We start from the raw sequence: 113,651 nt of genomic DNA, 5'->3' as shown, positions 1-113,651 counted from the left end.
GAAGTTCTCCAGGATCAGCGTGATCGCCTCGATGGCCTGGTCGGGGCTCAGGTCCAGGGCGGCGCCGCACATGTTGCGGTAGAAGATCATGTGCAGGTTCTCGTCGGCCGCGACGCGCTGCAGCATCCGGTCGGCGATGGGGTCGTCACAGACCTTGCCGGTGTTGCGGTGGCTGACCCGGGTGGCCAGCTCCTGGAACGTCACGTACGCGACGGAGTGCAGGAATCCGGCGTCGGCCTCGGTGGGGGAGGCGAAACCGTTGGTCATGTGGATCATTCGCGCCTGCTCGAGCGCGACCGGATCGACGCCGCGGGTGACCACCAGGTAGTCCCGCATCACGATGCCGTGCCGGTTCTCCTCGGCGGTCCAGCGACCGACCCAGGTGCCCCAGGCGCCGTCCATGGAGAAGTTCTCGGCGATCTCGCGGTGGTAGGACGGAAGGTTGTCCTCGGTGAGCAGATTCGTGATCATGGCCGCCTTGGCGACCTCGTTCAGCTGGGACTGCTCCGGGTCCCAATCCACCCCGCCGAGTGCCGCGAAGTTGCGGCCTTCATCCCACGGGACATAGTCGTGCGGATGCCATTCCTTTGCCAGGGAGAGGTGCCGGTTGACGTTTTCTTCGGCAACCGGCTCCAACTCCGTGAGCAGCTCGAGTTGAGTCAGATCCCTTGCCATGTAATAGCCCTTCATTGAGTGCGTCCACGCTTGCAGGTCTTCCCCGAGTAGACCATGCCGATGCGGCCATACCTTACGGCACCGTAGGTGTGATGCGAAACGCATACACCTGACAAATCGTGCCCGGTGATGCACCTCATACGACACCGTCGGCGTACCCCCGTCGGCCCGAGTGTAGGCGTCGACGGTGAATTCCCCGGTGACGCGGGATCGACTGCGGCAAGCATTGGGTGGTCTATCGGAACTTGCCGGAAGTTGTTAGCGCGCCGGGTGTGGCGCGTGGTGTGCGCGGGCCGGCGGGCGGTGCGGCGAGTGCCCCTGCGCGGGGCCGTGATCGGGCTTCTCCGGCCCGGGAAACAGGTCAGGCGTCCGGTGGGGACCGGACGCCTGCGGGAGTGCCCCCAGTAGGGCTCGAACCTACGACCTGCGGATTAAAAGTCCGTAGCTCTACCAACTGAGCTATAGGGGCGCGAGGGGCAGTGTAATAGGCGTGGGGCGGAACCCATAACCGGGGGAGTGGTCGGGTTCGGTCGTGGCGCGGTCCGGCGGTGTGCGCCCCCGGGCCGGGTAACGCGTGGGCCGGTCGCAGCGATCTTGGCGGTAACTGGTTGGCCCCCAGCTTTGTTCATTCGCGCGGCTCCGGGATACCATCGAAAAATGTTGTGCACCAAAGGCTTTGAAGCCGCTGGGGGTGTGAAGACGGAGTCCGGGGGCGGATGTCTGAAACGCGCGGCCTCGGCCCGCGGGGCCGGGACCAGCGGCGACCGCGCCGGCCGGTTCGGGTGAACGCCGCTGCGGCGCTGGCGAATTCGGCGACCGGCCAGACCCGGGGCGAAGTTAGCGGATCATTTGCTGTAACGCTTAGTTCGACATCCTGGCTATCTGACTCTTCAGTTTGCCGCGTGTCGGATGACGATTCCGGGTACCGTGACGCATTGGTGAATTCCGGGCGAATCGTCGGCGCGGCCGGTGGTCCGGAATTCGGCTTATCGTTGTTGTGCCCCAAGCTGACAAGCAGTCGCAAGCGACGCCGCAGGAGGCTGATCCGAGAAGTAAGTCGAACCCGGGTGCGCACCCCCTGCAGCGCACCCGGGCAGGAAAACTATACCAGCTGGTGTGTTTCAGGTTTCCCGCAAGTTTTCATACCAAAAGTTTGAAACCTGGGCGATAAACCGGTTTGAAGTATTGAAAAATCCCATAACTTCGCGCCAAGGGGTCCGTTCCATTCCGGGGGGTTCGATTGGCGGCGATAAGGCTTCGGAGGCGTTTCGAGCATGGCACGGCAGCAAGAGCGGGCCCGCCGAACACGTGCGGCGATAATCAGGTCTGCCGCCGTTGAGTTCGGGAAGAGCGGCTATGCCGCTGCATCGCTCAACCGCATACTGGAAGGTTCCCGCGCGACCAAGGGCGCCATGTACTTCCATTTCGATTCCAAGGAAGACCTGGCGCGTGCGGTCCTGGAGACGGCGGTGGAGCGGTATCGCGCCTCCGCCGAACGTTGGCTCGCGCGAACGGATCTCGGTCCCCTCGACACCCTGCACGGGATGATCGACGAGATGGCGTTGCGGCTCGAGCACGACATCATCGTGCAGGCCGAGAACCGGCTCATCATCGAGCCCGACTTCTACCGGGACGTGCAGTCCGGTGGCGGCCGCATCCTGGCCCGGGCCACGCGCACCCTCGCGGTGCGCGCGATCGAGCACGGGCAGCTACGTCAGGACGCGGACCCGGATCGCTTCACCCGCACGCTCACCGCCGCCCTGGCCGGCCAGCGCTACCTGGTCGATACCCTCGGCGGCGACATCGATCTGCGGGCCCGGTTCGCCGAGGCGCTGGAGGTGATCGTGGAAGCGATGGCCGCGCCGGAGTGGACCGAGAAGTTCCGGGCCGATGGCTGGCGCGCCTCGGCTCGGCTCGAAGAGCTCGGATTGGGTCTCTGACCAGCCGATTTGGAAGTCTCACCGAGGCTGTCATAAGCTATGCGAGCTCCCAACGGAACGCAACACACCGTTGAAAAGCCGGTCCGGAGAAATCCGGGACGAGCCCCCTTCGTCTAGCGGCCTAGGACGCCGCCCTTTCAAGGCGGTAGCGCGGGTTCGAATCCCGTAGGGGGTACGGTCTTCGGACTGTTGGTAGCACAGCAAGGCCCTGTGGCGCAGTTGGTTAGCGCGCCGCCCTGTCACGGCGGAGGTCGCGGGTTCGAGTCCCGTCAGGGTCGCAAGTGTGTGAACGCCGGAGCAATTCCGGCGTTTCGCATAGAGCATGGCATTCGTTCCGGGTGCCTGCGGCCAGGTAGCTCAGTTGGTACGAGCGACCGCCTGAAAAGCGGTAGGTCGCCGGTTCGATCCCGGCTCTGGCCACATATCGAAATCCCCTCGACGCAGTTGGTCGGGGGGATTTTTTGTTGATCGGTGAGATGCTGGTGGTATGGCTGATGAACAGTGGTACTACTGCCTGAAGCATCATCGGGCTGAGCAGGGAAAGAAGTGCTGGTTCGCGGATCGGATGGGGCCGTATCCGGATCAGGCCACCGCCGAGCGGGCGCTGGAGATCGCGCAGGCGCGCAACGAGCGGGAGGATTCCAAGGACTCCTGGGGGAACTGACGGAGTTCCGGAGGGTCTAGGTGGAACTGCTCAGGGCACGGTCAGATCGATCAAGTACGGTTTCTCGGTAAGTTTCGTAGGAATCCGACGAATGCTGGTGAGCAGGGAGGGCGACCCTTGAGGGTTACCGTTGTTGTGCCGACCTACAACGAGCGGGAGAATCTGCCGGTGGCGGTGGAGCGGCTGACGGCGCTTCCGGTGTCCGATCTGCATGTGCTCGTGGTTGACGATAGTTCCCCCGACGGGACCGGTGAGGTGGCCGACAAGCTGGCCGCCGAGCTGCCGAACGTTGTCGGGGTGTTGCACCGAACCGAGAAGGACGGGCTCGGGCGCGCTTACGTCGCGGGCATCACGCGCGCGCTGGACGAAGGCGCCGACGTGGTGATCCAGATGGACGCCGACCTCTCGCATCCGGCCGAGGTGATTCCGGCGATGCTGGAGAAGCTGGCGACCACCGACGCGGGCGTCGTGCTCGGGTCGCGGTACGTTCCCGGCGGATCGACCGCCTCGGAATGGAAGTGGTACCGCAAGGCGCTCTCGGCGTGGGCCAACTTCTATGTGAACCTGCTGCTGCGGCTCGGCGTGAAAGACGCCACCGCCGGGTTCAAGGCGTGGAAGGCGGATACGCTGCGCGCCATCGACGTTGCCTCGATCAAGAGCAACGGCTACTCGTTCCAGGTGGAGATGAACTACCGGACCGTGAAGAAGGGCTTCCCGATCGCGGAGGTGCCGATCCGGTTCGAGGAGCGCACCCTCGGCGCGTCCAAGATGAGCCTGAAGGTGCAGTTGGAGTCGGCGCTGATGCCGTGGAAGCTGCTGTTCGGCCGTTCGGTCTAGCTTCGGCGAACGGAAAGGGCCCCGCATCCGTTGGGATGCGGGGCCCTTCGCGTCGGCGGGTGTCACGCTTCGATCAGCTTGCGGCGCAGGCCTTCGGTGGCGACGACGAGGGCGGGGACCAGCGTCAGGTGCGTGACCGACAGCGCGATCGTGGAGGCGGTGTCGAAGTCGGCGCTCACGGTCATCGCGATGGTGCCGACGGCGAGGACCGAGCCGACCACGGCCGCGACCCGGAGCACGCCGACCCACTTGTAGGACAGCAGCGCGGCGGCGCCGAGGCCGATCAGCATGGGGACGAGGGTCAGCGTGATGATCCCGCCGGGCGCCACGCTGGCTTTAACGCCGGCGTTGGTCATTTCGAACGTGCCGCCGGCGGCGGCGCCGATCAGCCAGACGACGATGTTGGCCAGCAGCGCGGCTGCCGTCGCGCCGAGGACGGCGACCGGGCGGTTCAGGGCGGGGATGCGGAGGGTGGTGCCGGGGATGGCGGTCGCGGTGCTCATGATGATCTCCTGTGCTGAGGCTGTGAAGTTCGTGTGAGACCATCCTGAAACCTCAACAATTGTTTGGGTCAACCCCGCAGCGGCACAACGTGTTCCAGATCACTCAATGGGTGGCGTCATCATGCTCGGATTTGGCATCCGGCCAGTTCAGCAGGGTGTCGAGATAGAGCTGCCGGACCGCGGCGACCTCGTCGTCCATGGCCGCCGGGTTCCAGCCGCTGACATCGATGGGCGGCAGCAGGGCGACGTCGACCGTGCCCTTGCGCGCGATCATCGAGTTGCGCCAGGAGATTTCGCCCGCGTTGCGGATCACCACCGGGATCACCGGGACCCCGGCCTGGTGCGCGATATGGAACGCGCCCTTCTTGAAGGGGCCGACTTCCGGTGTGTAGGAGCGGGTTCCCTCCGGCGAGATCGCGATCGACAGCCCGGCCCGCAGCGTCCGCACCACCGGCGCCAGCGCGGCGCGGGTCTGCGTGGCGTTGCTGCGATCGATGAAGGTGACGCCAACGAAGCGCATGAGCGGTCCGAAGACCGGGTTCTTGGTCAGTTCTTTCTTGCCGATGCCGGTGACGCCGCCGTCGAGCACCTTGGGCACGATGATCACGTCGAACTGGCTCTGGTGGTTGAACAGGAACACCGCGGGCCGGGGATCGTGCGCGTAGCCGGCGCCGTCGGTCACCCGCAGGCGCACGCCGAGCACCTTCAGGGTGGCGCTGGTCCCGTAATCCATCAGGGCGTCGGCCATCTTGCGGCGCTGCCGGGTGTAGGACTTGCTCAGCACACCCGCGAACGCGCCGCCGAGCAAGGCGATGAACGCGGCGATAGTGCGTAGGTAGTCGACCGGGCTGGGGGACTGGCGGGGCCGGAACGTCAGGGCGGGCCACTGCCGTTCGGCCGCGGCGACGGTGAGCTTGCGCTCCGGATTGACCGCGGTCGGGTGCGCGACCAGTGCCAGCAGCGGCAGGTCGGATACCCCGTCGGTGTAGGCATAGCTCTGCGTGAGATCCACGCCGTGGGTGGCGGCGAAAGTACGCACCGCGTCGGCTTTGCCATTGCGCCACAGGGTTTTGCCCTCCGCGTAGCCGGTGAGCACGCCGTCGACGGTGGCCATCGGCGTGTACAGCACGTGCGGAATACCCAGTTCGGCGGCGGCGGGCGCCACCTGGAAGCGAGTCAGCGCGGTGACCAGCAGCACGGTGTGGCCCGCGGCCTCGTGCGTCCGGATCAGCTGCCAGGCTTCGGGATAGAGGTGCCCGTAGATGGTGCTCTTGAACAACTTCGCGCCGAGCTCGTCGAGGTCGGCGGCCGGCTGACCGGCCAGCGCGAGGGAGGCCTGCTGTAAGAACCGGCTGTACTCGCCGTCGGATAGCCCGTTGCGGATCCCGCCGAGCAGGGTCGCGGCCGCGGTCGCGCTGTGCCTACCCGCCCCGCCTGCCATCCCCCAGGGCTGGAACATTCGCCGGTACAGCCGCGGTCGCGCGAAACCGTCTACCACGGCGCTGAAGTCGAACACGGCGGCGATCTGCGGGCCCTGCGGCCCGGTGCGGATCTGGGCGAGGGTCTCCTCCAGGTTCACTGCGCGGGCTCCCGGTTGGACGGGTCCAGGGCGGCGGCACGGGAGATCCGGGCGGTGATGGTGCGCAGCTGCCGCGCGAAGCCCGCACGGCGCTCGGACAGGTCGGCGCGCTCATCGGTCGATTCCGCGCCGGCCGGCGTCAGCAGGCCGTGGTTGTCGGCGAGTTTGAGTGCGCTGGTGAACAGTTCGGTGGAGACCGACTCCGGGCTGTGCAGCCGCTGCTGCAACATCATCTGCCTGCCGACCTTCACGCACTCGTCGATGAACTGCTTGCGGTCCACCTCCTGGGCGGCGTCGCGGGCCTCCAGGCGTTCGGCGACCACCAGCTGGGCTTCGAAGAACGAGCGCAGCACGCGGTGCGCCATCATGAATCCGGAGTCGGTGAGCTTGCCGAGGATGTCGGTGCCGAAGGTGTCCTCGCGGGTGTGGCTGCGCCACTGCGGGTCGACCAGCAGCATCTCGGCGGTCATCTGCGCGGCGAAGTCGGTGCGGTCCGGGAAGAAGAACTCGAACTTGAGCAGATCGCGCAGCCGGAACGCCTCCTCCCAGCCGGCCCGCAGCTGATCGGGATCCGCGGAGTCCATCGCGGCCAGGATCGACAGCTCGAGAATGGCCCGGTTGACGAACCAGTGCACGCCGCTGTTGCGATAGAACGCGGCCTCCAGGTGCGCGCCGGGCTCGATGGAGAACACCGGCTCCAGGCCGCCGCGGTAGATGGTCACCACCTTGGCCAGCGAAAGCTGTTCCAGCACCACGGCCAGGCTCTGCTCGTCGCGCAGCGCGGCGAGCTCGCCGCTGGGCAGGCCGCGTTTGTCGATGTAACGCAGGACCGGGTCCAGCACGGCCCGCACCTCGCCGAGGGTGAGCGCGCGGTCGTGCACGCCGAGCAGCGCCAGCGTGGCCAGCGCGTTCACGGTGATCGGGGTGACCGCGTTGATCCCGACGGCGATCTCGAAGGCCAAGCGCTGCACGGCCTTCCGCTCCAGCTCTTCGACCTCGGCGTCCGGGGCCGCGACGCGGTCCGCGCCGCGGTCGTCGGTGCGGTGCAGCGGGATCGAGGTGGGGGGATCGCTCAGCGGGTCGCCGTGCGCCGCGAGCCGGTCGCGCGCCGAAAGCGGTTCGCCGAAACGGACATACACGTGTCCGGCCGAATGCTGCTGGCTGCGCACGTACCGGGCCAGCCAGGCCAGCCCCTCCGGCTTCTTCTTCCCGCCGACCTGTTCGTGGGCGATCGCGCCGAGCTCGTTGAGCCGCTCGTAGGTGATCGACACCGGCACCAGCAGGACGTCGTCCACTCGATTCCGGCGGACCGCGGCCGCGAGGTAGTTCAGCAGTCCGTAGCGCGGCGGGCGGAGCTTGCCGGTCCGGGTGCGCCCGCCCTCGAAGTACCACTCCAGATTGAACCGTTTGGCCAGCAGGTACGCGAAGTACTCCTCGACCACGGCCTTGTACACCTCGTCGTCGCCGAAGCTGCGCCGGATGAAGACCGTGCCGGTGCGCCGCGCGATCGGGCCCATCGGCCAGAAACTCAGGTTCGCGCCGCCGATCACGTGGTTCGGCGGAAAGTCGTTGCGGGCCAGCACATCGCCGAGGACGAACGCGTCGACATAGGAGCGGTGCGAGGGCAGGAACACCAGTGGGTAGCGGCGATTGAGCGTTTTGAGCGTGGTCAGGCCGGATTCGTCGGTGTCGACCTTCCAGGTGGAGGCGTGCACCGGGCGCATGGCCTGGGTGAACAGGTCCGATACCAGGCGGGACTGCGCGGCGACCAGTTCGTTGAGCGCTTTCTCGGCGCGGCGGTACACATCCTGGGCCGGGGTATCGATCTGGTCGGCGATCAGTTCGAGCCGGCGCAGGAACTCCGGGGAATCCAGGATCTCCTCGGCCACCAGCCGCGGCACCTTGTACCGGTCGCCGATGATAGTGCGCTCGGCGCGTTCCAGCGCGACCACGCCGGCACGGACGATGGCGCGGGCGAGCGGTTCGCCGGAGCCCGCCGACTGCATCGCCGTCGCTTCCGGGTTATTCGCTCGAAGTTCGCTGAGGAGTGCGGGCTGGCCGGTGAGCACCACATGCCGGTCCGGTTCCCGGCGCGCCAGCCGGCGCTGCGCCAGGCGGTTGGGCTTGCGCGGGTTGGTCATCGTGGCCAGGTCGGTGAAGGTGATGCGCCGCACGCCATCTCGCTCCGGCGGCAGCCACAGCACTCGCACCGGAACCACCAGCGGATCGTCGCGGCGGCCGACCAGCCGGGTGGCGATCGCGCCCGCGTCCAGATCCAGCTGGGTCACCGGTAGCTCGCCGCCGAACTCCGCCGCGATGCCGCCGGCGTTGAGCCAATCCCCGATGATCTGCCGCTCGACGGGTGAGGACGCTTCGATCAGGGCCACCACCGATTCGGGCGTCGTGCGCTGAGCCGGTGTGGGTGCACCTCGGCCGTGATCGATCATGATGTCCCTCCGCAAACTGGCGATCCCCCTATTCAAGCGCCACCGAACGGATCGCGCAGGTATCTCGGGGTCTGGAGTCGGGAAGTGATCTTCGCCGCTGAACCGTAGCCGGAGCCAGGTAATGCTAACCTTACCTCCTTGAGTTAGGTCAGCATTACCTTGGAGGATCGTTGTCGACCACGGACGAGCGCTTGCGCGTGGAGTATGTGACCGATCCGGCGGCAGCGATGTCTCAGCTGGCGGCCGCGGATCGATTCGGCGAATACGTCATGTACGAGCGTCCGGGGGTGTGGATCTTCGCGGCCGATCCGATCGGCGGCGTCGAGTTGGACGCGCACGAGTTGCGAGTGGCGTGGGGCGGGCAGACGACCGTGAGCGCCTGGACCGGCCGCCCGGCCGCGGTCCTGGACCGCGCGCTGGGCATGCTGCCGCTGGGTGAGCGGAAAGCCTACGGCTGGATCGGCTTCGAGTTCTGCGCCTGGGCCCTGGACGCGACCGCGCACGTGGACGCGCGGACGACACTGGCGCATTTGATGATTCCGCGGCTCGAGGTCGTCATCGACGAGTCCGGGGTGCGGATCACCGGCGCGTCGGAGCGGGAAGTCGCCGACATTCGCGAGATCATCGCGGCCTCGCAGCTGAGCCCGCTGCCGGAGCCGCAGCCCATCGACATTCGCCTGGACCCGACGGGATATCAGGACCGGGTCGCGACGGCGGTCGGCGAAATCCGTTCCGGGCGTTACCAGAAGGTCATCCTGTCCCGGAAGGTCGAGCTGCCGTTCCTGGTCGACGTGCCCGCCACCTATCGGCTCGGGCGCACGAACAACACGCCGGCGCGGTCGTTCCTGCTGCGCCTGGGCGGGCTGGAAGCGGCCGGGTTCAGCCCGGAGCTGGTGGCCTCGGTGGACGACGAGCGCGTGGTGACCACCGAGCCGCTCGCCGGTACCCGGGCTTTCGGATTCGGCGGCACCGCTGACCTGGCGGCGCGGGCGGATCTGCTCAGCGACCCGAAAGAGATCGTGGAGCACGCGATCTCGGTGCAGACCTCGTTCGCCGAGATCGCCGCGGTGGCCGAACCGGATACGACCGCGGTGTCGGACTTCATGGCGGTGCGCGAGCGCGGCAGCGTGCAGCACCTGGCCTCCACGGTCCGCGGCCGGCTGGCCGCGGACCGATCCAGCTGGGACGCACTGGAAGTGCTGTTCCCGTCCGTGACCGCCTCCGGGATCCCCAAGCAGGCGGGGGTGGACTCCGTCTTCCGGAACGACGGTGCGGCCCGGGGGCTGTACTCCGGTGCCGTGCTGCAAGTTTCGGCGAGCGGGTCGATGGAGGCGACGCTGGTGCTGCGCGCGGTCTATCAAAACTCCGACGGCGCGTGGCTGCGGGCGGGCGCGGGCATCGTGGGACAGTCGCGTCCCGAGCGGGAATTCGAGGAGACCTGCGAAAAGCTCGGCAGCGTAGCGCCTTACGTCGTCAAAGCCTGAGCGGATCCGAACGAGAGCCGGGCAGTACCGGAACGGGGCTGCCCGGCTTCGTCGTTCAGTTCGCCGCGCGGAGCGCCTTCTTGTCGATCTTGCCGACGGCGGTCACCGGGAGCCGGTCGGACGCGCGGAGCACGTCCGGCAGCTTGTAGGTGGCCAGGCCGCGCGCGGTGAGGAAGGTCTTGATCTCGGCCAGGCTCGGCAGGTCGCCGTCGACAACCAGGACGGCGCAGACCTTTTCGCCCAGCGCGGGGTCGGGGAGGCCGACGGCCGCGGCGTGCCGGACCGCGGGGTGGGCGAGCAGGTGTTCCTCGAGTTCGTCGCAGGAGATGTTCTCGCCGCCGCGGTTGATGACGTCCTTGATGCGCCCCGAGACGATCAGGTGCCCGGAGGGCAATTGGCGGACCAGGTCGCCGCTGCGGTAGTAACCGTCGGGGGTGAAGGCGCGGGCGTTGTGCTCGGGCGCGCGATAGTAGCCGCGAATCGTGTAGGGGCCCTTGGTGAGCAGCTCGCCTTCGGCGCCAGGCTCGACGTCGTTCCCGGCGCTGTCCACCACCCGGATCTCATCGGCGGGGGACAGCGGGCGGCCTTGCGTGGTGTGCAGCAGTTCGGCGGGGTCGTCGAGGCGGGTGAAGTTGAGCAGGCCCTCGGCCATGCCGAACACCTGCTGCAAGGTGGCGCCGAGCGCGGGCGTGACCTCCTTGGCGTTCACCTCGGCCAGCCGTGCGCCGCCGACCTGGAGCAGGCGCAGCGAACTCAGGTCGGCCTCCTCCCAATCGGTTGCCGCACACCAGAGCTGGGCCAGCGGCGGGACCACGGCCGTCACCGTGACGCGATGCCGTTCGATGGCGGCGAAGGCGTTCTCCGGGCTCGGATCGGTGACGAAGGTGACCGCCCCGCCGGTCGAGATGGTGCCGAGAATGCCCGGGCAGGCGAGCGGGAAGTTGTGTGCGGCAGGCAGTGTCGCGAGGTAGACGTCCGTGGCGGTGAGCGCGCAGACCGCGGCGCTGGCCGTGGCGTTGTAGACGTAGTCGTCGTGGGTGCGGGCGATCAGCTTCGGCAGGCCGGTGGTGCCGCCGGAGACGAGCATGAGCGCGATCGCGCCGGCGTCGACCCGGGGGAGCGAATCGCCTTCGCGGGCTATCGAATTCAGGTCGGTGAACTCGCCCGGATCGCCGGCGACCAGGACGTGGCGCAGTGACGGCACCGCGTCCCGGACGGTCGCGGCCAGCTCGCGGTAGTCGAAATCGCCCTGCCGGTCCGCGACGATGTAGGCGACCGCCTCGGACAGCGCGGCGAGATGCTCGATTTCGGCCCGGCGATGCGCGGGCAGCGTCAGCACCGGAATGATCCCGGCGCGCAGCAGGCCGAACAGCACGGTCAGGAACTCGGGCACATTGGGCAGTTGCACGACCACCCGGTCGCCCGGCGCGATCCCGAGCGCGAGGAAACCGTGCGCCATCCGATCGGCCGCTGTGTCCACCTGTGCATAACTTCGCACGCCGGTCTCGGCCAGCAGCAGCGGGCGATCCGGGTGCTGCCGGGCGGTTTCGCGCAGCAGGTCATCCAGCGGGCGACCAGCCCAGAAGCCGGCCGCGCGGTAGGACGCCGCGGCCTCGGCGGGAAAAGGAACATAGCCGTCACGGTGGTCGGTGGTCACGGTCTGCCTCGCAAGCTGGGTGGTGATCAGGGCCTCATATGTAGGTTAGGCAACCCTATCTCAGTGCGATACCCTTGGCGCGAGCAGTATTGATCCGCCCGCGCGGCGGGAACCGAGGAGTGTCAGCCGCACATGGAGCCAGCGCAGATCAGCCGGGACGACATCCGGTCCGCCATCGCCACCCAGCTGGGCATCGAGGCCGCGGACATCGCTACCGGCGCCGACCTGATCCAACTCGGGCTCGACTCCATCCGCACCATGAAACTGGCGGGCGGCTGGCGCAAGCGCGGCCTCGACATCAACTTCGCGCAGCTGGCGGCGAACCCGACGGTCGACGGGTGGTACGAGTTGCTCGGCGGCACCGACCAACCCGCCCCGGCCGAACCGCCGGCGCCGGCCGGTGCGGCCCAGGACGAGAACGCGCCGTTCCCGCTGGCGGCCATGCAGCACGCCTATTGGATCGGACGCTCCGGGGAACAGGACCTCGGCGGCGTCGCGGCGCACCTCTATGTCGAATTCGACGGCGACGGCGTCGATCCCGACCGCCTGGGCCGCGCGGTAACCGACCTGGTCGCGGTGCACCCCATGCTGCGGACGAAGGTCCTGCCCGACGGCACCCAGCAGACTCTCGGCACACCCGGGAAACCGGTTTTCTCGGTGGTCGATCTGCGGACGCACGCCCCCGACGCCGCCGCGGCCGAACTGGAACGGTTGCGCGACCTCAAGACGCATCAGCGGCTGGACATCGAGGCCGGTCAGGTCCTCGACGTCACACTGACCTTGCTCGCCGACGGCCGCACCAGGCTGCACCTCGACGTGGACATGCTCGCGGGCGACGCGATGAGCTACCGCGTGCTCATCGCCGATCTGGCCGAGCTCTATCACGGCGGCACGGTGCCCGAGCAGGGTTACAGCTACCGCCGCTACCGCACCGAGCGCCCGGTGGACGCGGCGGCGCGCGAACGCGACAAGCAGTGGTGGCAGGAGCGGCTGCCGGAACTGCCCGGCGCGCCCGAGCTGCCGACCATTCCCGTCAGCGAGCGCACCGACCCGCATCGCACCGTTCGCTACAACCACTGGCTGGCGCCGGAGGCCAAGGAACGACTGCTCGCGGCGGCGCACGCCCGGGGCGTGACGCCGGCGATGGCGCTGGCCGCGGTGTTCGCCGAAGCCATCGGCGGCTGGTCGGCGCAGAGCCGGTTCCTGCTGAATGTGCCGCTGTTCCACCGGGAACCGGTGCATCCGGACATCGATCGGGTGATCGGCGACTTCACCTCCTCGATCATGCTCGAGGTGGATGTCAGCGAGAACGTGACGGTTACCGAGCGCGCCAAGGCTTTACAGCGCACCATGCACGAAAGTGGCTCGCACACCGCGTATTCCGGGCTGGAAGTGCTGCGCGATCTGGGACGGCAGCGCGGCGAGCCGGTGCTCGCGCCGATCGTCTACACCAGTGCGCTCAATCTCGGCGAGCTGTTCCCCGCCGCGGTCACCGAGACCTTCGGTGAGCCGGTGTGGATCATTTCGCAAGGGCCGCAGGTGCTGTTGGACGCGCAGGTCACCGAGGTGCGCGGCGGGCTGCTGCTGAACTGGGACGTGCGCGAGTCCGCCTTCCCCGCGGGCCTGATCGACGCCATGTTCGCCAGCTACACCGACGCGATCGGCCGGCTGGGGGCGGGCGCGGCGGGCTGGAGCGCGGAAGCCGCTGTGCGCCTGCCGGTTTCCCAGGCGTCGGTGCGGGCCGCGGTGAACGCCACGGACGGCCCGGTCTCCGGGCGCGCGCTGCACGAGGGCTTCTTCGAGTACGCCCGCACGACGCCGGACGCCCCGGCGGTGCGCTGGACCTTCGACGGCGCCGACGGTGGCTGGAGCTACGGTGCGCTGGCCGCGCAGGCGCTGTCGGTGGCCGGAGCGTTGCACGACGCGGGTGTCCGGCCCGGTGCGACGGTCGCGGTGCAGTTGCCCAAGGGCCCGGATCAGATCCTGGCCGTGCTCGGCGTGCTCGCGGCGGGCGCCGCCTATGTGCCGATCGGCTTCGATCAGCCGGTGGGGCGGCGCGCGGAGATCCTGCGCACCGGCGACGTGGTCGCCGCGCTCACCGTCGACGACGCCGATCTGGGCCGGTCCGATATCACCTGCCTGCCGCTGTCGGCGGCCCGGCGGCATCCGAATCCGCTGGGGGCGCCGGTGCTTCCGGATCCGGAGTCGATCGCCTACGTGCTGTTCACCTCCGGCTCCACCGGTGTGCCGAAGGGTGTGGATGTGCCGCATCGCGGCGCGATGAACACCATCGACGCGGTGAACGAGTGGTTCGCGGTCGGCGCGCGGGACAGCGTGCTCGGCTTGTCCGCGCTGGAATTCGACGCCTCGGTCTACGACATGTTCGGCATGTTCGCAGTCGGCGGGTCGGTGGTCGCACTGTCGGCCGCACAGCGCGAGGAGGCCACCAGCTGGGTGGAACTGCTGACCCGCCACCGGGTTTCGATCCTGAACTGTGTGCCGAGCATGCTCGACATGATCTTGGAGATCGGCGGCGACCACCTGGGTGACTCGCTGCGCGCGGTGACTCTCGGCGGCGACTGGGTCGGCGCGGAGCTGGCCCGGCGACTGGCCCGGCAGGTGCCGGGTTGCCGGTTCTCCGGTCTGGGCGGCGCCACCGAAACCTCCATCCACAACACCATTTGCGAGATCGCCGACCCGCCCGCGCACTGGGCGACGATCCCGTTCGGCGTGCCGCTGCGCAATGTGCGCTGCCGCGTGGTGAATTCGGCCGGCCGGGACTGCCCGGACTGGGTGCCGGGCGAATTCTGGGTCGGCGGCGCGAATGTCGCGGCGGGGTACCGCAACGACCCCGAGCGCACCGCGGAACGGTTCGTCGATCACGACAACCTGCGCTGGTACCGCACCGGCGACATGGCGCGCTACTGGCCGGACGGCACCATCGAATTCCTCGGCCGCGCCGACCATCAGGTCCAGATCCGTGGTTACCGGGTGGAATTGGGTGAGGTGGAGAGCGGCCTGCGTACCGCGCCGGGCGTGCGGCACGCGGTGGCCGCGGTGGTCGGCACGGGCGCGCCCAAGCTGGTCGCGGCGGTCGCGGGCACGGTCGGTTCCGCCGCGGACATCGTGGCCGCGGTCGGTGATCTGTTGCCCGGCTACATGATTCCGACGCGGATCGAGATCCTGGAGCAGATGCCGTTGACCGCCAACGGCAAACTGGATCGCCGCGCGGTAGTGGCGCTACTGGAACCCGGCGCGAACATGGCTGTCGACGCCGAGCCGGGCACCGCGCTGGAGAAAGCGCTCGCCGCCATCGTCGCCGAGGTGCTCGGCGTCGCGCGGATCGGCGTGCACGACGACTTCTTCGCGATCGGCGGCGATTCCGTGCTCGCGACCACCGCGGTCGCCCGGGCCCGGGAGTGGCTGGAAATCGCGGACGCCCGCGTCGCTGATCTGCTGGCCGGCCGCACCGTCGCGGGCCTGGCCCAGCGCCTGCTGGCGCGGGAACAGGCCCAGGGCGGCGCGGGCCGGCTGGAGACCGTCGCCGGGCTGTACCTGGAGGTGGCGGCGATGTCCGACGACGAGGTGCTGGCCGAAGCCTGAGCGGCTCAGGCCCGGTCCGCCAGGAACGCGGTCACCCAGTCGAGCAGCATGGTCGAGCCCTGCTCGGCCATGTCGCGCTCCTCGGCGGAGTCGCACTCCTGGCTCAGCACGATCTCGGTGCGGTCGCCCTTGTCGGTCAGTTCGAGCTTCATCACGGTGGTGCCGGTCGGCGTGGGCATGTCCATGACCAGCAGGCGCTCGGGTTCGACCTCGAGGTAGGTGCCGTTGATCTCGAAGGTGTTGCCTTCCGGATCCACCACACCCGCGGTCCAGGCGCCGCCGGGGCGCACATCCTGGTGTACCGAGCCCGGCGCGGATTGGGACCACTGCTCGTACTGCTTGTCATCGGTCCAGGCCTGCCAGACGGCGGCGATCGGTGCGTCCAGGGTGCGGGTGAGCCGGTAGGAGAAGTCGCTCATTGTCATCATCTCTTTCGAAGTTCCAGTGGGTTTCGCTGATATGACGGCATTGCCTCGGCGAACTTATCGCGAATGCGAGTGGTGCGCATCACACCTGTTTCGGGGGCAGGGCCACCGGCCGCGAAGTGGACCGAGACGGCGTGGGGGTCGGCAGGCCAGGATCGAATCATGGTGGAGACGGCGGCGATTCTCGGAGTCACGGTGGCGGCCTTGGGGTTGGTGCTGACCCCGGGGCCGAACATGATGTACCTGGTTTCGCGAACCGTGTCGCAGGGGCGGCGGGCGGGATTCATCTCGCTCGGCGGCGTGGCGGCCGGGTTCGGGGTGTATCTCGCGGCGGCGACCGCGGGCATCACCGCCGTGTTCGCGGTGGTGCCGGGGTTGTACCTGGCGGTGAAGCTGCTCGGCGCGGCCTATCTGCTGTGGCTGGCCTGGCAGGCGATCCGGCCCGGCGGGGCCTCGGTGTTCGCGCCCGGCGAGCTGCCGGCCGATCCGGCGCGGCGGCTGTTCACCATGGGGCTGGTGACCAACCTGCTGAATCCGAAGATCGCGATCATGTACATGGCGTTGCTCCCGCAGTTCGTGCGGCCCGAGCGCGGGCAGGTGTGGTTGCAGAGCCTGTGCCTGGGCGCGGTGCAGATCGCGGTGGCGCTGACCGTCAACGGACTGATCGTCGCCGGCGCCGGTGGGATCTCGGGCTTCCTCTCCGGGCGGCCGCTCTGGTTGCGGACGCAGCGCTGGGTGATGGGCTCGATGCTCGGCGCGATCGCCATCAAGCTGGCCACCGACAAGGCACGTCCCGTTCCCGCCTGATCCGGTACCGGGTGTCGCGCGGCTCACCGCCCGCCCCACGTGCAAACCTGCAGGGCAGAGAGTGCGCGAAGGGAGCGATCGATGGGCCTCGGGGCCGACCTGATTACCGGGCAGCTGTACTCCGCCGTGCAGGCCGCGCAGCGGAGTGGTGAGCTGCTCGGCGTCATCGCGTTCGCGACCTCCGGTGCGTTGCTGGCGGTTCGCAAGAATCTCGACATCTTCGGGATGGCCGTGCTGGCCTGCTCGACCGCGCTCGGTGGTGGTGTGCTCCGGGATCTGCTGGTCGGGCGCACACCGCCCGCCGCGTTCACCGATCTGACCTATCTGAGCGCCGCGTTGCTCGTCACGCTGGTGGTCTTCTTCCGGCATCCCTCGGCGCGGCTGACGCGCGGCCCGCTGGAGATCGCCGACGCGATCGGTCTCGGGTTGTTCTGTGTGACCGGCACTGTCGTCGCCTACACCCACGGTGTCGGCGCGCCGTCGGCGGCGCTGCTGGGGATGGTCACCGCCATCGGCGGCGGCGTCATCCGGGATCTGCTCGGCGGGCAGGTGCCGAGCGTGCTGCGCCCGGACCAGGACCTGTACGCGGTGCCCGCGCTGTTCGGCGCGGCCGCCACGGCGGTGCTGCTGCACTTCGGCCTGTACCAGGCCTGGACCGGTTTCCTGGCCGCCCTGCTGGCCATCGCCTTCCGGCTGCTCGCGCGCCGATTCCAGTGGCGCGCACCGCAAGCGCGCCACACCACCGAGCCCTAGACGCGCACGCCCGCGCGCAGCCGGCGCACGCCTTCGTCGATGGTCGCGTCCTTCTTGCAGAAGGTGAAGCGCACCAGCGAGTCCCAGGACTTCTTGTCGTCGGCGAAGACGCTGACCGGCACGGCCGCGACCCCGAGCCGCTCGGGCAGCTCGCGGCAGAACTGGAGCCCGTCGGTATTGCCCATCGGCGTGATGTCGGCGCAGACGAAATAGCCGCCCGCACTGGATTTCACGTCGAAGCCGGTGTCGGCCAGCGCGGCCGCGAGCCGGAGTCGCTTGTCGGACAAGGTGTCCCGGAGTGCGGCGACCCAGCCGAGTTCGTGCTCGAGCGCGTGCGCGACGGCGGGCTGGAACGGACCGCCCGCGACGAAGGACATGAACTGCTTGGCGGCGAGCACCCCGTCGATCAGCCGGGCGGGGCCGCAGGCCCAACCGGTCTTCCAGCCGGTGACGCTGAAAGTCTTCGCGGCGCTGGACACCACGACGGTGCGCTCGGCCATGCCGGGCAGGGTGGCGATGCTGATGTGCTCGCGTCCGTCGAAGACGAGGTGCTCGTAGACTTCGTCGGTGAGCACCAGCAGGTCGTGTTCGCAGGCGAGTTCGGCGACGGCGGTGAGATCGGCGCGGTCCAGGATGGTGCCGGTCGGGTTGTGCGGGGAGTTCACCACGATCATCCGGGTCGCCGGGGTGATGGCGGCGCGCAGGCTGTCCAGGTCGAGCACGAAACGTTCGCCGTCGGCGACCAGCCGCGCGGTGCGCCGGGTGGCGCCGGCCAGCGCGACCGCGGCGGCGTAGGAGTCGTAGTACGGCTCGATCAGGACAACTTCCTGGCCGGGCTCGACCAGGCCGAGCAACGCGGCGCTGATCGCCTCGGTGGCGCCGACGGTGACGAGCACCTCGGTGTCGGGGTCGTAGCGCATCCCGTAGCGGCGGGCGCGGTCGCCCGCGATGGCGCCGCGCAGCACCGGCATGCCGCGCCCCGGCGGGTACTGGTTCAGCCCGTCGGCGATGGCCTGGCGGGCGACTTCCAGCATTCCGATGGGGCCGTCGGTGTCGGGGAAGCCCTGGCCGAGATTCACCGCGTCGTGACGGACGGCGAGTTCGGTCATCTCGGCGAAGATCGTCGAGGCGAAGGGGCGCAGGCGGGCGACGGTCGCGGAGCTCGTAGGCACCCTCGAAGAGTAGCCCAGGGGTCGCTATCGTTGCTAATAGATAGCGAAAGGCTATGTTTCACATTTGAATTGGCGCTTCTACCTGCATGGTTGTGTGGTTTCTGGTGGGCGGCTAGCCTCGCCGTGTTCTACCTCACATCCCGCCCCTGCGGGCGGATTCTCGAAAGGGGCGCGCATGGCCTCGTATCTCGACCTGGTACTGCAGCCGGCGGCGTCGGAGGTCGCCGGATCCGTACTGGGTTACCTCCGCGACATCGCACACGACCTGATCGGCGGAACCTTCCTCGGCTCCGCCACCGGAGATTTCTTCGGCGGGTCCTCGACCGGCAACCACGGCACGGGCTCCTCGACCGGTGATTTCTTCACCGGGTCGACCACGCCGTAGACACGAGTAGGGCCGGGCTGGACGATGAGGGTCCGGCCTGGTCACCTACAACCGGACGCCGGACAGCTTCGCGGGATTGGCGTGATCGTAAGTGCCCCAGACGGTTCCCTCGCTCACGGTGAAACCGACGACCCGGGCCGGGCCGTCCTCCCGCTGCAGGATCAGGCCCAGCTGGCCGTTCACCGCGGCGAATTCGTAACGCATGGTGGCATTCTCGGCATCACCGATGCCGTACTTGGCGGTCAGGCCGAGCAGGAACCGGGCGATCCGCTCCGCGCCGTCGAGGACATTGACCGCCGTGGAAGTGGTGCCGTTCGCATCGCCGACCATCCGCGAGTTCGGATGCAGGGCAGCGGTTACCGCCGCGACGTCACCGGCGGACAGTGCCGCCAGCAGGCGGTGCACCGCGGCCTCGTGCTCGGTATCGGGTACCGGCTCGGGTACGCCCGCTACCGCTTTCCGGGCCCGCACCGCCAGCTGCCGCGCGGCGTCGGCGGAAATTCCCAGGATGTCCGCGATTTCGTCGAACGGCACCGAAAGTCCGTCGTGCAGCACGAAAGCCACGCGCTGCGGCGGCGTCAACGTGTCCAGCACGACCATGGCCGCCAGTCGGCATTCCTGTCTGCGCACCACCTGATCCAGCGGATCGGGCGCGCGCGACGTGGTCACGCCGGTGACGACGGGCTCCGGAAGCCATTGTCCGACATAGGCTTCGCGCCGGGCGGCGGCACTGCGCAAGCGGTCCAGGCAGATGCGCGTCACGACGGTGGTGAGCCAGGCGCGCAGATCATCGATCTCGGATTGGTGCACGCCCGCCAGCCGCAGCCAGCTCTCCTGTACCGCGTCCTCCGCGTCGCTGACACTGCCGGTCAACCGGTAGGCGACAGAAAGTAGATGCGCCCGATGCGATTCGAACAGATCAGCGAGAAAAGCGGCTACCACCGGGGGGATTCTACGGGGCCCGAGGAACCGGCCGGCGCACCGGATGCGCATGACACCATGAATGCCGTGGAGGAACGCGCGCTGTCCGACGGCATCGTGGTGCTGTCGCCGCCCACCGAGGCGGATATCGACACCATCACCGCCTGCTGTCAGCATCCGTCGATCGGCGAATGGGTGACGATTCCGGTGCCGTATCGCCGTGAGCACGCCGAGGCCTTCGTCGAGGACCTGGTCGGGCCTGGCTGGGCGCATCGCAGTCCGACCTGGGCGTTGCGGCCGGACAAGGACGGGCCGGTGATCGGCATGATCGGGCTGGAGGCGCAGGACGCCTCGTCCGCCGAGGTCGGCTACTGGCTGCTGCCGGAGCGGCGTTCCCGCGGGCTGATGTCGCGAGCGCTGCGGCTGGTCTGCGAATTCGGTTTCGACCCCGAGACTTTGGGGTTGCAGCGGATCACCTGGCGCGCGTTCGTCGGCAACCGGGCGTCGGCGGCGGTGGCGGCGCGCAACGGGTTCCGGTACGAGGGCATGATGCGCCTGGGCAGTGTGCAGCGCGGGGTGCGCCGCGATTCCTGGGTCGCCGGGCGCCTGGCCACCGACGACGGGCTGCCGGTCACCGACTGGCCGATCTGATTACCGGAAACTCCGGACGGGCGGCCCGGCGCGTCCTACATTCCAGAGATGGCGGATGACGCGCGGTTCCGGTGGATCGTCGACACCATGGCCGTAGGGCCCGCGGACCGGGTACTGGAAATCGGTCCGGGCTCCAGCGATTCGATCGCGTGTATCGCCGAACGCCTGGACGACGGGCGATACGCCGGCATCGACCGCTCCGCCACCGCGATCACCCGCGCCGTAAAACGCCATGCGGCGCTGATCGATTCGGGACGGGTCCGGCTGGCCCAGGCGGGCCTGGAACAGGTGGTCCCGGACCGTGTGATCGACGGAATCGCCTTCGCTTCCGGCGGTTTCGACAAGATCCTGGCCGTCAACGTGAATCTGTTCTGGACCAAACAGCCGACCGCCGAGCTCGCGCTGATCCGGCAGCTGCTCGGGCCGGGCGGCTCGCTCAACCTGTTCTACGGCTACGGCGATCCCGGCGCGGGGGCGGCGAGCCCGAAACCGCCGCCCGGCAAGCTCGTCGAGCATTTGGCGGCGTCGAACTTCGCCGCGCGCACCGTGGCCTCGGGCGACCTGCTCGGCATCATCGCCCGGCCCCGCTGACCGTCCGGAATTCTCCGTAACTTGTTGTGTATTGCTCACATCCGGCCATGCCGCCGTGATGGAAAGCTCCAGAGCTGCGCCCGGACCGGGGGAGTCCAGAACCTAACACCGTTAGCCTCGGTTTCCGACAAGCGCCGACGAGGGCGCCCGAGGAGGTTGCGGGATGACACGAGATAACGGCCTGGTGCGAGGCAGAGCGCTGATCGGCGCGATGATCACCGCCGCCGCGCTGGCGATCGGGGTGGGATCACCTGGCGCGAGCGCGGAGGAACCGGCGCTCCCGACCGAACAGCAGCTTGCCGACTACATCAACCAGGGGCGGCAGCCGGTCGCGGTGGCGAACTCCGGCAGCAGCTCCGGATCCTCGGGCAGCCGCTCTTCGGTCGCCCTCGGCCCCGGGCCCGAATTGACCTCCGCTATCGCGGCTTTCGGCTACGGGCTGCTCAATCCGAACGCCGCCCCCGCCGGGGTCAACGACTGGAGCTGCCGGCCGAGCCCCGCGCATCCGCGCCCGGTGGTGCTGATGCACGGCAGCTGGATGAACGCCTTCGACAGCTTCGCCTATCTGGCGCCACGCCTGGCGCGGGCCGGATTCTGTGTCTTCGCGATGAATTACGGTCAGTCGAATCTGCTGGAGGGGGGTGGATTCGGGGCGATTCTGCCGGGTCGCAACGGTGTCGGTTACATGGAGGCGTCCGCGCAGCAGATGGCGGGCTTCGTCGATCATGTGCTCGCGGTCACCGGCGCGGAAAAGGTTGACGTGGTGGCGCATTCGCAGGGCGGCACCGTTGCCAACCAGTATCTGAAGTTCGAGAACGGCGCGCCCAAGGTGGAACGACTGGTCACCTTCGGCGCGACCCATCACGGCACCTCGCTACTCGGGATGGCGACGCTCGGCCGGATGATCAACAACCTGGGCATCGACATTCTCGGCTTCAACGAGATCTTCGTCGGGCACGCCAATATTCAGCAGGCGATCGGCTCACCGTTCCTCATCAATCTGAACAAGGGCGGCGATACCGTGCCCGGCGTGGCCTACACCTCGGTCGGTTCGCGCTACGACGAGGTGACCAACCCGTACCAGCTGACCTTCCTGGCGGCCGGGCCGGAGGCGACGGTCGACAACATCACCCTGCAGGACGGGTGTGAACAGGACTTCTCCGATCACCTCACGATGATGTATTCGCCTCGGGCGGCGTCGATTACGCTGCGCGCGCTGGATCCGGCCGCGCACCCGGACTTGGTGTGCTCGTTCAATCCCTGGCTGGTCGGCGGCGGCGGCGGTTTCTAACTAGACTCGCCCGGCATGAGCGGTTGGGACTTTTCGGACATCCCTGATCAGACGGGCCGGCGGTTCATCGTCACCGGCGCGAACAGTGGATTGGGGGCCGCGGCGGCGAAAGCGCTGGCCGGTGCGGGGGGCGAGGTGATCCTGGCCTGCCGGAACCTCGAGAAGGCCGAGAAGGTGGCCGCCGAGATCGGGGCGCGGGCCGAGGCGCGGAAGCTGGACCTGGCGGATCTGGCTTCCGTGCGCGAGTTCGCCGCATCGGTAGACCGGGTCGACGTGCTGATGAACAACGCCGGGGTGATGGCGATACCGGAGCAGCGGACCGTCGACGGCTTCGAAATGCAGTTCGGGACAAACCATCTCGGGCACTTCGCGCTGACCGGGCTGCTACTGGACAAGATCGGCGATCGGGTCGTCACCGTGTCCAGCTGGGCGCACCGCTTCGGCGCGATCGATCTCGACGACCCGAACTGGGAACGTCGCGGCTATCACCGGTGGAAGGCCTACGGGCAGTCCAAGCTGGCCAATCTGCTGTTCACCGCCGAGTTGCAGCGCCGGTTCGCGGCGGCGGGTTCGCCGCGGCTCGCGACCGCGGGCCACCCCGGGTACGCCAGCACCGCGCTGGGCACCCACACCGAGTCGTTCTTCGATTCCATCGTGGCGCTCGGTGACCGGCTGATCGCACAGAGTGCCGAAATGGGCGCACTGCCACAGCTTTTCGCCGCCGTCGCGGACGCGGAGCCGGGCGGCTACTACGGGCCGGAAGGGATCGGGGGCCTGCGCGGCTACCCGATCCGCTGCGGCTCGAGCTCGGCTGTGCGCGACGAGCAGATGGCGGCCGCGCTGTGGGAGTTGTCGGAGAAGCTGACCGGCGTCACCTACAGGATCCCCAGGTCGTAGAAGAGCCGGTACTTGTCGGGGTTGTCCGGCAGGAACCAGTGCAGGCCGGCCAGGCAGAACACCGCGACCATGTTGATCACCAGCACGAGGCCGAGGAACCACAGCGCGAACTGGCCGATGAGGCGATGGCCGGCGGTCGGGCTGAAGCTGGACGCGGCGGTGTAGTACCCGAAGCACAACACCAGGCCGATCGCGAACACCGCGGCCACGAACAGCACCCAGGCCCAGACATAGAGGTGCAGGCCGAGCACCGCGCCGCCGTAGCCCACCGGCCCGTTCGGCTTCTGCCAGTCGTTGATGTGCAGCATGGTCTGCCGCCAAGCGGTGAAACCGCCTGCGACACAACCCAGTAGGGCCAGGCCCCAGCCGGTCATATAGTCACGCGCGGTAATGATCCCGAGCATCCCTTTGCGCACGATGATCGCCGCGCCGAGCGCGGCCATCGCCATGAATATGCGCTGCAACATGCACAGCGGGCACGGATAATCCCAGGTCCCGAACTGCACCGCGAGCCCGCCGCAGATGACCCCGGTCCAGCCGACCACGAAAATGCAGGCGAGCCAATACTGCAACTGCCCTGCGAATCCTGCGGCCCGCTCCGGAACAACAGTTTCGGTGACCACCGTTTCGGTCACCACCCGATGATGGCGTCCGGTCGATTCGGATTCGGTCATCGTTTCACCACGTCAATCCGAGGCCGAGACCGCTGGTGATGTGATGCCTCAGCAACACCAGCGAAGCGATCATGACCACCCACCACGCGGCGATCACCATCCGCCTGGAACGCTGTGTATAAATCGCGAACAGGGTAAACAGCAACCCGCCGAAAATGAGCGTGTCCATGCGCCCGGACGCTACTCCGTCCGCTCTGACCAGCAGGAATGACACTCTGGGGCATTCAGTCACAGCGATGTCACACATTGCGGCGCACCGTCGTCATCTTGATGAAGCCAACAAACCACACGAAAGAAGGCATCACCATGGACGCTCGCTTCGATTACCACGGCAACGACAACGGCGCCAAGTTCACCAAGCGCATCGGCAACGCCGGTTTGGTCGTCGACAATTCAACCCTTCCGAAGCCGACCCAGGAATTGGTGAAACTGCGCGCCAGCCAGATCAACGGCTGTGGATTCTGCACCGACATGCATTCCAAGGACGCCGCGCACGCCGGCGAAACCCAGGTCCGCCTGAACCTCGTAGCCGCCTGGCGCGAAGCCACCGTCTTCACCGAAGCCGAACGCGCCGCCCTGGCCCTCACCGAGGAGGGCACCCGCCTCGCCGACGCCCACCACGGCGTCAGCGACGACACCTGGGCTCAGGTCGAAAAGCACTACGACGCCGACCAAATCGCCGCCCTGATCTCCCTCATCGCCCTGATCAACGCCTACAACCGCATGAACGTCATCGCCCGCGTGCCGGCCGGCGACTACCAGCCCGGCCAGTGGTGAGTGTCGTCACGTGCTGCGGCCCGGACGTAGCACAACACGGACGGGCCGATGGTCGATAGCCTCTAGCTACCCGAAATGTGACGTTGAGCGCTGCGCGGATCGTGCTTGGTTTGTCCCTGCTACAGTCAGCGACGTGCAGCGCGCATATTTCTGGTTTAGCAAGCCGGCCCTGGGTGGGCCGGTCTGCGGCAACTGCCTGCGCTGACCAACCTCCACCCCGAGCCGGATGATGACCGGCTCGACGGGTTCTCGAAATTCCGTGGGCCGGCCTGATGAAAAGGAACCCACACTATGACCACCGCAGTTGATGTCGATGCGCGGCATTCCGATCTGGATGACCAGCGGACCCTGTCCGTGAGCCCGTTGCGCTCACCGGCCGAGGTGCGCCGGGTGCACCAGATCAACGATGCCCTCGCCGACACCGTGCGTGCGGGCCGGAAAGCCACCGTCGACGTGCTGAACGGGGACGACGACCGCCTGATGGTGATCGTCGGCCCGTGTTCGGTGCACGATCCCGCCGCCGCGATCGAATACGCGCGGTTGCTCGCCGCCAAGGCCGCCGAGCTGAACGATCGCCTGCACGTCGTGATGCGGGTGTACTTCGAGAAGCCGCGCACCACGCTGGGCTGGAAGGGTCTGATCAACGACCCGCATCTGGACGGCTCCTTCGACGTCAACACCGGCCTCGGCATCGGCCGCAAGCTGCTGATGGACATCACCGGCCTGGGCCTGCCGGTGGCCTGTGAGTTCCTCGACCCGATCACCCCGCAGTACATCGCGGACCTGGTCTCCTACGGCGCGATCGGCGCGCGCACCGCGGCCAGCCAGGTGCACCGGCAGCTGAGCAGCGCGCTGTCGATGCCGGTCGGCATCAAGAACGGCACCGACGGTGACGTGCAGGTGGCGGTGGACGGCGTGCGCGCCGCCGCGGCCAGCCACGTCTTCCCCGGCACCGACCTGGACGGCCGCGCCGCCCTCATCCGCACCAGCGGCAACCCGGACTGCCACGTCATCCTGCGCGGCGGCAGCACCGGCACCAACTACGACGCCGAGTCCTGCGCGGAAGCCAACCTGCGCCTGGAGAAGGCCGGCCTGGCCCAGCGCCTGGTCGTCGACGCCAGCCACGGCAACAGCAACAAGGACCACAACCGTCAGGTCGACGTGGTCACCGATATCGCCGGCCGACTGGCCGCCGGTGAGCCGGGTGTGGTCGGCGTCATGCTGGAGAGCTTCCTGGTGGCGGGCCGCCAGGACCTGACCCTGGGCCGCGCGGACGAGCTGACGCACGGCCAGTCCATCACCGACGCCTGCCTCGACTGGGCCACCACCGCCGCCCAGCTGGACCGTCTCGCCGACGCCGTCCAGCAGCGCCGCGACAGCTGAACCACCGGCCCCACAGGGGCTTTTGAGACCGCCGCATCTGCCGCCCGCCCGGCGAACAGCCGGGCAGGGCGGCGCGCGGCGGACGGCAACCTCCCAGGTCCGGGAACAATTCGGACGGTGCTGCGGGTTGTCGGTGGGGTCGGGGAGAATAGGGCGGACCTCAACAAGGGAGAGATCTGTGACCGATGGTCCGTTGATCGTTCAGAGTGACAAGACGCTGCTGCTCGAGGTCGACCACGAGCTGGCCGATGTGGCGCGGCAGTCCATCGCGCCGTTCGCCGAGCTGGAGCGCGCGCCGGAGCATGTGCACACCTACCGGGTGACGCCGCTGGCGCTGTGGAATGCCAGGGCGGCGGGGCACGACGCCGAGCAGGTCGTGGACGCGCTGGTGAATTTCTCCCGATACGCCGTGCCGCAGCCGTTGCTCGTGGACATCGTCGACACCATGGCCCGGTACGGGCGGTTGCAGTTGATGAAGCATCCGGCCCACGGCCTGGTGCTGAACAGCCTCGATCGGGCGGTGCTGGAAGAGGTGCTCCGGCACAAGAAGATCGCCCCGATGCTGGGCGCGCGCATCGATGACGACACCGTGGTGGTGCATCCGTCCGAGCGCGGGCGGATCAAGCAGATGCTGCTGAAGATCGGCTGGCCGGCCGAGGATCTCGCCGGGTACGTCGACGGCGAGGCGCACCAGATCGACCTCGACTACGAGGGCGGGCACTGGGAACTGCGCGATTACCAGAAGCTGGCGGCGGATTCGTTCTGGGCCGGCGGGTCCGGCGTGGTGGTGCTGCCGTGTGGCGCGGGCAAGACCATGGTCGGCGCGGCCGCCATGGCGAAGGCCAAGGCGACCACCTTGATCCTGGTCACCAATACTGTCGCCGGCCGGCAGTGGCGGCGCGAACTGCTGGCGCGCACCTCGCTGACCGAGGACGAGATCGGCGAATACTCCGGCGAGCGCAAGGAGATCCGCCCGGTCACCATCGCCACCTATCAGGTGATCACCCGCCGCACGAAGGGCGAATACAAGCATCTCGAGCTGTTCGACAGCCGCGACTGGGGCCTGGTCGTCTACGACGAGGTGCACCTGCTGCCCGCGCCGGTCTTCCGGATGACCGCCGACCTGCAGTCGCGCCGCCGGCTCGGCCTGACCGCGACGCTGGTGCGCGAGGACGGCCGCGAGGGCGACGTGTTCTCGCTGATCGGGCCGAAGCGCTATGACGCGCCGTGGAAGGACATCGAGGCGCAGGGCTGGATCGCCCCGGCCGACTGCGTGGAGGTGCGGGTCACCCTGACCGACGCCGAGCGGATGTCCTACGCGACTGCCGAGCCCGAGGAACGCTACAAGTTGTGTTCGACGGCCCGGACGAAGATTCCGGTGGTGCAGTCGATCCTGGCCAAACACCCGGACGCGCCGACGCTGGTGATCGGCGCCTACCTCGATCAGCTCGACGAATTGGGCGCGGCGCTGAACGCGCCGGTGATCCAGGGATCGACGAAAACCAAAGAGCGCGAAGAACTTTTCGAGGCGTTCCGGCAGGGCGAGATTCCGGTTCTGGTGGTCAGCAAGGTCGCGAACTTCTCCATCGATCTCCCGGAAGCCTCTGTGGCGGTACAGGTTTCGGGCACCTTCGGTTCCCGGCAGGAGGAGGCGCAGCGGCTCGGACGGCTGCTGCGGCCGAAGCACGATGGTGGCCAAGCCCACTTCTATTCGGTCGTCGCACGTGACACGCTGGATGCCGAATATGCCGCGCACCGGCAGCGTTTCTTGGCAGAGCAGGGGTATGCCTATCGCATAACGGATGCCGACGACTTGCTGGGGCCGGCCATCGGATAAGCGGAGGGGTCTCCTCCGATACGTGTGCTAGGAAGAATACGTGCGACGCTTCGAATTCCCGGTGGACCACAGGCACGCCCAAGCGGTAAACGAAGTCCTCGCCGATGTGCGCCGCCTGCGTGTTCTGGCGATCTCGGGGGCAGGTTTCGCCGGGGTGATCGCCGCCTATCTGATCTGGCTGAACCATGCCTGGTCCTACCTGTTGGCCATCGCGTTCGTGCTGGGCGCGGTGGTGGCGCTCTGGGTGACGGTCTGGGCGCCGCGCCGGTTCAGCATCGACAAGCTCTATGCCACTGGGGAACTCGTGCCCGCGGTGGTCTCGGAGACGCATCCGGGCGGGGTGGTCCTGCTGGCGCTGGTCGACGTCGCCAAGCCCACCGCCACCGACCCGCTCTACGCGCTGGTGATCCGCAAGGTGCGGGAGCTGCCCGGCCACGAGAAGCGCGCGGGGGAGCGGGTGCCCTCGATCGCGGTGCGCAGCGAACGGGCGCCGCGGCAGGTGGGGGAGCGCTGGCAGACGGTGCATCCCATGCCGATCGCCTGGGGGACCACCGACGGAATGGTCATCGCCCGCGCCCGCGCCGCCATCAGCGAGACGGAATGGCGTTTGCTCACCAACAATCTCGGGCTCGCCGCCAAGGTGCGGCGGACCTCGGCGAAGCGCTTGCTGCTGGATCCGCAGCAGCTGCCCGACGATCTGGGCGCCTGAAAAGCTGTGGGTTTCGAGTCCGCCGCTGCCTAGACTCGGATGATGGTTCCGGTCGCAAATCTGCTGGCCTTCTCGGCCGCCGCCTTGGTCATCATCGTCGTGCCGGGTCCCGGCGTGTTGTTCGCGATCGGGCGGGCGCTCGCGCTCGGCCGGCGCGCCGCGCTGCTCTCGGTGCTCGGACACGCGGTGGGCGTGCTGGTCTCGCTGCTGCTGGTCGCGATCGGCCTGGGCACCATCCTCACGGCGTCGGCGCTGGCACTGACCATCGTGAAGTTCACCGGTGCGCTGTACCTGATCTACCTGGGCATCCAGGCCATCCGGGACCGCAAGTCGCTGCGCGAGGCGCTGCACGTCCAAGCGCCCGCGGGGCAGGACACCAAGGTCATCCGGCAGGGCATCATCGTCGGCCTGACAAACCCGAAGGCCGTCATCTTCTTCTCGGCGGTGCTGCCGCACTTCATCGACCCGGCCGCCGGGGCGTACGTGGCGCAGCTGCTGATCCTGGGCGGGGTCTTCCTGGCCATCGCGCTGGTCTCCGACAGCGCCTGGGCGCTGGGCGCGGCGGCCGCGCGCAACTGGTTCGCCCGCTCGCCGCGCCGGCTGGAAGCGGTCGGCGCGACCGGCGGGGCGATGATCGTCGGCCTCGGCGCGTCGGTGGCGCTCTCCGGCGCGGCCAAATAAACCGACTACGATCGCCGCTGTGCCAATGCTCGCCGGCACGATCCCGAATCCGTGGTGATCGAGAGAGGCGGTTGGTGGAATGAGATTATCCGGCCTGTGTTGTTCGGTGCTCGCCGGAGTACTGGTCGTCGCGGCTCCCGCTGCGGCGCAACCGGATCCGTTCATCGGCGCCCCGGGCCTGGGTGACCCGTACTACCCGCTCGACGGCAACGGCGGCTACGACGTCGCGCACTACGACGTCGCCATCGACTACGACCCGCCGAGCCGGCACCTGATCGGGAAGGTGCGCATCGAAGCCCGCGCCACCCAGGGACTGCGCGCGTTCAACCTCGACTACAGCGGCCCCGACGTGCGGATGGTGACGGTGAACGGCCAGCCCGCCGCCTGGGACCGCAACGGTGAGCACGAGCTGACCATCACTCCGCTGGTGCCGCTGCTGCCGGGCCTGCCGTTCACCACGATCGTCGATTACGCGGGCCCCGCGGTGGACGCGTTCGGCGCGGGCTGGACCATCGCACCCAGCGGCGGCGCGTTCGTCGCGGGGGAACCGCATTCGGCCGCCACCTGGTACCCGCTCAACGACACCCCTTTGGACAAGGCGACTTTCGCGCTGCACGCCACCGTGCCCGCCGAATGGGAGGTGATGTCCAACGGGCGGCGCACGCGCAACGAGGTGCGCGGCGACAAGCGTGTCGTCAGCTGGGAATCGAAGCACACCGTGCTCGGATATCTGACCACCGTCGCCATCGACAAGTTCACCTTCCTGGAACAGCAGCGGGCCGACGGGACACCGTTGCTCAGCGCGTTCGCGCCGGAGGCCGAAGACAACCGGGAGAACGAACAGCGGCTGCCCGAGATCCTCGACTTCGCCGAAAACCTCTACGGCCCCTATCCGTTCGACGCCGCGGGCGGCATCTATGTGGACGCCGATCTGGAGATTTCGCTGGAAACCCAGACCCGCCCGATCTACGCCCCCTGGACCGACCTGCAGACCGTGGTGCACGAGATCGCGCACCAGTGGTGGGGCGACGCGGTGTCGGTGCAACGGTGGTCGGATATCTGCCTGAACGAATGCTTCGCCAGCTACACCGCCGACTATCTGTGGCCGGAGCAGAAGGAAGGCGTCGACGTCGACGCCAAGTACCGTGAGACGCTCGCGAAGGTGCTGGACAAACCGAAGTTCTGGCGGATCCCGCTCGAAGATCCCGGCGTCGGAAGGGAATTCACCTCGGTCTACTACCGGGGGCCGCTGTTCCTGCACGCCCTGCGCAGGCAGATCGGCGATGAGCTGTTCTTCGGCGCGGTCAAGGAATTCCTGCGCGACCACGCCTACGGGAACGCGTCGATTCCGCAGTTCCGCACCTTCATCCAGTCGAAGTACCGGCCCGATCTGACCGGGTTCTTCCATTCCTGGCTCAATACCGAGGAGCCGCCGGCCGACGAGTTCCTGTATCCGGGCGCGCTGCGCGTCTGAGCTGACCCACCCCGCCGACTTCGTCGGCTGCCATCCCCTAGTCAACGCGTTCGCGAGCCCGCTCGACCCAGCGTTCCACCCGGTCGAGCTGGCGCTGCGCGGACCGAAGCTGTTCCTGCGCAGTGCGTTCGGCGGATTTCGCGAACTGTTTCTCCTGTTCGGCGTGTTCCAGGTCGGCGCGCAGCCGGGTGATCCGCGCTTCGGTATCGGCTAGGCGCTGCGCGGCCTGGTCGGTCTCCGCCTGCGCGGAATCCTTTGCGGCCTGCGCGGATTCGAGCGCCGCCAGAGCGTCGTCGAGTTCTTGACGCGCGGTCTCGGTGTCCGGCTCGGGTTTCGCGGCCTTCTTCTTGGCGCCTTTGTGCTCGGTGCCGCCGACCGCGACCAGCGCCGGGCTCTCCGGCCCGAAGCCCTCGTAGGTGGCGGCGGTCGCCAGCGTGCCGGTGTGCACCTGCTCGGCCACCTCGTCGTCGGCCAGCGCCGCGGTCAGGGTCTGGCCCACCTCCCGCAGCACGGTCTCGCCGACCGGGTGGCCGTGCTCGGCGGCCAGCGCCCCGGCCTGCTTGGCCAGGGCATTGACGACCTGCTGTCGCTGCGTGGTGAGCGCCCGCAGCTGTTCGCCGGACAGTTCCCGCTGCGCCGACCGCAGCGCCGCGCCGAGTCGCAGCAGGGCGTCGACGTCCTTCGGCGCCGAGCGGGCCAGCAGGTTGACCGTCCACGCGGTCACCGTGGGTTTGCGTAGCTTGCCGATAGCTGTGGCCAGCGCCTTGTCCCCGGCGTCTTTGGCCGCTTTGACCTGGGCCGTGCGCGCCGCGACGAACTCCGCGGGAGCCAGCCCGTACAAGTCGCGGGCAACGTCGTCGACCGTCATACTTGCCAAGCGTAACGACTCGAAGCCTCGAAACGACAGACTCCCTGAATTGGACGATCGTCCACAAAGTGGACGACATTGTGGAAGGCATTGCTAGTGAACAATTTTGGACTGCAGCTGCTCACCAACCTGCCCTCGCGCCTGTTGGGTTTCACGATCCTGGGCATGCTCGGGCTGGGCATGCTCTAGCCCCGAGGTCGTAGATGCGGCCACCGCACGCGTGACGGTATCCTCACCGCGTTCACGATCAACGTGGACCTGTTCGGTGAGAGAGGTTTTCCCGTGAGATTCCCAGGTGCCCTCCTGGCGGTGGCCGCTATCGCGGTCGCGGTAACCGGTTGTTCCGACGACTCGAGCAAGTCCGGCGTAGCCCAGACCAAGGTCGGGGACTGCATCAACATCACCGACAACGCGCCGAACGCCACCAAGGGTGAGCCGATCGACTGCGCTTCGCCGAAGGCGGTCTACAAGGTCTTCCAGACCTTCGACAAAGACACCCCGTGCGCCTCGGGATACACCAGGTACTCCGCGCAGCCCGGCAGCGGCTTCATGTGCCTGGCCCCCAATTTCAAGCAGGACTCCTGCTACAACGAGGTCGGCTCCGCCCCGTACAAGTGGGCCGAGTGCGGCACCAAGGAAGCCACCATCAAGGTGGTCAAGCGCGTGGACGGCTCCGCCGACGAGTTCGAATGCAGCGGCAGCGCCAACTTCATCACCGTGGCGGACCCGAAAACCGTGTTCTGCCTGGGCAAGCCCTAAGCGTCCAGCAGTGCCACCGACGCGATCCGGTGCAGCGTGAAGTGCCGGACCGCGCCCGTCACCGGGTCGAGCGCGTCGAGTTGACCGTTGCCGACCTTGAGCGGTTCCACCACGCGCTGGGACGCCACGCCTTGCGCGTCGACGTATCCGATGTTCACCGGCCGCCGCACCCGCGCCGCCAGTTGCAGCAGCGCCAGGGTCGCGGCGGTATTGGTGCGGGTGCCGTCGGCGCGCACCGAGCGGCCGGATTTCGCGCTGGCCGCGCGGTCCCCGGCCCGCAGCTCCGCCACCAGCAGTTCCAGCTGCTCGGTGCTCGGCGGCGTCGGACGGTAGGGCGCACGAGCGTTGGGGCGCACCGTGATTCGCGCGCCGCGCCGGCGCAGGTCGACGATCGCGCCGGAGGAGTCCTCGCCCGCGGGCGCGAAGCCGGCCGCCCGCAGTTGTTCCAGTAGTTCCCCGAGCGGCGCCTGCGCGATGGCCACGGTCGGTGCGATCCCGCGCAGCGCCAGCGTGCTCGCCACCGGGGCCGCGAGCACCTGCGCGAGCAGCGCCGGATCATCGCTGCGCACGAACGATTGCGCCATTCCGGCCCGCAGCTGACCGTGCCTGCGCGCGACGTCGTCGATCAGATACGTCAGCGCCTGCGGGATCGGCGTCCGGGAATGCGTGCTGAACAAGGCGTGCAGTTCGGCGGCGGTCATCCCGGCGTCCAGCGCGCGCCGCACCGAAGCCTCGCCGATCCGGTAAACCGTTGCCGCGCCAGCGGATTCGACATCGGCGACGAGGGCGACCCGCTGCTGCAACTCGGGCGTGAGCGGTCCGGGCGCGACGACTGTCAGATCCGCTTGCACCAGCACGTAATCCAGCGGGTCCGGCAGTGTGGCTTCCATCTCGGCTTCGGCGTCGGCGGCACTGGTGGCCGCGCCGTGCAGCAGCGCCCGGGCCGCCGAGGCCAGCGCGCCGCGGCCGATGAAGCCCAGCTCGGCCGCCTCGCGCAGCGTGTGCTCGACCGCCTCCAGCCGGAAGTGCCTGCGCCAGCGCGGTTGCCGCCAGGCCAGCAGGCGGCCGATGTCGGCGGGCTCGAGCGCGGTGCCGGTCGGGAACTCGGCGAGCAGCGCGAGTATCGTCCGGCGGTCGCGCGGCGCGTTCGGCACGCGCAGCTCGAAAGACAGTGCGGCCAAAGGTTTGTCGTTGGCGTCACGCATCCCGATCAGCCACGGCTGCCGGTCCAGCTCCAGCCAGGCCAGCGCCAGCGCCGTCCAACGCCGCGCGGGCGGTGCGTCGAGCCAGCCGTCGGCGGCCGGGGTCGGCGCCCAGTAGTCGTCGGCGTTGTCGTAGCCCGGCGCGGGTTCGGGCAGGCCCTTCTCGACCAGCTTCGCCGCGGCGAGCAATTCGACGAGCAGCCCGGCGCGGGTCTCGTCTACTCCGGTCTGCTTGGCGACCCGGCGCAATTCCCGCACCCCGAGCCCGCCCGCGCGCAACGCCGGCGCGGGCCCCTGCCCGAGCGCCTCCAGCACGTCTTCGCAGTGCCGCAGCAGTTCGCCGACCTCGCCCGCCGCGACGGCGTTCACCTCGGCCGGAGTCTGTTTGCGCAGTTCCGGTTTCGGGGGTGTGAGCGCATGGGGATGGGTGACGGGTTCGCGCCGCAGCACCTGTCCGACGGTGACCGGGAGCTCAACCGTCTCGTCATCGATCCAGTGCAGCAGCCGGCGGCTGAGCAATTGCGGCACCGGACGGTCGGCGGGGGCGCCGGGCGCGGCGTCCTTGGTACGGCCGAGCGGGCTGGTGGTCGCCAGCTTGTCCAGCAGCGCGCGGGCGGCGGGCGGCAGGTCCCGCAGCGCCTCGATCACTTCGGGTTCGGTGAGCGCGTCCGGGATCTCCGTGGTCGACCCGATCGGCCACGGCAGCGCCTCCGCGGCGGCCGGAACCAGGTGCAGGTCGTCGCCGTCGAGCCAGACCAGCGCGCGGGCCGTCAGGCGCTCCAGGGCGGCGTCCAGCGCGGCTTTGGTGACCCGGCCCTTCAACTGCGCCTGCAACGCCTTACGGCCCAGCGGAGCGGCGTCGTTCGACGCCTTGTGCACGGCAAGGGTTTCCACGATCGCGAACTCGAGGGTGTTCAGATCATCGGTAGCGCGCAGCACCGAGGCCCGCTGTTCGGCCCGCGCCCCAAGTACCTGCATGGACGAGGGCAGCGGTACCGCTAGATCGGGGCGCAGCTGTAGCAAGGCCACGAGCTGGGCGTCGGACCGGGCACCGAGCCACCCGGCCAAAGAGGTCGCGCTCATCGGATCCAGCGTACGGTGCTGGTTTGTTGCCCGCTGTCCCGGGCGGAACGTGCCACTGGTCGTGCACTGGACAAGGGCTTCCCGCTAGCATGTGGCCGTGGTGAACAAATCGAAGAAACCGTATGTCGACAATGGCTGGCCGAAGCTGGCCGAGGGTGACCACGCCGTCACCGAACTGTCGTCGACCCGCTCCGGTGGGCTTTCGCCGTTCGGCGAGGACACCGAGTTTCCGGTCCCGGCCGAGCAGCTGCCGTACATGCACCCGCACACGGTGATCAACCGCTGACTTCCGGGCTGGAAAGCCAGACAAGAAGGCCCCCGCATCGACAGTGATGCGGGGGCCTTGTTGTTGACGAACGTCGGGTCAGGAGGGGAGCAGCCCCTTGTTCGCCTCGTAGAAGTTCACGATGGCCGGATCGAGCTTGGCTCCGCTGCCCTTGGCGGCGTTGAAGAAGTCGAGGGCCGGCTGCGGGATCTGCACACCCTGCTGCTGCACCAGCGCGACGGCGCGGTCGACAGCCTGGTAGATCTCCTGGTGCGTGTCGGGCGCCTGCACCTGGGCCGGGTTCCACTTCGGGGTGGACGGCTCGGCGGGCACATCGCGCTGGGTCGGCGCGCTGCGCAGGCCCAGGGAGGACGAGCAGGAGGGCCAGGCGCCCCAGCCCTGCGAGGCGAGGACCTTCTCGGCGACGGCGATCTGCTCTTCGCGGGAGGCCTGGTAAGCGGTGGGAGCGTATTCCTTGCCGCCGTGGGCGTTCCAGGTGCTCGGCGAGAACTGCAAGCCGCCGTGGAAACCGTTGCCGGTGTTGATGCCCCAGTTGCCGCCGGCTTCGCACTGTGCGAGGCGATCCCAGTCGGAGTCGGGTGCCGCGCTGGCGTTTCCGGCCAGGGCCACGCCCGCGGTGCCGAAGATGGCGCCGGTGACGGCGACCTTGGCTACGGTGCGACCGGTGGAGGTCGGCTTGCGATGGCGTCCACTCATATCCGGTGTCTTCCTCTCGTCCGCACCTGCGAGGCGTCTTGAATAAGATCCAGCGCTCGGAAACGGACTGAGAGGTCGTCCGTCCCGCCCTCACCCCTGATCCAGTCGGGGTCCGGTACCCGCGGGGTGAGGCTCGGTGCGGCGGGCCGGTGGTGCCGGGGTGCCCCGGCTGGAATAGACGGTACGACGATCGCCGCGAAAAATCACTATTTGATAACCGGCGTGTATGCGAAGGTCTCGGCACGGTGCCCAGTGGCGCGAAAGTGCTTCTGCGCAGCTAGAAGCCGCTCAGGTCGCCCGGTAACGGTTCGACGCCGTCCCGTGACCCGTCCGTGATGTGATCAGGATCACATCCAGGATTCGGTAACGGGCGGCTCGGGTAACTCACCTGGCGCGCCGGCCCGACCACAGCGCGTATCCCAGGCCGAGGATGAAGCCCAGCGGCGCGAGCATCGCGGTGAGGTACAGCCACAGTCCGGGGGAGGCGTCGCTGACGATCGGGGTCACGAAGATCGCGACGACCGCCAGCAACCCGAGCGCGAACAATCCGAGGGCCGATCGCAGAAACCAGTCGCTGGGTCGGCGCGGCGGTTGTGGTGCGGAGGGGTTCGTCACCGGTCGACCGTAAAACTGGTGTGCCCTGGGGGATGTCACCGGGGTAGACTCGGGGGCAATCGCGTCCTGCAGGCTTGTGGGGCGCGTTCTTTTCGCAAGCAGAAAATTTGCTCGGGCCGTTGGGGTTCCGAGTGTCGATGATGAACGGGTGAGCGCAGTGCCGACCGGCAGGGTGAAGTGGTACGACGTCGAAAAGGGCTTCGGCTTCCTTTCCCAAGATGAGGGGGAGGACGTCTATGTCCGGAGCTCGGCGCTGCCGCAGGGCATCGAATCCCTCAAGCCGGGGCAGCGCGTCGAATTCGGAATGGCCGCGGGTCGCCGCGGGCCGCAGGCGCTGAGCCTGAAACTGCTGGAGGCGCCGCCGTCGGTGGGCCGCGGGCAGGAACGCGAGCGCGGTGCGCACAAGGATCCCGCCACCCCGCGCCGCACCGCCGACGAACTGCACGGGATGGTCGAAGACATGATCACCCTGCTGGAGACGAAGGTGCAGCCGGATCTGCGCAAGGGTAAGTACCCGGATCGCAAGATGGCGCAGCGGATCTCGGAGGTCGTCCGGGCGGTCGCGCGCGAGCTGGACCACTAGGTCCTGGCATCCCGGCGAACGCCGGGGTCCACAAACCAAAAGGAGCCCATCCACCGGATGGGCTCCTTTTCTGTCCTACATGGTCACGATCGACCAGGCAGCGTGCGGGATCGGGAAGGTCTCGCCGGTCTCGTCGCGGGCCAGGGTCAGCAGCTGAAGTTCCACACCGACCAGCCGCAGCTCCGGCATCGGACGCGAATCGATGGTCAGAGCTCGCGCGTTCTCCGGGTAGTCCTTGGCGCTCTTCACCGTCTCCACGAGTCGACCGTCCTCGGTGGCGTACACCAATTGCGCCCGCCACGGCGCGTCCGTGATCTGCCGAGGCAGCGACAGCTGCAGCGGGTAGCCCGGCGGCACCGGCAGCGCGATCGTCCGGCCCGTTTCGCAACCGGCCGCTTCGCAGGGCAGGTTCTCGAAGATCGTGCCCGCGATGTCGGTGGCGTTCCGCGGCAGTACCCGGCAGTCACGCATCGTGACGGCGCAGTAGGCGAACGGGGTGACGTCGACCGTTTCCCCGTGCGCGTAAGCGGTGAGCTCTGGCGCGTGCTTCGGCGCGTTGCGCACCGCGTTGACGGTGAGCACCGCCGTGAGCACTCCGACAATCAGCGCGGCCACCGCGAGTAGGGCGATGATCGTGCGGCCGCTGAGCTTACGTCGCTCACTCACTGAGGGGATCTCCAGTCGGTCGGGGGATGAATGTCGTTGTGCCGGGCACCTTCTGCTCGACGTGCTGCGGCCGGTTGCCGGTCATGAAGGGCAGCAGCGAATGGCCGCGGTAGCTGAGGTAGGTCTGCGCCAGGCCCAGCACGAGTATCACCGAGACGAGCGCGAAACCCTTCCACCACTCGGTCGGCATCAGCACGCCGGCGGCGCCGCCGATCACCCAGGACAGCTGCAGCACGGTCTCGGACCGGCCGAAACCGGAGGCGATCGACTCCGGCGGCAGATCATCCTGGATCGCGGCGTCCAGCGACACCTTCGCCAGCGCGCTGGCGGCGGAGGCGACCAGCGTCGCGATGGCCGCGCCCAGCAGGTTATCGGCGAGGATCGCGAAGATGGCGACCAGGGTGCAGGCCGCGGTGCAGCCCACCACGATCAGGGAGGGGCGGCCGAGTTTGAGGCGGGCGCCGGTCGCGTTGCCGGTGAAATTGCCGATCGCCGCGGCCGCGCCGACGATGAGCAGCATCATGGCCTGCTGGGTCGGACGGTGCTCGGTGGCCTTGGCGACGAAGGCCACATAGAAGGTGAGGAACCCGGTCAGCACGCGGATGGCGCTGTTGCCCCAGAGCCCGGTGACCACGGCGCGGCCCAGCGGCTGCCGGCGGCGGCGCGCCGGCACATCGGGCGCGACCTCACGCAGCACTTCGGTGCGGGCCTCCTCGCCGTGATAGCCCAGCGTCGCGGGAACCTCGCCCTCGGTGACCTCGACCCAGCGCGGAATCCGCAGGCTCAGATAGGTGCCGGCCAGCGCGATCAGCACGGCCAGGATCAGCGCGCCGTTGGAACCCGCGAGATAGGCCGCCAGCGCGGCCAGCGCGCCCGCGCCGATGGTGCCGCCGACCAAACCGAAAACGGTGAGGCGGGAATTCGTCCGCACCAGATCGATCTCCGGCGGCAGCACGCGTGGTGTCACCGCGCTCTTGAGCACCGAGAACGATTTGCTGCCGATCATCATGCAGAGCGCGAGCGGGTACAGCGCGATGTTGTTGAACTGGAAGATCAGCATGACCGCGACCACCGCGCGCACCGCGAACGAGGTCGCGAGCGCCAGTCGCCGGCCGCGTTGCAGCCGATCCAGCAGCGGACCGATCAGCGGGGCGATCACCGCGAACGGGGCGATGGTGATCAGTAGATACAGCGCGACCTTGGATTTGCTCTCGGCGGTCGCGCTGGCGAAGAACAAGGTGTTGGCCAACGCCACCGCGATCGCCGCGTCCAGGGCGAAGTTCGTCATGGTCGCGTAGGTGAGCGCGGTGAGGCCGGACTTGTCGGCGCCGTCGGCCTTCGCGGCGCGCTGGAAGGTGGCGAAGCCCTTTTCGGTGAGCTCGCGGCCGCGCATCACGGCGACCCGGGTGACGGTGAGTTTGCGCGGCACACGCTGGCCGGCCGGTTCGGCGGGCGGGATCTGCTGGGTCTGTTCGGGCGGCGGCGCTTGCTGCTGCGGGCGGGCCGGGGGCAGTGCCTCCGGGCGCGTCGGCGGAAGCGGCTGCGGCTTCGGCCGATTCGGGAAGACCCGGCGCGGGCTGGGTTTACCCGCCCCGCCGGCCGTGTCGCCCCAGCGGCGGTGTTCGGAACCCAGCGGCGGCAGGGGGCGGGTCGGCGGTGGATAACTGTCGAACCCGGGGTGCCGATGGATCGGTGGATCTTCCACGCCATCCCAGGGACCACGGTCGGGACCGGTGGGATCACGAGGAGTAGTCACACGCTCAATTCTGACTGATCGGCAACTGTGCGGTATCCAGGCCGTCCGGTTCGGTGCCTCACACCGGGACGAAACGCACCTCGAAGATCGTCGGCCAATACTTGCCGGTGATCAGGAAACGATCGGTGCCGGGCAGGTGAGCGATGCCGTTGAGAACATCGGTGCGGGCGCGTTCGGCCGGGGTGAGCAGTTCGCGCGCGTCGATCACCGCGAGGACACGCCCGGACTCGGGATCGATGCGGAGGATCCGATCTGTGGGGTAGTCGTTCGCGTAGACCGTGCCGTCGGCGGCGCAGTCGAGTTCGTTGAGGTGTGCGCCGCGGTAGCCGCCGAGCTCGACCGTGCCGGTGACCGCGAAGCTGACCGGGTCGCGGAAGGTCAGCGTGCCGGTGCCGTCGCTCATCACCAGGCGGTCGCCGCGGGCGCACAGGCCCCAGCCCTCGCCCTCGTAGGTCGCCTCGCCGCGCAGCGCGAGACTGTCCGGGTCCCGGGCGTAGGCGGTGTGGTCCTTCCAGGTGAGCTGCCAGAGGGTGGATCCGGTCCGGGCGATGCCCTCGCCGAAGACTTCGCCGGGCGTGTCGGCGCGGGCCAGTTCCGCGCCGGTGTCGAGATCGCTGGCGCGCACCCACGACCTGCCCGTCAGGCCGGTGCTCTCGTACAGCACGCCGTCGTGCACCTCGAGGCCCTGGGTGAAGGCCTGCGGGTCGTGCGGGCGGGTGCCCACGACCTCGATGCGGAGCCGTTCGGGGTCATCGTCGGCGCCGCCGCAGCCGCTCACTGTGAGCAGGCAGAAAAGAACAGCCATGGCCAACGAACGCGGATTGCGTTCCATACGGCAAAATGTAGGCCGTGAGCGCAGTAAGTGTTTCGGAGCCCGGTGTAAGGCCCCTATTGGCCGATGCCGTGGACGTGGCCCGCCGTGCGCTCCTGGAGCTGGAACCGTCGGCGGTCGGCACCCACCTCGGCGTGTCGGCCGAGGACGAGAGCGCGGCGACGCACCGATTCGAGGCCACCCTGGCCGGCTACCGCGGCTGGCAGTGGGCGGTCGTGGTGGCGGCGCCGCCCGGTGCGGAGTATGTGACCGTCAGTGAATCGGCGCTGCTGCCCGGGCCCGACGCCCTGGTCGCCCCCGACTTCGTGCCCTGGGACCAGCGGGTCCGCCCCGGCGATCTGGCCCCCGGCGACCTGCTCGCCCCGCCCGCCAACGATCCGCGCCTGGCGCCCGGCTACGTCGCCACCGGCGACCCGGTCGTCGACGACGTCGCCTTCGAGGTCGGCCTCGGCCGCACCCAGGTGCTCAGCCTGGAAGGCCGCGCCGAAGCCGCCGACCGCTGGTACGCCGAACTCGGCCCCGACACCGACATGGCCAAGGCGGCCCCCTCCACCTGCGGCCTCTGCGGTTTCTACCTCCCCCTCGCCGGCGCCCTCCGCGCCGCCTTCGGCGTCTGCGCCAACGCCATGGGCGCGGACGGCCGCGTAGTCCACACAGAGTACGGCTGCGGCGCCCACTCCGACGTCGCGCCCCCCACCGGCGGCGGCTCCCCCCTGTACGAGGCCTACGACGACGCCGCCTACGACGTCATCCCCGCCGAGGCACTGCGCAAGCCGGAAAAGTCAGCCGGCAACTCCACCACCGAAGCAGCGGCCGAATCCGAGCCGACCGCCGAATCTGTCGCGGCTGCCGAAGCGCAGTCGGGTCTCGACCCGCAGACCGACGCTGCTGCCGAACCGGTCGTTGCCGCCGAAGCAGCGGCCCGTTCGGATGTGGCTGCGAATCCCACTGCGGCAACCGAATCCGAGTCGACCGTCGCGGCTACCGAAGCGCAGTCGCATGCCGACACGCAGACCACTGACGCTGCAGAGCCGGTCGCGGCGCAGACCGCCACGTCGATCGAGCCCGAGGCGGTTGCCGAGCTGATCGCGGATGCTGAGGCCGAGTCGGGTTCTGGTGTCGAATCGCGGACCGCGGCTGCTGGGGTCGAGTCCGAGGCGGCCGTTGAGCCGATCGCGGTTGCTGGAGCCGAGTCGGGTTCTGGTGTCGAATCGCAGACCGCGGCTGCTGGGGTCGAGTCCGAGGCGGCCGTTGAGCCGATCGCAGTTGCTGACGCCGAGTCGCACTCGGCTGCTGTTGAACCGGGTGTCGAGGCTGTCGCGACAGGTGCAGTGGAGAACGCTGAGCCGGGTGTTGAGGCTGTGGCATCTGCTGCGCGCGCGAGCGAGCCTGCCGCCGATGTGAACGAGTCTGCTGCCGCCAGGGTGAGCGAATCCGCTGCTGCGGGTGGTGTCGAAGCAGCTGCGCAGCCTAGTGCTGAAGAAGTTGCCCAGCCTAGTGCTGAAGCAGCGGTGGCGGCTGCCGATGCCCCGTCGAAGAACGGTGTGGCACAGGTGAACTCCGCGCTCGAGGTGGATTCGGCGGGCGATGCCGAGGCGGCGTCCACTGCGGTGAGCGTGCGGCCGAAGGGCGACGTTGCGGTGCGGGCTGATGCGTCCGGGGCCGATCCGGTGGATGCGCATGTTGTCGCCGCGGAATCGGCCGAATCCGCTGCCGCGGAGTCGGTGACGTTCGTGGCGGACAGCAAAGGCGAGGTTGTCGCGGATGCGGATGCGGATGCGGAGTCGGGCGAGGGCGACGCGCAGGAGCCGGTGACCTACGTGGCCGACAGCAAGGGTGAGGTCGCCGTGGCCGAGCAGGTCGAGATGCTGGGCGATGCCGCGGTAGCGGACTCGGAGTCCGAGTCATCGCGCAACTGAGCGACGCCGACCCGTTCGGCACCTCGAAGCTGCGTGCGGGAGTTCTTGCCGCCTGGCGCGATTCGCCCACCCGCCTGCGCGAGGACGCCGCCACCGAGGCCGACCTGGTGCGCGCCGGCTACCGCGACCGCCTGCTGACCGAGCTCGCCCAGAACGCCGCGGACGCCGCGGCCAAAGCGGAAGTCCCAGGACGGGTAACCATCCGCCTCGACGGCCGCACCCTGCACATCACGAACACCGGTGCACCCCTGGACCTCCCAGGCGTGCACGCCCTGACCGCCCTCCGCGCCTCCGGCAAAGCCGACCCCACCACCGTCGGCCGCTTCGGCGTCGGCTTCACCGCCGTCCTGTCCGTCAGCGACGATATCGAAATCCGCTCGACCACCGGCTCCCTGCGCTTCTCCCGCCAACTCACCGCGGAGGCGCTGTACGACAACGGGATCCAGACCCCCGAGGGGTCGATCCGCGATACCGAATCGGCATCTGGTCAGCGCCACGTCGGGCAGGGGCAGCCGCGAGTCGGCGCCGCGGACCGCGGGGACGACTTCGGCGCCGCCCAGGGCCGCGATTCCACGACGCCGGATCTGGAGCCGGCCGGCGAGACCGGCAGTGCGACGCCTGCTCATGGGGTGAGTCGCGGGTCCGCTGCCCCGCACGAATTCGTTCCTCCTGCACTGCGGTTGGCGTGGCCCGGCAGCGCAGGCCCTGAGACGGGCGCGGACACCGAAGTGGTGCTGCGTCTGCGCGATGACGTAGACGCCGAGTCGCTGCTGGCAGGCATGCTGGCCGAGGCTGCCGACTTGCTGTTGGAACTGCCCGCGTTGCAGAGCATCCGGATCGGCGACGACGAGATCGTCAGCGTCGTCAGTGCGCTGGGCGATGGACTTCAGGAATTGCGGATCGATGGTCCGGGGTTCGAACGGCGGATCTGGTGGCAGTACAAGACCTCTCGGGCGCGTTGGCTGCTGCCCGTGCGTGGCGGCAAAGCGGTTCCGGCTGGGAACGATGTGCTGCGGGCTCCTACGCGGTCGGATGAGGAACTGTCGCTGCCCGCGGTGTTGATCGCGGACATTCCGATGCAGCCGGATCGCCGCCGGTTGCTTCCGGGTGCGCGGGTGGACGAATTGGCCGCTGGTTATGCCGATTTCGCACGAGCGCTGCCACCCACTGACCGTCTGGTGCTGGTTCCTGCGCCCGGATTCGCCCGTAGCGAGGCTGACGGCCTGATCCGTGAGGCAGTTACCCGGGAGCTGCAAACTGGCTCCTGGCTGCCTGTGGTCGCCGGGCGCACCCCTTCGAGGGATGTCGTCGGCTCGTCGGGGCTCGCTGAGCTCGACGGTTTCGCCGACACCGCGATAGCGGGGGAGTCCACCGGGCCCGACGCCGTGCCCACGCGGGCGAGCGTATTCACCGGCCTGACAGCGGAATTGGCCGGCCTGCTCGATGATGTGGTCGGGCCGTTGGTCATTCCGGAGCTGTCCGGCCGCGAACATACCGAGGCGCTGAATGTGCTCGATGTGCATCGGCTGGGTTTGGCGCGGCTGGCGGAGCTTTCGAGCGGGCTGGAGCGGGAGCCGGGGTGGTGGCGGCGCTTGTACGACGCGCTGGAGCCGTTCGTGCTGGATCCGCTGGCGGCGGAGGAGCTGGGGGCGCTCGCGGTGCCGCTGGCGGACGGCCGGGTGGTGACCGGGCCGCGCACTGTGGTTTTGGATGATCAGCTGGAGATGGCTGTTCCGGTGCATTGGGCGCGGCTGGTGCATCCGGAGGCGGCGCATCCGCTGCTGGCCCGGCTGGGGGCGCGGTCGGCTACCGCCGAGGACCTGCTGAGTGACCCGGGCTTGCGGGCGGAGCTGGAGGAGCGTCCGGCGGACGAGGACACCGTGGACGCGGTGCTGCGGCTGGCGGTGCACGCCAATCCGGCGCTGCTGCCGGAGTGGCTCGGCATGCTCGAATTGCCCGACACCGCAGGGGAATCACGACCCGCCGACGAGCTGCTGCTGCCCGACGCCCCGCTGTATCCGCTGCTGGTCGCGGACGCCCCGCTCGGCACCGTCGACAAGGAACTGGTGGACGCCTACGGCGCGGAGGCGTTGCGGGCGATCGGCGTCGGCTGGGATTTCGGCGTCGTCACCGAGGAGGATCCGACCGGCCCGGATCATCATCTCGATGACGAAGCGCAGTGGTGGGCCGGACTTTCCGACGACCCGCGGGAGCTGGCCGCGGTCCGCGACCTGGATCTGGTCGACGAGGTCGCCTGGCCGGATGCGCTGCTGCAGTTGGTCTCCGAGCCGCACACCCGCCGGCTGCTGGCCGACCCGAACGGCTACACCGCGTGGTGGCTGCGCAGGCATGCCCGCATCGACGGCACCCCGCTCGGCTTGCTGCGGCATCCGTCGGATCCCGAATTCGCCGGTCTGCTGGCCGAATTCGATTTCGAGGGCTTCGGCCGCACCGATCTCGACGCGTTGCGCGCGGTCTTCGCCGACTCGCGGACCATGTCTCCGGAGCTCGCCGCCGCCCTATTGGCGGCACTCGCGGATCCGGCGAAAACTCCTGGCCCCGAGGCGGTTACGCGCGCACACCGCAGGCTGGCCGCCGCGGTCGCCGCCCAGCTGCTCGACGTCGCCGAGCTCGAACTACCGGATCGGGTCCGCGCCCTGTCCGGTGCGGTGATCGATCCGGGCGACGCGCTGATCCTGGACCAGCCCTGGTTCGCCCTGGCCGTCCCCCCGGAGCGCCTGGTGTTCGGCGGTACCGAGCACGCCTCGGCCCTCGCGGCCCTGCTGGACCTGCCGCCGGTCTCCGCCGCCGTCACCGCCGAGGTGCTCGGCGCCGGGCGCCGCACCAACTGGGCGTCGGCTCCGCTCGGCGTGGTGCTGCGCGAAATGTTCACGCAGCCAACGCAAGACGGCGATCTGGTACTGCACGACGAGCTGCGGATCCGGCTGGACGGCGCCGCCCAGGGCACCGTCGAGGTGCCGTGGTGGCGCGAAGGGGCCACGACACACGTCCGGATCCCCGAGCCGCGCTGACGGTCAGCGACCGGTGGGAACCGCGTAGTTGGTGAGCATTTCGCTGAGCAGATCGAGCTGTCCGCGTACCGCTTCGCTGTCGTTGTCGACCAGCCAGCGCAGCACCATGCCGTCGATGACCTCGAGCACGAACCGGCTCAGCGACAGCACCGGGACCGTCCACTGGTTGGACGTGGCATCGCGGGCGTGGTCGAGGATGTCGGCCACCGTGGCGTCGTTGAACGCGTACTGTTCGCGCGCGATGGCGAGTTTCGCGGGGGTTTGCTCACCTTCGCGCAAGGCGTAAGTCGTGGTTTCGTAGGTGAGTAGTTGACGCTCGGGTGTGGCTTCAATGTTGAGCCACATGAGTTCGAGTGCCGTGCGCACCAATTTTTGAAGTGCTTCTTTTCCACTTCCGACGTCTTGCCAAACCGTTTCATTGGCGTCGACGGAATCGCGTAATTCCATCGCCAGCGCCTTGACCAGCTCGGTCATCAGCGCGTCCTTATTTTCGAAACAGTAATGCACCACACCGAGCGAGACTCCGGCCGCCTGAGCCACATCACGCGTGGTCACACCGGCGACGCCTTTTTTCTCGGCTAGCCCAATGGCCGCCTCGATAAGGTGGGCCCGTCGTTCTTCGACGCTCAATCGGGAGGACACCCCAGGGAGTTAAGCGCTCGTGGCGCGTGCAGTCAATTCGCTGGCTGGAAAAACTTGCACTGGACGGATGTCCAGTTCTGTGGTTCAGTGCCAGCGGAGACTAAGGAGTGCCCGTATGCCGTTGTCGCGCAGGACCGTTCTCGCCGGGACCGTAGTGGGGTCGGCGACCTTGGCCACCGCCGCGGCGGCAGGTGGTATTCCGGGCGCGCGGAGCGCCACCGCCACGGCCGCGCCCGCCGGCGGCTACCTGATCGGAATCGGCCTGTCCGACATCACCGGTCCGGCCGCCGAATGCGGCATGATGGGCTACTCCCAGCTGGAGCAGACCACCGCGGGCATCCACCTGCGCCCGCGGGTGCGCGCCTTCCTCGTCGCGGACGGCGACAAGCGAGTCGTCTTCGTGGTAGCCGACAACGGGATGATCTTCGGATCGGTGCACCGCGGCGTAATGCTGGAGCTGGCACGGCGTTTCGGTGATCTCTACACCGAGCAGAACGTGCTGCTCACCTCCACCCATTCGCACGCCACCTGCGGCGGCTCCAGCCACGACCACGCCTACAACCTTGCGATTCTCGGCTTCCAGCAACAGGTTTACGACGCCGAGGTGCACGGCATCGTGGAAGCCATCGCCGCCGCGCACGCCGACCTGAGCCCCGGCACGCTCGCCCTGGGACGCGGCGAACTGCACGACGCGAGTGTCAACCGCTCGCGCGTCGCCTTCGACCGGAATCCCGACGCGGACAAGAACTACTTCCCGCCGGCCGGAATCGACCCCGCGGTGACCGCGCTCTCGATCAGCAAGGGCGGCAAGCAAGTCGGGGCCATCACCTGGTTCGCCACCCACAACACCTCGATGAGCAACAAGAATCGCTTGATCAGCGGTGACAACAAGGGTTACGCCTCGTTCGCGCACGAGCACACCGAGCACGGCGTCCGATACCTGGACGGCAGGCCGGATTTCGTATCCGCCTTCGCCCAGACCAACGCCGGCGACATGTCGCCGAACCTGAACCTGAGCCCGACCTCCGGCCCCACCGACGACGAGTTCGAGAACACCCGCATCATCGGTGAGCGCCAGTACCGGGCCGCCAAAGCCGCCCTGGCGCAGGCGCAATCGATCGCCGGCACGGTCGACGCGCTGCTCTGCTACATCGATCTGGCCGATATCGCGGTCGAGGGCCGCTACACCACCGACGGCCGGCCCAACCGCACCTCGCCCGCCGCGGCCGGCGTCGCCCTGATCGCGGGCAGCACCGAGGACGGGCCCGGGCTGCCCGGCATCCCGATCCCGGAGGGCGTGCGCAACCCGTTCCTGAAGGCGGTCGGCGATCCGCGCCAGCCCGCGCCCGCCTGGCTCGCGGATGCCCAGGCCCCCAAGGCGATTGTGGCGCCGCTCGGCCTGCTGGGCTGGGTGCCCAGTGTGGTGCCCATCCAGATCATGCGGATCGGGGAGCTATACCTGGCCGCCGCGGGCGGCGAGTTCACGATCGTGTCGGGCCTGCGCATCCGCCGGGTGGTCGCCGACACGCTCGGCGTTCCGCTGGAGCAGGTGCTGCTCCAGGGGTACGCGAACACCTACCACGAATACGTCACCACCCCTGAGGAATACGACGCCCAGCAGTACGAGGGCGGCTCAACCCTGTTCGGCCGCTACACACTTCCGGCCTACCTCCAGGAATTCACCCGACTAGCCTCGGCGTTCGCCGCCCGCCAGCCGATCGGACGCGGTCCCGCGCCGCGCGATGTCTCGAACATGCAGCCGAACTTCGCGGTCGCGCCGGGACCGGACGCCACACCCGCGGGCCGCGCGTTCGGGGACGTGCTGACCCAGCCGGCCGCCGCCTACCAGCGCGGCGCCCAGGCCGCCGCCGAATTCGTCTCCGCCCACCCGAAACACAACCCGCGCCGCAACGGCACCTTCCTGGAAGTCCAGCGCCGCAACAGCTCCGGTGCCTGGGTCCGCGTGGCAAACGAGGGCGAATGGGCGGTCCGCTACCACTGGAGCAAGCGCGGCATCGCCGAATCCGTGGCCCGGTTCACCTGGGACATCCCCGCCGACGCCGAAGCGGGCGCCTACCGGTTCGTGCATTTCGCCGACAGTCTGGGCGGCGACGGCGCCCTGCGCCCGTTCACCGGAACCAGCGACGAGTTCACGGTGACCTAGAGCCCGGTCTGCGCGCCCTTGTCGCCGCGGCGAGCGCCCCGCCGCTGGATCAGGAAGATGGTCAGGCCGAGCAGGCCGACGCCCATCCCCATCAGGCAGACCGGCCGCAACGATTCCCAGCGGTCCCCACTGGCCCACACCACGATCGTCGCGAGGAGCCAGAGCGCGCTGCCGACCGCCAGCACCGGGCGTGGATCGGTGAAGCGCGGCGGGATCTCCGGAACTTTCTGGGTCACCCGACCAGCCTAGCGTCCTCCCGTCGCCCGGCCATCGCTCCTCAATCGCTGACGCGATGCTCTGATACCGCCTGCCCGCCCTGCGCAGGTCCCGTATCGTTTGCCCTTGTGACAATGCCATCGGATGTTCGAGCCCTCGCCGGCGAGCTCTCGCTCGCCGTGGTACGGCTGACGCGACATCTGCGGGGCCGCCGAGCCGATGCTCAGATCTCGTTGACCCAGCTGTCCGCACTGGCCACCCTGCACCGCGACGGCGCCATGACCCCGGGCGCGCTAGCCGCGAAGGAGCGGGTGCAGCCACCTTCGATGACCCGGGTGATCGCCTCGCTCACCGACCTGGAGCTGGTGGAGCGCAAACCGCACCCCACCGACGGCCGGCAGATCATCGTCTCGCTCTCCGACGCGGGCCGCGCCCTCATCGACGACGAGGCCAGTGCCCGCGAGGCCTGGATGACCGAGCAGCTCTCGCAGCTCACCGACGAGCAACTGGTCGTGCTCACCCGGGCCGTCGGCATCATGAAGCAGATCGTCACCGACTCCGAGTAAGGGTCAGCGCGCGTACTCCCGCGCACCGAAAGGCTGGTCGCTGTCCACGATTTCGCGTCCGAGCGGGAACAGCGACAGCGGGATCATCTTCAGGTTCGCCCAGCCGAACGGGATGCCGATGATCGAGATGAACAGCGGAATGCTGGTCAGCAGATGCCCCAGCGCCAGCCACCAGCCCGCGAAGACGAACCAGATGATGTTGCCGATCATCGAACCGGGGCGCACCCCCGGCTTCTCCACGGCGCTGCGCCCGAACGGCCACAGCGCGTAGGCCGCGATCCGGAAGGACGCGATGCCCCACGGAATCGTGATGATCAGAAGGCAGCAGATGATGCCGGCGATGACATAGCCGACCGCCATCCAGAACCCGGCGAAGATGAGCCAGAGGATGTTGAGAACCAGCTGAATCGGCTTCATGGGCCCAGGATACGTCGGGATTCTGACAGGAAGCTGGGATCAAGGTCTCAGAAATGCCACCCGAGCTCCGCGTCGCGGTCCGCCGAGAAGGCGTGCTCCAGGTCGTAGAGGTGCCGGGAATCCTTGGCCTGCAAGCGGTTCGCCGCGGCGTACACCCGCGCCGGATATGCGCCGAGGTACAGGCTGCCGAGTACGTCGATGCCGAGTTCGATATCCGGTGTCCGGGTGGTCGGCGCGCATTCGGCCCGGCCGTCGCGGATGGCGAGGGCGAAGGTGCCGCCGGCCTCGCGGAACGGATCGTGCACGGCCAGAACGACATCCAGATCGGCGCGGTAGGCGCGCGCGGTCAGGGCGGCGGGGACATCCATCAGACGCAGCCACAGGGTGTCGTGGCGGCCCGCGGTCCGTACCAGCCGCAGATCGGTCAGCAGGTAGGGGAGCGGGTCGTGCTCGGGCAGGAACGCCTCGATGTGCGTGACCAGCTCCAGGCCGAACAGCGCGCGCCAGAGGGCGGCGTGCGCGTCGGTGGTCACGGTGCGCATCTCGACGATCTCGACCGCGGTTCCGGCGTCCCGATGGTGGTAGCGGTAGAGGGCGTACCCGTCGGGGTGCAGCAGCACGAACAGGGCAGTGCCGCCGTCGCGCCATGCCGCCGGATCGCTGAACCGGATCTCCCAGGAGGCGTCGGGACGGACCTGCGCGCCAGGGGTGAGCCTGCGCCACCGGTCGTAGATCTCCTTGACGGCCGCTTCCGCGGCGGGCAGTTCGCCGAGCTCGACACCACCCGGATCCGGTGTGGTGGAAAGGAATTCGGCGAATCGGCGATCGATGGTGACCCGGCTCTCCCGGACCGAGGGCCCGTACCCGAATCGCGCGTAGATACCGCCCTGACTGGCGGTGAAGATCGTCAACGGCACCCCTGCCGCCTCGGTACGCCGATGCTGTTCGGTGTACATGGCCCGCAGGATCCCGCGCCGCCGGTACATCGGCGACACCGCGACCCCGGCGATGCCGGTGGCCGGCACGGTCCGCTCACCCGGCACGGTCAGCGTCATCGTCCGAGCTTTGATCCGGCCGACCACGCGGTCACCCTCGACCGCGACGATGTCGTCCGCCGGGGTGAACAGCCGTTCCGACCGCTCCCGGTACTCCGGGTCGGAATGCATGGTGAACGCCGTCGCGTGCAGCAACCGAGCCGCGTCCGCGTCGGCGGGCTCGGCCGAACGAATAGTGATCCCAGGTACCACCGTCATCATCCGACGATCCCACGAGGCCGTCGCCCGGCGCACCCGAATTCTTTTGGATGTGTCCCGCCGGCCGGACGGCGTGGCTGCGCTGACCGACCGGTGTGCCGTGTTGATCGCCCGACCCGGCAGGATAGGGCCCGTGGCTGAAGTGATCGATATCGGCGATCCCGCGGATCCGCGGGTCGACGATTTCCGCGATCTCTCCTCCGCCGACCGCAGGCCGGATCTGCCGGGGCGGAAGGGGCTGGTGATCGCGGAGGGGGTGGTAGTCGTGCAGCGGATGCTGGATTCGCGGTTCACGCCGAGCGCGCTGCTCGGGGTGGGGAAACGGTATGAGCAGCTGGCCGCGGATCTGGCCGGGGTGAATGTGCCGTATTACCGCGCCAGTGCCGAGTTGATGGCCGAGGTGGTGGGATTCCATCTGAATCGGGGCGTGCTCGCGGTCGCGCCCCGGCCGCGGGAACTGACCCTGGACGAAGCGCTGGCCGGCGCGCGGACCGTGGCGGTGCTGGAGGGCGTGAACGACCACGAGAATCTCGGGTCCATGTTCCGCAACGCGGCAGGTCTGGGCGCCGACGCCGTGTTGTTCGGCGACCGTTGCGCGGATCCGCTGTACCGGCGCGCGGTGCGGGTCTCGATGGGACACGTCCTGCGGGTACCCTTCGCCGCCGTCCCGGATTGGCCGGACGGCCTGGATATACTGCGCGGCAAAGGGTTTCAGATCATCGCGCTGACCCCGAATCCGGCCGCGGTGAATCTGGCCACCGCGCTGAGCGGGGAGCGGGTGGCATTGCTGCTGGGGGCGGAGGGGCCGGGATTGACCGAAGAAGCCATGCGAGCCACCGACATCCGGGCGCGGATCCCGATGTCGCCGGGCACCGATTCGCTCAATGTGGCGACCGCCGCCGCCATGGCGTTCTATGAGCGGGTGAGGACATCGTGAATTCAGCGGACTTTCGCGACCCGACACCGTGGGCCTCGGGCATCACCGTGTCGGTGCTGGTCGCGCTGCTGACCGCGGCGGCGGTTTTCTCCTTCGGCGACGCGCTCACGCAGGTGCATCCGCTGCTGTCGATCGTGGTGAACCTGGTCGCGGCGGGTGGCGCCGCACCCACGGCCTGGCGCTGGCGCGCGGCTCCGGTGACCAGGTGGGTGGTCGCCGGAATCGCCGCCGGGGTGCTGCTGGCCTGGTTCGCGCTGTTCGTCGGCCTCGTCTTCGGCTGACCAGTTCGAGCGCGCAAGCAGAGGCTCGGTCAGGAGACGCGGTCGCGTCCGCGGATCCAGTGCAGGATGCTGCGGCGCTGCGGCCGCACGGTTAGGTCGGGCTCCTCCGCCGGCAACAGGGTGGCCGGGTCCGGCGCCTGTCCCTTCGGATACAGCGTGAATCCGCACACCGCGATATCGCGCGGGGTCGGCGTTTCCGGCGGCCCGGGCGCGCGGTAGTGGAAGCCCAGCCACTCGTGGTTGGCCGCGTCGGCGAAGTCGGGCGGATCGAAGGGCAGCATCTGCGGATCGGGTAGTTCGCCCGCGCGCCAGCGCACCGGATGTTCGCCCGCCCAGTACGAGCGTTCCCACACCAGCGGCAGGCCCTCGTCCTCCAGGATGTTCACCCGGGTCGAGCTGAAGGAACGCCGGAATTCGCCACGCTCCCAATGCGCGTAGGCGCCCCAGGCGTAAGCGGAATCGAAGGCGATCAGATAGGTGTGTTCCGAGGCCAGCGGGCGCACCAGCAGTTCCGGCAGCGCGGTCGGCCGGATCAGCGCGGCCTGCGCCGAACACACCACGGTGACACCGGGGTAGCAGCCGATGTACACCTCGTCGACGGCCGGTCCGGCGCATCCGGCCAGCGTGCCGACCATGATCGGTAGCACGTCGCGCTCGGTGTGCAGCTGTTTGGCCAGGGCGAGAGCGGCTTCCGGGTCCGGATCGCGGTGATCCCGCAACACGGCCAACGGGTCGGGGGCGTCGACGTACCAGAGTGTCGAGGCTTTGGACAGCATGGACGGCACCTCCCGATGGTCGCTACCAGCGTTGCAAACCCTTAGCAACTCTCGGCGTCGGCGCACACCTTCCGGCTACCGCGAACTGCCCGCCACCGACGTGTGTGTCGACGACTTACATCAAAATCTACCCGCACAAATCGGTCAATGCCGCCGGTTCGGCATGCGAACACGCCAGGGAGACTCAAAAATTCGAGTTTCTCATCTGCCTCCCCGCGCCTTCAAGCCAGACGCACGCGGCGTGTCGGCAAACATCGCGGCCGACGTTTCGCTGCGGGACTCGAGTTAGCTCGTTTCCGGCGAGCTACCCATGTGCAATCGAAATCTGTTGGTGCGTTGGCGAATTCGCGGTAGACGCAGTGAGGTCAGTGACCGGAGCTGCGGACGCCGAGCAACACGTCCTCCCAGGACGGCATGGGCGCCTTGCCGCGCTTGTTGCGGGTGGCCTTGGCCGGAGCCGGCTTGGGCTTCTTCTCCGCCGCCGGAGCGGGATTCGGAGTGGCGGCGGCTGCGGGCGCGGCCGATGTGCTGGGCTGCGGGTCGGCGGCCTGCTGCGGAGCGGCGCCACCGGCGGCCGGAGTGGTGCTGGTAGCCGCGGCGGCGGGCGTGGTGCTGGTGCTCGCCGCCGCGGCCGGAGTGCTCGCCGCGGCGGGCGCGGGCGCGGCAGGCGCCGGTGGTGCGGGCGTGGCGGGTGCGTGCGGCGGCGTGCTCGCGGCCGGAATGGCGGCGGCGCTGCCGCCCGCGGCGACGGCGCGCTGCGGTTCGTAGTACTCGTCGATGGCGGGCTGGCTCTGCCGGGCCGCCGGACGCGGCGGCAGCATGGCCTCGCGCGTGGCCGGACGGGTCTCGGCGGGCCGCTGCGGCGGCGTCTCGGCCACGACCGGCTCCGGCTCCGCCACGGGCGCTTCGACTTCGGCGGCGGCGGGCAGGATGGTCGCGAGCCCGCGCAGGGCGCGGCCGAAATCGGGATCGACCAGGTCGGCCGCGGGGTCGTCGAGCGGGGAGACCGAGCCGCCGTGCGCGTCGGGCTGGTAGCGCCAATGCGCGGCGATCTCGGAATGGCCGTTCTGCCACTGCAACTGGGCGACCCAGTAGCCCTTCTCGTCCTTCCAGGCATCCCACTCGGCGTTGTCGAGGGTGTGCCCGCGCTCGGTGAACGCGGCGGTGACGATGTCGATCAGGGTTTCCACGGCGGGCCCGTCAGGTCGCACCGGATGGGCTTTCTGCGCGAGCTCCGCGGCCCGGGCGCGTTCCAGCAGCACCGGGTAGGCGAACCGCTCGACCCGGCTGGCGGGCATGCCGGATTCTTCGGTGACTTGTTCTACGGAGGCCCCGGCACGGATACGAGCTTGAATATCGCGGGGACGCATAGTTGCTTCCATCTCGATCTCAATCTGGCCGAATCGGGCAAGGTCTCCGCGGGCTGCGGCTCTAAGCTTGTCGTCGGCGGGCAGCCGGTACTTGTTTCCGGTCTCGGTGTCGATACACACGATGTGCGTGGAGTCGGGCGTCACCCCGATCACTCGAAGTTCACGCACCGTTACCTCCTTATCGCGTCGGCTCGCGACACCGCCCACCGCCCACTGCTCCTGCGAAACAGTAGTGCACAGTTGTTGTTCTCGAGGCAAGACACGCGGGCCGAATGTCGGCCCAAAACGCGCCACACCCGCTAATCTGCTCTGTTCGACTCACGAGAATTCGATCTACGGCGTGTCGAATTCCGGTGTGTCGCAGGAAATCAACTGTGCACTACCGCGAATTCGCTAGGCCAGGTTCTCGACGACCCAGTCGATGGAACGGGTCAGCTGCGACACGTCCTCCGGGTCGATGGCGGGGAACATGCCGACGCGCAGCTGGTTGCGGCCCAGCTTGCGGTACGGCTCGGTGTCGACGATCCCATTGGCGCGCAGCACCTTCGCGACCTGCGCCGCGTCCACCGAATCGGCGAAGTCGATGGTGCCGACGACCTGCGAGCGGTGCGCCGGATCCACCACGTACGGGGTGGCGAATTCGCTGGACTCGGCCCAGGAGTACAGGCGCGAGGACGAATCCAGGGTCCGCTTGACCGCCCAGTCCAGGCCGCCGTTGCCGTTCAGCCACTCGATCTGGTTGGCGAACAGCAGCAGGGTGGCCAGGGCCGGGGTGTTGTAGGTCTGGTCCTTGGTGGAGTTGTCGATCGCGATCGGCAGCGAAAGGAACTCGGGGGTCCAGCGGTTCGAGGCCTTGATCTCCTCGACCCGGGCCAGCGCGGCCGGGCTCATCAGCGCGACCCACAGGCCGCCGTCGGCGGCGAAGCACTTCTGCGGCGCGAAGTAGTAGACGTCGGAGTCGGCGATGTTCACCGGCAGACCGCCCGCGCCCGAGGTGGCGTCGATGGCGATCAGGGCGTGCTCGGAGCCCGCGGGGCGCTGCACCGGGATGGCCACGCCGGTGGAGGTCTCGTTGTGCGCCCAGCCGATCAGGTCGACCGAGGGATCGGAGGTCGGCTCCGGCGCGCTGCCCGGCTCGGACTTCACCACGATCGGGTCGCCGATGAACGGGTTGCCCTTGGCGACCGAGGCGAACTTCGAGGAGAACTCGCCGTTGGTCAGGTGCAGCGAACGCTCCCGGATCAAGCCGAAGGCCGCCGCATCCCAGAACGCCGTGGTGCCGCCGTTGCCCAGCACCACCTCGTAGCCCTCGGGCAGCTGGAACAGCTCGCGCAGGCCGCCGCGCACCCGGGCCACCACGTCCTTGACCGGCTTCTGCCGGTGCGAGGTGCCGAATACGGAAGCGCCGGTGTCGACTAGAGACTGCAGCTGTTCCGGGCGCACCTTGGAGGGGCCACAGCCGAACCGTCCGTCGGCAGGCTTGAGGTCGGCGGGAATGGTCGGAAGCGCAGTGGTCATGGCGAACAGACTAGAGGGTGGTATTGCTGTGTCGCCTACCACACTGGGCTTATCCACCCCGCCGGTTCCGGCAAGCTCCACCGGCCGCCACCCCCCAGGAGCTAACGTAGCCGCCCATGGACATGGCGTCGGTCAACTCGGGGTGGCTGCTGCGCGCACGACGATCTCGGATGTTCGAGGGGCGCAACGGGGCATTGTCGGACGCGGCGCGGCGGGAGTTGCTGCTACACGGGGCGGCCGGCACCGCCACGGTGCTGAGCGTGCGCCAGAGTTCCGCGCACGGAACCGAGTCCGAGTGCGTGTTCACGGTGCAGGTACAGCTGGACGGGGTGCGGCCCTACGACACCCGGGTACGCCAGCGGGTGCGGGCCGAGGACGTGGACCGGATGCAGCCCGGCGATGTGGTGTGCTGCCGGGCCGATCCGGGCGATCCGGACCGGCTGGTGCTGTACGTGCCGGACTCCGGAGACGCCACCACCGTGAGCATCTCGAAGATCCTCGCCAACGGCCGCCGGGCCGACGCCACGGTGCTCGCCGCGGCCCCCGTGGCCGCGGACTACGCCGGGCGGGAGGACCCGGTCCTGCGCCTGGACCTGGAATTGCGGGCCTGGGACGAACCGAAACCGTGGCATGTGCGCCTGATCCAGCCGGTGCCGCTGAGCGCGATCGGGCTGGTCGACCTCGGCCAGAATTTGGAAGTGGCGTTCTTCACCGTGGACCACGGCGAAACTGTGGCCGTGGACTGGGCGGCGTCCTTGGGCGAGGAATAACGGCCGCACCCTTATCGAACTTTTATAGAAACGCCGACTCGCACATTAATTGATACCCATACGGTTTGTGTGTGATCGAAAAACGCTCCCGCCTGGCACTTTTCACTGTTTCGCTGCTGCTGGCGGGCGCGGTCGGCGGGGCCGTCACCGCGTGCTCGATATTCTCCGACGACGCGCCTACCGGTATCGCCTTGATCAATGCCGACACCGGTCCCACCGGTGACCGCGTGCGCAAGGCGTTGGAACAGGACGGCCGCGGTTATGCCTGGACCATGGCGCGGCCGGGGGAGGCGAGCACCGACGACTACGCGGCCGTGATCACGTTGCCCGCCGATCTGACCACGTCCATCGGCTCGCTCGCGGGCACACAACCCCAGCGCGCCAAGGTCACCGTCGCGACCCACGACGACGCGGACGCGAACCTGGTCAACGGCGCGACCAACGAGGTAACGCACTTGATCGGCGCGACCGGCGTGGACGCCGCGCTGGCCGCCGTCGCCCAGGCCCGCACCCAGCTGTCGAGCGTGCAGTTCACCGCTCAGCTGCTCGCCGCCGGCGTGAATTCCGCAGCCGCGAGCGCGGACCAATTCGGTTCCGGCGCGCAGGAAATGCTCGGCTTCCTGGAATTCGCCAAGACCGGCTCCGCGCAATTGACGTCGGCGATCGCGATGCTCAACGACACCGTCGACGGCGCGGCATTACAGGCGAACCAGCTCGCCGAGGCATTGGACACCACCGGTCTGACGATCGGCCAGGTGCAGCAGTCCGCGACCGCGGTGAGCACCGGCCTGGAACAAATCCTGCCGATGCTGCGCGCTCTGCCCTTCGCCGGCGATCCGGCGGTAGCCGACATCATCGCCAAACTGGACGGCCTGCGCACCGTGTCGGGTCAGGCGGGCACGCAGCTGGCGGGCTTGGACCTGCTGGTCGGCGGCGCGGTCGACCCGAACACCGACCTCGGCACCCTGCTCCGCACCGTCGTCGGCCGACTGCAAAGTGCCAGCGCTCAACTGAATGAGGGCGCGAAATTAGCCGAGGGCCTGCCCCAGCTGGCCGACCAGGGCGGCGCCATGGTCACCAGCGCCATTTCCCAGCTGACCACCGGCGTCACCCAGCTCCAAACCATCGTCAACAACCTCAACACCCAAACCGGCAAGGCCATGGAATCCCTGCCCATGCGCAGCACCGCCCAACAGTCAGCCCTGGCCCTGGCCCTCACCGATCCCGTCGACATCGTCCGGGAGTGAGGTGACACTCGTCCACTTACGACTGTGGCCCGCACTTCGGCAAGTGCGGGCCACAGTCGTAGTTGCGGAGGTCTACTGCGCGTCGAGCAGGTCGATGACGAAGACCAGGGTCTTGCCCGACAGGTGGTGGCCGGCGCCGGCGTCGCCGTAGGCGAGCTTCGGCGGGATGGTGAGTTGGCGGCGGCCGCCGACCTTCATGCCGGGGATACCGTCCTGCCAGCCCTGGATGAGGCCGCGCAGCGGGAAGGAGATGGACTCGCCCCGGTCCCAGGAGGAGTCGAACTGCTCACCGGTCTCGAATTCGACGCCGACGTAGTGCACCTCGACGGTGCCGCCCGGCACGGCTTCTTTGCCCTCGCCCTCGATGATGTCCTTGATCACGAGCTCGGTGGGCGCGGGGCCCCCCTGGAATTCGATCTCCGGCTTCGACATTCGGATCTATCCCCTTCGATAGGTGATTGATTTGCTCAGCGGTTGTTGATGGCTTGGTAATCGCGCTCACCGTAGCCGGTGTAGATCTGGCGCGGGCGGCCGATCTTCAGCGGCTCGGAGTGCATTTCGCGCCAGTGCGCGATCCAGCCGGGTAGTCGGCCCATCGCGAACAGCACGGTGAACATGCGGGTCGGGAAGCCCATGGCCCGGTAGATGACGCCGGTGTAGAAATCGACGTTCGGGTAGAGCTGACGCGAGATGAAGTACTCGTCGGTCAGCGCGGCCTCTTCCAGCGCCTTGGCGATGTCGAAGAGCTGATCGTCGCCGCCGAGCTTCTGCAGGATGTTGTCGGCGTGCTTCTTGGCGATCGCGGCGCGCGGGTCGTAGTTGCGGTAGACGCGGTGCCCGAAGCCCATGAGCTTCACGCCGTCTTCCTTGTTCTTGACCTTGCGGATGAATTCCTTGACGTCGCCGCCTGAGGCCTTGATGTCGTCCAGCATCTCCAGCACCGCCTGGTTGGCGCCGCCGTGCAGCGGGCCCCACAGCGCGTTGATACCGCCGGATACCGAGGTGAACAGGTTGGCGTCGGAGGAGCCGACCAGGCGCACGGTGGAGGTGGAACAGTTCTGCTCGTGATCGGCGTGCAGGATGAGCAGCATGTCGAGCGCGGCGGCGACCTCGGGGTCGACCTCGTACGGTTCGGCCGGGAAGCCGAAGGTCATGCGCAGGAAGTTCTCCACCAGCGACAGCGAGTTGTCGGGGTAGAGGAAGGGCTGTCCGACCGACTTCTTGTAGGAGTAAGCCGCGATGGTCGGCAGCTTCGCGAGTAGTCGGATGGTGGATAGCTCGACCTGCTCGGGATCGCGCGGGTCCAGCGAATCCTGGTAGTACGCCGACAGGGCGTTCACCGCGGAGGACAGCACCGGCATCGGGTGCGCGTTGCGCGGGAAGCCGTCGAAGAAGCGCTTCAGATCCTCGTGCAGCAGGGTGTGCCGGCGGATCCGGTCGGTGAAGTCTTCGAGCTGGCTCTGCGTCGGTAGCTCGCCGTAGATCAGCAGGTAGCTGACCTCGATGAAGGTCGAGGAGTCCGCGAGCTGCTCGATCGGGTAGCCGCGGTAGCGCAGGATGCCCTGCTCACCGTCGATGTAGGTGATCGCCGACTTGGTCGACGCGGTGTTCATGAAGCCGGGGTCGTAGGTCACGTACCCGGTGCTGGCCAGCATTTTGCCCAGATCGACGCCGTCGTTGCCTTCACTGGCTTCGGCGATCGTCATGGGGTACTCGCCACCGGGGTAGCTCAGCACCGGCTTGGCGTCGTTGATGTGGTCTTTCTCGGGCACGGAAGGATCCCTCTCAGGCTAGGACCGTCGGCATCGAAGTGCGGTCGGCACGGCGGTGCGATTACCTAGACGCTAGTCGCTGTCCAGGAGGCCCGACCACGAGGGTGCCCACCGCGGAACCTCACAAACCTCGCGTGAAGGCGTGAGGTTTGCTCGCTAGGTCGACACCGGCATCGGGTGTGTCCTGGCCACCCGATATCGGACGAACGCGGGAAATGCCAGGGCGGCCAGTACCACGCCGACCACCACGAGGGCGCCACCGCCCGCCGCGGCGACGGCGGTACCCAGGCTCGCCGCGGCGAAACCGTGTGCAACATCACCGATCCGCGGCCCACCAGCGACGATGACGATGAAGACGCCCTGTAGCCGGCCGCGCATCTCGTCGGTGGTGACGGTCTGCAGCATGGCGATCCGCAGCGCCGCCGACACCATGTCGGCCGCGCCGCCGAAAGCCGAGCAGGCCAGCGCGATCCACAGCCCCAGGGTCACGCTCAGGCCATGCCCGGTGAAGCCGACCGCGAGGCCGAAGCCGACCATGGCCAGGCCCCACAGCGCGATACAGACCAGCACCGTCAGCCCTTGGCGGCGGACATGGGAGATCCAGCCGGAGAACACGCCGCCGACCACCGCGCCGGCCGACATGGACGCGAACAGCAGGCCCAGGGCCACGCCGCCGCTGGCCGGGTCGCCGAAGGTCTCGTGCGCGATCTCCGGGTACAGCGCCCGGGACATGCCGAACACCATCGCGATCACGTCGACCACGAAGGAGGCGAGCAGGATGCGCTGGGTGGCCAGGTAGACGAATCCGTCCAGGACAGTGCGCAATCCGGCGGTCCGGGCGGTGCCGGTGGGCGGGATCGCGGGCAAGCGCCAGACCGCCCAGACGGTGGCCAGCAGGGCGATCGCGTCGATCAGGTACAGCGTGGACAGCCCGACCATGGGGATCAGCACACCCGCGAGCACCGGACCCGCGATGGCGCCGAACTGCATCACGGTCATGCTGAGCGCGCTGGCGGCGGCCAGGTGCTCGGTGGGCAGCAGGCGCGGAATGGCGGCGCTGCGGGTCGGCTGGTTCACCGCGAACAGCGCCTGCTGCGCGCCGAACAGGACGAGCACCACCCACACGTTGTTCAGGCCGGCGGCGGCCTGGGCCCAGAAGGCGAGCGCGGTGAATCCGGTGCCGGCGTTGGTGATCAGCATCAGCTTGCGCCGGTCCATCACGTCGGCGAGCGCGCCGCCCCACAGGCCGAACACGATCAGCGGCACCAGGCCGAAAAGCCCGGCCAGGCCCACGTATCCGGAGCTGCCGGTGATCTGGAAGATCTGCTGGGGCACCGCGACCACGGCCAGCTGGGAGCCGATGACCGTGACGATGTTGCTGGTCCACAGTCGCCGGAAGTCGGGGTAGCGCAGCGGGGTGGTGTCGGCGAGCAGCTTCACCGCGAAAACGGTAGTGAACCGATCATGGGATCAATAGGGCGAAAAGTCCTGCTGTGGGGCGCATCACATCACGGCTGCAAACGTTCCACACGCATGCCTTCGTCGCCGATGCGCGCCACGATCCGGTTGTGCAGCCGGCCCCGGCGGCCCTGCCAGAACTCGACCTCGTCGGGTCGCAGCAGGTAGCCGCCCCAATGCGGCGGCACCGGGATGTCGTCCACCTCGGCGAAACGCTCGGTGGTCTCGGCCAGGATCCGGTCCAGTTCGGCCCGGCTGCCGATGGGCCGGGACTGCTGGGACGCCCAGGCGCCGAGCTGGGAATCGCGGGGGCGCGAGCGCCAGTAGACGGTGGTCGTCTCGATCGGCGTGCGCTGAACCGCGCCGCGAACGTGCACCTGCCGGCCCAGCGCGGGCCAGAGAAAAGTGGCCGCGGCGAACGGCACCCCGGCCAGCTGGGCGCCCTTGGCGGAGTCGTAGTTGGTGTAAAAAGTCACACCCGCGGGCGAGAGGCCCTTGCACAGCACGGTTCTGGCTACCGGGCGCGGGGTACCCCCGGACAGTGCGACAGTGGCGAGAACCATGGCGTTGGGTTCGGCGATGCCGACCGCCGTGGCCTGCTCGATCCAGTGCCGCAGCAACGGTTCCCAGCCTCCGGCCAGCCATGATTCATCGAGATCGGTGTCCTCGCCACTGCCGGAGTGCAGTACCCCGTAGTCCACTCGCATGCCCGCGAGGTCGGTGGTCGAGACGTTGTCGGCCGGGTTGCGGCCGGCCGGGTAATTGTCCTCCGCCTGCATGGGCCAGACGTTACTCCGGGGTAGCAAAGAGTTATCGTTTTCCTGATCGGCATGCGCCCGGCGAGCCATCTCATCGACGAGAACTATGCCGATCCTTTCGAGCGACCTGCAAGCAGTCGCTACGGAGTCGTAGCGCAAGGAGAGTCCCAACATGACTACCGCCGTACCCAGTGATTTCGTCAGTGGCCTCGAGGGCGTGGTGGCGTTCACCACCGACATCGCCGAGCCGGACAAGGACGGCGGTGCGCTGCGCTACCGCGGCGTCGACATCGAAGACCTGGTCGGCGGCCGGGTGACCTTCGGCGATGTGTGGGCCCTGCTGGTCGACGGCGAATTCGGTCGCGGCCTGCCGCCGGCCGAGCCGTTCCCGCTGCCCGTGCACACCGGCGACGTGCGCGTCGACGTGCAGGCCGGCCTGGCCATGCTGGCCCCGATCTGGGGCTACGAGCCGCTGCTGGACATCGACGACGAAACCGCCCGGGAGAACCTGGCCCGCGCCTCGGTGATGGCGCTGTCCTACGTGGCGCAGTCCGCGCGCGGCATCTACCAGCCCGCGGTCCCGCAGAAGAAGATCGACGAGTGTTCCACCGTCACCGAGCGCTTCATGACCCGCTGGAAGGGTGACCCGGATCCGGCGCACACCGAGGCCATCGACGCCTACTGGGTCTCCGCCGCCGAGCACGGCATGAACGCCTCCACCTTCACCGCCCGCGTCATCGCCTCCACCGGCGCCGACGTGGCGGCCTCGCTGTCCGGCGCGATCGGCGCCATGTCCGGCCCGCTGCACGGCGGCGCCCCGGCCCGCGTGCTCCCGATGATCGAAGCGGTCGAGAAGAGCGGCGACGCACGGGCTCTGGTCAAGGGCATCCTGGACCGCAAGGAGAAGCTGATGGGCTTCGGCCACCGGGTCTACCGGGCCGAGGACCCGCGCGCCCGCGTGCTGCGCGCGACCGCGCAGCGCCTCAACGCGCCGCGCTACGAGGTGGCCGCCGCGCTGGAGCAGGCCGCGCTGGCCGAGCTGCGCGAGCGTCGTCCGGACCGTGCCATCGAGACCAACGTGGAGTTCTGGGCCGCGGTGATCCTGGACTTCGCCGAGGTCCCGGCGCACATGATGCCCGCGATGTTCACCTGCGGCCGCACCGCCGGCTGGTGCGCGCACATCCTGGAGCAGAAGCAGCTGGGCAAGCTGGTTCGCCCGGCTGCCATCTACACCGGCCCGGCGCCCCGCAAGCCCGAAGAGGTCGCGGGCTGGTCGAACGTAGCCCACTCCTGAGTCGTAGCTGGACCGGCGAGCCGGGCACTCGGGACAACTGTTCCGGTGCCCGGCTCGTCGCATATCCGGCGCCGTTGCCGGACCGTCAGGGCTTGGGCGCGGGGGTGAAGACGCCGAACCGGTTGCCGGAGGTATCGACCAGGTAGGCGAAGACCAGGCCGTCCGGGGCGGTGGTGGCGGGCTGGATCACCTTGCCGCCCAAGCGTTCCGAGTGCGCGACCGTGGCGGCCACGTCCTGGACCAGGACCAGGAAGATCGCGTGATTGTCCGCGGGGTCGGTGGAGTGCGCGATGCCGCCGCTGGGGATCTCGCTGCCGGCGTATTTGATGAGGTCGTAGCCGTCGAGCTGCGGGTCTCCGGTGAAGTTCCAGCCGAACAGTTCGCCGTAGAACCGCTGGGCCTGTTCCGGCCGGTCGCTGCCGATCTGGAACCACGAAACGGTGTTGAGGGCTGGGGTAGTCATAGATCTCTCCGGTCGAGTCGATGTGATCGCTTGCGGGACAACGATCAACCCGGCCGGCGACAACCCCCTGTCGGTGTTTCCGGAATTCTTCAGGCGCGGCGGCTCACAACGCGACCGCTCGGATCTCCTGGTCCGCCGGCGCGCAGGGATAGCCCGCACGCGACCGGACCGGCGCGGGCAGGTCGGTCAGCGCGAGTGTGCGCATGCGGTCCAAGCGGAAGATCCGGAACCCGTCGCGCAACCGGCACCAGGCGATGAGATACCAGCCGTGCGTTCCGCTCAAGAGTTCGGTCGGCTCGACGGTGCGCTCGCTGGCCTGTCCGTGCTGGTCCAGGTACCCGATGCGCAGCACCAAGCTGCGCTCGATCGCGTGCCCGATCACCGGCGGAATCTCCGGCGCCGCGAGCGCGCCGGGTGGATCGACCAGCCGGACCCGGGCCGCGAGATCGCGCGCCGCGGCGGCGTTGCGTTCCGGCATGGCGGCCAGCACCTTGCCCAGCGCGCTGCGCCCGGCCTGGTCGAACGGTCCACCTTTGTTGCGCGCCAAAGCGAGCGCGAGCGCGACAGTTTCGGCCGCGGTGAAGTTCAAGGGCGGCAACGACATACTCTTCTCGAGCGCGTAGCCGCCGCGCCGCCCCACATCGGCGTAGATGGGAATGCCCGCTTGTTGTAGCGCGGCGATATCGCGTTCGACGGTGCGCACACTGACTCCATGACGCTCGGCGAGCTGGCGCGCCGTGCGCAGGCGGGGCGAAATCGCCCGGAGCTCTTCGACGATCGCGTACAACCGATCCGTCCGGTTCACGCAGTCACCGTAGACCTGCCCACCGACAAGTTCGGTCGGCGTTGTTACCGTTCTCGTTCCGGCAGATCCAGCACCAGCCGTGCGCCGCCGAGCGGACTGTCCTCGAAATAGGCGCGGCCGCCGTGCAATTGGGCCTGCTGGGCGACCAGGGCCAGGCCGAGACCGGACCCGCCCTTGCTGGCTCGGCTGCCGCGGTAGAACCGGTCGAAGACGGCCGCGCGTTCCGCGGCGGGGATGCCCTCGCCGTCGTCGTCGATGGTGATCATGATGTGCCCGTCGGGCATTCGGTGCGCCGAGACCAGCGCGTGCGTCGCGCGGCCGTGCTTGACCGAGTTGGCCAGGGCGTTGTCGACCGCCAGCCGCAGCCCGGCGGGCAGACCGCGGGTGATGAGCTCGGCGTCGCTGTCGATGCTGACCTTCAGGGCCGGGAAGTGCCGCATCGCGTCGTGCGCCGCCTGGTCGCACAGGTCGCCCACGTCGGTGGCGACGTGATCGCGTTCATGGGTGAGATCGCCTGTCGCCAAACGTTCCAGCGCGGCCAGAGTGGTTTCCACCCGGCCCTGGCTGCGCTGTAAATCGGTGAGGATCTCGATGCGCTGGGCTTCGTCCAGATCCAGGGTGCGCAGTACTTCCAGATCGGTGCGCATCGCGGTGAGCGGGGTGCGCAGCTCGTGCGCGGAGACGGCGGCGAAATCGCGGGCGGTCTCCAGGGCGGCGGCGGTCTCGGCCTGCGCCTCGTCGACGCGCGCCAGCATGGTGTTCACCGCGTCGGCCAGTTGCTCGGCCTCGCGGACGCCCGAACCGTCCACGGGCGCGGGGGGATCGGCGGGGTCGGCGAAACCGCTGCGCCCGGCGACCTGGCGGGTGAGCCGCACGATGGGGCGGACCGCGCGGCCGGCCAGCAGCCAGCCCAGCGCGGCGGCCGCGGCGATGGCGATCAGCGCTCCGGCCAGCACCCACTGCCGCTGCTCGGCGGTCGCCCGCGCGGCTTCCTCGGCGGGAATGCCGAGGGTCACGACCCGGCCGGCGGGCTGGTTCTCGGTGGTGCTGAGCAAGCGGTAGGAGCTGCCGTCGACCATCGCGGTGTGGAAACCCATTTGGCCCTGCGGCAATTGGATCTGGCTACTGGCCGCTACCGCGCCCTTGTCCCGGACGGTGACGGCGATGTCGTTGTTCAATCCGGTCAGGCCGATCAACCGCACGGCGACCACCGGGTCGATCAGCACCAGCCGCGAAGCCAGCCGCAGCTGCTGATCGCTCTGCTGCAAATTGTTGCGCTCGATCGCGCGAATACTGATCAGGCTCAACAGGGTAACGATGATGATCGCTCCCATCGCCGCGGCGCCCGCGACCCGGGTGCGCAGTGAGAACGCCTTCATTTCGGTGGCCGCAGCACGAATCCGACGCCGCGTATCGTGTGCAAAAGCCTTGGCGTGTCCTCGGTTTCGAGTTTGCGCCGCAAATAGCCGACGAAGACGTCGACGACATTCGTGTCCGCGGCGAAGTCGTAACCCCACACCAATTCCAGCAGCCGCTCCCGGCTCAGCACCACGCCGGCATTGCGGGCCAGCGTGGACAGCAACTCGAATTCCCTTTTGGTGAGCTCGATTTCCTGCCCGTTAAGCAGCGCCCGATAACCCGCCTCGTCGACCTCGAGCGGTCCGACGGAGATGGCGCCCGGAGTCTCCGGCGCCGGAGCATCCGAGCGCCGCCGCAGCAGCGCCCGGATCCGCGCCACCAATTCGGCCAGCACGAACGGTTTGACCAGGTAGTCGTCGGCGCCGGATTCCAGCCCCGCTATCCGGTCGTCCACCGACGCGCGGGCGCTGAGCACGCAGATCGGCACCTCGTTGCCCATGGCCCGCAGCGCCGTCACCACCCCGGCCCCGTCCAGCACCGGCATGTTCATGTCGAGGACGATCGCGTCGGGCGCGTGCTCGTTCACGCTGCGCAGGGCGGCTGCCCCGTCCCGGGCGACGAGCACCCGGAAACCGGACAGCCGCAGTCCGCGCTCGACCGAAGCGAGCACGTCCTCGTCGTCGTCGACAACAAGCACCGTTGGGTTAGCCGTCACAGGGTCATTGTGCCGCGCCAACTCGGCTGGTTCGGTCAAGGCAAACTCAGTAGGTGTGGCAGACGGCCGCAACCTCGGCGATGGTGTTGGCGAGGCCCGCCGCCCGCGGATCGTTCTGCGCCTGTGCGGCGGCGTCCGGGTTCTCATCGATGATGCGCTGGAACTCGGCGCGCCGCTGCTCCACCGGGAGATCGAACTTGGCCTTCAGTTCGGCCTTCTGCGATGGGTTGTTGTCGAGAATATTGGCCAGGGCGGGCGCCTTGGCGTGCAGCGCGGCGTCGACCTGCGCGAAGGTGCAGTTCGAATTCAGCAGCGGGGCAGCCAGTTCCATCGGACCGGCGCTCGCCACACCTGGGGCGAGCAGCACGGCGACCGCACCCGCACCGCCGGCGAGCAGGGCGATGGTGGGGCGAGCAGGAAAACGCATCATGAAGAAACTCCCGAGAATCGAGGGGTTGCTGATCGCCTCGACGCTATGCCCTCGCTCTGGCCCGCGCCTTAACCCCGAATGAGAAAGCTCTGAGGAGAGCCGGATTCGCTACGGGGTGATGCGCGGGAATTCCCCCGTGTCGGCCTTGGTCGTGATGATCTGATCGGCCAGCGCCACCAGCACCGACGGGTCCTCGATGGTCGAGGGGACGTCGTAGTCGTCGCCCGCGCTGATCTGCCGGATCGTCTTGCGCAGGATCTTGCCCGAGCGGGTCTTGGGCAGGCCCGCGACGATCACCGCGTCGGCCAGCTGCGCGATCGCGCCGACCTGGTCGCGGACGCGCCGGGTCAGGTCTACGCGCAACTGCCCGGGATCGACCGAGATGTTCTCCTTGAGCACCACATACGCGATCGGGATCTGGCCTTTGAGCTCGTCCGGCAGCCCGATCACCGCGCATTCGGCGATGGCGGGATGCCCGGCGATGGCGGCCTCGATACTGCCCGCGGACAGGCGGTGGCCGGCCATGTTGATCACGTCGTCGCTGCGGCCGAGGACGAACAGGTACCCGTCCTCGTCGAAATAGCCGGAGTCGCCGCTGAGGTAATGCCCGGGAAAGGCCTCCATATAGGAGCGGGTGAAGCGCTCGTCGTCGCGCCACAGCCCGGTCAGGGTGCCCGGGGGCATGGGCAGGCCGATCACGATGTTGCCCTCGACGCCCGCCGGCACCGGGTTGCCCTCGGCGTCCAGCACCCGCAGGCGGTAACCGGGCACCGGCACCGAGGCCGAACCCGCCTTGATCGGAAGTTGTTGCAGGCCGAGCGGGTTGGCGCAGATCGGCCAGCCGGTCTCGGTCTGCCACCAGTGATCGACCACAGGGCAGTCCGGCCGGGTGTCGAGCAAGGTGCGGGTGGCCCACTCGAAGGTCGCCGGATCCAGCCGCTCGCCGGCGCAGAACAGGGCGCGCAGCGAGGACAGGTCGTAGCGGTGCGCCAGCGTCGCCTCGGCGTCGGCCTTGCGGATGGCGCGCAACGCGGTCGGCGCGGTGAACAGCACCCGCACCTGATGCTGCTCCACGACCCGCCAGAAGGCGCCCGCGTCGGGGGTGCCGACCGGCTTGCCCTCGTAGAGCAGCGTGGTCGCGCCGACCAGCAGCGGCGCGTAAACGATGTAGGAGTGCCCGACGACCCAGCCGACATCGGAAGCGGCCCACATGACTTCACCCGGGCCCACGTCATAGATATTGCGCATGGACCAGGCCAGCGCCACCGCGTGCCCGCCGTTGTCGCGCACCACGCCCTTGGGTTTTCCGGTGGTGCCGGAGGTGTAGAGGATGTAGAGCGGATCGGTCGCGGCGACCGAGACCGGGTCGGCGAACGGCGCGTCGCGCACCGCGTCCGACCAGTCCAGCCAGCGCACCGCCACGGTCGCCGCGGAGCTCGGCAGCGACTCGGTCGCCTCCTGCATCTCGGCGAATTTCATGGTCGGGAATTGCGGCCGTTGTTTGACGATCACATGACGAGGCGTGGTGGTCTCGGCAAGGTCCAACGCCTGCAACACGATCGGCGGGTAGTCGATCTTGCGGCCGGGTTCCAGGCCGCCCGAGGCTGTGATGATGAGCACTGGCTCGGCGTCGTCGATGCGGGCCGCGAGCTCGGGTGCGGCGAAGCCGCCGAAGACCACCGAGTGCACCGCGCCGATGCGCGCGCAGGCCAGCATGGCGATCACGGCTTCGGGGATCATCGGCAGGTAGATGACCACGCGGTCACCGACCCCGACGCCCAGCCGGGTCATCGCGCCCGCGAATTGGGCCACCGCGTCGAGCAATTCGGCGTAGGTGAATTGCCCCCTGGTGTCGGTCATAGCAGAGTCGTATATTAGGGCGGGCTGGTTCGCTCGGTTGTCGCTGCCGCCGTGCACGTGCCGATCGAGTGCGTTGTAGGAGGTGTTGAGGCGAGCATCCGGGAACCATCGGGGCACGGGTCGCGCTGCGGTGTCGACGATTTGAGTCGGCGCCACATCCCAGTCGATCGCCTCCGCGGCGCTGGTCCAGAACTCGGCGGGATCCACCAAGCTGGTCTGATAGACCGGTCGGTAGTCGTGCTGCGCACCCACTCCTGTGACTCCCTAGCCCTCGCCTCGATACCCGCCTCGATAGATCTGGATGATTGTGGCAGACTTCACGCGACACCCGGGTGGGTGTCGTGACCTTTGCTTTTGCCTGGAATGGGCTGGTCAAGGCCCGTAGTCCACCTCGGGGTCACCCAAGAAGTTATTGATCCGTTAGAATCTGATGTCACTTATTTCGGCCGTCATAGACGCAATTTCTCGGCCAGCCGCAGTTCTCGGCCAGCTTCGCCTGTCGAGCCAGCATGTGATGGCGCATGGTTGGGGCCAGTTTGGAAAGTGAGTGGGAGATGCGTGACGCCGCTAGGTCCGGCAAGAAGCGCTGGGCGCTTGGCAATTGGGACCTGCGCTGGAAGGTTACGGCGGTCCTTGCCGTGCCGCTGGCGGTCGCGGTTGGGCTCGGCGTGTCGAGGATTACCTCAGAGTTTTCCGAAGCCGGTCGACTGAAGGCTATTTCGGAGAACATCGAGGTCATCCCGGCTGTAACCGGTTTGCGTTCGACCTACAACACCGTTGTGGGTTCGCAGTTGATTTCGCTGGCGCCGGGCACGTCCATCGTGTCCGACCAGAACCTGACCGATCTGGACAAAGCCCTGGTCACGGCCGAGGGTGCGCTGAGCGATCTGGATAATCTGCCGAAGGCGCGCGCCGCCTTCGAGTCCATGATCACCCAGGCGAAAGCCACTCGGGCGCAGGGCAAGGCGCCGATACCGAATCCGGCGGACGCGCTAGCCCAGATCGACAAGGCGACCAACGAGTCGGTCACCATCTTGGAGACCGCCGTCTCGCAGGTCAGCGACCCGCAGATGGATGCGGCGAAGCTGCGCCTTGTCGATTCGATCAACACCCGAGGCACCCTGCTGCCCGAGCTCGCGGCGTTCAGCGAGGTGCTGCGCGGCTCGCTCAACACCGGTCTGTCGAACTTCTTCACCAGCGCGAACACCGAGCGGCAGCTGCTCAACATGCTCTCGCACCGCTTCCCCGCGGACGATCCGGCGATCGCCGACCTGCGGGCGGGCGTGGACACCCGGGTCTCGCTGGCGAGCAGCCCGGACATCGCGGCGGGCAAGATCCCGATCGGCGAGTTGAAGAACTCGATGACGACCAGCCTGGACGTCTACGACCGCATCATCGCCAAGGCCACCAAGGACATCGACGCCGCCATGTCGCGGCTGTCGTCCAAGGCCAACACCGACGCCTGGACCTACACCGCGGTCGTGCTCGCGACCATTCTCGCGGCGCTGTTGCTCGCGGTGTTCGTCGCCCGCTCGATGATCGTGCCGCTGCACCGCCTGCGCCTCGCGGCCCTGCGCGTCGCCGAGAGCGACCTGCCGCACGAAGTCGCCCAGCTCCGTAACGGCGCCGCCCCGGAAGACGTGCCGCTGGAACCGATGCCGGTGCGCAGCTCCGAGGAGATCGGCCAGCTGGCCCGCGCCGTCGACGATATCCACGGCCAGGCGCTGCGTCTGGCCAGTGACCAGGCGCAGATGCGTTCGCAGGTCAACGACATGTTCGAGACCTTGGCGCGGCGCTCGAAGTCGCTTGTCGACCATCAGCTCAGCCTGATCGAGGCGATGGAGTACGACGAGAAGGACCCGCGCCTGCTCGAAAACCTCTTCCGCCTGGACCATCTCGCCGCGCGTATGCGCCGTAACGGTGACAACCTGCTGATTCTGGCCGGCACCAAGCAGCGCCGCGCCAAGTCCGCCCCGGTCGAGATCGCCGACGTGCTGCGGGCCGCGATCTCCGAGGTCGAGGACTACGAGCGCGTGAAGCTCGGCGCGACGCCGCGCGGTTCGCTGATCGAGCCCGCCGCCTCGGACCTGGCGCACCTGTTCGCCGAGCTGCTGGACAACGCGCTGCGCGCCTCGCCGCCGGAGACGGACGTGAAGTTCACCTTCGCGCAGGCGCACGACCAGGGTCTGCTGATCGAGGTCGCCGACCGCGGCATCGGTATGCCGCCCGCCGAAATGGTCGAGATCAACCGGCGTTTGGAGCAGACCGCCGAGCCGGGCCCCGATACCGCCCGCCACATGGGTCTTTTCGTGGTCGGCCGATTGGCCGAGCGGCACGGTCTGACCGTGCGGCTGCGCCCGACCTTCGACACCGCGCGCGATCCGGGTGTAACGGTCACGGTCCATGTCCCGGTAGGCCTGATCGTGCACGGCAAAGCAAGTGTCCAGCAAACGACGCCGGCGGCTCCGGCCGCCGCGGAGCGCCCGCGTCCGTCGGCGCCTTCGTCGATGCAGATGCGGGCGATCCAGCGGACACCGCAGGGCAACGTCATGGTGACGGTGGATCCCGGTGTCAGCGGCCCGATCGACGCACCGAGCGTGCAACCGCCGAGCACTCCGGTCGGCGGCGGCGGTCTGCCGCAGCGCCAGCCGGGTTCGGCCGCGGCCGCCGCCGGTATGCGCCAGGAAGGCGCGCAGTCCGGTCCGACCCTGCGCCCGGCGCCGGGTCAGGCGCAGAACGGTCCGCAGCGCGGCAAGCTCGCCGCGGCCAGCCTGCCCAAGCGCAACCTGGCCGGCGGCCCGCCGCCGCGGCAGCCGGGCACGCCCGAGCCGACCGTCTCCAGCGCGTCCGGCGGGCTGCCCCCGCGTGACGCCAACGGCGGTCTGCCGCAACGGCAGCCGGGCGGCAACGGCGCGCCGCAGCCCACCGGTGGTGGTCTCCCGCAGCGTCAGCCAGGCGCCAATGGCGCCCCCGGGCGCACACCGGACGCGGGCTTGCCGCAGCGTGATCCGTCTGCCGGTGGTCTGCCCTCCAGGCAGGCGCCGCAGCGGGATGCCACTCCGATCGCACCGGCCGCCAGCGGTTTGCCGCAGCGGGAGCCGGGCGTGAACGGCCCCACGGTCAAGGGTGCGACGGTGCAGCCGCCGCGGGTGAATCCGCCGGCCTCGCGGGAATCCGCGCTGCCGCAGCGGGACCCGGGCGCAGGCTCGATGCCGCAGCGTCCGGCCGCCTCGACCGGTTTGCCGCAGCGTCAGCCGTCCGGCTTACCGCAGCGTGATCCGGCCGCGGGTGGTCTGCCGCAGCGTGATCCTGCCTCGGGTGGTCTGCCGCAGCGTGATCCGGCCGCCGGTGGTCTGCCGCAGCGGGATCTCGCCGCCGGTGGTCTGCCACAGCGGGAGCCGTCCGGTGGATTGCCACAACGGGATCCGGCCGCCGGTGGTTTGCCGCAGCGTGATCCGGCCGCGGGTGGCTTGCCGCAACGTGAGCCTTCCACTGGTGGGCTGCCACAGCGTCAGCCCGCCGCTGCCACGCCGCCGCAGCGTGAGCCGGGCGGTCTGCCGCAGCGTCAGCCGGGGTCCTCGCCCCTGGGTCTGCCGCAGCGGGAGCCGGGCGCCTCGCCGCTGGGTGGTGGTTTGCCGCGACGCGAGCCCGCCGCGACCGATCTGCCGCAGCGGGAACGCGGTGCGGCCGACGTCGCCGACAGCGCGTTGTCTTCCGGCACACCGGATTCGCAGGCTCCGGCCCGCGACCCCGGCAAGCACAGCATGCGCTCGGATCCGGCCAAGGCGGCCTCGTTCTTCCAGACTCGACTGCAGCCCGCGGTCGAAACCGGATCGGCGATGGACAGCCCGATTTTCGCCGAAATGATGTCGGCGTGGCTCTCGGATCCGAACCCGGACCGGTCCCAGGTGGCCGCCGCCTTCGAATCACCGGGTGACGAAGGTTGGCAGGCCGCACGGCGGGCCTCCGAGGCGCAAGCCGAGAAAAAGACCGCCGCCGGGTTGCCGCAACGCGATCCGGGCGGAAGGCTGGTCCCCGGCGGTGTCACCGGTGCCGCCCGGGAACGGGCACCCCGCCGCGATCCGGAAATGATCAGGTCCAGCTTGAGTCGTCACCAGCAGGGCGTCCGGGATGGCCGCTCAATGAAAGCACCCCTAACCGGAGAAGGAGACCGATGAACCCCGATCTAGGTGGTACGAATCGTCAACTGGATTGGCTGGTTTCGAACTTCGCCAACGAGGTTCCTGGCGTAGCCCATGCCGTCCTGGTTTCGGCCGATGGCCTACTCATGGCCGCGAGCGCTCAGCTGCCCGTCGACCGCGCCGAGCAGCTCTCGGCCGTCACCGCGGGGCTCGCGAGCCTCTCGGTGGGTGTCTCGAACTTGTTCGAGGGCGGCACCGTGCTGCAGTCGGTCGTCGAGATGGAGCACGGTTACCTGCTGCTCATGGCGGTCGGTGACGGGTCCTACCTCGCGGTGCTGACCAACACGTCCTGCGATATCGGACAGGTCGGCTACGAAATGGCTTTGTTGGTCGAGCGTGTGGGCCAGACAGTGCAGGCCACGCCACGCGTCACGATGGGTTCCTGATGGTGGGATGGACATAGAAGATCACCGCGTGGGGAGCGCCGAGCCGAGCCTCGTCCGCCCATACTCACTGACTGGCGGCCGCACCCGGCCGGCGGTCGAGTTGGCGTTGGAAGCTCTCGTCGCATCGCATCCGGTCGCCCTGGAGCGGCAGTTCGAACTGACCAACATCGAGACGTCAATCGTGGAGTTGTGCAGAGAATCGCCGTCCGTCGCCGAACTCTCGGCGCGTCTGAGCATTCCGATCGGGGTGGCCCGAGTTCTCGTGGCCGACCTGATCGAAGCCGGGCATGTCCGAGTTTCGGCGACTTTGAAAGACGATTCCAGCGACGATGAACGTCGCGAGCTGATCGAAAGGGTTCTCAGTGGACTCCGGCGTATATGATTCGACGGCGCATGTCGATACCCGCACCAGTAAGCCGACCTCGGCGAAGATCGTGGTCGCCGGTGGTTTCGGTGTAGGCAAGACCACGCTGGTCGGTGCCGTCTCGGAGATCGTTCCGCTGCGCACCGAGGCCTTGGTGACCAACGCCAGTACCGGAATCGACAATCTGACCGGCATTCCGATGAAGTCGACCACCACGGTGGCGATGGACTTCGGCCGGATCAGCCTCGCCGACGACCTGGTGCTGTACCTGTTCGGCACACCCGGCCAGTACCGGTTCTGGTTCATGTGGGACGACCTGATCCGCGGCGCCATCGGCGCGGTGGTGCTGGTCGACACCCGCAGGCTCGAGGACAGTTTCGCGGCCGTCGACTACTTCGAGGCGCGCAACCTACCGTTCCTGGTGGCGCTCAACGAATTCGACGACGCACCGCGCTATCCGATCGAGGACATCCGGCAGGCCCTCGCGGTCTCCGCGGATGTGCCGATCCTCTCGATCGACGCCCGCCGGCGCGAGCCCGCCAAGCAGGCGCTGGTCTCGCTCACCGAGTACGCGCTGCGCAAGGTGATGCAGGGCTACTGACCGAGCTACTGCCCCGGCGGCGCCGGGGTGGTAGCTGAGTACCCTCGTTCCCGTGCGAATCTCAGCGCGGGAATTACTCGAGCAGCTGCTCGACGCGGGCTCGTTCGTCAGTTGGGACCGGCCACCGCTGCAGGTGGCCGGTACTCCGCGATATCGCGACGAGTTGCGCCGAGCCGCGCAATCCGCGGGCGTCGACGAGTCGGTGCTGACCGGCGAAGGCATGCTGCGTGGACGCCGGGTCGCCGTAATCGCTTGCGAGTTCGGGTTTCTGGCGGGATCAGTCGGGGTGGCGGCGGCGGAGCGGATCGTCACGGCCGTCGAACGCGCCACCGAGCTCGGCCTGCCCCTGATCGCCTCACCGACCTCCGGCGGCACCCGGATGCAAGAGGGCACAGTCGCTTTCGTGCAGATGGTGAAGATCGCGGCGGCGGTAGCGGTGCACAAGTCAGCGGGTCATCCCTATCTCGTCTACTTGCGCGACCCCACCATGGGCGGCGTGTTCGCCTCCTGGGGTTCACTGGGCCACATCACCTTCGCCCAACCGGGCGCGCTCATCGGCTTCCTCGGCCCGCGCGTCTATAAAGCCTTGTACGACAAGCCGTTTCCGGAGGGTGTGCAAACCGCCGAGAACCTCTACCGCAACGGCGTCATCGACGGTGTACTCCCGACCCCCATCTTCCGCCGTGTCGCCCACCGAGCCCTGAGCGTCCTCAGCGGCGAAATCTCCACGAGCCCAGTCGCGGGCCGAGCCATCCCGACCACGACAGCCGACGATCTCGGTACTGATCCAGAGCATCCACAGACCGGTTCCGTGCCTGGCGAGCGTCAGCGGGCTGGTTCTGTGTCTGGCGAGCGTCCACAGGCCGGTTCCGGGCCCGCCGCGGTCCCGGCGTGGCAGTCCGTGCTCGCCTCCCGCCGCCCCGGCCGCCCGGGCATCCGCGACCTCTTACGCCATGTCACACAACGGGTTCCGCTGAGCGGCACCGGTCAGGGGGAGTCCGACCGCACGGTCGTGCACGCCTTGGCGCGCTTCCGCGGCCAGCCCTGCGTCGTCTTCGGCCACGACCGCTCCGGCCAGCAGGGTGAGAACACCATGGGCCCGGCCGCCCTCCGCGAGGCCCGCCGCAGCATGGCCCTTGCCCAGGAACTGCGCGTACCCCTGGTCTTGGTCATCGACACCGTCGGCGCGGCACTGTCCAAAGAAGCCGAAGAACGCGGCCTCGCCCCCGAAATCGCCCGCTGCCTGGCCGATTTGACGACACTGAACACCCCGACCGTCTCGGTGCTCCTGGGCCAGGGCACCGGCGGCGGCGCTCTGGCCCTGCTCCCCGCCGACCGTGTCCTCGCATCCGCCAACGCCTGGCTGGCGCCGCTACCCCCAGAGGGCGCCAGCGCCATCGTCTACCGCGACACCGACCACGCCCCCGACCTGGCCACCGCCCAGCGCATCCGCGCAGCCGACCTCCGCACCGACGGAATAGTCGATCGCATCGTCCCCGAACTCCCCGACGCCGCAGACGAACCCACCGACTTCGCCCGCCGAATGGTCCACGCCATCGCCGAAGAACTCGCTCACCTCCGCACCCAACCCGCAGACCATCTACTCAGCATGCGCCACCAGCGCTACCGCCGACTCGGCCTGCCCTCCCAGTAGTGACTGACCGAGCCGCGCCGCGCGCAGTCACTCTCAGTGCTGTAATCAGTTCCATCACAGCGCTGCCCGCGCTTCCCGGCCGGACTGTTACTCACCACGGCGGTCGCCTGTTCGGCACAGGCCTAGTCTTCGCCGAGCCAGGCGGGGTGCCAGAGGCGGCCGGTTTCGGTCCAGTTCATGAAGCGGACGGCGCCGATGATTTTGGGGGTTACCCAGACGGCTTCTTTGCGTTCTTCGGGGGTGAGGTCGTTGTCGAAGGGGCTGGTTTTGCGTTCGAGTTTGTGCAGGCGTTTGGCGAGGTCGCGCATTACCTCGTCGCCGAAGCCGGTGCCGACGCGGCCGACGTAGATCAACCTGCCCTCATGGGGGATGCCGACGAGCAGGGATTTGAAGTCGCGGGCTGCGCTGCGCCGGTAGCCGCCGACCACGACCGCGAGGGTGCGCCAGTTGCGTTGTTTGACCCAGGAATGGCCGCGTTTGCCGGGAAGGTAGACCGAGTCCTTGCGTTTGGCGATGACGCCTTCCAGGCTTTGGTCCTGGCTGTATCGCAGGGCGGCTGCGCCGGGGCCGTCGAGGCGCGGCGGGACCTGCATGGCGGGGGCGGTGGCGGCGAGGGCTTCCAGGACGCGGCGGCGGTCGGCGTAGCGTTTGCGCACCAGGGAGGTGCCGTCGAGGTAGAGCACGTCGAAGGCGACGAAGACGGCGCGGGCGGCATCGGCTTGCAGCAGACCGAGATTGGCGATGCCGTGGTCGTCGAAGACGACGGCCTCGCCGTCCAGAACGACGTCGTGGCCGGACAGTTCGTCGGCGATCGGGCCGATGCCGGGGTAGCGGCCGGTCACCACGTTTCCGCGGCGACTGCGCAAGGTCAGTGTGCCGGAGGAGATTTCGGCGATCAGGCGGAAGCCGTCCCATTTCGTCTCGAACGACCATTCGTCGCTGTCGAGTTCGGTGACATCGCCTTCGGTCGCGAGCATCGGTTCCAGGCCGCGCGGGAACGGGGCCGAAGCCTGTCGCGAGACTTTCTCCGGCCGGATCCCGTTCGGCTCCGCCGCACCACGTTTCGCCTGCTTCGCCGGGGCGTCGGTCGCGTCCGGGTTCTGCTCCCGCATCAGATGCATGAGCCACTGATTGCCGTTGGTCTGGATCAGCGCATAGCGCCCGGTGAGCCGCGCGCCGTGGAATCGGACGATGACCTCGTCGGCACGCCACTTCTCGGTCTCGTAGGTGCCGGTATCCCAGATCGTCATCTCGCCCGCGCCGTACTCGCCCTTGGGGATGGCGCCGTGGAAATGCAGGTACTCCAGGGGATGGTCCTCGGTGTGCACGGCGAGGCGGTTCTGCTCCGAGGAGGTCGGCGGGCCCTTCGGCACCGCCCAGGAGGCGAGCACGCCGTCCCGCTCCAGCCGCACGTCCCAGTGCAGCCGCCGGGCATGATGTTCCTGGACGACGAACCGGTTGCCGTCGGTGCTCTGCGGTGGTGCGGCGGGTACCGGCTCCGGCGTGCGCTTCGGATCGCGCATCGACCGGTACTTCGTCAGCGCATCGCCTTTCGCGCCGTCCAGCGGGGGATCGAGCTCGGCGAGCAGATCACCGTCGTCCCGCCAGCGCGCCAGAACTTCGTCGAAACGCAAGTGCCGCAGCTTCTTCGGCTTCTCGATCTCGGCCCAGCCGCGTGGTGCGGCGGCGTTCGGCTCGGCCCGCCCGCGCAGCGAATAGGGCGCGATGGTGGTCTTGGCCGGGTTGTTCTGGCTCCAGTCGACGAAAACCTTTCCGGCCCGGACGTTTTTGGCCATCGTGGCGGTGACCAGATCCGGGTGCAGGTGCTCCAGGTTCGTCGCCACCTGTTTGGCGACGGTGGAAGCACCGCCGGGGCTCAGGGTTTTGTCCAGCGGCACGTAGAGGTGAATTCCTTTGCTGCCGCTGGTGACCGGAAACGTGCGGAGCCCGATGCCCTCGACCATGTCGCGCACCAGGCACGCCACCCGCGCACATTCGGCCAGCCCCGCTCCGGGGCCCGGATCCAGATCGAAGACGATCCGCGTGGCGAAGCCGATCTGATCACCGTCGAAACGCCATTGCGGCACATGGATTTCCAGCGCCGCCTGTTGTGCCAGCCAGGCCAGCCCGCCCTCGGAATCGATCACCGGATAGACGGCGCGCCGCGAGGAATGCTCGACGGTGTGGCGTTCCATCCAGTCCGGCGCGTGCGAGGGCAGGTTCTTCTCGAAGAACGAGGATTCCTCGACCCCGTTGGGCCAGCGCTTACGCGTCACCGGACGTCCCGCGATATGCGGCAGCATGGCCGGCGCGATGGCCGTGTAATAGGCGATGACCTCGCCTTTTGTCGTCCCGGTCGCCGGATACAGCACTTTGTCGAGGTTGGTCAGATCAACCTCGACGGGGGCACGGCCCGGGCTACCACCGAACTCGCGGCGGGGAGACATACTTGAATTCTAGTGGCGGGGACCGGCAATCGGTCCCCGCCGCGCGTCAGGCCTGCGAGCCGGGCTGGGAACCGCCCTGCTCCGGCGGCACCGCCTTCTTGGCGGCTTCCTGTACCTTGTCGATCTTGTCCGAGTACTTGCCCTGGGTCTTCTTATCGACGAAATCACCGGCCTTGTCGACCGCGTCGTGGATCTTGTCGGCGTTCTTGGCCGCCATATCCTTACCCTTGCCGACCAGGCCTTTGAGACTGTCCGCGAAACTCATTCCCGGGTCCTTCCTGTCGATCGAGCTCTGAAGTCGAAACCGACTGGTTTCAACCAATATCCTCCCACCAGGGCTTTTCCTCCGCCATACCGGGAAGCGCCTGCGGCTCGATGCGCTGACCGGGCATCGGCACCACGACCTCGGTGCCCGCCTGGCCCGCCGCCCGCACCATCCGCCGCACCGGCTCCGACCAGCCGTGGAACGCGAGGTTGAAGGTCGCCCAGTGGATCGGCACCAGCAGGCCGTGCGCCGGATCGCCGCCGCACAGGTCGGCGTGCGCGCGCACCGCCTCCTCCGGGTTCATGTGCACATCCGGCCAGCGCGTGTCGTAGGCGCCGATCGGCAAGAGCGTCAGATCGAACGGGCCGAGCGCGGCGCCGGCGTCGGCGAAGACCTTGGTGAACCCGGTGTCGCCGCCGAAGTACACCCGCTTGGTCGGGCCGACGATGGACCAGGACGCCCACAGCGTGGTGTTGCGCACCAGCCCGCGCCCGGAGAAGTGCCGGGCCTCGGTGCAGGTGAGCGTCAGGTCGGTGCCGTCCCGTTCCCGGCCCAGCGCGGCCAGGGAAACCGAACCGCCCCAGTCCAATTCGATGATCCGGTGCTCGGGCACGCCCCAGTGCCGCAGGTGCGCGCCGATGCCGAGCGGCACCAGGAACGGGACCGACTGGCCGGCCACCAGTTCCCGGATGGTCGCCTTGTCCAGGTGGTCGTAGTGATCGTGGGAGATGATCACCGCGTCCAGCGGCGGCAGTTCCGACAGCGGCATCGGCACCGGGTGCAGCCGCGCCGGGCCGACCAGCGCGGACGGCGAAACTCGTTCGCTCCATACGGGATCGGTGAGGATGCGATACCCGTCCACCTCGATCAGCGCCGACGCGTGGCCGTACCAGGTGACCGCCAGCTCGGCCGCCTCCGCGGGGGCAGGCGGGGTTTGCAGCGGCACCACGCCGCGCGGGCGACCCGCGTTACGCCGGGTCAGCGCCGAAATCAGCAGGGAGGGAGCCGAACCCGCCGCGATCTGGCTGCTCGGCTCGGAGTTGTGGAACTGCCGGTTGCGGTAGCTCGCGGCGCCGGTCGCGTACGGCGCGATCGCCGACATCGAGGCGCCGATCGCCGACGGGATGTCCCAGACCGCGCGGACCAGCCAGCCGACACCGATGGCGCCGGCCGCGACACCCAATACCTTCTTCGCTTTCATCGCCGTATCCCCTTATCGCCCAACGAATTTGGCCGCACGCTTTTCTTCCCGGGCCAGCCGCCCCTCCTGGGCGTCGGCGCTGCTCCACGCCGCCTCCAGCGCCGCGCGCTGCTGCGCCGTCTCCGGCTCCCGGGTGCCGTCGTCGTTGAGCACCAGTTTGAGGTGCCGCAGCGACAGCGGGGCCAGTTCGGCGATCGACTTCGCCCAGGTCTGCGCGTCCTCGAGGGTGCCGAGACGGTTGGCGAACCCGAAGCTGTACGCGTCCTGCGCCGACACGCTCTCCGCGCCCATCAGGATGCCGCGGGCGGGCCCGCCGCCGATCAGCGACACCAGGCGGCGGATCGTCCATCTATCCACCGAAATGCCAAGCTTCGCAGCGGGAATCGCGATGTAGGACTCCGGCGACATGACCCGCAGGTCCGCGGCGATGGACATCTGCACGCCCGCGCCGATGGCGCCGCCGTTGATCGCGGCGATCACCGGGATCGGCGCGGACTCGATGGTGTGCAGCATGTCCATGTGATCGGACAGGAAGTCCTCGGAGTAGACCCCGGTCAGATCGGCTCCGGCGCTGAACAGCGGCCCGCGGCCGGTCAGGACCAGGACCCGCGCGCCGGAATCGACGGCGGCGAGCACCGCCTCGCGCAGCAGGTTCACCAGTTCCTGGTTGAGCGCGTTGCGACGGTCTTCACGCTGCAATTCGATGGTGACGACATCGCCATCGCGGCTAACTCCGAGCATGCACACTCCCCGGCTCCACGTGTTGATTGATTACCTTTACTGTGCCACAGCCCAGGGCCTTGTTCGCTGAGGGCGTTACGATCACCACTCGTGCCGACAGATTTCGAGATCCTGGTGATCGGTGCTGGTCAGGCTGGACTGTCGGCGGGTTACCACTTGCGGCGGCTCGGTTTGGAGCCGGAGCGCGACTTCCTGATCGTGGACCACGCGCCGGGCCCGGGCGGCGCCTGGCAGTTCCGGTGGCCGTCGCTCACCCTGACCACGGTCAACAAGGTGCACGACCTGCCGGGAATGTCATTCGCCGGAACATTGCCTCCCGGATCGGAGTCGGCGCCGGCGGCGACGGCGGTCCCGCACTATTACGCGCTGTATGAGAAGGAATTCGATCTGCGGGTGCGCCGGCAGGTCAGCGTGAAAGTGGTGTGTGATCGGACCGCGGCGGGGGAGCGGTGCGATGGGCGCGGGGAGATACTGAGCGCTGAGACCGATTCGGCCGGGACGCTGAAGGTGCACGGGCTGATCAATGGGACCGGGACCTGGGAACATCCGTTCATTCCGGTCTATCCCGGCGCTTCGACATTCACCGGCCGGCAATTGCACACCCGCGACTACCGGACCGCTGACGAATTCCGTGATAAGCACGTGGTGATCGTCGGCGGCGGAATCTCGGCGTTGCAGCTGCTCGACGAGATCTCCCAGGTCACCTCGACCACCTGGGTGACCCGCCGCGAGCCGATCTTCCGGGACGAGGAATTCGGCCCGGACGCCGGCCGGGCCTCGGTCGCCGAGGTGGAGGACCGGGTGCGGCGCGGGCTGCCGCCCGGCTCGGTGGTCTCGGTGACCGGTCTGCGCTGGGACGCGCGACTACGCGCCGCCGCGGCCCGGGGCGCGCTCGACCGGCTGCCGATGTTCGCCGCCGTCGAACCCGACGGCGTGCGCTGGGCGGACGGCTCGTTCCAGCGCGCCGACGTGATCCTGTGGGCCACCGGATTCCGCAGCGCCCTGGACCATCTCGCGCCACTGCGCCTGCGCGGTCCGGGCGGCGGCATCACCATGACCGGACGGCTGGCCACTCAGGTCGCCGTCGATCCGCGCATCCATCTGATCGGGTACGGCCCGTCGGCCAGCACCATCGGCGCCAACCGCGCGGGCCGCGCCGCGGCACGGGAACTCGTGGACTATTTGCGCGGGGCGACGGGTGGCCTGGGGATCACTGGTAGCCGGCGGTGAAGGTGTCCGGGTCCGGGCCGATGCGCTCGCCGGTGTCCATCGAGTCGATGGCCGCCATCTGACCTTCGTTGAGTTCGAACCCGAAGACGTCGAAGTTCGAGGCGATGCGCGCGGGCGTGACCGACTTCGGAATCACGATGGTGCCGCGCTGCAGATGCCAGCGGATGATGACCTGCGCCGGTGTCCGGTCGACTTCCGCGGCGATGGCGGTGATGGTCGGGTGATCGAGCAGGGTGCCCTGGCCGAGCGGGCTCCAGGCCTCGGTGGCGATCGCGTTGGCGGCATGGAATTCGCGCAGTTCGCGCTGTCCGAGCCGCGGGTGTAGCTCGATCTGGTTGACCGCCGGGGTCTCGCCGGTCTCGCTGATCAAGCGCTCCAGCTGCGGCACCGTGAAATTCGACACCCCGATCGACCGGATCCGGCCCTGAGTCTTCAAGGCCTGGAAGGCCCGGAAGGTGTCGACGAATTTCCCGGCCACCTCGACCGGCCAATGGATCAGATACAGATCCAGATAGTCCAGGCCGAGCTTGTCCATGCTGACGTCGAACGCCCGCAGGGTGGAGTCGTAGCCCTGCTCCGAATTCCACAGCTTGGTCGTGACATACACCTCGTCCCGGGCGAGTCCGGATTCGCGGATCGCCCGGCCGGTGCCTTCCTCGTTGGCGTAGATGGCGGCGGTATCGATGCTCCGGTACCCCGCCTGCAGCGCGGCCGTCACCACCTCGGTTACCTCGTCCGACGGCACCTGGAACACGCCGAACCCGAGCTGCGGGATCACGTTTCCGTCATTGAGGATGATCGAGGGAATAGCGCAGGTCTCGCTTTTGAAAGTCACTGTTCCGACCGTAGAAGTGCGACGCCCGCCCGTCAACGAACGGCCGGGCGTGTTGCGCCAGGGAAACGGTCCGACCAGTACTTTTTTCGCTAGCCCTTCAGCGCGGGGATCAGGGTGGCGCTGTCGGTGACTATGGCGTGGCCCTGGAACTCGAAGTCCTGATAGGCGCGGGCCATCGCGGGCTCGTCGCGCCCGCCGACGGCATCGCTGACGACGATCGGGATGAAGCCGAGGTCGGTGGAATGCGTGACAGTCGGGGCGATCCCGATCTCGAGGGCGACGCCGACGATCGCGTAGGCGTGGATCCCGAGATCGCGCAGGGTGGCCGCCAGCGGGGTGCCCTCGAAGGCGGACATGGTGGTCTTGTCGAAGACCACCTCGTCGGGGCGCGGCTGGAGTTCCGGGACCAGCTCGAAGGCCGGAGTGTCGCGCTGCAGAATGGGTTTCAGGTCGTCGACGGAGTCGGCGCCCTGCCAGCTCATCGCCATCCGCAGGGCGAAGCGGCCGCTGAGGCGGTGCGGCAGGAAGAAGTGGCGCAGGAAGATGATCGGGTAGCCGCCCGCGCGGGCCGCTTCGACGACACGGACCACGCGCTCGACGATCTCCTGGCCGTCGGGCAGCTGGGAGAGGACGCCGACCTGCATGTCGTAGACGACCAGGGCGAGCTTTTCCGGGGCGCACAGATCGGTGTGTCCCTCGGGAATGTCAAGGCCGTTGCCGAACCGCATCGTCGGTAGCTCCTTACTCGATTCCACCACGACCTGCGTCGAATCTGTTGCACGCAGGGCACTTTCGATCACTCTAGTCCGGCCGCGGGACGATGGCCCGGGCCGCCGCCACGCCCGGGGGGAATCGGCCGTTGTCGCAGGTCACACCGAGCGCTACGGTCGAGTGACCTCGAGGTGGCGGCCGTCCGTGTCCCCGCCGGTTAGCGCCTCGATCGATGCTGGAGCCGAGGATGAGTATCTCCCCTCGCCGGCGCTCGCTGACGCACGCGGTGTACCCACCCGTGGCGCTGATTCAGGCGACGACACTTCGTTTCCGTTCTGCCGTGTACGCGAGGTTGGGCCGTACCCTGGACCCAGTGAACGGCAATCGCATAGCTACCTATGGACTATTCGGGTTGAAGACTGTTCGCAAAGTATCGCTATCACGCACTACCAGCGAGATTCTCCGGCCTATCCGGTGGCGTAGGGCCTCGGCAGTGCTTGTCGCCGTGCTGGTTTCGGGCATATCGCTAACCAATGGCGGAGCACCGGCGCGGGCGGATGCGCCGCTGCGTCCCGACTCCGATCCGTTCTACGCGGCATCGGCCGACCTGAGTTCCGCCCGGCCCGGCGCGGTCATGAAATCGCGGCAGATCGCGCTGTTCGGCCTGCCGCTGCCCGTCCAGGCTTGGCAATTGCTCTATCGCACCAGCGATTCGGCGGGCCGGCCGACGGCGAACATGACCACGGTGCTGATACCGAACGTGCCGTGGCGGGGGCCGGGCGCGCGCCCGCTGCTGTCCTATCAGATCGCCGAGGACAGTCTGAGCACCCGCTGCGCGCCGTCGTACGCGCTGCGCGGCGGCTGGCCGATCGGGCTGAACACCCTGCTCGACGCGCCGTTCATGGCCGACGCGCTGCGGCGCGGCTGGGCCGTGGTGACCAGCGATTACGAGGGGCCGGAGTCGCGCTTCTTCGACGGCGTGACCTCGGGCCGCGGGGTACTCGACGGGATCCGCGCGGCGCGCGAGTTCGCCCCCGGCGATGTCGACGCCACGAGTCCGCTGGGCGCGTACGGCTATTCGGGCGGTGCGTTCGCGACGCTGTGGGCGGCGCAGCTGCAACCGGCGTACGCGCCGGAACTGCGATTCGCCGGTGTCACCTCCGGCGGCGTGCCCACGGACCTGCCCGCCATCGCCCGCGAGGTCGACGGCGGCATGCAGGCCGGGCTGGCGCTGCTCATCGTGCACACCACGGTCCGCAATACGCCGGAGGCCGGTGTGGCGGCGCTACTCAACGATCGTGGTCGCGCCATGCTGATCGAGGACGCCGACGCCTGCGGTGAGGAGCTGATCCTGAAATACAACGGAGCCCGCGTCGCCGATTTCGCGGCGGTCCCGGATCTGCTGTCGCATCCGGCGTTTCGTGCGGCCACCGCCCGGCAGGAACTCGGCGGCACCGCACCCATCGCCCCGATGTACCTGTACCACAGCACCACCGACGGCGTGATTCCCGTCGCGGGCTTCACCGCGCTGACCGAGCGATATTGCGCGCAGGGCGCCGATGTCAGCGTGATCCATTCGGCGCTGCCCGGGCACAACCCGGCCGCCATCGGCGAAGCCTTCGGCGCGATGAGCTATCTCGAGGATCGCTTTGCGGGGGTGCCGGTTCCGGCCGGTTGTCACGCCCGCTGACGTAGACACGGCGCGTACCGGGTAACCGGTACGCGCCGCATCCGAGGGGTGGGACAGTTGGTCTTGTCAGTGCGCCGTCACTTGTTCTCGGCCCACTTGGTGCTGCCGTCCGGCGCGTTGAGCGTCTGGACCAGCTCGATGCCGGCGACGATCAGCGTCGGCCCGCCCGCGATGAGGGTGCCGACCAGTCCGCCGATGGCCGCACCGGTCACGATGGTCGCGATGCCGAAGGCGCCGCCGAGGAAACCGATCAGGCCGATGGCCGCGCCGATCGCGGTGCCGATGAATCCGCCGATGGTGGTCGCGACCGCGAACTGCGTGGTGAACTGATCCATCGCGCGCCGGTTCTCCATCGGCGAGGCGATCGGAGTGACCGGGGTGGCCTTGGCGAAGTCCTTGACCGCGGTCAGCTCGAGCGTCTTGCCGCCATCCTGAACGGCGTGCGGCAGCGGGAATTCCAGGCCGTCGTACCGGAACGACAGCGGCAGCGTGACGACCGCGTTGCCGTTGGCGTCGTTGATATCCACCGAGTTGCCGGCGACCTCGAACGAGCCGCCGGTAAGGGTGGTGATGACCTTGTCGCCCACCAGTTTCGTCTCATATCCGATCTGGGGTGCGGCGGCCGGTTCCGCGGACGCGGTGCCGGAACCGACGGCCACCGCGACTACCAGAGGTATCGCGGCCGCGGTGATCTTACGGAGGAACATTTCCCGGTTTCCCATCTTCATCAGATTCTTGCTAGCCCTACCAACGCCCTGCGAACCGAAAATCCTTCCCCCCGAAGCCATGCAGGTCGGATCTGATCCACGCAACAGTGGCGCCGATGGTCAATTTACCGTGCCAGAGCCGGCGCAGACCCCGGAATCGGGGGCATACCAGCGGGTTTGGAATGCTCGAGAATCACATTGGCAAAACGAGGATTTCAGATCTGACTTTTCGCCTTTTCCAACGCTTTCGCATTGCTTTCGTCTTGTTTCTGGAATGCCTCGGCAATCGAGTCGACGCCGCCGGCGAGGGATTCCACACATTTGCCGAGCGACTCGATGCCCTTCAATCCGGACTCGGCGTCCGGGACGTACTTCTTCGCGAAGTTCTCCCCGATCTCGTCGGCGCCCCAGCATTCACCCTCGGCGTCGACCACGGTCTGCACGTTCTTGATCGCGGCGATGACTTTGTCGGCAACCGTGGTGATGCCCGGCTTCGTCGCCTTGAGCGCGTCCGGGTCGACCTTCAAGGTGGTCACTGGCCGCCCTCCAGGTAGGTGCGGTTGCGGTAGTACTCGTCTTCGTCCTCCGGATGCGGCTCGGCCGGTGCGGCCGGCGCGGCCTCGGGATCCGGAAGCAGCTGGCGCACCAGGTCTTTGATGCTGGGCGCGCCGGGCACCAGATCGGACAGATCAGGGATGTCGGTGCCGAGCTGCTCGACCGAGCCGAACGCACGCTGCGCCTCCTCGCCGGCGAGTTTCGCGGCGGCCTGGGTGGCCTCGGTGATGGAGCCGCCCAGTTTCTCCGGGGTAGTGCGTTTGAACGCCTCGGGATCGACGTGCACCTCGATCGGCACGCCGGCGGAATTGGCGGTGACTCGGATCAGCTTGTCGGTGGACCACGCGGTCACGGTGGCCGTCGCCAGCCGGGCCTGCGCCGCCGCGAATTCCCGCTGCTGCTGCTCGAAGGTGGCGAGCAAGGAATCCACCTCCCCGCGCAGTGCGTCGTTGCGTGCGCGTAGCGCCTCGCCCTCCAGGCCGGCCATGCGGTGATCCCCTCAGTCTCGCTCCGTCAGCTATATGGACGCAGCAGATCGCCTTTCGGTTCCCATCCTGCCCGTTCCAGCTCAGATCGCCCAGTCCAGCAAGACCGAACCCAGGCACACCGCGACGACGATCCCGAGCGCGAGGGCGTCGCGGCGGGTGGGGGAGCTGGGGTGCGCGGTCAGCTGGCCGGTGCCGCCGCGCGCGGTGATGGCCTCGCCGAGCTCGCTGGCCCGGCGGGTGGCCACCGCCATGGCGGCGGTGAGGATATCGATGAGCGCGGCGTCGGCGGCGCGTTCGAGCAGCCGGTCCTTGGGACGCAGTTTGCGGGCCGCGCGCAGGATCCGGATCTCCTCCAGCAGCAGCGGCAGGCTGCGCAGCATGAGGGCGACGACGACGGCCCATTCGTCCACGGGCAGCCGGAGTTTCCGCAGTGGCGCGCCTAATTTCGCCAGGGCGGGGGCGATTTCGCCCATCGGCGTGGTCCAGGCGATCAGGAACGACGCGGTGACCAGAACCAGGCCCAGGACCACGATCCGGGTGTAGTTGAGTACCGGCGCGATTCCCATCGGCGCGGTCAGCAGCGCTCCGATGGCGAAGAGCGCCCAGAGCGCCAGCGGCAGCCGCGGGAGCGTGTTGAGCGGAATCCGGGCCACGACGCCGATCACCAGCAGGAAGACGATGATCGCCCCGAGCAGCAGCCAGGTCGGCCAGAACATCAGCACCAGGCTGATCAGGAAGGCCGCGATCATCTTCGTGCCCGCCCAGAGACTGTGAATCGGGCTGGCCGCGGGGACCTGACGAAACAACACCATGCTCATGCTGGACCTCCGTGCTCGAGCCGCCACGCGGGATCGGACGTTCGCGGTGATGGATCTGAGTGTCGTGCGGCGACATTCGCTCCGCCGGGCAACGGGTCGCGCTCCAGGATGTGGCCGGCCCGCAGGTGCACGGTGCGGTCGCAGACCGCCGCCATATCGGCCACGTCGTGCGAGATGACGATCAGCGTCAACCCGGAATCCCGCAGTTGCGCAAGCAGTTCCACGATATCGGCGCGGCCGGCGGGATCCAGCCCGGCGAGCGGCTCGTCCAGCACGACGACCTCGGGGCGGCAGGTCGCGATCGCCGCGAGCACCACCCGCTTGGCCTGGCCGCCACTGAGCCGTTCGATGGAGTGGGTGACCGTGTACCGATCCAGGCTGACCGCGTCCAGCGCCCGGCCGGCCGCGCCGGAGCCCTTGGCCCGCCCGCCCCAATCCGCGATCTCCTCGCCGACGGTCTCCTTCTGCAATTGCAGCCGGGAATGCTGGAAGGCGAGCTGGACGCGGCCGATCTGGCCGCGCACCGGCTGACCGCTGAGTTGGCAAGTGCCCGAGGTCGGTTCGAGCAGCCCGGCCAGGATCCAGGCGAGCGTGGATTTGCCGGATCCGTTGCCGCCCACCACGAGTAGCGCCTCGCCGCGCCGCACCGAGAGATCGACGCCGTGCAGAGCCTCCGCCTCCCAAGGGGTTCGGCGGTTGTAGGTGTAGCGGACATCGCGCAGTTCCAGCAGCGGCGGCCCCATCGGACGCCGCCGGTCCTCGCGCACCGGCCGGGTCCAGACCGGCAGACGTTCGACCGCCCGCCCCTCGGCCAAGTGCACCACGCGGTCGGCCGCGGCCGCGTCGGCCTCGTGATGGGTCACCAGCAGTACCGCCATCGGATGCCGCCGGGGCAGTGCGGCGAGCAGCGCGACCAGTTCCCGGCGGCCTTCCGGGTCGAGCATCGAGGTGGCTTCGTCGGCGATGAGCAGCGCGGGCCGGCGCGCCAGCGCTGCCGCCACCGCGAGCCGCTGCTGCTGGCCACCGGAGAGCGCGGCGGTTTCCTTGCCGCCCATGCCGGACAGGCCCACCTCGGCGAGCAGGCTCTCGACCTCGACCTGCTCCGCCAGTTCCTCCGGCAGGCCCCACACCACGTCGTCGGCGACGAGGACGCCGATGGTCTGGCTCTCGGGTCGTTGCAGCACCAGCGCCGTGCCGCCCAGATGTCCCAGCCCCGCGGACCCGGGCCGGTCGACGACGCCGGAGCTGGGCGGCAATCCGGCCAGCAGCCGGGTCAGCGTGGATTTGCCGGAACCGTTGTGCCCGACCACCGCGACGAACTCGCCGACCTCGACCGACAGATCGATATCGCGCAGCGCGTCCGTCTCGGCGCCCGGATACCGGAAACCGGCTCCGCGCAAGGTCACCGGCAGCGGGGCGATCGGCCGGTCGTCGGCGGGCGCGTCCAGACGATCCGTGCTGGGCAGCCAGGCCAGCCGATCCAGAACCGAGCCGAGGATGAACCAGGAGATCAGCGCGCTGACCATCACGCCGAGGGCGACCGTGCCGCCGATGTAGAGCCACCACCAGCGCAGCACCGCGTCGGTGGCGTCGGCGATGAACTGCCCGGACGGCTGCATGGCCGGGACGCGGTCGATGATCTTCTGCGTGCCGTGCGCGGCGTCGCGAATAGAGGTGAAGACCAGCGTCCGCGTCTTCGTGAACACCAGCAGCATGGCGACCGAGTACAGACCCCAGGCCAATCCTGCCAGCGTCGCGAGGCCGAGTACCGAGAATGAGCCCCCGCCCCGGCGCTTCACCGCGCCGATGATGCCGCCGATGGTGGCGGTCGCGAGAATTCCCTGCGCGGGCAGCATGCCCGCCGCGACGAAGGTCACCAGGGTCGCCGCGACGGTGGTGGTGGCCACCGCCCGCAGCCGGTGCCGGTGCGCCAGCATGCCCATCGGCACCGCCGCCACCAATTGCAGCGCCGCCGCGAACGGCACCACCGACCCGACTGTGACCAGTCCGACCGTCACCCCGCCCAGCACCGCCCCGGTCGCCAGCTCGATCGGCCGCAGTGGGCCGTGTTCTGGGGAACCGGGCGGGGGCGCGGTCGTCAGCTCATGCACGGATCAAGTCTGCCAGTGCGGGGTCGGCGGTAGGACGCCTCCACGCGTGAGCGTGGCGGTGGGCTACTAGGGGGTGCGGGTGAGGGTGTAGTCGGTGGGGTGGAGTTTGCGGATGCGGCGGCGGTAGCTGGTTTGGGAGCCGGGCCAGTTGTTGGTGATCCGGCCGGAGGCGGTGCGATACCAGCTGGTGCAGAAGTTCCAGGGCGTGCGGGCGAGGCGTTCTTGCAGCGCTGTGTTGAACTCCTCTTCCAGGTCGGGGCGGACCTCGAGGGCGTGGCCGGGGCGGTCGGCCAGGAATTGGACGGCCTGGCGGATATAGCGGGCCTGGGATTCCATCATGTAGATGATGGAGCCGACGCCGAGGTTGGTGTTGGGGCCGTAGACCATGAACAGGTTCGGGAAGTCCGGGACGGTGATGCCGTAGTAGGCGTGCGCGCCGCCGGACCAGGCGTCGGCGAGTTTGCGGCCGCCGCGGCCGAAGATTCGCATGGGCCAGAGGAATTCGGTGCCCTTGAAGCCGGTGCCGTAGATGATGACGTCGGCTTCGTGCAGCGTGCCGTCGGCGGTGCGCACGCCCGCGGGGGTGATCTCGGTGATGGCCGCGGTTTCGACGTGCACGTTGGGCTGGGTCAGGGCCGGGTAGTAGTCGTTGGAGAACAGCCCGCGTTTGCACCCGATCGGATAGTCGGGGGTGAGTTTGGCGCGCAACGCGGGGTCTTCCACCTGTTTGTCCAGGTGCCGGGTGGCGATCTTCGCGACCAGCCGCGCGATCGCCGGAAACTCCACCAGGCCCAGGGAAACGAATTCCGCGATGGCCCACCAGCCGAAGCGTTCGGCGAGCAGCGCGCCGGGCAGCCGCGCGAAGAGTTTGTGCTGGATCGGGGAGTAGTCGGTGTCGAACTTGGGGATCACCCAGGCGGGGGTGCGCTGGAAGAGTGTGAGCTGCTCGACCGTCGGCTGGATCTCCGGAATGTATTGGATGGCACTGGCTCCGGTGCCGATGCAGGCGACGCGCTTGCCGCTCAGTTCGACGCTGTCGTCCCACTCGGCGGAATGGAAGGCCGGGCCCGCGAAGGTGTCCACGCCCGGGATGGCGGGCAGCGCGGGCCGGGACAGCTGACCGACCGCGGGGATGAGAACGTCGCAGGTGCGGGCGGCGCCGTCGGCGGTGTGCACGGTCCAGCGGGCGGTGGCCTCGTCGAATTCCGCGTCGGTGACTTCCGCGCCGAACACGATGGCCGGGAGCAGATCGTGGCGCCGGGTCACGCCGCGCAGATAGTCGTGGATGGCCAGCCGCCCCGAATAGCGCTGCGGCCAATCCGGTTTCGGCTCGAAGGAATAGGAGTAGAGCGGCGAGGGCACATCACAGGCCGCGCCCGGATAGGTGTTCTCGCGCCAGACCCCGCCGATGTCGGCGGCCCGCTCCAGGATGGTGATGTTCTCGAAGCCGTTGCGCCGCAATTCGATTGCCATGCCGATACCGCCGAACCCGGCGCCGATGATGAGGATCGAAGGACCCGTGCCATTGGTCATGTGCTGCTGCCTGCTGTTCGATGCTGCCTACCGGCCTGTGATCCACCCCACAGGCTCCATCCTCCACTGTAGGGGCGGGCGCCGGGCCGATCGACAAATTCGGCCATAATGGGTGTTATGCAGCGTCTTCTTGACCCAGGGATACGCGACTGGAACTTCCCGCGCGGTATCGCCAGCGTGGCGCTGATGGTCGGCTACGCGGGCGAACACGGGGTGCCGGTCGCCCGGATGCTGACGGGGACGGGCCTGAGCGAGGGCGTGCTGCACAATCCCGACGCCCAGGTCGACGCGCACATCGAACTCGCGGTCATCCGGAATCTGGTCCGCGAACTGGCCGGCGTGCCCGCCCTCGGGGTGGAGGTGGGTCGCCGGTACCGCATCACCACCTTCGGGATCTTCGGCTTCGCCTGCGTCAGCAGTCCGACGCTGGGCGAGGCGATCGCGTTCGCGCTGCGCTACCTGGATCTGAGCTTCACCTTCTGCCTGCCGGTCGCGGAGTGGAGCGCGGGCGAGTTCGTGGCCTGGGTGCACGACGAGGGTGTGCCCGCCGACGTGCGGCAGTTCCTCGTCGAACGCGATGTGACCGCGATGAATCAGGTGATGAGCGACCTGATGGGTGCGCCGCTGAGCCTGGTCCGCGCCGAATTCCGTTTCCCCGAACCGGCTTACGCGGATCGGATCGAGGCGGTCACGGGCATCCGTCCCAAGTTCGGGCAGCCGCACAATCTGTTCGCGCTCGACCCGGCGGTGCTGGAACAGCCGCTGCCGCAAGCCAATGAGCACACCTGGGCGATGTGCCTGGCGCAGTGCCGCGCACTGGTCGACCGGCGGCGGGCCCGCACCGGCATCGCCGCCCAGGTGCGCGAGCTGCTGGTGCCAGGCGGTGCCGACGGATTCTGTGCGCCGCCTGGAATCGACACTGTCGCGGGCGATCTCAATATGAGCACGCGTACCCTGCGCCGCCACCTCGACGCCGCGGGGACCAGCTACCGCGCGCTGCTGGACGAGGTCCGGCGCGCACTCGCGGAGGAGATGCTCACTGCCACACCACTTTCGGTCAGTGATGTGGCGATTCGCCTGGGCTACGCCGAATCGTCCACCTTCATCTACGCGTTCAAGCGCTGGACCGGAAGCACCCCCGCCGCCTACCGCCGGGACCGCGCCCCCGCCCGGTGAGACTCACACGTGCAGCGTGGGTTCCGGAGTCGGCTCGGTGGGCAGTACGCCGATCCGCCCGCCCATCGGGACGGTGCGGAAATGGGTTGTGATGCGGTGGTTTTCGATGATGTGCAGCGCGACCGACGGATCGGGGGCGTAATCCATCACATGGTCCGGCAGCTCGAGCTCCCACTCGCCGCCCAGCACCGAGGCGGTGCTCGGCGCGATCAGCAGCGGTTTGCCCGCGAAGGTCGTCGTCGCCGCGGAATGCGCGTGGCCGGTGAGCACGCCGAGGATGCGGTCGTCGTCCAGCACGATTTTCGCGAGCCGGTCCGGCTCCTCCAGCGCGATCACGTCGACGACCGGGCTGAACAGCGGCGCGGGCGGATGGTGCAGCGCCAGCAGGATCGGCTTGTCGGCGGGCGCGCCCCGCAGGACCTCGCCCAGCCAGTCGTAGGTCTCCGGGGCGATGCGTCCGTTGGGCTCGCCGGGGATGGTCGAATCCAGCAGTGCCACAGTCACACCCGTGGTCGCGCCGCTGTCGCCGATCCAGGCGACCTGGTTGATCGGGGCGCCGGACGCGGGCGCGCCGAGCAGGCCGGTGCGGAAGGCGGCGCGGTCGTCGTGATTGCCCGGCAGGAAGTGCACCGGAATGTCGGAGCGCAGCATAGCGGCGGCTTGCGCGTATTGCCCGGGGCGGCCGGAATCGGTGACATCGCCGGTGACCAGAACGGCGTTGGGCCGGTGCCGCAGGGCGGCCAGGAAAGCCATCACCCGTTCGGCGCGTTCGGCGTTGCGGGCGCCGAGATCGAAGTGTGTATCGCTGACCTGAGCCACCAGGATCATCGGCATCCGCTTTCTCTGGGGATCGCTACATTGCGTTCAGAGTGCGCCCGCGAGGCGCCTCTTCAGGCTAAGTGACCTGGGCATTATCCGTCGCCATGAGGCTCGCCACGCGTGGCTTGGAAGTAGTTGATCAGTGATCACGCTCACACCAGTTGCTCCGCGCACGCCGCCGCCGCGCCCAGGACGGCAGTCGGATCGAGGCCGACCGGGGTCCAGAAATCCGGGCCCGGCGTGGCCTCCAGTGCGAGTTCGGGTGGGGTGCGCCAGGACGCGCTGAGGCCGAGCCGCCAGGAGTGCAGATGCGCCCGGGAATGCGTCCCGGACTTGTCGAACAGCGGATCGCCCACGATCGGATGACCGATCCACGCCAGGTGCACGCGGATCTGATGCCGGCGGCCGGTGACCGGGCGCAGCGCCAGCACCGCGTGCGCGTCGGTGCGCGCCACCGTCGCGAAGTGGGTGACCGAGGGATAGTTCTTGCCGGCCAGCAGATCGGCGTCGTCGACAAACCAACGGCCGGAACCGGATTCGCGGATCGCCTCGCGCGGTGCGGCGATCCGCACCCGGTTCTTGCGGCCCACGCCGAGCGGTAGATCGAGCACGCCGCGGTCGGGTAGATCCGCGCCCTCGACGATCGCCAGGTACGCCTTGCTCGCGGTCTGCTTGTTGAACTGACGGGTCAGCTGGCCGTGTGCCGAGAGTTCGCGGGCCAGCAGGATCAGCCCGGAGGTGACCTTGTCGATTCGGTGTACGGGATACAGCGTTTCGCCCGCTGCCGCGGCGAGCTCGACGAGATCGGTGTCGTGCCGCTCCCCGGTGACCGAAATCCCAGCGGGTTTGTTCAACGCGAGGATCGCCGCGTCTTCGTCGACGAGACACCGTTCGCGCAGCTCCGCCCAGTTCATCTCCACCCGGTGAGCTTAATCGGGGGGCGGAAATGCCTCGCTGCGCGCCATAGCGGACCTATCCTGGGCCCTGCCCGCTTTTCCGAATTCCGAGACCGTGTCTCGGCCGCGAGTAGGAGACAGCATGAGCAGTAGCGATACCGAAGCGGGGAGGAAGCAGGCCGGCAACGGCGTCGGGGAGAAGGACGCGCCGAAGAAGGACCTGGGGCAGCGGCCGTCCGGTACGAATGCCCGGCCGAAACCGAGCATGATGCCGCGCAAGAAGCCCGCCGACTGATCAGCCGTTCTTGCTGCGCAGCACATGCGGCCGCAGGCGGTTGAAGCCGCGGACTCGCACGCTGCGCAAGTGCCGGATGTCGAACTCGGGCTCTCCGGCCAGCGCCGCGGCGGCCCCGTCATCGATCAGGATGGTCCCGGGCCGCGCGACGCCGGTGAGCCGCGACGCCGTGTTGACCACCGAGCCGTACAGATCGCCGAATCGTTGCAGGACCGGGCCGTAGGCCAGCGCCACCCGCAGGTCGGGGGTGCCGCCGACCATCATCGTGGACTCCTGGACGGCCAGCGCGATGCGCGCGGCGGCGGCGGCCGTCTCCGCCGCGAACATCACCTCGTCGCCCACGTTCTTGATGACCCAGCCGCCGTTGTCGGTGATCGCGGCGGTGGTCGTGGATTCGAACGCCTCCAGCAGCATGGACAGCTCGTCGGGGTGCAGATGTCGGGTGAGCCGGGTGTAACCGACCATGTCGGCGAAGCCGACGGCCAGCTCCCGGGTGGAATCCTCGGCCGGGGTGCCGCCGTCGATGGAGCGGGCCAGCGCGGCCGCCAGGTGCCGGCGCCAGGCATAGGTCTGCAGGTCTTCCAGTACCGCGATGGTGGCCTCGGTGGCGGCCCGGGCGGTCTCGGCGAGATCGGCGTCCTCGCCGCTGTTGGCGGCCTGGGTGATCCGGTTGACGATCTCGGACAACACCAGATCGGACTGCCATTCCGCCAGCCGCGCCATGCTCTGGCCCAGGGTGCGCGCCGCCGCCGCCTGCTGGCGCACGTCGGCGGCCGCGACCACGCTCATGCCGCGGAAGCTGCGCACCGCCTCGACATCGGCCTCGGTGTATTCGACCGCGCCGTCGTCGGGATTGGCCGGGAAACCGAGCGCCGTCCACAGCCGCTTGGACACCTCGGTCGGCACTCCCGACCGTTCGGCGACCTCACGCCGGTTGTACCGCCGCGCCCCGTCCAGCAGATAGGACTCCACCACCTGCTGGACGAGCTCCGACATCTGCTTCTCCACCATGATCGCCACCTTACGTCCAGGGCGGAGCGGGTGGTCATTTTCAGGTCAGCTGCAGCCACTGGCCGACCGACGGGACGCCCGCGGTATTCACGGCGAACACCAGGTACCAGCCGGGCGGCGCCAGCGCCGGGTTGTCCGGCAGCGTCAGCGTGAGCGAATCCGGTGCGGTGCTGGTGAATTCGATATCCACGAGGCGCTGTTCGTTGTCGGCCGAGTGGGTGGTCGCGCCCGGCCGGACCAGGTTGACCTCCCGGATCGCGCCGCTGACCGTCGCGGTGACGGTGCCACCGTAGGTCGCCGTCTCGGAGCCGAGCGTGAGGTCCGGCCGGGGACCCTGGAAAAGGTAAGGCGGCCAGAAGATCTCGATCCGCAGCTCCTCGGTCTTGCGGGCGGGGTTGGAGCCCGCGGTGACCACCTTGCCGTCGGGGGTGAGCAGCGCGATCGAGTGGTAGAGCCGTGCGACCCGGGACGGGCCGGTGTGCATCCAGGTGCCGTGCGCCGGGTCGTAGATCTCGGCGTGTGGCGGCGCGGCGTGCGCCATCTCCTCCATGCCGGAACCGCCGGTGGCCAGCACCGTGCGGTCGGGCAGCAGCACCGCGCACAGGTGCATGCGCGCGTGATCCATCGGCGGACCCGGAACATACACCGGGACTTGGGCTTTCAGGTCGGCGATCCGGGTGTCCGCCAAAGCCGGTGCGGGGCTGTGCATATCGAAGCCGCCGCCGCCGAGGATCATGACCTTCTGGTCCTGCGCGGGCGGGAGCAGCACGCTGGTGGCCTGATTGCGGGAGCCGGGTTCGGCCAATCCCGGTACCTCCTGGACGTTTCCGCTCGCCGGATCCCAAATACTCGGGCGCATACCGTTGTTCCCGCCGTACTGGCCGCCGGTGTAGAAGATCCGGCCGTCCTGCAACAGGACCAGGTGGCCGTACATGGGGATCGGCCCGGGCACCGGAAGCCGGGACCAGGTGCCGGTGGTGTGGTCGAACAGTTCCGGGACCACGGACAGGAAGTTGTCGTGGCCGAGGCCCGACACCGCGACCGCGTTGCCGTCGGGCAGGGTGACCAGCGATGGATACCAGCGCCCAAAAGACATGTCGGGCAACGCATTCCAGGTAAGAGTAGCCGGGTCGAAGAGTAGCGTGTCTTTGAGGCCGTAGAACGGGTCGTAGCGTTCGGTGCCGCCCGCGGCGAGCAGCCGGCCGTCCGGCAGGAAGGTCTGCCCGACGCAGAACAGATCGATCGGGGTATCCGGCGCGGCGAATCCCGGGCGCGGGTAATGCCAGACGCGGGTACGGAATTGGTGTGCGTTGTGCTGATCCGGATCGTTGCCGGAACCGGCGAAGAACAGCACGTCGCCGGTGTGCAGCAGGGCGGCGTGCACCGGATTGATCTCCGTGCCGAAGTCGAGGATCCGCCAGATGCCCATGTGCGCGGCGTGTTCCAGGTCGGTCTGGATCTCCAGGACCTGGAGGTAGCCGGCGTTGGGGCCCGGCGGATTGTCGATGACGCAGACCACCAGCTCGGGTATGCCCCCGGTAGGGCGCAAAGCCACTGCCGCGCCTTGGTTTTCGTGAAAACCCCAGGGCAGCTTCGTCCAGCCGCTCCAGCCGTCGAGACAGTGCCCGGTGCCGTCCAGGCCCCAGCCGATCGTGTAGACGCCCGAGTTCACGCCGCCCGGATTGTCGACCGCGAACACCAGCAGCGCGGGCCGGCCGTCGCCCAGGGGATTGTCCGCCACCGTGATTCCGGCGCCCTGGTTCTCGAACCCGTACCAGTCGGGTACCGCAACCCAGGGCGTCCACTCGGCCACCGCACCCTGCGCGGTCAGGCCCTTGGCCAGGCGGAACTGCCCGGTGTTCTGGCCGGGCGGGTTGTCGACGGTGAACACCACCAGCGTCGGCTGTCCGCCGACGGTGGTGAGCGCGATATCGGCGCCCTGGTTCTCCCAGCCGTACCAGTCGGGTACCGGCAGCCAGGGCGTCCAGCCGCCGGTGACCACGCCGTCGGGCGCCAGGTCGCGGCCGATCCGGAAATAGCCCTGGTTCTGGCCGGGCGGGTTGTCGACGACGAAGACCACCAGATCCAGCTGCCCGTTGCCGCTGAGGTCGGCGAGCGCGACACCGGCGCCCTGATTCTGCCAGCCGAACCACTCGGGGATGTCGAGCCATGGACCCCACTGTGCGACGGAACCGTCGGTCGCCAGCGCGGTACCCACCCGGTACAGCCCGGCGTTCTGGCCTTCCGGGTCGTCGACCATGAGCACCACGACATCCGGTGTGCCATCACCGGTTACATCGGCGATCGCGATGCCGCAATCCTGGTTCTCGGCCGCGAACCAATCTGGAATGGGAACGAATTCTCCTGCCACAGTTCCATACTCGTGTGCGAAGGATGATCTCGCTAGGTTCGCAGGCAATTGTCCGCCGATGTCCTCTAATTCACCACGCGCAGCGTGCCATCGGCGGTCTTAACCGCGGTTAAGGCCCGAAACGACGATCGCCCCTCCCGGTGTGGGAGGGGCGATCAGGGGCCTTCGGTCAGGAAACCAGCTGCCGCAGTTCCGCGATCAGCGCGTGGACGCCCGGCCGATCCAGATGCGCGAGCAGCGCGGGGGCCAGGGTGTCGGTGCCGACATTCCATTTCTTGAAGGACTTGGCCAGTTGGTCGATTCCGATGGGGGCGGGCTGCTTCTTCTCCGCCTTTTCCCCCTCCGGCTTGGCCAGCGCCGCTTGCCAGCGCGCCACCTGTTCTTCGGCGGGCACCTGGGCGAGGCTGCGCGCCACCCGGATCGCGAGCTCCCCCGCCCGCAGCTTCTGCTGCAACTGTGGCGTCAGCCTCAGCAGGGCCCGCCGCTGCGACACCCAGGCCTCGGTTTTGCCCAGCGCCACCGCCGCGGCCGACGCGGTGCCGGAGTCGGCGACGAGCGCCTCGACCGCCCGCGCCTCCTCGATCACGTCGAGGTTCTCTCGCTCTACGTTCTCCCGGATGGCGGCGGTCCGCAGCGTGGCCCGGGTCGCGGCGACCTCGTCCTTGACCACCAGGTCGAGCCGCTCGCACCCGTACTTCAGGGCGGCCGCCAGCCGCCGGCAGCCGTTGACGACCACCAGCTTCGCCGCGCCGAGCTCTGGTTCGTCCTCCGGCCACAGCCGTAGGTAAGCGTCGCGGGAAACCACGAGCGCGGGCTGCAACTGGATTTCGGCGATCGACTCCAGTTCCTCCAGATTCTGGTCGCCTTCGCGCGGATTGCGGGGGTTGGCGACCAGATCCGCCAGCGGTGCGGAGGTCACCGGCGCCGGATTCAGCAGCGCGTCGGTCCAGCCCGGCGGGTCATCGCTCGGCGCATGGGCCGAATTCTTACCGTCGACCGGGGAATTCGCCCCCGTCGAGTGCACTAGCGACGCCAGGTCGGTGCGCTTTCCGCGGGCCATCAGCGCGCCCCCGCCTTCAATTCCAGCGCCAGCCGCGCGAAATCCTGGCGGCATTCCAGCGAGACCCGGTTCTTCGGGTATTGAGTGACCACAACGCCGTCGGCGGACGCCCGGGTGTGCACCTTGTAATGGCGGACAACAGTATTGGCGAGCGGCCATTCATTCGCTTTGACGAAGGCCTTCGTCTGCTCCAGGTCGACGTCGCCGTCACGCGGATCCCAGTTGTTGATGACGACCAGATAATCCAGCCCGCGCGGCTTGATCAGGGTTTCGATGGTGCGGGCCGTCGGATCGAAACTGAGCGGCTCCGGTTCCAGCGGAACCAGCACGTGGGTGGCCGAATCCAGGGCGGCGTGCAGGGCGTCGGCGTAGGCCAGCCCGTGCAGCGGGTCCTCGGCGGTGCCCTCGTGCCCCATCCAGCCCGGGGTATCGACGAAAACCTGCTTGATACCGTCCAATTCCCGTAGTCGGCGCAGGCCGTCCACGTCCTCGTGGGTCTGCACGATATGGAAGGGCAGCACTTTCATGCGTTCGGCCCACCAGGCCGCCGAGCCCTGTGGATCGATGCTGACCACGGCGACGGGGGAGGGTTCGTTCGGGTCGCCGGCCAGCACCTCGGCGGTGGTCGCGGCCAGGTTCATCGACAGCGTCGACTTACCTACCCCGCCTTTCTGATTCAGGATCAGTTCGACTTCGGCATTCGCCATATGCGCGGTCACCTCCGTTTGCTTCACCCACCGCGGGTGGGCTACTTCGGATTTCGGGGCAGTGCCGCCGTATCTCTGTGCGGCGCTTCGAACTTAAACCGGGGCGAAACGCCCGATGGTATGACGCGGCGCAAATGCAGACAGTTATTGCTTTGTTATCGAAACTCGCGTGTGTTGCATTAGGTGCATGAATTACATCAGTGTCATATGGGTAATGGAACAGCTGTGCGAATGAGTCACCGTGATGGTTTTCGAATCTGATTCGAGGCGTTGGTGCACAAATTTCCGAACAGCCGACGTCCTCGATGCGAGCATCGGAGGACCGATTCATGGCTAGACATTTGTGGCGTTTCCTCGTTGGTGGTCTGCTTATCGCCGCCGGCGCCCTGGGCATCATGCTCTGCACCGCGGGAACCGCGGCCGCACAAGAAGTAGAAATACCCGGAGTCGGGATCATCGACATCCCGGACGAGTTCCAGATCCCGGCCGGATTGCCCGGCCTCCAGGTCCGGCCACCGGCCGAGCCGCAAGCGCCGGCCCGTGTATCGCCCGGGTCCGAGCGGCCGATGACCACGGCCCCGCTGCGGATCGAATGGCAGAACGAGATTCTCGCCGGACCCGAATACGACATCCCGGTCGGCCCGCTGGTGATCGGCCCCGCCGAACCCGAGGCCCCGGCACTCTCCGAAGAAGAGTCGACGCGACTGGCCGCAGTCGAAGCCGCCCGCTCCCGGCTGGGCGCCGACTACAGCGCGGGCTCCAACGGACCCGATTCCTTCGACTGCTCCGGCTTGGTGCAGTGGTCCTACGAGCAGGCTGGCCAGGACGTGCCGCGCACCAGCTATGAGCAGCTCGCCACCGGCACCCCGGTCGAGATGGACGAACTGGAGCCGGGCGACCTGGTCTCCTTCTACGGCGGTGGACATTCCGCGCTGTATGTCGGCGACGGCGAGGTCATCCACGCCTCGACCGAAGGCCAAGGCGTGGAGATCTCCTCGATCGATTCCATGCCCGTCACAGGAGCTCGCCGCCTGTGACTCCCCGAACGCGGGGCAGCTTCGGCGTGATCCGGATGGCGGCGGAAGCCGCGGTGAGATCACGGCCCTTCGTTTCCGGCGCACCCCACAGGCAGATCAGGAACCCGGCCGCGGTGACCGCGGCGGCACACAGGAACGTCGTCCCCATTCCGAGATGATCCAGGGACCAGGGCAGCAGGAAGGTTCCGAGGGCCGCGCCGACCCGGCTGATCGAGGTGGCGAAACCGACCGCAGTGGCCCGGATGTGCGTGGGGAACAGCTCGTTCGGATAGGTCCAGTCGAGCACGTTGGGACCGCCGCAGAAAAAGGCGTACAGGCACAGCATGACGAAAGCCAGCGCCATCGGCATGGCCGGCCAGATCCCGATGGCCAGCACCGGAATGATCATCAGGCCGAAGCACCAGACGATGGTCGGCCGGCGGCCGACGGTATTGATCAAGCGCATGGCGGGCAGGCAGCCGATCAGGAACACCATGCTGATCAACGCGACGCCGAGGGTGTCCATCCAGGTGCCCTTGGGCATGCCGAAGCTCTCCAGAATCTTCGGGCCGAAGGTCAGCATGGCGAACAGCACCGTGACCTGGCACAGGAAGAATCCGGAGCAGAAGGCCGTTCGTTTGATGTAGGCGGGAATGAACAGTTCGCGGATCGAGCCCTGGTGCCGCGCTTCGGCGGGTTCGACCAATTCCTGCGGGTCCACTTTCTCGTGCAGGAATTTCTCGATCATGTCCGCGGCCTCGTCCTCGCGACCGTGCTGGGCCAGCCAGCGCGGCGACTCCGGCGCCGTGGTCTGCCGGATGATGAGGAAGATCACGCACAGCACCGCACCGCTGGCCAGCTGCCAGCGCCAGCTGCCATTGCCGAAAAACGTCAGGCACAAATAGCCGACGACGTAGGCGAGCACCGAGCCCAGGTACCACGCGACGATCTGGAATCCGAGCAATGTGCCGCGTTGTTTTCGCGGCAACCATTCGCTCAGCAATGATGTGGCGATCGGGTAGTCGGCGGCCACGGCCATGCCGAGGACAAAGCGCAGAATCACGATCAGCCAGACCGATTCGGTCCAGAACGACAGCACCGAGCAGGCTGCCATCACCACCAGGTCCGCGGTGTACATGACCTCGCGGCCGATCTTGTCGGTGAGCACGCCGAACAGCGCGCCGCCGATGAACATGCCGATCAGGGCGGACGCACCGATCAGGCTGATGTCGCCGGTGCTCAGATTCAGCTCGTCGGTCATGCCGATCAGCGCGGTGCCGACGATGCTCAGGATGTAGCCGTCCAGCAGTGGACCGCCGGAGCACGCGATCGCGAGCCGCGCGTGGAATCCGGTGAAGGGTGCGTCATCGATGACAGTGGTAATCAGAGCCTCCTCGCCAATATCCCCCGGACAGCGAATATGAAGCAAACGATGCGAACCTACCCGGTGCGATGCGCACGCCGCCGTTCGACACGCGAAATCCGCACTGCCAGAGCTATTTCCTTCCGCAGGTTGCGCACGGCGTGTCGCACTGGCGCATTTGGGACTGTGTGACAGCGGAATTCGCGTCTTTTCGGTACCTTGCTCAGGGGAGAAGGTGGGAGGTATGCGGGTGCATTGGATAAAGAAGGCCGTGACGGTCTTGGCGGCGGCCGGGATTCTGTCGACCCTCGGGGCGGCGGTGGCCACGGCGGCGCCCTCGGGCGGGCGTGACGACCTGACGGTGCCGTCGAGCATGGGGCCGATCAAGGTTCAGGTGCAGTGGGCATCCCGCGGCGGCAGCGCCGCCCTCTACGTCCTCGACGGCCTCCGGGCGCCGGGCGACCACAACCAGTGGGTCACCGATACCGACGCGCTGCGCCAATTCGCCGGTGACAATGTCACTTTGGTGTTCCCGGTCGGCGGCCGCTCCAGCTTCTACACCGACTGGTACCGCCCGAGCAGCACCAACGGCCAGAAGTCGACCTACAAGTGGGAAACCTTTCTGACCCGCGAACTGCCCGCCTACCTGGCCCGGTACGGGGTGTCGCGCACCAACAACGCGGTCGTCGGGGCCTCCATGGGCGGTAACGCCGCGCTCACCCTGGCCGCGCACCACCGCGACCAGTTCAAGTTCGCCGGATCGTTCTCCGGATTCGTGAACCCGACCTTCCCGGCCTGGAACCAGGCCATGCGCGCCGCCATGTGGGACGAAGGCATGTTCAATGTCGACGACATGTGGGGCCCGGCCAACGACCCGGCCTGGCAGCGCAACGACGCCACGGTGCAGGCCGAAAAGCTGCGTGGCCTACCGGTTTACGTCACCACGGGCAACGGTGTGCCCGGTGTGCTGGACTTCGCCAACGGCCTCGGCAACACCGTGAACGCGATGGGGCTGGAAGCGATGTCGCTGACGGCGGCGCAGATCTTCCGGGATCGGTTGGCGGCCTTGGGAATTCGGGCCCGCATCGACATCGTGAACGGCACCCACACCTGGCCGTACTGGCAGCAGTCGCTGGCCACTGCCCGGCCGATGATCCTCGAGGCGCTCGGGGTCAAATAGGCCGGGTGGCCGAAAATGCCGATTTCCTGTCCGCTGATCTCTTAGCCGGTCCGGTCAGGCCCATTACGCTCGGGGTATGACAACGCCGTCCGTCCTCATCATCGGCGCCGGATTCGCCGGCCTGGGCATGGCCCTGGAGTTGCGCCGCGCCGGGATCGACAACTTCACCATCCTGGAGAAGGCCGCCGACCTCGGTGGCGTGTGGCGGGAGAACACCTACCCGGGCGCGGCCTGCGATGTGCCCTCGCCGCTGTACTCGTGGTCCTACGAGCCGAAAACCGATTGGCCACGGCGCTTTTCGGAGCAGGCCGACATCCACGACTACATGCGCGAGGTCGCGGCGAAACACGATCTGCAGCGCTTCATCCGGTTCGGCACCGAGGTCGCCGACGCCGAATTCGACGAGCAGACGGGGCGCTGGACGGTCACCACAGTCGACGGAACCCGGCTCACCGCAGACGTTCTCGTGCCCGCGGTCGGCCAGCTCTCGCGCCCGGCGATGCCGAACCTGCCCGGCATCGACACCTTCACCGGTGCGGCGTTCCACTCCGCGGAGTGGGATCACAGTGTCGACCTGACCGGCAAGCGGGTGGCCTGCATCGGCACGGGAGCCAGTGCGATCCAATACATTCCGCGCATTCAGCCGAAGGTCGCGCACCTGACGTTGTTCCAGCGGTCCGCGGCCTGGGTGCTGCCGAAGCTCGACACCGAATACAGCACGGTGCATCACGCGCTGTTCAAGTACTTGCCGCCGACGCGACTGGCCGAGCGGTTCGCGATCTGGTCCTTCTTCGAGGTGCTCGCGCTGGCGCTGACCGATATCCCGGCGATGAAGACCCCGGTGATCGCGCTCGCGGACCGGCATCGCGAAAAGCAGGTCCCCGACCCGGAATTGCGCGCGAAACTGACGCCGGATTACGCGGCGGGCTGCAAGCGCGGACTGTTCTCCAACGAGTATTTCCCGGCGCTGGCCCAGCCGAACGTGGCGGTGGAAACCACCGCGATCGAGGCGGTCACGCCGAACGGCATCCGCACCGCCGACGGCGTCGAGCATCCGGTCGACGTCATCATCTACGGCACCGGATTCAAGGGCACCGAATTCCTGGCCCCGATGAACATCTACGGGGTCGGCGGGCGCAAACTCGCCGACGTCTGGGGTGACGAGGGCGCCCGCGCCTACCTGGGCCTGTCGGTGCCGCACTTCCCGAATCTGTTCATGATGTACGGCCCGAACACCAACGTCGGCTCCGGCTCCATCATCTACATGCTCGAATCCCAGGCCCGCTACATCCGTCAGGTCGTCGAGTACCTGACCGCGCGGCCCGGCCGCCACCTTGCCGCGCGCGCGGGCACCGAGCAGACCTGGGACGACTGGCTCCAGCGCCGCCTGAAGGACACCCCCTGGAACTTCTGCTCCAGCTGGTACCGCAACGCCGCGGGGCGGATCACCAACAACTGGCCCGGCGCGACGGTCCTCTACCGCTGGAAGACCCGCACCTTCGACCCCGCCGACTACGACGAAGCCCGAGCCGCGCGCAGCTGACGTAGTCCGATTACAGCAAACTTTCAGTAAACTCGACTCCGTTCCGAATTACGCGGACGGAAGGCGAGCGAACAATGGTGTGGCTGCTCCTCCTGCTGGTAGTCGCGATCGTCGTGATCCTCATCGTCATGCGCCCGAAAGCCACCGGTCGGGACCTTGTCGCGACGGAACTCGAAGACGCGCTGGCTGACGCCCGCCGAGACAACGAGAGACTCGGCGGCCAGGTCTACAACCTGGTCCCCAGCAACGATGCAGCAATGCAAGCGCTCGCCGACGCCTCGGAACGCCACACCGCCGCCGGCTCCCAACTCGATCAGGCCAAAACCATCGCCCAGGCCCGCCTGGCCAAAATGACCGCCATCGAGGGCCTCTATTACATCCGCGCCGCCCGCACCGCGATGAACATGGACCCCGGCCCCGCAATCCCGAAACTCGCCAACCAAAACCGCGCCGGCCACGTCACCGAGCCCCGCACCATCGACTACGAAGGCCGCCGCCTCACCGCCTCCCCCCACCCTTCCACCACCACCCCCAACTACTACCCCGGCGGCATGGTCGCCGGCCGCCCAGTCCCCGCCGGCTGGTACTCCGAACCCTGGTGGCGCACCGCCCTCACCACCGGCGCCTGGACCCTCGGCTCCACCCTCCTCTTCACCTCCCTCTTCACCGGCATGCCCGGCATCGGCTACGACGCCTACACCTTCGAGCACGGTTTCCAAGACGGCTACGACACGGGCATCCGCGACAGCGCGCAATACGACGACCAGAGCTCCGGCTACGACCAGAGCGACTTCGACCAGGGCGACTACGACAACACGAGCTACGACAACGGCGGCATCGACGGCGGCACCTTCTGACACCCCACACGATTCAGCCCCCGAGCCCCCCACCCGGTAGACTCCCGAACCATCTAGCCCAGCCTTCGTAGCTCAGGGGATAGAGCACCGCTCTCCTAAAGCGGGTGTCGCAGGTTCGAATCCTGCCGAGGGCACAACATCGATATTTCCGGGGCTCGCCCTCGGTAGTCGGGCGTGGCTGAAGTGGTCACACCTGGCGGCCCTTCTGCAGAAGCAGATCCATCGAACCTAAGTTTTGGGGCTGGTCAATGACGTACTCTGCCGCTCGGATCCTCGCGCGGGCGGGTGCAAACCGGCGGTTTGATGAGCTTAGCTATTCGACCGATCTATCCAAACTACTTGCTACGGAATGGATTTGCTGTTGCCGCGCTTCGACGAAACTTGGCATCGGCTCAGAGAGTGGACGCAAGGTCGGACACCGTCTACTTCAAGGCCAATGACGATTACTCCGTAATTCGTATCCAGGCATCTCGAACCGCGGACAGCGCGCTGTCGGCGCTGATCACCAGCCGAGTCTGCCCGGCCAATTGCGCGTTCCAGTCGTCCTCGTCCGGTGCGCGATCGAACAGCTGCGGGTTGGGAAGTCGGTTGGTCGGGCCGTACCTCCGGTACAACGTGCCTGCGGCGTCATCGATCGCACCGATATCGTTCAGCGCCCAGAGGTCCCACAGGTCCCGTGATGCGCGCCGGTCGTGCCATGTTGCAGTCTTCCCTGCGACGAAAGCTGGCAGTGTGGGCACGAGAAGATGGGCCGGTGGCACGTCGCTGTATCGCTGCTCGAGATTGCGGAGTTCCGTCGGCCACGAGGGCCGGCCACGCGCCGACAGCAACTGGATCTTGACGGACGCACCGGATGCGGAGCGCAGATAGGCGGAGCCGGTATCTGGGACATTGCTCAACGACGGTGCCCATTCCAGTCGACCGTAGCTCCGTGCGACGGATCGCGGCAAAGTCGTGTCGAGTTCGGCTGCCAGTGCGGTTCGGTTGTCCAGCGCGACCAGGTCGATGTCTTCACTGAGCCTGCCGTTCACCAGATGTGTACGAGCAAGGGCAGTTCCACCGATGAAATGCAGTCGGTCGGCGAACCCGCGGCTGATTGCAGCCAGCAGGTGGGAGATCAGATGGTCGCGCTCGATCTGCTCTGGGGAAACTCCGAACTGAACTGCGACACTGTCACGTTCGTCGATGCTCATGTCCCACCCAACTTTCCGCACGTCGTAGTGCCGCACCTCGGCGCTGGCCTGTTGCAAGTTGTGCAAGTCTCGCCAAATCGCTACGACGGTAGAGCGTCTCGATCACCGGACGAACCTCCGCCTCGGCATCGCCGAGTTCCGGGCGCCCGGCAAGATCGAGCACAGTCTGCTCCGGCGTCGTGACCAGCATCGGGCCCAGCAGCGTTTCAACACGTTCCGCGTCAAGTGCCTCGGTATCGCGGCGGACGAACCGGACTTGTGCCGAGCGGTCGGTCAGCGCAATCGGCCGATGCTGGCTCGGAACCGCGACAACCGCGGTCGCCAGCGCACGAGGGAGGGCTCCCAGCACGCGGGCAGCGCTGATTCCCATGACAATGGCGTGATCCGGCCCGTAAATCGATGAGGCAATACCTGCGGCTGCCGCCTCGAGATCGGGTAACCAAGTCCGGCCGACGTACTCCGGCGGGACGATGATGTAGTAGCCATGAGCAACGCGGTGCAGCACGCCCCGATCGACGAGCCGCGCGACCTCGGGTCGCGGCTGGGCGTAGATACCAGCCAAGTCCTGCGGCCGTACAGTTCGAAGCGGTGCCCGCCAGAGCTCACCGGGCAGGGCGGTGCCGCGAAGTTTAGCCATTGACGCCACCTCCCGAAGAGTATGCAAATAGTTGGCCATTACCCAACTAAATGCATAGTATCGGATCGATGACGGCCGCCTATCGGCATTGGCCAGCTAGATGCTGGTCGGTACTGTTTCCATCTGTGTGGAGCCCAGTCGAGGGCACTAGCGGGAGCAATCATTTCCGCAGTTCAGCGCACATATAGCGCGCCATAGTCAATGGTGGGCCGACAGCACGGTGCGCATGATCGAGATGGCGGCTTCGATGTCCGGGGTGCGATCGGCGGCCACGTTGGCCCACACCACCGCGGTCGCGGTCATGGCGAGCACGCGGAAGGACTCGGCGGGGACGTCGAGATCCGGTGCGGCTGTGGCTACTTCGTGAGCGAGTGCGGATTGCAGGGCCGCGGTGACCAGGCCGTCGGGGTCGAGCAGCACGCGAAGGGCGAGATTCGGTTCGCGCCGGGCGAAGTGGGTGAGGGGTTCGTGACGGACGCAGTCGAGCATGAAAAGCCGGGCCGCATCCAGGGCGCGTTCGAGGTTCTCTCCCTGGGCATTTCGCCGGGCTGAGCGCCAGAGCTCGCCGATGGATTCCAGGATCACGTGATCCATCAGCTGTTCGCGGTCACCGACCCAGCGGTACAGCGTCGAGCGGCCGATACCGAGCCGGGCGGCGACGGTGTGCATGTCGACGCGTTCGCGCCGGTCGAACAGCCAGATCGCCGCGGCGTGCGCGTCGGCGGCGGTCGGCCGCCGAAAGGTCGGCGGTTCGACGGCAGCGTGTTCGGGACCCACGGCGGAACTGTAGCAGCTGGGACAATGTAGAAACCCGACTCCAATGGAACATTATTGACTTTTGTTCCATCGCTGGCTTAGGTTCGCTGCCACGCGTTTTGTAGTCCACGTCACAAGGAGTTCCATGCGGTTCCGCACCCTGTCGGCCCTCGCGGCCGCGCTGACCGCGCTCGTCCCGGTAGGAATCGCGCACGCCGGTCCAATCGACACCGGGTCGGCCGGCAGCGGTTCGGCTGGAGCGCAGCACGAGACCTCGAACTGCTTCTGGTTCGGCCCCACCTTTTCGGCCACCAACCAGCAGCTCAATTACGCATTCCCGGATTCGGGGGCGTTGTACTGGGCCGCGCAGTTCGACATTCCCGACGGCGCGACGCTGACCCTGAAGGGCCAGTACGCGCACGCCCGCTACCAGTCGCTGAACTCCTATGACGTGACCACGAATTCGCCGACCGCCGCGGTCAACGACGTGTCCACGGTGCCCGACGCGGGCTCGCGCAACCCGTACCTGCCCGGCGCGGACCGCGTCGGCGAGCACGGCCGGGACTACACGGTGCATGTCGTCGACAGCGCGACCCCGGCCGATCCGCAGCCCAACACCCTCTACGCGGGGGTGCCGGGCCAGCAGCGCACTACTCTCGTCTACCGCCTCTACCTGCCCGACAACGGGCGCGATCTCACCGGTGGCGTGGGTCTTCCCGAACCCGAACTGCGCACGGCCGACGGTCGGTCGTTGACGGGCGAGAAGCTGTGCGGCGCAGTACAAGCCGTCAGTACCACACCGCGAGTCGACACCCTGCCCGCGGACAAGTACCAGGCGTTGCGCGACCAGCCCGGCAAGCCCGACACCTTCCCGGCCGACAACCCGATGGTGTGGCGCACCTTCTACAACCAGCCGTTCGCGCTGAGCTGCATCTACCTGGGCAAGTGCGACGGCACCCCGGCCAAGACCGGCGGGCAGTACTCCAATATCGACAACAACTACGTGAACGCCTACGTCAGCAGGAAATTCGGCGAGGTGCTGACGCTGACCGGCACCATGCCGCGCACCCCGCGCACCCTTGACGGTCAGGCCCGGCTCGATGATCAGGTCGACATGCGGTACTGGTCGCTGTGCAGCAACGAGTCGGTCGCGACCACCCGGGTGGCCGGATGCGTCTACGACGAACAGGTCCCGCTGGACTCGGCGCGCCGCTACACCGTGGTGGCCAGCCTGCCCTCGCAGCGTCCCGTCAACGCGATCGCCGCCTGCGGGGTGGCGTGGGTGCCGCTGCCGGAGAACGGGGACGGCGCAGGTCATCCTGACGACGCCTATCTGATTCTGCGCAACATGCTGCCGTCCGATGCCTTCGGTCACGCCGTCCAGAACACCCGCAGCCCCGGCGACGAGCAGGCCGTCATGGGCGCATTCCTGCCGGAAGCAACGTATTCCAGCAAGGCTCAGTTCGAGGCCACGGGCTGCCACCCGGCGCGCTGACGGCTGGACTGAACAGAGAATATTCAGCTAATTAAAACTCGACGCAAATTTGCTGACAGATCGAATAGATGAGGCATTGTTGCAGCTATGAGTAGCTTGCGGGCATTCTTCGGCAACCCTCAGACGCGGTGGAGTCGACGCAGTACCGGTCCCGCTCGCGCGCGGGGCCGGATCGCTGTCTCCCTGGTCGTCGCCGCGGCGGTGGCTGTCGCGGCCTCCGCCTGCGGATCCGACTCGTCCTCCGATTCGCCGGAAAGCCTGCGCGACACCGCCAAGGACGCGTACATCTTCGCCTACCCCGTGGTCATGAACTATCGGACCATGTACCGGCAGGCGCTCTCCGGCGGCGGCGAGTTCGGCAAATGGCTGCATCTGGGGCTGGCCACTCCCGCCGACACCGACATCGTGACCCCCAACAACGACACCCCGTACTCGTACGCCTGGGTGGATCTCCGGGCCGAACCGTGGGTGCTGACCCTGCCCCCGGTCGAACCGAACCGCTACTACACCAGCCAGTGGGACGACCTGTGGGGCTTCGTACTCGACAATCCCGGCTCGGTGCAGGACGGCAACAACGGCATCACCGTCATGCTGGCCGCCCCGGAGTGGAAAGGCGAAACCCCCGCCGGAGTCTCGCGGGTGATCCGAGGTGAGAGCGATATTCTCGGCACCCTCACCCGTACCCAGGTCCTCGGCACCGACGACGGCCTGAGCCAGGTGCAGCGCATTCAGCAGGAGTATCAGCTCCGCCCGCTGAGCGCGTACACCAACACCCCCGCACCGGCCGCCGCTCCCGCGGTGCAGTGGCCGGCCTGGCAGGACGGCGCGGACAAGACCGCGCAGTTCTGGGACTATCTGGCGTTCATGCTGCCGTTCATCACCCCGAATCCCGTCGATCAGCCGATGTACGACAAACTCGCGAAGCTCGGCATCGAACGCGGAAAGCCGTGGAACCCGGCGACACTCGACGCCTCGGTGCGCGACGCGCTGTCCGGCGGCGTGACCGACGGCCAAGCCGAACTGGCGGGAGCGGGCAATGTCGACTCGGCGAAGCTGTTCGCCGACCGCGCCGCGCTGGGGACCGACTACCGGGATCGCGCGCTGGGCGTGTTCGCCGGAATCTTCGGCAATGTCGCCGACCAGGCCATCTACTTCCCCCTCGGCGCGGACGCGACCGGTCAACCGCTCGATGGAAGCAAGGGCAGCTACTCGATCACCTTCCCGGCCGGACAGACGCCACCCGTGCAGTACTTCTGGTCGTTCACCATGTATGAACTGCCGCAGCGGCAGCTGGTCGCCAACCCGATCGATCGTTATTCCCTCGGGTCCGCCACGCCCGGACTGCAATCGAATCCGGATGGCTCACTGACCGTGCGGTTCTCGGCACAATCACCCGGCGATGCCGCGGCCTCGAACTGGCTGCCCGCGCCGAACGGGCCGTTCTGGGTGGTGCTGCGCACCTACGGGCCCGATCAGCGGATCCTGTCGAAGTCCTGGCAGCCGCCCACCATCACCAAGGCCGGCTGAGCGGGACATTCCCGCCGTTCCACTCCGTTTGTCCCACGCAGACAAGGAGATTCATCGATGGCCGATCTTTCGCTCTCCCGTCGTGGATTGTTCGGTGCCGCAGCCGGGGTGGCGGCGGCCGCCGCGCTGACCGCGTGCGGTTCGTCGAACGACTCGGATTCCTCCGCGATCAGCACCACCGCGAGCGGCAGCGATCCGAAGTCGATCGCCAGCGACGCCTACGTCTACGGCTACCCGCTGGTCCTGATGGACGCCACCCGCGTGACCGCCGCACCCACCAACACCCTGCTGCGCTACGACAAGACACCCAGCCCCGAGGACAAGACCGTCGTCACCCCGAACGTCGACACCCTCTACAGCCAATCCTGGCTGGATCTGCGCACCGAGCCGATGGTGCTGCAGATCCCGGCCATGGCCGAGCGCTATTGGCTGGCCCAGGTACTCGACGCCTGGTCCAACACCACCCACAACCCGTCGAGCGTGCGGCCCCAGACCTCCGGTGGCGGGTCCGGTCCGTTCACCTACGCCCTCACCGGCCCAGGCTGGTCCGGCACGCTGCCCGACGGACTGACCCGCCTCGACATGCCGACCGGAACCGCCTGGATCATCATCCGTTTCGCGCTCGACAGCCCCGCCGACCACGACCCGGTCATCGCCTTGCAGAACCAGATCAAGCTCATGCCGCTGAGCACCTGGACCAGCGCGCCCGACACTCCCACCCCCAGCGGTATGCCCGCGAATCAGACCGTCAGCCCGACCGAACAGGTCGCCGCCATGGACCCCGCCGCGTTCTTCGCCAAGCTCTGCGCGCTCATGGCCGCCGACGCGCCCGCCGCGGCCGACGCCGACGCCCTGACCCGGTTCGCGAAGCTGGGCATCACACCCGGTGGCGCACTGACCGGTATCGACCCCGACACGCTGGCGGCCGCGGTGCGCGACGCCCAGCAGCGGATCCACGACTACAAGAATCCGGGCGCGAAGGTCGTCAACGGCTGGACCTACGCCACCAACCTCGGCGCCTACGGCACCGACTACCCGCTGCGCGCCAACACCGCGCTCACCGCCTTGGGCGCGAACCTGCCCGCCGACGCCCTCTACCCCATGATGAGCAGTATTGCCGCCGACTCCGGCGGCGCGACCCACAGCTACCGATTCCATTTCCCCGCAGGCCAACTCCCGCCTGCCGACGCCTTCTGGTCGCTGACCGCCTACACCGCCGACCACTTCCTGGTGCCCAACCCCGACAACATCTACTCCGTCGGCCACCAGCCCGCCGTCACCACCAACCCCGACGGCTCCGTCGACCTCACCCTCTCCGCCACCAAACCCGAAGTCCCCACCGGAAACTGGCTCCCCATCCCCACCACCGGCACCTTCAACCTCGCCCTGCGCCTCTATTCGCCCCAGGACACCGCCACCAACGGCACCTGGCAGCCCCCCGCCCTCACCCCGGCCTGATGCCCAACCGACCTCGACATCGAAGTATGTGCCGATAACTCGCAAGCTCGTAGTGTCCCGCCGAGGGCACTTCACTATCCGTAGTCCGCATCTTCTTCATTGATGCCGCACAGTGAACAAGTGCGGGATCTGGGCGCTCCTGGTATGAGTCGTGCCGGGACGCGCGCTCTGGGGAATTCGTGGCCGCGCTGCTCGCACTGTGCCGAAGTTTGGCAGCCGTCACACCACACTTGACCACCGTCGTAACGCCAACTGAGGCTTGAGGATTGGTCATCGAGATATGTGATGGCTTGTCGCACAGAGTCGAAGCAGACACTCTCTCCGCTCTGATCGCTGTAGACGTCGCCGCAGTTGTCGCAGTAGACAACCACATGAGTCTCGCTAACGAATCCAGTCTTCATGTCACTACCTCTTGCTCGGTGAGCCAGTCAGTTCTACGAGACAACGTGATATCGAATAGAGCTGGCTCTATTTGACCATCAAGTAAGCTGCTGGGCAATAGAACTGGATATAATCGGCCGAAAGCAGTCGATTCAGTTCCGAGGCGGAAGGACACCACCGCATGAGCGGTTACCGCGACGTGGCAGCCAGCCTGCGCGAGGCCATCCAGCAAGGTGAGTACGCCCCGGGCTCCACGCTGCCCAAGCAAGACGAGCTCGCCACCCGCTTCGGTGTCAACATCAAGACTGTCCGCCAAGCGGTTGGACTGCTAGAGGTCGAAGGTCTTGTCACGCCGATCCGACGTCGGGGGACCGTTGTCCGCGAACGCCCTCCGATGAAGCGACTCGGAGTGGATCGGTACGCCAAGAAGAAGTGGAAGTACGGCGACACCGTCGCCTTCGTAGCTGACCGCGAGGCTTCCGGGCGCCCGTGGAAGCTGACCGACCAAACCCAAACGGTCTCGCTGGTCGAGGCCGATCCCGAAGTGGCCGCAGCATTCGGAATCGAACCGAAATCGCCTGTCTACGAACGTGCTCGAACCGTTCGTGACGGTGATCAGCCAACTCACACGTTGACCAGCTACTACCTGCCCGAACATGTCGAGGGAACGCCCTTGGTGGACCCGACGCCAGGCCCCGCCGGTCGAGGTGGCGGCTTCGCAGTGCTGACCATGCAAGGCTACGAACCCGACCATATGACCGAGACGATCCGCGCCCGCATGCCAACTCCGGAAGAGACACAGGCGCTCGATCTACTCACCGGCGAACCCGTAATGATCCTGACTCGCCGGACCTACACCGCCAACGACGTAATTATCGAGTTCGCCCGCGGTGTCCACGCCGCATCCAGGTTCTCCTGGACATACGAATTCAAGCTCCCCGACTAGAAGGGATCGCTTCATGCCAGACGTCGGCGTGCCCGAGGAACTGCGCTCCGAGGTTGAAACCCTTTGGGACTACAACCAAATGCGCCACTCGCCACGCCCCGTCGACGTCGGCATCGGACTGGGGGGCCACGACCGAGGTGTAGCCGACCGCATCGCCGAGCTCTACCACGAAGGCATGTTCCCGCTGATCGTCTTCACCGGCGCCAACGCCCCGACGACCAAGGAACTCTTCCCGCGGGG

General features: G+C 68.1%; 104 protein-coding genes and 5 tRNA genes (2 of these 109 running past the window's edge). 52 read left to right on the top strand and 57 right to left on the bottom strand.

Annotated features, from left to right (window positions below; genetic code table 11):
• Positions 1–675 carry the 5' portion of an acyl-ACP desaturase gene (locus AB0M14_RS02830; RefSeq protein WP_364987894.1) on the bottom strand. Its footprint begins 294 nt before the window's first position, so the window shows 675 of its 969 coding nt (coding positions 1–675); it begins with the start codon at positions 673–675; the stop codon falls past the left edge of the window.
• 396 nt (positions 676–1,071) lie between these two features.
• Positions 1,072–1,144 (bottom strand) — tRNA-Lys (locus AB0M14_RS02825).
• A gap of 805 nt (positions 1,145–1,949) precedes the next feature.
• Between AB0M14_RS02825 and AB0M14_RS02820 the strand changes: the two genes are divergently transcribed.
• The 6 genes from AB0M14_RS02820 to AB0M14_RS02795 all read left to right on the top strand — a co-directional run bounded on the left by AB0M14_RS02820 (position 1,950) and on the right by AB0M14_RS02795 (position 4,116).
• Positions 1,950–2,615, top strand: a complete 666-nt coding sequence (locus AB0M14_RS02820) for a TetR family transcriptional regulator (protein ID WP_364987891.1) — start codon at positions 1,950–1,952, stop codon at positions 2,613–2,615.
• Positions 2,616–2,717: 102 nt separating this feature from the next.
• Positions 2,718–2,790, top strand: a tRNA-Glu gene (locus AB0M14_RS02815).
• Positions 2,791–2,819: 29 nt separating this feature from the next.
• Positions 2,820–2,893: transfer RNA gene (locus AB0M14_RS02810), tRNA-Asp, on the top strand.
• Between the two features lie 68 nt (positions 2,894–2,961).
• A tRNA-Phe gene (locus AB0M14_RS02805) sits at positions 2,962–3,035 on the top strand.
• A 67-nt stretch (positions 3,036–3,102) separates the two neighbouring features.
• Positions 3,103–3,279, top strand: coding sequence for a hypothetical protein (locus AB0M14_RS02800; protein WP_364987887.1), 177 nt, complete (start codon positions 3,103–3,105; stop codon positions 3,277–3,279).
• 117 nt (positions 3,280–3,396) lie between these two features.
• On the top strand, positions 3,397–4,116 hold the full coding sequence (locus AB0M14_RS02795; protein WP_364987884.1) for a polyprenol monophosphomannose synthase: 720 nt from the start codon (positions 3,397–3,399) through the stop codon (positions 4,114–4,116).
• 62 nt (positions 4,117–4,178) lie between these two features.
• On the opposite strand, the gene AB0M14_RS02790 is transcribed toward AB0M14_RS02795, so the two are convergent.
• From AB0M14_RS02790 to AB0M14_RS02780, 3 genes are all read right to left on the bottom strand, one after another.
• The gene (locus AB0M14_RS02790; protein ID WP_364987881.1) at positions 4,179–4,619 is read right to left on the bottom strand and encodes a DUF6069 family protein; all 441 of its coding nucleotides are present in this window, start codon (positions 4,617–4,619) and stop codon (positions 4,179–4,181) included.
• 103 nt (positions 4,620–4,722) lie between these two features.
• Positions 4,723–6,198: an HAD-IB family hydrolase gene (locus tag AB0M14_RS02785; RefSeq protein WP_364987876.1), complete on the bottom strand. Its 1,476-nt coding sequence runs from the start codon at positions 6,196–6,198 to the stop codon at positions 4,723–4,725.
• Positions 6,195–8,645: a glycerol-3-phosphate 1-O-acyltransferase gene (locus AB0M14_RS02780; RefSeq protein ID WP_364987872.1), complete on the bottom strand. Its 2,451-nt coding sequence runs from the start codon at positions 8,643–8,645 to the stop codon at positions 6,195–6,197. Before AB0M14_RS02780 ends, AB0M14_RS02785 begins: the two co-directional genes overlap by 4 nt.
• Before the next feature lie 170 nt (positions 8,646–8,815).
• On the opposite strand from AB0M14_RS02780, the gene AB0M14_RS02775 reads away from it, so the two are divergent.
• Complete coding sequence (locus AB0M14_RS02775; RefSeq protein ID WP_364987869.1) at positions 8,816–10,129, top strand: salicylate synthase; 1,314 nt, start codon at positions 8,816–8,818, stop codon at positions 10,127–10,129.
• Positions 10,130–10,184: 55 nt separating this feature from the next.
• On the opposite strand, the gene AB0M14_RS02770 is transcribed toward AB0M14_RS02775, so the two are convergent.
• Entirely contained in the window at positions 10,185–11,786 is a 1,602-nt protein-coding gene (locus AB0M14_RS02770; RefSeq protein WP_364987865.1) for an AMP-binding protein, read from the bottom strand.
• A 132-nt stretch (positions 11,787–11,918) separates the two neighbouring features.
• Between AB0M14_RS02770 and AB0M14_RS02765 the strand changes: the two genes are divergently transcribed.
• Positions 11,919–15,389, top strand: a complete 3,471-nt coding sequence (locus AB0M14_RS02765) for an amino acid adenylation domain-containing protein (protein WP_364987862.1) — start codon at positions 11,919–11,921, stop codon at positions 15,387–15,389.
• Positions 15,390–15,394: 5 nt separating this feature from the next.
• Here AB0M14_RS02765 and AB0M14_RS02760 read toward each other — a convergent pair whose 3' ends face one another.
• Positions 15,395–15,808: an SRPBCC domain-containing protein gene (locus tag AB0M14_RS02760; RefSeq protein WP_364987859.1), complete on the bottom strand. Its 414-nt coding sequence runs from the start codon at positions 15,806–15,808 to the stop codon at positions 15,395–15,397.
• 168 nt (positions 15,809–15,976) lie between these two features.
• On the opposite strand from AB0M14_RS02760, the gene AB0M14_RS02755 reads away from it, so the two are divergent.
• Both AB0M14_RS02755 and AB0M14_RS02750 read left to right on the top strand, forming a co-directional pair.
• Positions 15,977–16,621 carry a LysE family translocator gene (locus AB0M14_RS02755; protein WP_364987856.1) on the top strand — a complete coding sequence of 215 codons (645 nt, stop codon included), beginning with the start codon at positions 15,977–15,979 and terminating at the stop codon, positions 16,619–16,621.
• 81 nt (positions 16,622–16,702) lie between these two features.
• On the top strand, positions 16,703–17,374 hold the full coding sequence (locus tag AB0M14_RS02750) for a trimeric intracellular cation channel family protein (RefSeq protein ID WP_364987853.1): 672 nt from the start codon (positions 16,703–16,705) through the stop codon (positions 17,372–17,374).
• Here the strand turns inward: AB0M14_RS02750 and AB0M14_RS02745 are convergent.
• A complete protein-coding gene (locus AB0M14_RS02745) occupies positions 17,371–18,546 on the bottom strand; it encodes a pyridoxal phosphate-dependent aminotransferase (protein WP_364987848.1) in 1,176 nt (391 codons plus the stop codon). The genes AB0M14_RS02750 and AB0M14_RS02745 overlap by 4 nt on opposite strands.
• A 175-nt stretch (positions 18,547–18,721) precedes the next feature.
• Here AB0M14_RS02745 and AB0M14_RS02740 point away from each other — a divergent pair, with 175 nt between their 5' ends.
• On the top strand, positions 18,722–18,931 hold the full coding sequence (locus AB0M14_RS02740; RefSeq protein ID WP_194817185.1) for a hypothetical protein: 210 nt from the start codon (positions 18,722–18,724) through the stop codon (positions 18,929–18,931).
• A gap of 45 nt (positions 18,932–18,976) precedes the next feature.
• Here AB0M14_RS02740 and sigJ read toward each other — a convergent pair whose 3' ends face one another.
• A complete protein-coding gene (sigJ, locus tag AB0M14_RS02735) occupies positions 18,977–19,873 on the bottom strand; it encodes an RNA polymerase sigma factor SigJ (RefSeq protein WP_364987844.1) in 897 nt (298 codons plus the stop codon).
• A gap of 66 nt (positions 19,874–19,939) precedes the next feature.
• Between sigJ and AB0M14_RS02730 the strand changes: the two genes are divergently transcribed.
• From AB0M14_RS02730 to AB0M14_RS02715, 4 genes are all read left to right on the top strand, one after another.
• On the top strand, positions 19,940–20,503 hold the full coding sequence (locus tag AB0M14_RS02730) for a GNAT family N-acetyltransferase (RefSeq protein WP_364987839.1): 564 nt from the start codon (positions 19,940–19,942) through the stop codon (positions 20,501–20,503).
• Positions 20,504–20,551: 48 nt separating this feature from the next.
• Positions 20,552–21,094 (top strand): class I SAM-dependent methyltransferase, encoded by a 543-nt coding sequence (locus tag AB0M14_RS02725; protein WP_364987836.1) that lies wholly within the window; start codon positions 20,552–20,554, stop codon positions 21,092–21,094.
• Positions 21,095–21,257: 163 nt separating this feature from the next.
• Complete coding sequence (locus AB0M14_RS02720) at positions 21,258–22,385, top strand: alpha/beta fold hydrolase (protein WP_364987832.1); 1,128 nt, start codon at positions 21,258–21,260, stop codon at positions 22,383–22,385.
• Positions 22,386–22,400: 15 nt separating this feature from the next.
• Positions 22,401–23,282, top strand: a complete 882-nt coding sequence (locus AB0M14_RS02715; protein ID WP_364987829.1) for an oxidoreductase — start codon at positions 22,401–22,403, stop codon at positions 23,280–23,282.
• On the opposite strand, the gene AB0M14_RS02710 is transcribed toward AB0M14_RS02715, so the two are convergent.
• Positions 23,261–23,956: a disulfide bond formation protein B gene (locus AB0M14_RS02710; protein WP_364987825.1), complete on the bottom strand. Its 696-nt coding sequence runs from the start codon at positions 23,954–23,956 to the stop codon at positions 23,261–23,263. The two genes, AB0M14_RS02715 and AB0M14_RS02710, sit on opposite strands and share 22 nt — an antisense overlap.
• Before the next feature lie 4 nt (positions 23,957–23,960).
• The gene (locus tag AB0M14_RS02705; RefSeq protein WP_364987822.1) at positions 23,961–24,125 is read right to left on the bottom strand and encodes a DUF5993 family protein; all 165 of its coding nucleotides are present in this window, start codon (positions 24,123–24,125) and stop codon (positions 23,961–23,963) included.
• 137 nt (positions 24,126–24,262) lie between these two features.
• Here AB0M14_RS02705 and AB0M14_RS02700 point away from each other — a divergent pair, with 137 nt between their 5' ends.
• From AB0M14_RS02700 to AB0M14_RS02675, 6 genes are all read left to right on the top strand, one after another.
• The gene (locus AB0M14_RS02700) at positions 24,263–24,733 is read left to right on the top strand and encodes a carboxymuconolactone decarboxylase family protein (protein ID WP_364991238.1); all 471 of its coding nucleotides are present in this window, start codon (positions 24,263–24,265) and stop codon (positions 24,731–24,733) included.
• Between the two features lie 291 nt (positions 24,734–25,024).
• Entirely contained in the window at positions 25,025–26,116 is a 1,092-nt protein-coding gene (locus AB0M14_RS02695; RefSeq protein ID WP_364987819.1) for a 3-deoxy-7-phosphoheptulonate synthase, read from the top strand.
• A 178-nt stretch (positions 26,117–26,294) separates the two neighbouring features.
• Complete coding sequence (locus AB0M14_RS02690) at positions 26,295–27,953, top strand: DNA repair helicase XPB (protein ID WP_364987816.1); 1,659 nt, start codon at positions 26,295–26,297, stop codon at positions 27,951–27,953.
• Positions 27,954–27,993: 40 nt separating this feature from the next.
• Positions 27,994–28,662, top strand: a complete 669-nt coding sequence (locus tag AB0M14_RS02685; protein ID WP_364987814.1) for a DUF3239 domain-containing protein — start codon at positions 27,994–27,996, stop codon at positions 28,660–28,662.
• 42 nt (positions 28,663–28,704) lie between these two features.
• Positions 28,705–29,343 carry a LysE family translocator gene (locus AB0M14_RS02680; RefSeq protein WP_364987811.1) on the top strand — a complete coding sequence of 213 codons (639 nt, stop codon included), beginning with the start codon at positions 28,705–28,707 and terminating at the stop codon, positions 29,341–29,343.
• Positions 29,344–29,422: 79 nt separating this feature from the next.
• Entirely contained in the window at positions 29,423–30,817 is a 1,395-nt protein-coding gene (locus AB0M14_RS02675) for a M1 family metallopeptidase (RefSeq protein WP_364987807.1), read from the top strand.
• A gap of 37 nt (positions 30,818–30,854) precedes the next feature.
• Here AB0M14_RS02675 and AB0M14_RS02670 read toward each other — a convergent pair whose 3' ends face one another.
• Complete coding sequence (locus AB0M14_RS02670; RefSeq protein WP_364987804.1) at positions 30,855–31,685, bottom strand: hypothetical protein; 831 nt, start codon at positions 31,683–31,685, stop codon at positions 30,855–30,857.
• 282 nt (positions 31,686–31,967) lie between these two features.
• On the opposite strand from AB0M14_RS02670, the gene AB0M14_RS02665 reads away from it, so the two are divergent.
• Positions 31,968–32,444, top strand: coding sequence for a hypothetical protein (locus tag AB0M14_RS02665; protein ID WP_364987801.1), 477 nt, complete (start codon positions 31,968–31,970; stop codon positions 32,442–32,444).
• On the opposite strand, the gene AB0M14_RS02660 is transcribed toward AB0M14_RS02665, so the two are convergent.
• Positions 32,441–34,729, bottom strand: coding sequence for a helicase-associated domain-containing protein (locus tag AB0M14_RS02660; protein WP_364987797.1), 2,289 nt, complete (start codon positions 34,727–34,729; stop codon positions 32,441–32,443). The genes AB0M14_RS02665 and AB0M14_RS02660 overlap by 4 nt on opposite strands.
• Positions 34,730–34,826: 97 nt before the next feature.
• On the opposite strand from AB0M14_RS02660, the gene AB0M14_RS02655 reads away from it, so the two are divergent.
• A complete protein-coding gene (locus AB0M14_RS02655) occupies positions 34,827–35,015 on the top strand; it encodes a hypothetical protein (protein ID WP_209884268.1) in 189 nt (62 codons plus the stop codon).
• Positions 35,016–35,093: 78 nt separating this feature from the next.
• Here AB0M14_RS02655 and AB0M14_RS02650 read toward each other — a convergent pair whose 3' ends face one another.
• Together AB0M14_RS02650 and AB0M14_RS02645 are read right to left on the bottom strand one after the other, a co-directional pair.
• The gene (locus AB0M14_RS02650) at positions 35,094–35,711 is read right to left on the bottom strand and encodes a resuscitation-promoting factor Rpf1 domain-containing protein (protein ID WP_364987793.1); all 618 of its coding nucleotides are present in this window, start codon (positions 35,709–35,711) and stop codon (positions 35,094–35,096) included.
• 384 nt (positions 35,712–36,095) lie between these two features.
• A complete protein-coding gene (locus AB0M14_RS02645) occupies positions 36,096–36,326 on the bottom strand; it encodes a hypothetical protein (RefSeq protein ID WP_364987791.1) in 231 nt (76 codons plus the stop codon).
• A gap of 157 nt (positions 36,327–36,483) precedes the next feature.
• Here AB0M14_RS02645 and AB0M14_RS02640 point away from each other — a divergent pair, with 157 nt between their 5' ends.
• Positions 36,484–36,909 (top strand): cold-shock protein, encoded by a 426-nt coding sequence (locus tag AB0M14_RS02640; RefSeq protein ID WP_364991235.1) that lies wholly within the window; start codon positions 36,484–36,486, stop codon positions 36,907–36,909.
• A gap of 75 nt (positions 36,910–36,984) precedes the next feature.
• Here AB0M14_RS02640 and AB0M14_RS02635 read toward each other — a convergent pair whose 3' ends face one another.
• From AB0M14_RS02635 to AB0M14_RS02625, 3 genes are read right to left on the bottom strand one after another with little or no spacing between them, the layout of a single operon-like run.
• Entirely contained in the window at positions 36,985–37,575 is a 591-nt protein-coding gene (locus AB0M14_RS02635) for a DUF2771 domain-containing protein (protein WP_364987788.1), read from the bottom strand.
• The gene (locus AB0M14_RS02630) at positions 37,568–39,331 is read right to left on the bottom strand and encodes an MFS transporter (RefSeq protein ID WP_364987785.1); all 1,764 of its coding nucleotides are present in this window, start codon (positions 39,329–39,331) and stop codon (positions 37,568–37,570) included. Before AB0M14_RS02630 ends, AB0M14_RS02635 begins: the two co-directional genes overlap by 8 nt.
• Positions 39,332–39,389: 58 nt before the next feature.
• Positions 39,390–40,163 (bottom strand): glutaminyl-peptide cyclotransferase, encoded by a 774-nt coding sequence (locus AB0M14_RS02625; RefSeq protein WP_364987782.1) that lies wholly within the window; start codon positions 40,161–40,163, stop codon positions 39,390–39,392.
• A gap of 17 nt (positions 40,164–40,180) precedes the next feature.
• Here AB0M14_RS02625 and AB0M14_RS02620 point away from each other — a divergent pair, with 17 nt between their 5' ends.
• The gene (locus AB0M14_RS02620) at positions 40,181–42,082 is read left to right on the top strand and encodes a DUF3027 domain-containing protein (RefSeq protein WP_364987779.1); all 1,902 of its coding nucleotides are present in this window, start codon (positions 40,181–40,183) and stop codon (positions 42,080–42,082) included.
• Complete coding sequence (locus AB0M14_RS02615; RefSeq protein WP_364991232.1) at positions 42,079–45,114, top strand: ATP-binding protein; 3,036 nt, start codon at positions 42,079–42,081, stop codon at positions 45,112–45,114. The genes AB0M14_RS02620 and AB0M14_RS02615 overlap by 4 nt, the downstream gene beginning before the upstream one ends.
• A 3-nt stretch (positions 45,115–45,117) precedes the next feature.
• On the opposite strand, the gene AB0M14_RS02610 is transcribed toward AB0M14_RS02615, so the two are convergent.
• Positions 45,118–45,744: a TetR/AcrR family transcriptional regulator gene (locus AB0M14_RS02610; protein ID WP_364987775.1), complete on the bottom strand. Its 627-nt coding sequence runs from the start codon at positions 45,742–45,744 to the stop codon at positions 45,118–45,120.
• A gap of 127 nt (positions 45,745–45,871) precedes the next feature.
• Between AB0M14_RS02610 and AB0M14_RS02605 the strand changes: the two genes are divergently transcribed.
• Positions 45,872–47,920, top strand: coding sequence for a neutral/alkaline ceramidase (locus tag AB0M14_RS02605; protein ID WP_364987772.1), 2,049 nt, complete (start codon positions 45,872–45,874; stop codon positions 47,918–47,920).
• Here the strand turns inward: AB0M14_RS02605 and AB0M14_RS02600 are convergent.
• Positions 47,917–48,156, bottom strand: a complete 240-nt coding sequence (locus AB0M14_RS02600) for a DUF2530 domain-containing protein (RefSeq protein ID WP_364987769.1) — start codon at positions 48,154–48,156, stop codon at positions 47,917–47,919. The two genes, AB0M14_RS02605 and AB0M14_RS02600, sit on opposite strands and share 4 nt — an antisense overlap.
• Before the next feature lie 114 nt (positions 48,157–48,270).
• On the opposite strand from AB0M14_RS02600, the gene AB0M14_RS02595 reads away from it, so the two are divergent.
• Entirely contained in the window at positions 48,271–48,702 is a 432-nt protein-coding gene (locus AB0M14_RS02595; RefSeq protein ID WP_364987765.1) for a MarR family transcriptional regulator, read from the top strand.
• Positions 48,703–48,705: 3 nt separating this feature from the next.
• Here the strand turns inward: AB0M14_RS02595 and AB0M14_RS02590 are convergent, their stop codons facing one another.
• Together AB0M14_RS02590 and AB0M14_RS02585 are read right to left on the bottom strand one after the other, a co-directional pair.
• Positions 48,706–49,119, bottom strand: a complete 414-nt coding sequence (locus AB0M14_RS02590) for a YccF domain-containing protein (RefSeq protein ID WP_364987763.1) — start codon at positions 49,117–49,119, stop codon at positions 48,706–48,708.
• Between the two features lie 47 nt (positions 49,120–49,166).
• Positions 49,167–50,375, bottom strand: coding sequence for a GNAT family N-acetyltransferase (locus AB0M14_RS02585; RefSeq protein ID WP_364987760.1), 1,209 nt, complete (start codon positions 50,373–50,375; stop codon positions 49,167–49,169).
• 130 nt (positions 50,376–50,505) lie between these two features.
• On the opposite strand from AB0M14_RS02585, the gene AB0M14_RS02580 reads away from it, so the two are divergent.
• Both AB0M14_RS02580 and AB0M14_RS02575 read left to right on the top strand, forming a co-directional pair.
• A complete protein-coding gene (locus AB0M14_RS02580; RefSeq protein ID WP_364987756.1) occupies positions 50,506–51,309 on the top strand; it encodes an RNA methyltransferase in 804 nt (267 codons plus the stop codon).
• Positions 51,306–51,590 carry a DUF2537 domain-containing protein gene (locus AB0M14_RS02575; RefSeq protein WP_364987752.1) on the top strand — a complete coding sequence of 95 codons (285 nt, stop codon included), beginning with the start codon at positions 51,306–51,308 and terminating at the stop codon, positions 51,588–51,590. Before AB0M14_RS02580 ends, AB0M14_RS02575 begins: the two co-directional genes overlap by 4 nt.
• A 29-nt stretch (positions 51,591–51,619) precedes the next feature.
• Here AB0M14_RS02575 and AB0M14_RS02570 read toward each other — a convergent pair whose 3' ends face one another.
• From AB0M14_RS02570 to serC, 3 genes are all read right to left on the bottom strand, one after another.
• Positions 51,620–52,366 carry a hypothetical protein gene (locus AB0M14_RS02570; protein WP_364987750.1) on the bottom strand — a complete coding sequence of 249 codons (747 nt, stop codon included), beginning with the start codon at positions 52,364–52,366 and terminating at the stop codon, positions 51,620–51,622.
• Positions 52,367–52,731: 365 nt separating this feature from the next.
• A complete protein-coding gene (gene sepH, locus AB0M14_RS02565; protein ID WP_364987747.1) occupies positions 52,732–53,904 on the bottom strand; it encodes a septation protein SepH in 1,173 nt (390 codons plus the stop codon).
• 225 nt (positions 53,905–54,129) lie between these two features.
• A complete protein-coding gene (serC, locus tag AB0M14_RS02560; protein WP_364987744.1) occupies positions 54,130–55,254 on the bottom strand; it encodes a phosphoserine transaminase in 1,125 nt (374 codons plus the stop codon).
• A 116-nt stretch (positions 55,255–55,370) separates the two neighbouring features.
• On the opposite strand from serC, the gene AB0M14_RS02555 reads away from it, so the two are divergent.
• Together AB0M14_RS02555 and AB0M14_RS02550 are read left to right on the top strand one after the other, a co-directional pair.
• A complete protein-coding gene (locus AB0M14_RS02555; RefSeq protein WP_364987741.1) occupies positions 55,371–56,024 on the top strand; it encodes a hypothetical protein in 654 nt (217 codons plus the stop codon).
• A 71-nt stretch (positions 56,025–56,095) separates the two neighbouring features.
• The gene (locus tag AB0M14_RS02550; RefSeq protein WP_364987738.1) at positions 56,096–57,271 is read left to right on the top strand and encodes a hypothetical protein; all 1,176 of its coding nucleotides are present in this window, start codon (positions 56,096–56,098) and stop codon (positions 57,269–57,271) included.
• Positions 57,272–57,343: 72 nt separating this feature from the next.
• Here the strand turns inward: AB0M14_RS02550 and AB0M14_RS02545 are convergent, their stop codons facing one another.
• The 4 genes from AB0M14_RS02545 to pdxH form a co-directional block, all read right to left on the bottom strand.
• A complete protein-coding gene (locus AB0M14_RS02545; protein WP_364987735.1) occupies positions 57,344–57,703 on the bottom strand; it encodes an FKBP-type peptidyl-prolyl cis-trans isomerase in 360 nt (119 codons plus the stop codon).
• 35 nt (positions 57,704–57,738) lie between these two features.
• A complete protein-coding gene (locus AB0M14_RS02540) occupies positions 57,739–59,043 on the bottom strand; it encodes a citrate synthase (protein WP_364987732.1) in 1,305 nt (434 codons plus the stop codon).
• 156 nt (positions 59,044–59,199) lie between these two features.
• Positions 59,200–60,483, bottom strand: coding sequence for an MFS transporter (locus tag AB0M14_RS02535; RefSeq protein WP_364987729.1), 1,284 nt, complete (start codon positions 60,481–60,483; stop codon positions 59,200–59,202).
• A 68-nt stretch (positions 60,484–60,551) separates the two neighbouring features.
• On the bottom strand, positions 60,552–61,280 hold the full coding sequence (gene pdxH, locus AB0M14_RS02530) for a pyridoxamine 5'-phosphate oxidase (RefSeq protein WP_364987726.1): 729 nt from the start codon (positions 61,278–61,280) through the stop codon (positions 60,552–60,554).
• 151 nt (positions 61,281–61,431) lie between these two features.
• Between pdxH and AB0M14_RS02525 the strand changes: the two genes are divergently transcribed.
• On the top strand, positions 61,432–62,553 hold the full coding sequence (locus tag AB0M14_RS02525; protein WP_364987722.1) for a citrate synthase 2: 1,122 nt from the start codon (positions 61,432–61,434) through the stop codon (positions 62,551–62,553).
• An 85-nt stretch (positions 62,554–62,638) separates the two neighbouring features.
• Here the strand turns inward: AB0M14_RS02525 and AB0M14_RS02520 are convergent, their stop codons facing one another.
• The 6 genes from AB0M14_RS02520 to AB0M14_RS02495 form a co-directional block, all read right to left on the bottom strand.
• Positions 62,639–63,016: a VOC family protein gene (locus AB0M14_RS02520; RefSeq protein ID WP_364987719.1), complete on the bottom strand. Its 378-nt coding sequence runs from the start codon at positions 63,014–63,016 to the stop codon at positions 62,639–62,641.
• Between the two features lie 103 nt (positions 63,017–63,119).
• Positions 63,120–63,821, bottom strand: coding sequence for a YafY family protein (locus tag AB0M14_RS02515; RefSeq protein ID WP_364987716.1), 702 nt, complete (start codon positions 63,819–63,821; stop codon positions 63,120–63,122).
• 44 nt (positions 63,822–63,865) lie between these two features.
• Positions 63,866–65,200 (bottom strand): HAMP domain-containing sensor histidine kinase, encoded by a 1,335-nt coding sequence (locus tag AB0M14_RS02510; protein ID WP_364987713.1) that lies wholly within the window; start codon positions 65,198–65,200, stop codon positions 63,866–63,868.
• Positions 65,197–65,895: a response regulator transcription factor gene (locus tag AB0M14_RS02505; protein WP_364987710.1), complete on the bottom strand. Its 699-nt coding sequence runs from the start codon at positions 65,893–65,895 to the stop codon at positions 65,197–65,199. Before AB0M14_RS02505 ends, AB0M14_RS02510 begins: the two co-directional genes overlap by 4 nt.
• Positions 65,896–65,941: 46 nt before the next feature.
• Positions 65,942–66,325 carry a hemophore-related protein gene (locus AB0M14_RS02500; protein WP_364987707.1) on the bottom strand — a complete coding sequence of 128 codons (384 nt, stop codon included), beginning with the start codon at positions 66,323–66,325 and terminating at the stop codon, positions 65,942–65,944.
• 108 nt (positions 66,326–66,433) lie between these two features.
• Positions 66,434–68,437: an AMP-binding protein gene (locus AB0M14_RS02495; RefSeq protein ID WP_364987704.1), complete on the bottom strand. Its 2,004-nt coding sequence runs from the start codon at positions 68,435–68,437 to the stop codon at positions 66,434–66,436.
• A 302-nt stretch (positions 68,438–68,739) separates the two neighbouring features.
• On the opposite strand from AB0M14_RS02495, the gene AB0M14_RS02490 reads away from it, so the two are divergent.
• From AB0M14_RS02490 to AB0M14_RS02470, 5 genes are read left to right on the top strand one after another with little or no spacing between them, the layout of a single operon-like run.
• Complete coding sequence (locus AB0M14_RS02490) at positions 68,740–72,363, top strand: ATP-binding protein (protein WP_364987701.1); 3,624 nt, start codon at positions 68,740–68,742, stop codon at positions 72,361–72,363.
• Positions 72,360–72,773, top strand: coding sequence for a roadblock/LC7 domain-containing protein (locus tag AB0M14_RS02485; protein ID WP_011207200.1), 414 nt, complete (start codon positions 72,360–72,362; stop codon positions 72,771–72,773). The genes AB0M14_RS02490 and AB0M14_RS02485 overlap by 4 nt, the downstream gene beginning before the upstream one ends.
• A gap of 7 nt (positions 72,774–72,780) precedes the next feature.
• Entirely contained in the window at positions 72,781–73,155 is a 375-nt protein-coding gene (locus AB0M14_RS02480; protein ID WP_356975156.1) for a DUF742 domain-containing protein, read from the top strand.
• Complete coding sequence (locus AB0M14_RS02475; protein ID WP_356975158.1) at positions 73,136–73,738, top strand: ATP/GTP-binding protein; 603 nt, start codon at positions 73,136–73,138, stop codon at positions 73,736–73,738. Before AB0M14_RS02480 ends, AB0M14_RS02475 begins: the two co-directional genes overlap by 20 nt.
• Before the next feature lie 52 nt (positions 73,739–73,790).
• Positions 73,791–75,392: a carboxyl transferase domain-containing protein gene (locus AB0M14_RS02470; protein ID WP_364987697.1), complete on the top strand. Its 1,602-nt coding sequence runs from the start codon at positions 73,791–73,793 to the stop codon at positions 75,390–75,392.
• A 122-nt stretch (positions 75,393–75,514) separates the two neighbouring features.
• On the opposite strand, the gene AB0M14_RS02465 is transcribed toward AB0M14_RS02470, so the two are convergent.
• Genes AB0M14_RS02465 through AB0M14_RS02450 form a run of 4 tightly spaced genes read right to left on the bottom strand, consistent with a single transcriptional unit; the run spans position 75,515 to position 80,046 of the window.
• Positions 75,515–77,839, bottom strand: coding sequence for an ATP-dependent DNA ligase (locus tag AB0M14_RS02465; RefSeq protein ID WP_364987693.1), 2,325 nt, complete (start codon positions 77,837–77,839; stop codon positions 75,515–75,517).
• Between the two features lie 46 nt (positions 77,840–77,885).
• Positions 77,886–78,104, bottom strand: coding sequence for an antitoxin (locus AB0M14_RS02460; protein ID WP_364987690.1), 219 nt, complete (start codon positions 78,102–78,104; stop codon positions 77,886–77,888).
• 49 nt (positions 78,105–78,153) lie between these two features.
• Positions 78,154–79,305: an MBL fold metallo-hydrolase gene (locus tag AB0M14_RS02455; protein ID WP_364987687.1), complete on the bottom strand. Its 1,152-nt coding sequence runs from the start codon at positions 79,303–79,305 to the stop codon at positions 78,154–78,156.
• A gap of 12 nt (positions 79,306–79,317) precedes the next feature.
• Positions 79,318–80,046 (bottom strand): enoyl-CoA hydratase, encoded by a 729-nt coding sequence (locus AB0M14_RS02450; protein ID WP_364987684.1) that lies wholly within the window; start codon positions 80,044–80,046, stop codon positions 79,318–79,320.
• A gap of 90 nt (positions 80,047–80,136) precedes the next feature.
• Here AB0M14_RS02450 and AB0M14_RS02445 point away from each other — a divergent pair, with 90 nt between their 5' ends.
• The gene (locus AB0M14_RS02445; protein ID WP_364987681.1) at positions 80,137–81,276 is read left to right on the top strand and encodes an NAD(P)-binding domain-containing protein; all 1,140 of its coding nucleotides are present in this window, start codon (positions 80,137–80,139) and stop codon (positions 81,274–81,276) included.
• Here the strand turns inward: AB0M14_RS02445 and AB0M14_RS02440 are convergent.
• Both AB0M14_RS02440 and AB0M14_RS02435 read right to left on the bottom strand, forming a co-directional pair.
• A complete protein-coding gene (locus AB0M14_RS02440) occupies positions 81,257–82,111 on the bottom strand; it encodes an aldo/keto reductase (protein WP_364987678.1) in 855 nt (284 codons plus the stop codon). The two genes, AB0M14_RS02445 and AB0M14_RS02440, sit on opposite strands and share 20 nt — an antisense overlap.
• Positions 82,112–82,200: 89 nt before the next feature.
• Positions 82,201–82,839, bottom strand: a complete 639-nt coding sequence (locus tag AB0M14_RS02435) for an isochorismatase family cysteine hydrolase (RefSeq protein ID WP_364987675.1) — start codon at positions 82,837–82,839, stop codon at positions 82,201–82,203.
• Between the two features lie 476 nt (positions 82,840–83,315).
• Between AB0M14_RS02435 and AB0M14_RS02430 the strand changes: the two genes are divergently transcribed.
• Positions 83,316–84,512: a lipase family protein gene (locus tag AB0M14_RS02430; protein WP_364987672.1), complete on the top strand. Its 1,197-nt coding sequence runs from the start codon at positions 83,316–83,318 to the stop codon at positions 84,510–84,512.
• Between the two features lie 77 nt (positions 84,513–84,589).
• Here AB0M14_RS02430 and AB0M14_RS02425 read toward each other — a convergent pair whose 3' ends face one another.
• From AB0M14_RS02425 to AB0M14_RS02400, 6 genes are all read right to left on the bottom strand, one after another.
• Complete coding sequence (locus tag AB0M14_RS02425) at positions 84,590–85,219, bottom strand: ammonium transporter (RefSeq protein ID WP_364987669.1); 630 nt, start codon at positions 85,217–85,219, stop codon at positions 84,590–84,592.
• Positions 85,220–85,434: 215 nt separating this feature from the next.
• Complete coding sequence (locus AB0M14_RS02420) at positions 85,435–85,755, bottom strand: hypothetical protein (RefSeq protein WP_364987667.1); 321 nt, start codon at positions 85,753–85,755, stop codon at positions 85,435–85,437.
• Positions 85,752–86,261: a YbaB/EbfC family nucleoid-associated protein gene (locus AB0M14_RS02415; protein ID WP_364987664.1), complete on the bottom strand. Its 510-nt coding sequence runs from the start codon at positions 86,259–86,261 to the stop codon at positions 85,752–85,754. Before AB0M14_RS02415 ends, AB0M14_RS02420 begins: the two co-directional genes overlap by 4 nt.
• Before the next feature lie 81 nt (positions 86,262–86,342).
• On the bottom strand, positions 86,343–87,080 hold the full coding sequence (locus tag AB0M14_RS02410) for an energy-coupling factor transporter transmembrane protein EcfT (RefSeq protein WP_364987661.1): 738 nt from the start codon (positions 87,078–87,080) through the stop codon (positions 86,343–86,345).
• Positions 87,077–89,191 (bottom strand): ATP-binding cassette domain-containing protein, encoded by a 2,115-nt coding sequence (locus AB0M14_RS02405; RefSeq protein WP_364987658.1) that lies wholly within the window; start codon positions 89,189–89,191, stop codon positions 87,077–87,079. Before AB0M14_RS02405 ends, AB0M14_RS02410 begins: the two co-directional genes overlap by 4 nt.
• A gap of 66 nt (positions 89,192–89,257) precedes the next feature.
• Positions 89,258–90,724, bottom strand: coding sequence for an NAD(P)/FAD-dependent oxidoreductase (locus AB0M14_RS02400; RefSeq protein ID WP_364987654.1), 1,467 nt, complete (start codon positions 90,722–90,724; stop codon positions 89,258–89,260).
• Between the two features lie 117 nt (positions 90,725–90,841).
• Between AB0M14_RS02400 and AB0M14_RS02395 the strand changes: the two genes are divergently transcribed.
• Entirely contained in the window at positions 90,842–91,900 is a 1,059-nt protein-coding gene (locus tag AB0M14_RS02395; RefSeq protein WP_364987650.1) for an AraC family transcriptional regulator, read from the top strand.
• Positions 91,901–91,903: 3 nt separating this feature from the next.
• Here AB0M14_RS02395 and AB0M14_RS02390 read toward each other — a convergent pair whose 3' ends face one another.
• Complete coding sequence (locus AB0M14_RS02390) at positions 91,904–92,728, bottom strand: metallophosphoesterase (protein WP_364987647.1); 825 nt, start codon at positions 92,726–92,728, stop codon at positions 91,904–91,906.
• Between the two features lie 143 nt (positions 92,729–92,871).
• Positions 92,872–93,633: an RNA pseudouridine synthase gene (locus tag AB0M14_RS02385; protein WP_364991229.1), complete on the bottom strand. Its 762-nt coding sequence runs from the start codon at positions 93,631–93,633 to the stop codon at positions 92,872–92,874.
• A gap of 124 nt (positions 93,634–93,757) precedes the next feature.
• Between AB0M14_RS02385 and AB0M14_RS02380 the strand changes: the two genes are divergently transcribed.
• On the top strand, positions 93,758–93,910 hold the full coding sequence (locus tag AB0M14_RS02380; RefSeq protein WP_364987645.1) for a hypothetical protein: 153 nt from the start codon (positions 93,758–93,760) through the stop codon (positions 93,908–93,910).
• Here the strand turns inward: AB0M14_RS02380 and AB0M14_RS02375 are convergent, their stop codons facing one another.
• The 4 genes from AB0M14_RS02375 to AB0M14_RS02360 form a co-directional block, all read right to left on the bottom strand.
• Positions 93,911–94,921, bottom strand: a complete 1,011-nt coding sequence (locus AB0M14_RS02375; protein WP_364987642.1) for an adenylate/guanylate cyclase domain-containing protein — start codon at positions 94,919–94,921, stop codon at positions 93,911–93,913.
• Between the two features lie 40 nt (positions 94,922–94,961).
• Positions 94,962–97,292, bottom strand: a complete 2,331-nt coding sequence (locus AB0M14_RS02370; RefSeq protein ID WP_364987638.1) for a galactose oxidase-like domain-containing protein — start codon at positions 97,290–97,292, stop codon at positions 94,962–94,964.
• 169 nt (positions 97,293–97,461) lie between these two features.
• On the bottom strand, positions 97,462–98,352 hold the full coding sequence (locus AB0M14_RS02365; RefSeq protein ID WP_364987635.1) for a ParB N-terminal domain-containing protein: 891 nt from the start codon (positions 98,350–98,352) through the stop codon (positions 97,462–97,464).
• Positions 98,352–99,059 carry a ParA family protein gene (locus AB0M14_RS02360; protein WP_364987632.1) on the bottom strand — a complete coding sequence of 236 codons (708 nt, stop codon included), beginning with the start codon at positions 99,057–99,059 and terminating at the stop codon, positions 98,352–98,354. Before AB0M14_RS02360 ends, AB0M14_RS02365 begins: the two co-directional genes overlap by 1 nt.
• A 329-nt stretch (positions 99,060–99,388) precedes the next feature.
• Between AB0M14_RS02360 and AB0M14_RS02355 the strand changes: the two genes are divergently transcribed.
• Positions 99,389–100,096 (top strand): C40 family peptidase, encoded by a 708-nt coding sequence (locus tag AB0M14_RS02355; protein ID WP_364987629.1) that lies wholly within the window; start codon positions 99,389–99,391, stop codon positions 100,094–100,096.
• Here AB0M14_RS02355 and AB0M14_RS02350 read toward each other — a convergent pair.
• Complete coding sequence (locus AB0M14_RS02350; protein ID WP_364987625.1) at positions 100,074–101,504, bottom strand: MFS transporter; 1,431 nt, start codon at positions 101,502–101,504, stop codon at positions 100,074–100,076. The two genes, AB0M14_RS02355 and AB0M14_RS02350, sit on opposite strands and share 23 nt — an antisense overlap.
• 178 nt (positions 101,505–101,682) lie before the next feature.
• Between AB0M14_RS02350 and AB0M14_RS02345 the strand changes: the two genes are divergently transcribed.
• The 4 genes from AB0M14_RS02345 (at position 101,683) to AB0M14_RS02330 (ending at position 105,152) form a co-directional block, all read left to right on the top strand.
• The gene (locus AB0M14_RS02345) at positions 101,683–102,618 is read left to right on the top strand and encodes an alpha/beta hydrolase family protein (protein ID WP_364987622.1); all 936 of its coding nucleotides are present in this window, start codon (positions 101,683–101,685) and stop codon (positions 102,616–102,618) included.
• Between the two features lie 76 nt (positions 102,619–102,694).
• Positions 102,695–104,161: an NAD(P)/FAD-dependent oxidoreductase gene (locus tag AB0M14_RS02340; RefSeq protein ID WP_364987619.1), complete on the top strand. Its 1,467-nt coding sequence runs from the start codon at positions 102,695–102,697 to the stop codon at positions 104,159–104,161.
• 74 nt (positions 104,162–104,235) lie between these two features.
• Positions 104,236–105,018, top strand: coding sequence for a DUF1542 domain-containing protein (locus AB0M14_RS02335; protein WP_364987616.1), 783 nt, complete (start codon positions 104,236–104,238; stop codon positions 105,016–105,018).
• 61 nt (positions 105,019–105,079) lie between these two features.
• Positions 105,080–105,152 (top strand) — tRNA-Arg (locus tag AB0M14_RS02330).
• A gap of 309 nt (positions 105,153–105,461) precedes the next feature.
• Here AB0M14_RS02330 and AB0M14_RS02325 read toward each other — a convergent pair.
• The 3 genes from AB0M14_RS02325 to AB0M14_RS02315 all read right to left on the bottom strand — a co-directional run bounded on the left by AB0M14_RS02325 (position 105,462) and on the right by AB0M14_RS02315 (position 107,625).
• Entirely contained in the window at positions 105,462–106,211 is a 750-nt protein-coding gene (locus AB0M14_RS02325; RefSeq protein WP_364987613.1) for a nucleotidyl transferase AbiEii/AbiGii toxin family protein, read from the bottom strand.
• Entirely contained in the window at positions 106,192–106,848 is a 657-nt protein-coding gene (locus AB0M14_RS02320) for a type IV toxin-antitoxin system AbiEi family antitoxin (RefSeq protein WP_364991227.1), read from the bottom strand. Before AB0M14_RS02320 ends, AB0M14_RS02325 begins: the two co-directional genes overlap by 20 nt.
• 198 nt (positions 106,849–107,046) lie before the next feature.
• Positions 107,047–107,625: a QsdR family transcriptional regulator gene (locus AB0M14_RS02315; RefSeq protein WP_364987610.1), complete on the bottom strand. Its 579-nt coding sequence runs from the start codon at positions 107,623–107,625 to the stop codon at positions 107,047–107,049.
• 124 nt (positions 107,626–107,749) lie between these two features.
• Between AB0M14_RS02315 and AB0M14_RS02310 the strand changes: the two genes are divergently transcribed.
• The 5 genes from AB0M14_RS02310 to AB0M14_RS02290 all read left to right on the top strand — a co-directional run.
• On the top strand, positions 107,750–109,099 hold the full coding sequence (locus AB0M14_RS02310; protein WP_364987607.1) for a hypothetical protein: 1,350 nt from the start codon (positions 107,750–107,752) through the stop codon (positions 109,097–109,099).
• Positions 109,100–109,186: 87 nt separating this feature from the next.
• Complete coding sequence (locus AB0M14_RS02305) at positions 109,187–110,626, top strand: DUF1214 domain-containing protein (protein ID WP_364987604.1); 1,440 nt, start codon at positions 109,187–109,189, stop codon at positions 110,624–110,626.
• A gap of 57 nt (positions 110,627–110,683) precedes the next feature.
• Positions 110,684–112,084 (top strand): DUF1254 domain-containing protein, encoded by a 1,401-nt coding sequence (locus tag AB0M14_RS02300; RefSeq protein ID WP_364987601.1) that lies wholly within the window; start codon positions 110,684–110,686, stop codon positions 112,082–112,084.
• Positions 112,085–112,646: 562 nt separating this feature from the next.
• Positions 112,647–113,411, top strand: coding sequence for a GntR family transcriptional regulator (locus AB0M14_RS02295; RefSeq protein ID WP_364987598.1), 765 nt, complete (start codon positions 112,647–112,649; stop codon positions 113,409–113,411).
• A 13-nt stretch (positions 113,412–113,424) separates the two neighbouring features.
• On the top strand, positions 113,425–113,651 hold the 5' end (the start) of the coding sequence (locus AB0M14_RS02290) for a YdcF family protein (protein ID WP_364987595.1). 427 nt of this gene lie beyond the right edge of the window; the window shows 227 of its 654 coding nt (coding positions 1–227); the start codon lies at positions 113,425–113,427; its stop codon lies off the right edge, out of view.

Source organism: Nocardia sp. NPDC051832 (genome assembly GCF_040681285.1).
Lineage (GTDB): Bacteria > Actinomycetota > Actinomycetes > Mycobacteriales > Mycobacteriaceae > Nocardia.
The sequence above is the reverse complement of the archived record's forward strand: the minus strand, read 5'-3'. Positions and strand labels throughout refer to the sequence as shown.

Bases quoted from the DNA above. Each gene is read 5' to 3' on its own strand.
- AB0M14_RS02660 (WP_364987797.1), bottom strand. From the start codon at position 34,729: ATGAGCGCGACCTCTTTGGCCGGGTGGCTCGGTGCCCGGTCCGACGCC.
- AB0M14_RS02360 (WP_364987632.1), bottom strand. From the start codon at position 99,059: ATGGCGAATGCCGAAGTCGAACTGATCCTGAATCAGAAAGGCGGGGTA.
- AB0M14_RS02295 (WP_364987598.1), top strand. From the start codon at position 112,647: ATGAGCGGTTACCGCGACGTGGCAGCCAGCCTGCGCGAGGCCATCCAG.
- AB0M14_RS02525 (WP_364987722.1), top strand. From the start codon at position 61,432: ATGACTACCGCCGTACCCAGTGATTTCGTCAGTGGCCTCGAGGGCGTG.
- AB0M14_RS02455 (WP_364987687.1), bottom strand. From the start codon at position 79,305: ATGAAAGCGAAGAAGGTATTGGGTGTCGCGGCCGGCGCCATCGGTGTC.
- AB0M14_RS02395 (WP_364987650.1), top strand. From the start codon at position 90,842: ATGCAGCGTCTTCTTGACCCAGGGATACGCGACTGGAACTTCCCGCGC.
- AB0M14_RS02720 (WP_364987832.1), top strand. From the start codon at position 21,258: ATGACACGAGATAACGGCCTGGTGCGAGGCAGAGCGCTGATCGGCGCG.
- AB0M14_RS02345 (WP_364987622.1), top strand. From the start codon at position 101,683: ATGCGGGTGCATTGGATAAAGAAGGCCGTGACGGTCTTGGCGGCGGCC.
- AB0M14_RS02715 (WP_364987829.1), top strand. From the start codon at position 22,401: ATGAGCGGTTGGGACTTTTCGGACATCCCTGATCAGACGGGCCGGCGG.
- AB0M14_RS02700 (WP_364991238.1), top strand. From the start codon at position 24,263: ATGGACGCTCGCTTCGATTACCACGGCAACGACAACGGCGCCAAGTTC.
- AB0M14_RS02480 (WP_356975156.1), top strand. From the start codon at position 72,781: ATGGACATAGAAGATCACCGCGTGGGGAGCGCCGAGCCGAGCCTCGTC.
- AB0M14_RS02740 (WP_194817185.1), top strand. From the start codon at position 18,722: ATGGCCTCGTATCTCGACCTGGTACTGCAGCCGGCGGCGTCGGAGGTC.
- AB0M14_RS02545 (WP_364987735.1), bottom strand. From the start codon at position 57,703: ATGTCGAAGCCGGAGATCGAATTCCAGGGGGGCCCCGCGCCCACCGAG.
- AB0M14_RS02670 (WP_364987804.1), bottom strand. From the start codon at position 31,685: ATGACGGTCGACGACGTTGCCCGCGACTTGTACGGGCTGGCTCCCGCG.
- AB0M14_RS02750 (WP_364987853.1), top strand. From the start codon at position 16,703: ATGGGCCTCGGGGCCGACCTGATTACCGGGCAGCTGTACTCCGCCGTG.
- AB0M14_RS02485 (WP_011207200.1), top strand. From the start codon at position 72,360: ATGAACCCCGATCTAGGTGGTACGAATCGTCAACTGGATTGGCTGGTT.
- AB0M14_RS02465 (WP_364987693.1), bottom strand. From the start codon at position 77,839: ATGTCTCCCCGCCGCGAGTTCGGTGGTAGCCCGGGCCGTGCCCCCGTC.
- AB0M14_RS02675 (WP_364987807.1), top strand. From the start codon at position 29,423: ATGAGATTATCCGGCCTGTGTTGTTCGGTGCTCGCCGGAGTACTGGTC.
- AB0M14_RS02385 (WP_364991229.1), bottom strand. From the start codon at position 93,633: ATGAACTGGGCGGAGCTGCGCGAACGGTGTCTCGTCGACGAAGACGCG.
- AB0M14_RS02300 (WP_364987601.1), top strand. From the start codon at position 110,684: ATGGCCGATCTTTCGCTCTCCCGTCGTGGATTGTTCGGTGCCGCAGCC.
- AB0M14_RS02765 (WP_364987862.1), top strand. From the start codon at position 11,919: ATGGAGCCAGCGCAGATCAGCCGGGACGACATCCGGTCCGCCATCGCC.
- AB0M14_RS02650 (WP_364987793.1), bottom strand. From the start codon at position 35,711: ATGAGTGGACGCCATCGCAAGCCGACCTCCACCGGTCGCACCGTAGCC.
- AB0M14_RS02705 (WP_364987822.1), bottom strand. From the start codon at position 24,125: ATGGACACGCTCATTTTCGGCGGGTTGCTGTTTACCCTGTTCGCGATT.
- AB0M14_RS02585 (WP_364987760.1), bottom strand. From the start codon at position 50,375: ATGATGACGGTGGTACCTGGGATCACTATTCGTTCGGCCGAGCCCGCC.
- AB0M14_RS02570 (WP_364987750.1), bottom strand. From the start codon at position 52,366: ATGCTGTCCAAAGCCTCGACACTCTGGTACGTCGACGCCCCCGACCCG.
- AB0M14_RS02780 (WP_364987872.1), bottom strand. From the start codon at position 8,645: ATGATCGATCACGGCCGAGGTGCACCCACACCGGCTCAGCGCACGACG.
- AB0M14_RS02340 (WP_364987619.1), top strand. From the start codon at position 102,695: ATGACAACGCCGTCCGTCCTCATCATCGGCGCCGGATTCGCCGGCCTG.
- AB0M14_RS02625 (WP_364987782.1), bottom strand. From the start codon at position 40,163: ATGGAACGCAATCCGCGTTCGTTGGCCATGGCTGTTCTTTTCTGCCTG.
- AB0M14_RS02435 (WP_364987675.1), bottom strand. From the start codon at position 82,839: ATGCGGTTCGGCAACGGCCTTGACATTCCCGAGGGACACACCGATCTG.
- AB0M14_RS02305 (WP_364987604.1), top strand. From the start codon at position 109,187: ATGAGTAGCTTGCGGGCATTCTTCGGCAACCCTCAGACGCGGTGGAGT.
- AB0M14_RS02510 (WP_364987713.1), bottom strand. From the start codon at position 65,200: ATGAAGGCGTTCTCACTGCGCACCCGGGTCGCGGGCGCCGCGGCGATG.
- AB0M14_RS02555 (WP_364987741.1), top strand. From the start codon at position 55,371: ATGGACATGGCGTCGGTCAACTCGGGGTGGCTGCTGCGCGCACGACGA.
- AB0M14_RS02355 (WP_364987629.1), top strand. From the start codon at position 99,389: ATGGCTAGACATTTGTGGCGTTTCCTCGTTGGTGGTCTGCTTATCGCC.
- AB0M14_RS02365 (WP_364987635.1), bottom strand. From the start codon at position 98,352: ATGGCCCGCGGAAAGCGCACCGACCTGGCGTCGCTAGTGCACTCGACG.
- AB0M14_RS02380 (WP_364987645.1), top strand. From the start codon at position 93,758: ATGAGCAGTAGCGATACCGAAGCGGGGAGGAAGCAGGCCGGCAACGGC.
- AB0M14_RS02755 (WP_364987856.1), top strand. From the start codon at position 15,977: ATGGTGGAGACGGCGGCGATTCTCGGAGTCACGGTGGCGGCCTTGGGG.
- serC (WP_364987744.1), bottom strand. From the start codon at position 55,254: ATGACCACTGCGCTTCCGACCATTCCCGCCGACCTCAAGCCTGCCGAC.
- AB0M14_RS02595 (WP_364987765.1), top strand. From the start codon at position 48,271: ATGCCATCGGATGTTCGAGCCCTCGCCGGCGAGCTCTCGCTCGCCGTG.
- AB0M14_RS02760 (WP_364987859.1), bottom strand. From the start codon at position 15,808: ATGAGCGACTTCTCCTACCGGCTCACCCGCACCCTGGACGCACCGATC.
- AB0M14_RS02425 (WP_364987669.1), bottom strand. From the start codon at position 85,219: ATGTTCCTCCGTAAGATCACCGCGGCCGCGATACCTCTGGTAGTCGCG.
- AB0M14_RS02790 (WP_364987881.1), bottom strand. From the start codon at position 4,619: ATGAGCACCGCGACCGCCATCCCCGGCACCACCCTCCGCATCCCCGCC.
- AB0M14_RS02460 (WP_364987690.1), bottom strand. From the start codon at position 78,104: ATGAGTTTCGCGGACAGTCTCAAAGGCCTGGTCGGCAAGGGTAAGGAT.
- AB0M14_RS02375 (WP_364987642.1), bottom strand. From the start codon at position 94,921: ATGGTGGAGAAGCAGATGTCGGAGCTCGTCCAGCAGGTGGTGGAGTCC.
- AB0M14_RS02310 (WP_364987607.1), top strand. From the start codon at position 107,750: ATGCGGTTCCGCACCCTGTCGGCCCTCGCGGCCGCGCTGACCGCGCTC.
- AB0M14_RS02590 (WP_364987763.1), bottom strand. From the start codon at position 49,119: ATGAAGCCGATTCAGCTGGTTCTCAACATCCTCTGGCTCATCTTCGCC.
- AB0M14_RS02490 (WP_364987701.1), top strand. From the start codon at position 68,740: ATGCGTGACGCCGCTAGGTCCGGCAAGAAGCGCTGGGCGCTTGGCAAT.
- AB0M14_RS02415 (WP_364987664.1), bottom strand. From the start codon at position 86,261: ATGGCCGGCCTGGAGGGCGAGGCGCTACGCGCACGCAACGACGCACTG.
- AB0M14_RS02400 (WP_364987654.1), bottom strand. From the start codon at position 90,724: ATGACCAATGGCACGGGTCCTTCGATCCTCATCATCGGCGCCGGGTTC.
- AB0M14_RS02725 (WP_364987836.1), top strand. From the start codon at position 20,552: ATGGCGGATGACGCGCGGTTCCGGTGGATCGTCGACACCATGGCCGTA.
- pdxH (WP_364987726.1), bottom strand. From the start codon at position 61,280: ATGCAGGCGGAGGACAATTACCCGGCCGGCCGCAACCCGGCCGACAAC.
- AB0M14_RS02695 (WP_364987819.1), top strand. From the start codon at position 25,025: ATGACCACCGCAGTTGATGTCGATGCGCGGCATTCCGATCTGGATGAC.
- AB0M14_RS02605 (WP_364987772.1), top strand. From the start codon at position 45,872: ATGCCGTTGTCGCGCAGGACCGTTCTCGCCGGGACCGTAGTGGGGTCG.
- AB0M14_RS02390 (WP_364987647.1), bottom strand. From the start codon at position 92,728: ATGATCCTGGTGGCTCAGGTCAGCGATACACACTTCGATCTCGGCGCC.
- AB0M14_RS02680 (WP_364987811.1), top strand. From the start codon at position 28,705: ATGGTTCCGGTCGCAAATCTGCTGGCCTTCTCGGCCGCCGCCTTGGTC.
- AB0M14_RS02800 (WP_364987887.1), top strand. From the start codon at position 3,103: ATGGCTGATGAACAGTGGTACTACTGCCTGAAGCATCATCGGGCTGAG.
- AB0M14_RS02325 (WP_364987613.1), bottom strand. From the start codon at position 106,211: ATGAGCATCGACGAACGTGACAGTGTCGCAGTTCAGTTCGGAGTTTCC.
- AB0M14_RS02320 (WP_364991227.1), bottom strand. From the start codon at position 106,848: ATGGCTAAACTTCGCGGCACCGCCCTGCCCGGTGAGCTCTGGCGGGCA.
- AB0M14_RS02520 (WP_364987719.1), bottom strand. From the start codon at position 63,016: ATGACTACCCCAGCCCTCAACACCGTTTCGTGGTTCCAGATCGGCAGC.
- AB0M14_RS02710 (WP_364987825.1), bottom strand. From the start codon at position 23,956: ATGACCGAATCCGAATCGACCGGACGCCATCATCGGGTGGTGACCGAA.
- AB0M14_RS02450 (WP_364987684.1), bottom strand. From the start codon at position 80,046: ATGCTCGGAGTTAGCCGCGATGGCGATGTCGTCACCATCGAATTGCAG.
- AB0M14_RS02335 (WP_364987616.1), top strand. From the start codon at position 104,236: ATGGTGTGGCTGCTCCTCCTGCTGGTAGTCGCGATCGTCGTGATCCTC.
- AB0M14_RS02410 (WP_364987661.1), bottom strand. From the start codon at position 87,080: ATGAGCATGGTGTTGTTTCGTCAGGTCCCCGCGGCCAGCCCGATTCAC.
- AB0M14_RS02500 (WP_364987707.1), bottom strand. From the start codon at position 66,325: ATGATGCGTTTTCCTGCTCGCCCCACCATCGCCCTGCTCGCCGGCGGT.
- AB0M14_RS02820 (WP_364987891.1), top strand. From the start codon at position 1,950: ATGGCACGGCAGCAAGAGCGGGCCCGCCGAACACGTGCGGCGATAATC.